Origin of the sequence: Granulicella sp. L56 (genome assembly GCF_009765835.1) — a bacterium.
In the GTDB taxonomy this organism is placed as follows: domain Bacteria; phylum Acidobacteriota; class Terriglobia; order Terriglobales; family Acidobacteriaceae; genus Edaphobacter.
The window spans coordinates 346,029-461,371 of record NZ_LMUS01000006.1; the positions used below are offsets into that span (position 1 = coordinate 346,029).

Consider the following 115,343-nt stretch of genomic DNA (forward strand, 5'->3'; position numbering starts at 1 on the left):
CATCGGTGCCATCTGCACGAATCTCCGCATTGTCCGCGTGGAGCCAGAGCCGATCGGTTGTGTCATTCGACGAGAATGAGCGTGACAGCGCCACGGTGCTTCCGAGATACCCGTCGATACGAAGCTCCGGCTTGCTCGCACCATCCATGCTGAGATCAACGAAGAAGGGAGGATACTTGAGATTTGGAAAAGTGTCTTTGTCAGCTTTTAGCCGCTCGTGCAGTTTGCCATCGACAAAGACTTCCAGGTGATCGCAATTTGAAAAGATCGCGGCGCGCCTTCCCGGACCGGAAGGCGTGTTCGAACCAAAATCCCAATAGAAGCTCGGCTCGATAACGAGCCGGACGGACGGGTTGACCTGGGCCAGATAGAAAGATGCGCCGAGCTTGGGAATCCGGAAGATGTCGGCTATGCCGGGGCATTTCACGCCCGAGTATGCATTCATCAGGCTGGCATAGTCGAAGGCACACCATGCAATCACACCGCTGCAACGTGGGTTGGCGGCCGCCTTGCTGTGCGCCTCGGCATGTAAGAGGGCCTGCTCAGCCTGCTCTATTGGGTTCCCTGCTCTGCGATATCGTCGCATGAAGTTTTTGGCCGTGCCATAGGAATACTGACCAACCGCTTCGGCGATCACGTAGGGCACGCCAGGCAAGGGCTCATCGATGCCTACGCTGCCGTCGGCGGCCGCATGGTAGTCGTCGAATGCAAATACATCCTGGTGCCAGTTTTGACGCCAATCCTTCCTGGATGAGGGAGTCATCGTCCCGGAGGTCGGGCGCGAATCGTCCAGCGATTTCGCTATCTCGCGGGTTCGGCGATAAAGCACAGGGTCATTGGGAGACTCATTAATACGAACTCCCCATATGACGATCGAAGGATGGTTCCGGTCGCGGCGAATCATATCTTCTACATTCTGAAGTGCAACGTCCTGCCAGCTCTTGTCACCAATATATTGCCAACCCGGAATCTCCTCCCAGACGAGCAACCCCAATTCGTCACAAGCGTTGAGGAATGCCTCGGACTGTGGATAGTGAGAGCAGCGAACGATATTGCAGTTCAACTGGCGGCGCAGATATTCGGCGTCATGGCGCTGAGCGCGATCTGGCGCCGCGAAGCCGACGTAGGGGTATAGCTCGTGCCGATTTAACCCAAAAAGTTGAAGCCGCTTGCCGTTGAGAAAAAATCCATCCAATTCGAAACGGGCATCTCTGAATCCGATCCGCACCTTGTAGGCATGGAGCGGCAATTCGCGGACAAAGAGAGTGACGATCAAATCATAGAGGTGAGGCTTTTCTACATCCCACAGCGTCACGTTCTTCAAATCGCCAAGAACCAGACTGACATCCTGACGATTCGGCATAATGTCCACGCTTCGAGAAGTACGGGCGACAATTCGTTCGCCCTTCTGAAGCGTGGCCACCAAGCGAACAGACGTCGACCGGGCAAGTCCCGAATCGATATTGCAACTGATCTCCAATCGGCGGTCGGAGTTCAAAACGTTAACAGGTTTGGCGAACACATCTTTGATAAATATCTGCGGGACTGCTCGCAGCTCCGCGGATCCGCAGATCCCTCCTGGCAACAGGTAATCAATCGATGCAGGGCCTTTGGAAGAGCCAGATGGCGGAACGTTGCTCCAACGAGAATCCACTGTGATGGAGAGCGAGTTAGTCGGTCCAGCGATAAGGCTCGTGATCTCATGCTCAAATGGCAGGAAGCCCCCAAGATGCTGAGGCAAAGGATGGCCATTCACTGTCGGAGTGGCATTTGCCATGATCCTGTCGAAGTGCAGGAAGAGGCGTAGGCTCTGAAACTCCTGAGGCACCTGAAGAGTACGACGATAAAGCCAGAGGTCTTCCCAGGAGGAAGGAACCCATCTCTGCCAGGATAGCGGGCTGACACAATGAGGCAGAGTGACTTGCGAAAGCTGGCCTTCTTCGAGCGATTGCTGTTGAGGCGTAACATTCGATAAACGCTCTACAGTCCACTTATCATCCAGCGAAATTGTATGGCGGGAGGAACCTTCGGCAAACGGTAGAGGAGCTTCCCCCCAAGTCTGCAAGGCTGATGTTGAGGCAAGCGTGCCAAGAGCACTTCCTGTCAGGATAAAATCGCGCCGGTTAAACATATCGAGTCCTTCGTAATGCCCTGTCATCTCTTATGAACGATGCAATCATATCGAACGAATGACGTCGGTAATTAGTCATCGGCATGATTGAATGAACTCTATCAGGAAGGAGGAGATTATTCATTCGGTACCGTGCTGGCAATTTTCAAATTATGCCGGTCCTCGTTCCCAATCCCCTTGGACGTGTTCCCTCGAATCGGAAAGGCTCATGCATCACTAACCTCTAGTGCGGCGGAGTATCTACTATCTCCGCATTAGATGTTACTGAGTTCCCGAATTTGAGATTCGATACTTTGTCAGATCTGGAGATTTAATTTTGTTTTCGCTGTGTGGCGTTCCAACGGGAACCCAGTCCAAAGCTGGGTGAGTTGGACATCCTCGCCTGCACAGCGGCGTGATGCTTTACGCGTGCCACAGCTTATAGATTTTGGTTTGCATTTCTTGGGTGCCACTTGTAAGCAGCAATAGAGTTTTTCCAAAAGAACTTTTGGCACGCCGCGTTACCTTTCTGTAGAACGTAGCCGCGTACGAGTGCAAGTGTATCCGCATAAGTGGCCAGATGATCGCTGTTTGGCCAGTCACTGCCGTAGAGGATGCGATCCTCGCCGAAGAGGTTCCAGATGACATCGAGCCGCTCGCGATAATAGGCAGGGTCTTTGGGGACATCCTGGCCAACTTTAACGGGAATCTCCGAGAGCTTGATAAAGATGTTTGGATTGCCTGCACAGTGGCGGAGATGCGACCAGTATTCGTTACGCGCAGCACCGGGAGGCGGGATAGGAGCTGAGGGTAAGTGATCGATGACGATGCGCAACTCTGGAACCTGGTCCGACACCTCGGCGATCGCACGAATCAGATCGTTGTCTGGGTTAGCACTGTCCAATTCGAGGCCATATCCTGAGAGCAATTTCAGGCCTGAGATAAATTCGGGATTTTTCGAGTCCAATCCCAGGTCCCGCTTCCAGAGATTGCCGTAGCGAATGCCTACTAAGATAGGGTTCGCGTGGAGGCGTTCTAACTCTTTGGCATAATCCGGTGCTCCGGGTATTAGGTCGCCAACCACCCCCACAATTATGGGGTTCTTGGCAGCGACCTGTAGCACCCAGTCGTTATCACTCAGTAGAGGGCTGGCTTCGACAGCAATGGCTCCTACTACTCCAAGCGGCGCCGTAATACTTTCATAATGATCTGGAAGCGCGGGTTTGTAGATGATGGTATCGCTGGGCTCTGGCCACGGAATCCCCCCGGGGCGGCGAGGGTCGAAGAGATGAATGTGAGCATCGATGATAGGAATCGGTGTTGCCGGGACAGCGGCAAAAATCGGATTGGTCGCCCAGGATGCACCTGCGGACGCCGCGAGTTTTAGAAAATTTCTGCGCCGCAAATGTACACTCCAGTGTCGCTAAATGAGAACAAAATTAAATTTTTCGGCCAAGAGGTACGAGCTCTTGCCAATTCACGATAGAGCCATATTGAGCGATCACTTCATGTCTCAATAGCAGTTTAAGTTTTCGAGACAAGAATTACGATCAAAGGCACGTCAAGCGTAATCAGGCATGAATCATGCTGTCAAGGAACCTCTGCTAAACATTTGCGATCAATTTCATCGCTCGTATCTCTTTTCTAGCGACTAAATTGATTGTTTAGAGCTGAAGCCCAACCAACCCCGGGTTCTCCAATTGAGATAGTTGCCCTATTGGTCTTCTGTGTGATATTACGTTGTGGGCTTGTAAAAACGACTGCAAATGGTTTGCCAGTATTCTCTCAAACATCGGAAGAGACTATTTGACTTGGCGGTCGACAACCGGAAGGACTTATCAACGATGATCGGAAGAAAATCTACAGCAATCGCCATTTTCATCGTGCTCTGCCTTCCCGGCGGGAGCTTAGTAAAAGCGCATGGACAGGCGAGCCAGGACCCGCTGTTGCGTGGATTCGAAAATCCACCCAATAGCGCCCGCCCACGGGTATGGTGGCACTGGATGAATGGCAACATCACAAAAGAAGGGATCGATCTCGATCTGCACTGGATGAACAGGGTAGGGATCGCGGGCTTTCAGACCTTCGACGCGGCCTTGGCAACCCCCCAGGTGGTGCCGCACCGGTTGGTGTACATGACGCCAGAGTGGAAAGACGCGTTTAAATACGCGACGACACTTGCAGGACAATTCGGCATGGAGGAGGCGATCGCAGGCTCGCCGGGATGGAGCGAGACCGGAGGGCCATGGGTTCCGGCTTCTGAGGGAATGAAGAAATATGTATGGAGCGAGACCGTTGTCGAGGGCGGTCATCCATTCACTGGTACGTTGGCTCATCCTCCAGTCAATACCGGTGCATTTCAGGATCTCGGGATTCACGATGAATTGGAGGCTCCAGAAGGTTCGAAGCCTATTCCTCAGTTCTATGCTGACTCAGTTGTAATCGCGTACCGCAGACCTGCAGACGAGACTTCGCTTCAATCCATGCATCCAGTAATTACGGCTAGCAGCGGAACCCCGGATTTCTCCATCCTTTCCGATGGAAAGTTGCAGGACGCAACCGACCTCCCCATTCCTAGTGCGGGCGGTGAAGCGTGGATTCAATATGCGTTCTCTGCTCCACAGACGATCCGTGCGCTAACGCTGGCGACGAAAAATATCGGTGGATTGGCGGCGACTCTTTCCGGGATAGGTAATCCCGAGACAACCCTGGAGACGAGTAGCGACGGAAGCACTTTTGAAACGGTTGCACAGATTCCTGACGGGCGTTTGGCGGAATACACGATTTCGTTTCCTGCTGTGACCGCGAAATATTTCCGTATTGTGTTTAAGCGAAAGCTTCCTCCGCCGTTACCAGATTGGGCCAAAAATCTGGATCCCAAGTCGTTAGGTGTGAAGCTTGGGGCGCCTCCAACGGAGTACAAGATATCTGAGTTGCAATTGCACGCAGACGCATGGGTAAATCGCTTCGAGGAAAAGGCGGCGTTTGTTCCCGTACCTGATCTGTACGAGTACGCAACTCCGCCGGCGCCCTCTGCGGATGCGGTTCAAAAGAACGACGTCGTTGATCTGACCAGCAAAGTGCGTCCTGACGGCACCGTGGACTGGACACCTCCGCCCGGGGACTGGGTCGTTCTGCGCTTCGGCTATTCGTTGCTCGGGATCACCAATCATCCTGCGACTGCCGAAGCTACTGGCCTTGAGGTGGATAAGCTCAACCGAGGCTTCGTCAAAAATTACATGAACAACTATCTGGACAGCTATCAGCAGACAGTGGGTGCCGATCAGATGGGCAAGCGTGGCATCACGTATGTGATTACCGATAGCTGGGAGGCGGGAGCGCAAAACTGGACCGACGACATGATTGCGGAGTTCAAGAAACGGCGCGGCTATGATCCGATTCCATGGATGCCGGTGCTGACGGGCCAGGTTGTCGAGAGTGCTGCGGCGAGCGATGCTTTTCTATGGGACTTGCGGAAAACCATCGCAGACTTGACTGCGGATGATCACTATGGCCAAGTCCAGGCATCCTTGAAAGAGCGAGGGATGGGACATTACGGAGAGTCCCACGAGGCAGGCCGCGCATTCATCGCAGATGGTATGGAAGTTAAGAAGCTGGATGACATCCCAATGTCTGCGATGTGGACTCAGACACCCGGAGTAAATAATATCCAGTACGATTTCAACGCCGATGACAGGGAGTCAGCGTCGGTAGCGCACATTTACGGCCAAAATATTGCCGCGGCTGAGTCGATGACCGCAGCTGCCGCTCCCTGGGCGTGGTCGCCTGCTACGCTCAAGCCAACTGCCGATCAGGAACTGCTAAACGGCATCAACCGGATTGTCATTCATGAATCGGCACACCAGCCACTGATAGGCAAAGCGCCGGGGTTGACCCTCGGACCTTTTGGACAATGGTTCAATCGCAACGAGACCTGGGCGGATGAAGCAGGGCCGTGGATCGATTACCTTGCGCGTAGCAGCTACATGCTGCAGCAGGGACGGTTTGACGCTGACCTAGTGTATTTCTACGGGGAGGATTCCAACCTGACGGCAATCTTCAACAAGACGGCGCCGAAGATCCCTGCGGGATATGGCTTCGACTACATCAACGCTGATGGACTGATTCATGCGGTCAGCGTGACAAACGGCCGGATCACAACAAAGAGTGGCATGAGCTATCGCGTCCTCGGACTTGATCCGTACGCGAAACATATGTCGCTTCCAGTGCTCCGCGCTATCGACAAACTGGTGGAAGAGGGCGCGGTCGTCACCGGTCCGAAGCCAGTCGACGATCCCAGTCTCGCCGATGATCAAGCGGAATTTCGACGCTTGAATGATGCTCTCTTTGGAGACGGCACTGGCATTCACCACGTCGGGAAAGGCGAGGTATTTGCCGGGCAGAGTCTTCATGAAGTTTTTGCTGCCTTGAAGTTGTCTCCAGACTTCGATTACACCAAGCCGCAGGACGATTCACAGATTCAATTTGCACATCGCAAATTGAATGACGCTGATATTTACTTCGTGGACAACCGCAGCGACCGAGACGAGTCAGTCGATGCAAGCTTCCGGATTACGGGTAAGCTACCCGAGATCTGGCATGCTGAGACTGGCAAGTCCGAACCAGCCTCCTACACGATTGCAGATGGTCGCACGGCGGTCCCTCTGCACCTGGAACCATGGGGGACAGCATTCGTTGTATTTCGCAGACCGACCAAGGAAGCGTCGCATCAACTCTCTCGTAAGACGGAGACGAACGTTGACACCGTTAGCGGACCATGGGCCGTTGCCTTTCAGCCAAATCGTGGAGCACCGGCTTCCATCAACCTGGAAAAGCTGATCTCCTGGAGCGATAGCGCCAACCTCGAGGTGAAGTATTTCTCCGGCATCGGAACATACACGACCACCCTTCAAGCGCAGCCGGAGTGGTTTCAGAAGAACGCGGACCTTTGGATCGATCTCGGAGACGTAAAAAACATGGCGGATGTAACGGTGAACGGCAAGCACTTGGGCCTCGTGTGGCATGCTCCCTATCGAGTAGACGTGACGGGCGCGCTGAAGCCTGGCGCGAACGAGGTCACAATTAAAGTGACCAACGCCTGGGTGAACCGCCTGATCGGTGACCAGCAACCAGATGCCACGGTGAAATATACCTTTACTGACGTTAAGCCATATCGGCAGGACTCGCCGTTATTGCCTTCGGGTCTGCTGGGTCCGGTTCGGATCTCTTCAGTAGCAACGCAGTAGTAGAGTGCCAGCATCCTTAAGCCCTGCAGACCAGGCGATCGCTCATGCGAAGCGGCGCCTGGTCCCGTTCTTGATACTGATGTACGTTGTATCGTTCCTCGATCGTGCTAACGTCGGATTTGCGAAGCAGGCACTTCAACAGTCTCTTGGCATCTCTGCTGCGGCATACGCTCTGGGCGCAGGCTTGTTTTTTATCACGTATGCACTATTTGAAATTCCCAGTAACCTCATCATGCAAAAGGTAGGTGCTCGCGTCTGGATGTGCCGCATCATAGTGAGTTGGGGCCTGGTATCGATGGCCACAATGTTCGTTACCGGGCCTATCTCTTATTACGTGCTGCGCTTATTGCTTGGAGCTGCCGAGGCCGGTTTTTTTCCGGGTATCCTTCTTTATCTCACCTATTGGTTTCCGAATCGTACTAAAGCTCAGGTTCTCGGCCTCTTTTACTTCGGTGCTCCACTGGCTCTTGTTGTTGGCGGCCCGATATCCGGAGTACTACTCCAAATACCCGCTGCAAGCGGACTGCAAGGCTGGCAATGGATGTTTCTTACAGAAGGTCTGCTGGCTGTAATCGTTGGGATAGGCGCATTTTTCTACTTACCAGATAGGCCTCAAAATGCTGCGTGGCTTGCAGATGTTCAGAAAGCTTCTCTACTCAAAGAACTATCATCTGAGAAGAAGTATAGACATGGATATGCCACCACGGGTCTAACATCTCTGTTGAAAAATCGTTGGGTGCTCGGCTGCGCAATTATTTATCTCCTGATTCAGATGAGTGTGTATGGTGTGGTCTTTTATCTGCCGACGGAGGTTGCGGTTATTCTCGGTCGGTCGGTCGGCCTGGAGGTTGGTCTTGTGTCAGCTATCCCCTGGGTTTGTGCTATCGCTGCGACTTATTGGATTCCACGGACGGCTGACCTGCATAGAAACCATCGACTGCTTGCTGGCCTGACGCTTCTGGCTGCTGGGATAGCAAGCGCGCTGCTCGGATCGGGGAGCCCGCCAGTCGCTATGCTCGCTTTGTGCTTTGCTGCGTCAGGGTTCATAGCTGTCCAACCGCTGTTCTGGACTTTTCCCATGTCCTATCTGGCAGACACAGAAGCTGCGAGTGGACTAGCTTTGATCAATGTGGCAGGCGCCGTTGGAGGATTCCTCGCGCCAAATGCTAAGGTTTGGGCGGATGCTCAGTTTGGTTTCCCCAGGGCTGGACTGTATCTACTCGCAGCCTTTTCTCTCTTAGCGGCAATACTTGTCCTCCGAGTTAGAAAGATCGAACTATCAAGCCTGAGTTATTGATTGCGCAGGTAAGATGCGGTGGAACAGCGCCAGGCAACGGCGAAGTTGCAATGGTACTCGTCTTGGACTGTGTCCGCCGCTCTGAAGGAATCGAAATGCGAACTCCCCGACGTGTGGTCGACCATCCGGAAGTAATCCAGTTTTATCGGTTCACTTCTGGATGGCTCGTCGCTCGGGACCAAACGTGGCAACGACTTGCTTCACCATGGCTTCCACCTGAGCGTCATCCGATATGTCACAGGTGATGGCCAACGTTTTATGACCTTTATTCGCGAGGTCTTTCGCCGCGACCTGCACTTCTTTCTCGTTCCAATCAGCCAATACCACGAAGCTCCCGCTTCGGCGAAAGCTTTTGCGGTTGCGAGACCGAGTCCGGACGCTGCACCTGTCACCAAGGCAACCTTGTTTGCAAATGTGATAGCCATTTTTATCCCTACAGTTGAGTTGAAGCAATAGGTTACGGTTAGCGATCGATTAACTTCTGATGCGTTGCGGGGTAAAGATCGCCTTCGACCTTGATTGTGACGAGGCTTCTTCGAGCGCGCGTACATCTTCTGTGGTTAGCTCGATGGTTGCGCCACCAAGATTTTCTTCGAGTCGCGAGAGTTTGGTTGTGCCTGGGATCGGCACAATCCAGGGCTTCTTTGCGAGCAGCCATGCGAGAGCGATCTGAGCAGGCGTGGCATTTTTTTGCTGTGCAAACTTTGTCAACACGTCGACGAGGCCTTGGTTGGCTTTACGATTTTCTTCGCTGAAGCGCGGGACGATGGCACGGAAGTCGGTGTTATCGAATTTGATGGGTGCGTCGATTTTGCCAGTGAGGAAGCCTTTGCCGAGCGGGCTGAACGGAACGAAGCCGACGCCGAGCTCTTCGAGTGAAGGCATGACGGACTCTTCGGGCTCCCGCAAGAAGAGGGAGTACTCACTTTGCAATACAGTGACGGGCTGCACGGTGTGAGCGCGGCGGATTGTTTTGCGCCTGCTTCGGAAAGACCGAAGTGCTTAACCTTGTGCTTGAACCAGGTCCTTAACCGCCCCGGCGGTCTCTTCGATTGGTGTATTGGGATCGACGCGATGTTGGCAGAGGAGGTCGATGGTGTCGGTTTTGAGACGCTTGAGCGAAGCAGCGACGACTTGCTCGATGTGATCGGGGCGACTGTTGAGAGCTGTCCATTTGCCGCCGTCGTTGGGATTGGCTACAAAGCTGAATTTGGTTGCGATAACGACGCTCTTGCGGAAGGGCGCGAGTGCTTCGCCGACGACTTCTTCGTTCGCGTAAGGGCCGTAGACTTCGGCTGTATCAAAGAAGGTGACACCGCGCTCAACGGCGGCACGGATGAGCTTGACTGCTTCTGATTTTTCCGTGGCGGGATCAAGGCCGAAGCTCAAGCCCATGCAGCCGAGGCCGAGTACTGAAACTTCGAGACCGCTCTTTCCTAATATGCGCTTTTGCATGATTTCTCCTGTACGGATCGTGTCGTACTTCATCTGATGCGCTTCTAGAGCCTGTTATGAACTTCATGCGAGTGTTCTAGCAAGGTTGCGGCGCATAAGTACGGCGAACGCCAGCAGATGCAGGCCTTTCAGAGTAGCGTCGAGCCTTTCGTAACCTCTGACGAGTCTTCTGAAACGGGCAGCCCAGGCGAAGCTGCGCTCGACGACCCAACGCCGTGGCAGTAGCACGAAGCCACGCTTGGCCATCGGATGCTTGACCACCTGCAACCGCAGCCCGTGCTGTTGAGCGGCCTCTGCGGCGTTGGGCCCCGGTGTAGCCTTGGTCGACATAGGCCAATTCCAAGTTGTTGCCTGTCACCTGCTGCACCTCTTCGGCCAGCGCGACGACCTGTTCGCGGTCCCCCTGGTCAGCAGGAGTCACGGTCAACGCCAACAGGTGGGGCTGTTCTAGATAACTACTTGAGATTTGTTTTAGCACATTGAATGAGTTGGGTTTGCTAGTGTTTGGGTTGAGCTGTATTGAAACGCCACTCGCACTCCTTCAAGAAGAGGTGGAAATGGGCAGCCGGGATGCCGTTGAAGCGGCGCATGTGCCGCTTGGCTTGGTTCCAGAAGTTCTCGATACCGTTGATATGGTTTTTCTGATCCGAGAAGAGCTTGGAGTGGTTGATGCGGTAGTGCTTGAAGCTGGATACATCGAGCACGTTGTAGGAGCTGAAGGTGTCGGAGTAGACGATGCTGTCGGGTACGACTTTCGTGTCGATGATGGCCTTCCGCGTCTTGCCCTTGGCGTCCGGGATGACCTTGGCATAGACCTTGCCGCCGCGTTTTAACAGGCCAAACACAGGAACCTTGCCGCCAGCACCACGACCGCGCTTGCCCTTGCGGTGACCTCCGAAATAGCTCTCATCCACTTTGATCTCGCCGAACAGAGGTGTTGTGTCTTCGCTCTCTTGGAGGATGATCTCGCGCAAGCGCTGGAAATAAAACGCCGCCGTACTCTTGTTCACACCGACCAGCGAGGCCGCTGTCCGGGAGGTGGAGCCAGACACGAAATGCTCTATCAAGCGCTTTTGCACCGCCCACTCCAATCGGCTCTTACGCATCCTCAAACCATCCTAGTCCCTACTTCAGTAGAAGTAGTTATCTAGGACAGCCCCTAGACTTTTTCTATCCTCACTGGCTAAGATGGAATTCTCTTTCTAAAGTGACTTACTCTTCACCGCATTCGAAGCCGCCATTTTTCAGTACCCCAAAGACATTAACGGAGAATGACCTTATGAAGTTATGCCGCAGCAGTTGCTCGTGCTGGCACAGACCACTGCGACATAAAGGACATTAGATTGATGCTGCTCCTCGGCGGATGCGAGCAGACTCCGCAAAAGGAATACAGCAGAGTCGCTTATTTTTTAAATTCGGCGTAGACAACTTCCGTAAAGCTAGCGGGCCTTTGCCGGACACTCTGCGGTTGAGCTGGATCACCGACGGCGGCTTTTACTTCATCCAGAGACTTGCCTTGGGCGACCAGCTCCTTAACTTTGGCGTCCGTCGCTTCGGATTCCGAGAGACGCTTCTGGATGTCAGCTCTCGTCTGCAGGGCGCCGTGTCCGGGAATAAACTGGTCGCTATCCAGCATGAGGATGCCTTTTGCCGAAGCAATCCAGCCTTCTGACGTGCCGTGCTTTTCAAGATGCACGATCGGATACAGCCACTGCGTCGCGATAATATCGCCGGTGCAAACCACTTTGTCTTTCAGCACGTAGACGATGAGATCTCCCGTGGTATGTGCCGGTGCCCAATGATAGAGCTCGAGCGTCACGCCCTCAGCCGTAATAGTTTCCTTGTTTTTCTTAATTACCTGTGTCGGCAGCTTGTCTGGAGCCGGAACGCCGCGGCCATTCGTGGCGAGCGCCTCTTGCTGTTCCTTGGCGTCTCCTTCATGAGCAATAATCGTGAGGCCGACCGGGAATGCAGCCAGACCACCGATGTGGTCCGGATCACTGTGCGTAAGAATGACGGTGGTGACGGGCTTCGGCGTGATCTTCGCCATGTCGTCCAGCAGTTCCCTGCCACCCTGCAGAGTCGCTTTCGCGTCGACAACAATGACGCCCTTGTCGCCAAGAATGACCGTACTGTTGCCACCCCCGCCTTCAATCCAGTAAATGTTTGGCTTCATCTGATGCGTGACGAAAGAAACAGTTGCGGGCGCTACGCCCTGAGCCGTCATGAACGACGAGCTCAGGCATGCGCTCACAAGAATAAGGACGGAGCCACGCACTATACGGTCCACACTACTCATTAAAATACTGCGCTAGAAACTCTCTCTCTTCAAAAAACCCCTCGGAAAGATCTTTGCAATCAAATGCACGTTAAAAATGAAAACGCACTGGCGAAGATCGGTACGAATGCCTGAACCTGTAGGAGTTACCGGTCAGCTCGTGCGGCTACCCCCGTCCGAAATCCTGAACGGGGAACAACAATAACGATGAGTCTTAACGGTCATGTATTCCCCTCATACATAACGGACAGACCGCTCCCGTGTCAAACCAAATGAGGAAGTCTGTTGACTTGGTTTGGACCGATACAAAGAATATGCCCATGCTGATTCCGTGCATCTTCTGCGGTTGTCTTCTCTCCATAGAGCCAATGGGAAGCCGATCTTTCTTCTATCGTCACCAGTGAGATAAGCGAGAAGATACCTTCGTCACCCTGCGGCCCCCTTGTTTCGGGCGGCTTTTATATTTTCAATCTTAATTACTTGCCCGTCCTGCTGGAACCCGCGCGTACGATTTTCTCCGCAGCCAGTTAAAGCAGTAGCCAAGGCTGCACGGGGCGCCTCTACAGTCATCTGCACGATGTACTGTTCATGATACGGCGCCGCCCCTGGCTGATGTAGCGTGTGTCCGATATCGCGTCCGTACGGTAATTCCATCTAGTTGTATCGACCGTATCTCCAGTAAAGTCGTCACTGAATTACAGAGCGTAGCCACGCCGGGGCGCTTGTGCGTGTAGAACCCCGGATGCCAGGATGAGTAGAGCAAAAGATAGGAAGAGTTGGATCCGCTTCATGCGCTCCTCATTTCAGTTTGTCGATAGTTTTCTGAAGGTCAACGAACAGCCTCAACGCTATAGGTTTGACCCGCTGTTGGAATGAAGCTGAAGCCATGGCCTTCTGTGCGCGAAGCGATGATCTTGCCAGCGCCATTCTTAACCCGAATAGCTGGCCACGCGGTAGTCCCGGTAAGTCCGTGGACATGAACGGTGATGACTTGATCGCTTTCTGGTAAAGTCAGAATCGCTGAGGTAGTTTGGGCAACTGGATAGACGCAGATGCGTACCTTACTATCTACCTCTTCGAGCGTAATGCCAGAGCCGCCGATGAAAAGGGGCGTCTTGCCAGGCGGCAACCCAAAGTCTTTAAGAGTTTGATTGCCGGAGTAAATCTTCCCAGTATCAAAATCCATCCATCGCCCCGTGGGCAGATAAACATCTCGCGAATTTGCCGTGGCATAATCATCGCCGTAGAGCGGTGTTGCGAGCATGGAGTCACCAATAAGCCACTCATAAGCGCGGGTTGTTGCGTTCTCGCGTCCGTAGGCTTGCGGATCATTGGGATAGGCAATGGGAAGGGGCGTCATCGTCCAGGGATAACCGTCGGCATAGAAGCGTCGCGCATTGCTGAACAGGTACGGCGCGATGCGAGCATGAAACTTTGCTGACTGCAACATCACCTTGGCGACATTGGGTGCAAAGCTCCATGGCGGCTCGCCCATTCCCATCGAGCTATGCATCGCCGCCCACTGTGCATTGCGTATCATATAGGTTTCCAGGCGAGGGGTGCGATTAGTATGGAAGCGACTTTCGCCGAAAGTCCCTCCCACAATGTCCGGGTAGACAAATGGAAAGCCACTGTAAGCAAGGGCAAGCGCGTTAACAGGTCCACGGTCTTGGTTTTGGTTGTAGTTGAAATCATTGATACGGTGCAGGTCGCCATTGGAAGAAAGATATCCGTTACGTTCAATGACTAGTTGGCGCTGTGCCATCAGTCGATCGTTTGTGGGATCGACCTTGTCGTCCCGCAGACTGTAACCTTGGTAGCCGTAGAAGTCTTCCTTCCAGCCGTTAATGCCGAAGGTTTGCCACTTCTTGACAAGGCTCATGTACCAGTCAACCGCGGCGGTGTTTTGCGCATCCAGCAGGTAGTAAGGCTGCTTCGGCCAGCCTCCTTTGAAGACCTGCGCATTGCCATTCTTCATCAGGAAGTAACGGTGTGCAACACCTTCATCGGAGTACGGACCTCCAACAATAAAGGTGATTCGCAACCCAAGCATGACGGCAAGTTTGTCATCTAGAAAATGCTGTACTAGCGCGTGCGGATCTGGATACTTCTCTTTATCCCAAAGGCCAAAACTGGTAGTTTCATGCATCGTGTCTGGCTTGGAGGGCCAGAATCCGGAACCAATGACGACCCAACGTAGCGGATAACCGTCAGCAATGTAGTGATCGACACTATCGCGCACTGTAGTCGTATTCGTGTCCCACCCTAGTGCACCAAACGCCTCCCACCCGACACCGAAGGCCGGGTACTTGGGCATCCAAACCTTGTAACCTGCATCGTTGCGTGCTTTGAGGTAGGCGGCATAAATAGCGTGCGGATCGCCGAAGAAATAGAACAGTCGAACTTTGCTGGATGCCTGCTTTACACCTTGGACGATCTGTTGCGCGGAGGTGTGAACGATCTTGGTCGTGGGATCAATCAGCAGCTCGGCAAACTGCTGCTTGGGATAGATGACAAAATTACTGACCAGGCGGGTGGCTCCCTGACCCGAGAGAAAGTCATTGTCGGCGAAGCCAGTGACATCTGTATTGAACTGTCTGTTTGTGAGAGTAGAAAATTTAGCTTGCTCGACTGCATGATCGGCAAGTCCATAGGCGGGAGCGGCGCCTCCAGTAGCGAAACGAACCTCAGCACCCTGTACCTCAGGCTCTGCAAGCATCTCCGCCTGATGTGCTCCAAGCGTTATTGTGAGGCGAAGGTGTTTGCCTGCGGCGCTGGCCCCTTTGAGAACGCATTTCGTGGCAGAAGCTGCGCCGACGCGCTCAAAAGTAACAGGACTTCCGTCGAGCAGAACGCCGGCAGTGGCATCGGCAGCAACTACGGGATGCTTGCCATAAGAAAAACTGTAACGTCCTCCCTGCGATTCCATACGGAAGGTGATGCCGTCTGCATGGAGCCGAACGTTTTGCTCGGCATTCGCAGCCAACGCAGTAGCCATGAAGAAAATAGATGCAGTCGTTATACAACGCATCTGAAACGAAATTCGGTGCAATTGAAACACAGATGCCCCTCCAGATATAAAGCTAAATCAACGCGCCTGCATCAAGTCTGCTTAATGCAAGCGCGTTTGTTTTAGAAATGCAATTTGGCTGCGAGCTGTATTTGGCGAGCAGGTAAGGAACTCAGTATCACGCCCATGTTGGAGTTGGTATTCAGTCCATCCGACCCTGCGGTGAAACCAGTGCTCGGTTGACCGAGATTGGTTTTGTTGAACGCGTTGAATGCCTCAAGTCGAAGCTCCAGACTGGTTCGCTCGGTAATATGCGTTGTCTTGAAGACCGACATATCGAAATTCAGAACTCCAGGACCGCGCACCTGCGAATAGTATCGTGGCGTATTTCCGAATGTATAAGGGGCAGGATTGATGAAGGCTTGATCGTTGAACCATTTGGCACGTGTAGGATGCGCCACTCGAACGCTCATCCCCGGACGGAAGTTAGGTCGAGTAGCGATACCCGAGTTATTTGCCCCCGAGAATGCAAGCGGTCGTCCAGTCTCCGCTGTGATAACGGTGTTGAACTGGATTCCTCCAACCAAATGATCCAGCCATGCTGATTTATTGAGGAAACGTTGATTCTTACCGAAGGGCAGATCGTACAGCGCCGAGACTACACCCCGATGAGTCACATCAATTGCATCAACGCTGTAGTCTCCGTCGAAATTGTGGATATTTTGGATCGTGCCCCCAGTGCTGGAGATGCCCGTCGTCGTGGAAATATCGGTCGAGATGGGAAGATCCATCACCTTTCCATAGGTGTAGGAGCCCAATACCTGCAACCCACGCTGGGCTCGTCGCTGAACCGAGACGTAAAGGAAGTTGCCATCGAAATGGGCGCTTCGTGGATTACTGAGCACGACTGACTGCATGTATGGATAAGGCTTCAACAGGTTGGCGCGCGTAATAGTAGCGGCTCCCAATGTTCCTGGCACCTTACCGGCATAAGGATTCGGAACGGAGGCATTCAAGTAAGCTGCTCCCTCGCTGAAGTTGCTGGGATCGAGCACATCGATATTCTGATTTCCAAGATTAAAATGCGTGCCGTGATTGCCGAGATACGACACATCCAGCACCATCTGGTACGGCAGTTCCCGTGAAAGAGTGAGCGTGTACTGCTGCGATTGCGGATCTTTCGCGTCCGGCAGAATGTAGTATCCGGCCTGCCCCAGAAATGCATTCTGTCCGCCTGCGGCACCCAACGGCTGTGTCGCGGGAAAGGGCACCCCGTTCGCCAGCTTGAAAGCAGTGCCGTTAGTCGTGGCTGATCCATAGTTTGTGTTGAGAGAACCGAATCCGTTGAAATTTCCTGCAGCCTGGTCATACGAGACCTGCGCGGTAGTCGGATAGTAGATAGCAAATCCACCGCGAGCTACAGTCCTGTTGTCATTGGTAAGCACAAGAGCGAAGCCGACGCGCGGACCCCAGTCGTTCCAGTTCTCCTTAACGAAGTTACCGCCTTCACCATTAAGACCCGCATAGCGTACCGCGCCAAGATATCCATTCAGCGTATTCACGCGTGTAATGTCAAAGTCATCGATGCCATTATGCTTCTCATACGGTTGACGCTGATAGTCGTAGCGGAGGCCGAAATTGAGCGTGAGTCGTTGGTTCGGATGCCAATCATCCTGCACATAGCCGGCATACTGTTGCTGACGAAATGCAATTCCCTGTGCAAGTCCTACCGAGGCGCTTCCCACGGCTCCCGCCAGGAAACTGGCGTACTGACTTCCGGTGCCGGTGACGATCGTGGCGTCCGTACCTTGAGCCGTCTGGTTCGCGCTAAACGAGTATGCGCCCGAAGCATTTCCTGACTGGTTGTTATAGCCCTCAACAAATCGGCCATCGAATCCGACGTGCAGGGTATGGGAACCTATTGTCCGAGTTACATCGTCCACCAGTTCGATTGTTGTCGAAGCCCGGAAACCGATGGTTCCATTCAACGCGGTCAGGCCGTTGTTAAAAATAGGAGCTACGATTGGGCCGACGCCAGGAAGTCCGATCTTGGATGCGTAATTTTGATTCGCCGTTACAGCCTGAAAGGGAAAGTCCGACCGCAGGATCGCGAAACGAAGGTCGTTTATCAGCGACGGAGAAAAGATATGTGTCTCCGAGATCATCGCGTCGTAGTTTTGCAACGTATCGTTGCGATAGTAAAGCGGGCCATATCCCAGGTTTCCATTGTTCGTGAAGTTTTGGTAATAGGCATAGCGAGCCAGCAAGCTGTCCTTCTCTGAGACACGGAAGTCGATGCGGCCGAGGGCAGTCTTCTCTCTCGAAACGAGCTTTGGATCTGCGTAGTAGTTGTTGGAGTGGGTGCAGGAATCTCCTGCTTGATTCGACAGCGGATAAAACAGCGACTGCGCGGCCACAGCTACCGGATCCATATTACTGATCTTGTTTCCAGGATAAGCTGTACGCGGAGTTGTCGAAGAGCCGGTCGTGGGGTCATAGATGATCGTTGGCTGGCATACTTGCGTTCCGCCTGTAGTGACATAGTGGCCAAGATCGCTGAAGTCTCCGTTTCGCTCCTGCGCGGTAGGCACACTAGAGAGGTAAGGAGCTCCATTGACGAAGCGGTACTCTTCATAATTTCCGAAGAAGAACGCACGGTCCCGCTTGATGGGACCTCCGAATGTTCCGCCATAGTTGTTGAAGCGCAGTTCCGGCTTGCCCAGGGCGGGCTTGGGTATTGCGGTAGCCGCATCCAATGCATCGTTGCGAAAAAACTCGTAGAGCGAGCCGTGGAACTGGTTGCCGCCTGAACGCGTGATGACATTAATGACGCCACCCGAGGTATAGCCGAACTGTGCGGGAATAACGCCTGTCATGATGCGGAACTCCTGCACTGAGTCAGCCTTGATATTTATGGCCACCTCGCCGAGGTAGTTCTGTAGATTGCTGACGCCATCGAGCAAGTTATTGTTCCCGCCGGGTACGCCGCCAGAGATGCGGATAGCGGAGGCCTGCGTTCCGCGATTAGTGAAACCCTGGTTGGTGGCGCCTGCCGCAGACTCTACGCCGGGACTGAGAGTTGCGAGTGCGAGTACGCTTCGCCCATTCACCGGCAACTCCTGTACCGCACGTGTATCCACAGTATTGCCGATCTGAGCGTCAACGATGTCGAGTGCTGGAGGCGTGGCCTGAACATCCACACGGGTTGTCACGCTTCCTAATACCAGCTTGACGTTCGAAGTCACGTGCGCCGCGGCATCCACCACAATGTTCCGGACACTTGCAGTGGAGAAACCTTCCAGGGACACGGTAAGGCTGTACCTTCCCGGTGGCAGCGGCTGAGATTGGTAGTAACCGTTGCCGTCGCTGACGAGGTCTCGCGCAATGCCTGTACTGTCGTTTCGGAGGTTAACCTTGGCGCCAGCGACTACATCCCCACTGGCATCCGTGAGCGTTCCGCCCACATAACCAACGTCCTGCTGTGCATGAGCAGGCGTACTGGCAATCCATCCTACCGGGAGAAGAAAGAAGAAGGTCAACAGGTGACGAAGCACCTGCGACGGAAATTTCACCTGCACATGGGTTATATTGGCGTTCATCGATGTAATATCCTCTTACTGTGATGTAAAGCGGTTAACCTTTACTAAATAAGACTCAGAAACGACGGCGTTCTCCAGAACGCAGTAATACTAATGATATGTTGACGGGCTTGTCAATCGCTTAATCTCTAGTGCAAGCTGTTTCTGTAATTCTGGCATTTCGTCCGCATCCCCAATATCCATCACGTATTCCGAGGTATCTATGAAATCTTTTATTTCGATCATTGCCTGCGCTCTGGGCGGGTTCCTGTTATCCCCGCCCTCCTTGGCGCAGGGCCCCCCAACTAATTCTGCGGAAGCAGACTTCGCACAGCTAAGTCACTATCGCGAAGCAAACCTCCAGATGTCACTGTCAGGCACGAAGATCAAGGTAGTGTTCCTGGGAGATTCCGTGACGGAGCGCTGGGGCTCTCTCTCTGGTAAATGGTTTGCCGACCCCGGCTGGGTGAATCGCGGAATTGGTGGACAAACGAGCTCGCAATTATTATTGCGGGAGCGCGACGATGCGCTCAACCTTCATCCGTCCGCAATTGTTCTTGAAGCCGGATCGAACGACATGCGTCTGGGCTTTACGCCAGAGGCGATCCGCGATCATTTCCTGACCATGGGGGAGCTTGCCCAAGCTCACCATATTGCTATCTTTGTGACAACCATGACACCTACGTGCGACTGCTTCCGTCCACTCTCTGGGCTGCGCACGGTAAGTAGAATTCACGATTTGAATCGGCTACTGGCAGCAATGTGCCTGGAGAGGCATTGGACTCTGATCGATATAAACACTCCACTTGCCAACGCCAGCGGATATATGCGAAAGGAACTCACTGTAGAGGGAGTCCATCCCAACGACGCGGGCTACGCCTTGATCGCGCCTCCAATAGAACGGGCATTGCACGCATATCGATTGAAGAAACCTTAAGTGGACGAGTTTATCGCTTAACATATAGACTTCTGCCTGCATCTGATCCCTGAGATTTCAGGGGGACAGTACACTTGCGAACGGGCAACGATGTAAGCATGCATAAGACTTGGGAGCAATGGCAGTGAGAGAGCTAGATCTGCAGCAGATTGTAGGAGACCTGGTTGTCGTGGGCGGAGGTCTGGCCGGCGCATGCTGCGCTATTACGGCAGCACGACAAGGGCTGCATGTAACGCTCGTGCAGGACCGTCCCGTGCTTGGAGGAAACTCCTCGAGTGAAGTGCGGCTCTGGGTGCTTGGAGCTACCTCGCACATGGGCAACAATAACCGCTGGGCTCGCGAAGGCGGCGTGATTAACGAGATCCTCGTTGAGAATATGTGGCGCAATCCCGAAGGAAACCCAGTGATCTTCGACTCGATTGTGCTGGAGATGGTGATCGCAGAGGCAAAGATTACTCTGCTTCTGAACACCGCGGCTCACAGTCTCACCATGTGTGATGCTGACACGATTGCTCAGGTACAAGCGTTCAATAGCCAAAACCAAATCTCCTACGCACTTGAAGCTCCTCTGTTTGTGGACGCTTCCGGCGATGGCATCCTTGGCTTTCTAGCAGGTGCAGAGTTTCGGATGGGTGCGGAGGCAGCTTCGGAGTTTGACGAGCGCATGGCATCATCCGAGCCGGAACATAAGCTGCTTGGCCACTCTCTGTATTTTTACAGCCGCGATACCGGGCAGCCAGTTCGCTACATCCCTCCAGCGTTCGCGTTGAAGGACATCACAAAGATTCCGCGTTATCGAGAGCTGCGAGTCTCCGACTCCGGTTGCCGCCTTTGGTGGCTTGAGTACGGTGGCGACCTGGACACCGTGGGCCAGACCGAAGAGATCAAATGGGAACTTTGGAAGGTTGCCTATGGCGTCTGGGACTACATCAAGAACTCCGGAAACTTTCCCGATGCGGAGTGCCTGACGCTCGAATGGATGGGAATGATACCCGGTAAACGGGAGAGCCGCCGTTTCGTCGGCGATATGATGTTGACTCAAAATCATATTGTCGAGCAGACAATCTTCGAGGATGCCGTCTCGTTTGGCGGATGGGCAATCGATCTGCATCCGTCCGATGGCGTCTTCAGTCCGCAGGCCGGATGCACGCAGTGGCACTCGAAGGGCGTCTATCAAATTCCATACCGCACGCTTTACAGCCAGAGCGTGCGAAATCTGTTTTTATCTGGCCGCCTCATCAGTGCGACACACATAGCTTTCGGTTCCACGCGCGTTATGGGAACGTGCGCACATAATGGCCAGGCAGTGGGCATGGCGGCTGCGTTGTGCACAGCGCGGAGCCTGACGCCTCGTGACCTGTTGGAACCTAGTCGCATGCAATCTCTGCAGCAGATGTTGCTACGCAGCGGGCAGCATATCCCCGGTGTGCGCCTGAAAGATAACGACAATCTTGCACATGAAGCCGCCATCACCGCCTCTAGCACTTTCAAACTTGCGGCGTTTCGCTCCAGCGGAGAACTCGCAACTTCCGAACGATCTCATGCCTTGCTGCTCCCTGTGGCGCAGGGTGTAATGCCAACGGTAACGTTAGAAGCGCGAGTGCGAAAGAAGACAATCGTCCATGCGCAGTTGTGGAGCTCGTCGCGCGCTGGAAATACGACTCCAGATATTCTGCTGGCATCGATCGACGTGCCCGTAGTGCCGGGGGAGTCCGTTCCCATACCTTTGGACTTTCACATCTCCATGCAGGAAACTTCGCATGTGTTTGTGATTGTGCCTCCCTTCAGCGATGGCGCACTATACTTGAGCTGCGCGAATGCGCCAGGTGTCATGACGCTCTCTCAAAAGATGAACGCCGCAGTTGCGAAGAGCCCGGTACAGACTCCACCAGAGGACTCTGGCATCGACACCTTCGCCTTCTGGCTGCCAGAGCGCAGGCCGGCGGCACGAAATCTAGCTGTAAGAATCGAGCCGCCCATCGATCTATTTGGCCCGGAGATGGTAGTAAACGGATTTGCGCGACCGTGGTGTGGAGTGAACGGATGGGCGCCTGATCCAACAGATATGACACCAAAGCTGCAGCTGGCCTGGGATACTCCGCAACGCGTAAACGAGATTGCAATCACCTTTGATACGGACTTTGATCATCCGATGGAGTCTGTGCTCTTGACACATCCCGAGTATGTGATGCCTGGATGTATCACCGCCTTTCGCGTGAGGACCTCCGAAGGACAGACGTTGGCAGAGGTAAATGAGAATCACCAGACACGCTGGCATCTCACCTTGAAGGAACCGCTCCTTACTCGAGGAATCACCATAGATGTGCTGGCATACGGACCTGCTGTGCCTGCGATTTTTGAGGTCTCCTGCCGGTAAGAGGTTCATGTGTCCAAGCCTGTTCGATCGAATCCGTGGATGATAGTGGCACTGCTCTTTGTGGTGGCGCTGCTTAATTATTTTGATCGGCAGAGTCTCTCCGTTGTAGCGCCGCGAATGCAGGCCCAGCTCCATCTCTCCGACACAGGATACGGACACATCGTCAGCCTGTTTCTGCTTGCCTCTGCATTTGCCTACGCTCTTTCAGGATTTGTCAGCGATGCTATAGGCACACGCAAAAGCATGACGTTGTTTGTTGCGTTCTGGTCATTAGCTGAGGCGGCCACAGCATTTGCAAGTTCCATCTTCCTGCTCGGACTTGTGCGCTTCTGCCTGGGGTTGGGGGAGCCAGGATTATGGGTGGCCGCTCCCAAGGCCGTCGGTGAAATGTTCGAGAAGAAGCAGCGCAGTCTCGCCATCGGTATCTACACCATGGGCGCTACCGTGGGAGCCGTTGTCGCCATTCCCACCATCGTCGCAGTCACAGTCCATCTACCATGGAGATCCATCTTCCTGATCGATGGTGCAGTCGGTCTTCTATGGGTCCCTGTGTGGTGGTTCCTCTACCGCGACACAGTACCAGACAGTAAAACTGTAAAGTCTGCGAGAGGCCGCGGGATGGTACGAGAACTCCTTGCGCGTCCCGAGACATGGCAACTACTCATCGCTCGTGGCATGACGGACCCCGTCTGGTACTTTTACCTTTTCTGGTTTCCAAAATATCTATTAAGCGTCCGCCATCTCACGGACTCACAGATGGCAAATTATGGCTGGGTGGTCTATTTAGGAGGAGGCGTAGGCACGCTCGTGGGCGGCCTGCTCTCGGGCACAATGATCCGCCGCGGCATGGAGGCCGGTCTCGCATACCGACGTGCAATGAGCTGTTCAGCCGTACTTGTACTGATAAGTCCATTCGCCTTCTTTGCCCCTAGTCTGTTGACGGCGGTTCTGGTGGCGTCGGTCGTCGCGCTCGCGCACATGGCATGGCTGATCAATTTGACCTCGGTCCTGCTGGAGGTATTTCCCCTCGCACAAGTTGGCAAGGCAGCGGGATTCGTCGCAGCGGGCAGCGCCCTGGGGGGCATGGTATCGAGCGAGATCATCGCCTACTTCGTGACGCACGGGGGCTATCGACCGGTATTCTTCCTGATGGCGATCATGCATCCGCTTGCGCTCGGACTCTTGTGGACTGCCTTCCGTGGCAAACCCCTCGAATCCGAGCTTTCGCCTCTTCAGGAAAATCTCGTCTGAGACTCTACGGCAACTCCGTAGCGAACATCTTTTGCACGGCCTTCCAGCTATCTCTGTGCTCTCTCTCCATGTTTACAACGCCCCACCGGCGTATGCCGTCGGCGGGCGTTCCTTTGATCAGGGAGCGATAGTCGTTCCATGTCCACAGCGAACCGCCGATCATCCATGGCCGGACCTTCATAGCCGTAACAGCATCCTCAATATTGCGGATGCGTTCCGGGTCATGCAGCCCCGGTTCACCCATCCGTCCAAACTCAGTCACAAAGATCGGCTTGTTTGGGTAAAGCTCATGCGCACGATCGAAGCGCTTCGCATATTCTCCGTACACATTAATGGAGACGAAATCGGAGTATTGGCTCGCCTCATCGCTGCCACTCTTTACCGCTGGATCGCTGGTATAGCGCGAAGCAAAGGTAATCAGCCGCGTCGGATCGAGGTTCAACGTGTAGGAACGCATGTCCCGCGTCCACGCGATACCCTCTTTCATATACGACTCGTATTCATTGCCAACGCTCCATGCGATCACAGAAGGATGGTTCCAATCTGCCTCCATCATCTCGCGCATCTGTTGCTTCCACAGGGAACGGATGCCCGGGTCAGCCATCTGCCAGGCACTCATGTTCCAGTTGCCAGCCTCCGGAATCAATAGGATGCCATGCCGATCCGCGAAGTCGAGCAGCGATTGCGCCTGGGGATAGTGGGCAATCCTCATCATGCGCATGTTGTCCGCCAGCATGTCGCTCATGTCGCGTTCTACGATGGCATCAGATTCGCGCAGACCTTCCTTGGCATCTTCGCTGACACGATTAGCTCCAAACAGATGTACAGGACGTCCATTGAGCAGTAGTTCCGTTCCCTGCACGCGAATCTCACGCACTCCAATGTGCGACTTCCATTCATCTCCAGGCAGATGAAGCTCTGCATCGTAGAGGAAGGGATCGCGCACACTCCAAAGGTGCGCATGTGCAAGTTTGCCGCTCCAGGTTACCTCGCCATCGCTGTTAGCGGCGACCCGCACAGATCGAAAAACAACTGCGACTCCGGCCACGTTGCCGCGAATCGTCGCAGGTACTGGCCTGATACCGCCGTTATGAACTGTTGCCCGAACGGTGATCGTTGCATCGCCTGTAGCGAGGTTAGGCTTCGCGTCTACCTTCAGATTCCGAAAGTAGACAGCATCGCTAATAAGCAGACTAACCGGCCGAATGATACCGCCATACGGCATCCAGCCTACGATAGTGGCGCGCCCCGCCCTCAGTTCGGTGGATGGATGTCCAGCGGCAAGCGCAGGAATCGAGGTCAGGGTCGGAGTGTTGTCGACGTCGACGAGCAGATGATTCGTTCCCTCTCGAAGCAAGCCGCTGACGTCAAACTCAAACGGCGTATACCCACCTTCATGCGTGCCAAGATGCTTCCCATTCAGCCAGACCTGTGCCACGTCGTACACAGCGTCGAAATGCAACCGAACTATCTGGCCTTTACGGAGGGCAGGTGCATCGAAGTCACGCTCGTAGATCGCATGACCGATGTACTTCTCATATCCCTTCTCTACCGGCCAACAGTGAGGCACTATTACCGGATGCTCTGTGGCGTCGAGGGTAGTGCGAAAACTCCAGCCGGCTCCATCGAGATCGATGGCCGTAGCTGCGCACAGAAAGGAAGGAAAAGCGTACAGACAGCCACTGAGCACCAGGGCAACAAGAAGACGATTGCGCATCGTAAGAACCTCACTCCAAGTCTCGCGTGAAAGATCAAAGAATCGGTGCAAACGCGATTTAGGTTAATCGATTAATTGATTAGAGCTGCTTCTGTCAATAAAAGACTGCTTGAATCAAGCAGTCTTTCCCCGCATCAGCTCATACGGCAAAAGAATTCGCTGTGGTCGCGTCTCTGGCTTCTCAATCGAATCAATCAGTAGATCGGTGGCGAGTTCGCCCATGCGATACGTTGGGATCGCTAGTGTCGTAGGTATGGGACGAAGGTGATCACCCGAGATCGAATTGCCGCGGCTGAGCACCGCCAGATCCTGCGGCAACGATATTCCCCGCTCTTCCGCGTAGTCATAGAGGTAGACCAGCATCTGATCGTCTGCGGTGAAGATGGCAGTCGGACGGTTACGCTTCACGCGGAACCAGCGGTCCAGGATGGTGAATGCCTGTCCCATATCGTACTGCGTACAACCAATCCGTTCTGCACTCAGCGTAAGTCCGTGGCCGGCCAGTCCATGGCGCAGTCCCTTGACGAGATGGTTATGCGTAGGCAGCGTTGACAATCCACTGAGAAACGCAATGCTGGTGTGACCATGCTCAACCAGGTACTCGGCCGCCGCCGTGCCGATGGCGATGTCGTCCACACCGACATAGTTGATCGAGGCATCGCCATAATAGGAATTGATCATCACGAACTTGATCTGCGCGGTCTGCAACTCCGCGATCGCCTCCTCCGCATCCTTGGTGGTGCAGGAACGGGTGTTAATGAGGATCAGGCCGTCGGTAAAGCGGCTCTCCATAATCTGATCGCGCGTAGCCCGCCCCGGTCTTCCCGAAGGCGAAAATACAAGCAGGTTATAGCCCCGACGCATCAAGGTGCTCTGAATGCCGGACAAGGCCTGGGCTATGAATCGGTTGAAGAAGATCGGATCGCGAAGCGGAACCACCAATCCGAGCAGTCTGGTGCGGCGTTCGGCCAGCGCCTTGGCCAGTTCATTGGGATAATAGCCCATCTCCGCGGCGATGCGAACGATCTTCTTGCGCGTTGCCGCACTCACGCGTGTTGACTCCGACTTATTCAACGCGATCGAGACGGCGGCAGTGGAGACGCCAATCCGTTTCGCAATATCGGACAATCTAGGCACAAACGTGCTCTTCATCGCATCCTTCTCGGTGTGCAAACTCACAGTGGCTGTGCGCTATCCATCCTAATGCACAAAGAGACCGCTCCGCTCACATTTTGCTGGTTTAAGATAGATCAAGCGGCTAACTTCAAAGAAATATTCATTATTTCAGAAATTTGACATAACATGGATCGCGCATACGGATGGTACGAGTCCACGATGCAAACATGCTCGGGAAAGGTACGGAGCCAATCATGTCGATTAATCGCAGAGGATTTATGGGACGCATCGCCTTGGCGGCTGGCGCGTTAGGCCCATGGACGCCCAAGTCTCTCCTGGCGGATGAAACCTCTCATCCCACCCTCGAATCAGCATCCCCCGCAGCAAGGCAGCATCACGAGCACGATCCGGCTTCGAGCAGAAAAAAGGGATATATCCGGCCGAATACGATCCAGATCGTCCAGCAAAGCTATGATCTGATCGTTGTTGGAGGCGGCATCTCCGGCGTATGCGCCGCAATCAGCGCCGCGCGTAACGGGATGCATGTGGCCCTGGTGCATGAGCGATCCATGCTTGGCGGCAACTCCTCCAGCGAGGTCCGGCTGTACCCGGAAGAGACCTGTGGCTTCAGTACATGGGTCAAGGAGGCCGGCATCCTCGAAGAGATGTCCGTCGAAGAACGGGCCCGCAACTGGGAGCCGTCCATCGAAGGGCTCATGAACTCGCAATGGGACCTGGTGCTTTACGAATGGGCGAGGCGCGAAAACAAACTGCACCTCCTTCTAAATACCACCATGCGTGAAGTAGAGATGAAGGATGAGTCACACATTCTCGCCATCCATGCCGCGCAGCTTGGAACCGAGAAGGGTTTCATCCTCGACGCGCCTCTCTTTGTCGACGCGTCCGGCGACGGCGTTCTGGGATACAGGGCTGGCGCCGCATTCCGTTGGGGATGCGAAGCGCGATCAGAGTACGGCGAGCATCTGGCGCCTGCCGAGCACAACGAAAACCTGATGGGAAACACTCTCTTCTTTCGTGCCCGGGATACGGGCAAGCCCATCGAATTCAAACGCCCGGAGTGGGCAGCCACATTCGATACCGAAGCAGACCTCACGCATCGTGGGCATGGCTTCATCGAAGGAGGATACTGGTGGATCGAAGTAGGTCATCCTTTGCATCCCATTCGCGATAACGAAGAGATCCGCGATGAAGCTCTGCGCCAACTACTCGGCGTATGGGATCACATCAAAAACCACTGCACCGAATCGGACATTCGCGAACGAGCGAGAAGTTACGCACTGGAGTTCGTCGGTTTCTGGCCCTATAAACGTGAGTCTCGCAGGGTCATAGGAGATTCCGTCCTGACAGAGAAGGATATTCGTATGCCTTCGGTTCGCCCCGATGACATCGCCTACGGTGCCTGGGGCGTAGATATTCACGTCTCCGGCGGCATTGAGACGAGGCAAACCGAGCCCTACCCCGATCCTCGGAGCGACGCCAACTTCGCCGAGCGCGGAACCATTCCCTACGGCATTCCTCTACGCGCCTGCTACTCAAAAAACATTCACAATCTGCTCACCGCAGGCCGTCCCATCAGCGCAAGCTATGTTGCCTTTGCTTCCTCCCGCGTACTGCCGACCGGCGCAATCGTAGGCCAGGGAGTCGGTGTTGCAGCAGCCCTATGCAAGCAGTATGCGTGCGAACCAAGCGTCATCGCCCGGGACCACGCCTTCGAGCTGCAACAGATCCTGCTACGCCAAGACGCCTCTATCCCTGGGGTAGTCAATGCAGATAAAAATGATCTAGCCAGAAGCGCACAGGCCACCTCCAGCAGCAATGCGCGGCTCTCCTTTCCGGAGTCGGATGCTTTTCATGCTGCGGCGTTACCCCTCGGTCAACTCTTTCCGGTCTCGACTAATCAGCTAGACAGTGTTGAACTCCTGCTTCACTCAAAGGCGCAGACACCCACAACCGTAAAGCTCTCACTATGGAAGGCGCAATCGGTCTGGGATCTTCGACCAACTAAGGTGCTGACGACTTCTTCGGCAACCGTTCAGCCACAGCAGAGAGGATACGTCTCCTTCCCTCTGAATTTTCATGCCGAACCCGGCAGCCTCTACTTCATCCAGATAGGCGCGAATCCAGAGATAGCCTGGTCGCTCTATACCGACAAAATGGGCGTTCCATCCCTTGTTCCCGCAGGCACAACTCCCGCCGATGATCCTGGCGGCTCGATGTGTCGGCCCCTGACCCGGGGCAAGTCGTTTGCGATGCGCGTGACGCCAGAGCAACGCCCCTACACCGCCCAGAATGTAGTTACCGGGACCAACCGTCCGGATAGGTGGACCAATATCTTCAAGTCTGACCCAAAGCAGGCCTTACCTGCTTGGATCGAGCTCAACTGGCAAAAACCTGCTCGCTTTAATCAGATACAGCTCACCTTTGATACGGACCTGAACCGGCGCACGTCTCTGCCAATGTTTCGCAATCCAGACTGCGTGAAAAGCTATACCATTGCGGTTCTTCAGCACGGTGGATGGAAGACAGTGGTGGTGGAAAAAGATAACTACGCTCGCCGTCGCGTCCACACCATCGAACCCACAACCGCAGACAAGATTCGCGTTTCGATCTACGAAACAAACGGTGCCATGCAGGCTCGAATCTATGAAGTTCGCGTCTACAACGAGGAGAGAGCGTAAATCCGCGTCCTCCGAGGGGTGCCCCAAACACTTGGCTTGCCGAAGCCGGACTTCTGCAAGCCAAGTGGAATCAATCGCTCGTGCCAATCCATCTGAATCATAGGGTTGGGTTTCCACGATAGCCGATAATACACTCATTGTTAGGTTGAGATGCTAGTGCCGCAAGGCATAGGGGTTCAAGTCCCTCGTCCTCACCATCCTTTTACATCAATCCGTTACGATCGACCCTCAAAATCAGCCTTCTTGTTTTGGGACTGCAGCGGTCCGTCAGCGATTTTCAGTGTTGACTTCGGCTATGAGTTAGGCAAGGTGGCGGTACGACGGCGTTGGACGCGCCGTGCCCCTGACCATTAGCAAGTGGAATCTTACTAATGGCTGACCTCGATATATCCCCGTCTCAATCTGTGCGCAAGTGCCGTTCGCCGTGCGGCGACAACTTCATACATGGCTTATCAGGTAGTCGGCTACAGTCTGGGGATAGCGGAACATGCGAGCGGCCGGCGAAGCTAGAACGCGGCTTCACGGGAGAGTTCATTAGGAAGGTTCTAACGCCCCTGATAGACGCTCCACATCACAGCAATGCATGGGGTGCGGTAACATGCACGCCCATCAGACGAAAGATCATTGTTGCGACGTAGCCACGGCAGGAAGCCGAGCAGTCTGACAAGGAAGGGTTTGATTACTCATCTCGAAAGTCAGCTCGCTGCGAAGCATCGGTCAGGCAAAAACCGCATGGCTGGCCATTAGCCAAAGATACTTCGATCGCTTCCGCACACTGGATCGGCGGACTGTCAGGAATCACGTTCGTCGATTTAACTAAGCCTGTTGTAATAGACCTCTATCCGCAGACTCAATATGGGATATCAGGTTGGTAAGGAGATCGTGAACACCCGAGGTTGGGCTCTTTAATTGTTGTCATGTTTAGGGACGGCCGATTCCCTGCCCTACGATAGTAGTGCTTCTGCGTAAGCCCTAGCAGCACTTCGCTCACAAATAACTGCGGCACTGCGTTACCCGCATGGCGACTACACGGGCAACATCTTCCGGCTGGACTTTCTTGTCAGAATTGCCACCACTACGTCCAAAATTCGTGTTGACCGATCCGGGGGCGATGACGGAAACACGAATATTGTGCTGCCGCAACTCTTCGGCCACGGAATAGGTTACTCCATTCAAACTCAAACTCCATTTTGAGGCCGAGTAGGCCGCCCCGTTTGCGAGGGAATTATGCCCGGCGAGCCCGGCCTACGGGTGCATCCCGAGGTTCTGGCTGTCATGCCAGAAGGTTGGCATCGATCTGAGCGAAGCGATGCCTCAAAAGCTGACGCAGGAACTGGCCCGGGAAGCGCAGTTGCTCATCACGATGGGCTGCGGAGACAAATGCCCCTATGTTCCAGGGCTAACGCCGGTATGATTGACCTCTACCCGACCCTAAAGGCCGTCCTCTGGATGAAGTGCGTGCCGTACGAGAGGACACCCGTAGTCGGGTCTCAACACTCGTGAATACTGAAGGGTTCACAAAGGATTAGCCATAGATGGAATTAACGATTGGAGATGACTTCCGGATTTGTCGGCAATCCGGTTGTAACCGGCTGACACCATACAGATCACGCAATCACTTTATCTAAGAGCTTTGGCCGTCGCCCACCGCGCCACATCCACAATTCCAACGACTCCTAAGTGGACGGAAGCTGTTATTACTTTGAGGCACTGGGCCGGCCGGATCGCTTAGAGATTGCGCTCTTCGGCAATCGCGGAACAACCTGAACGCCCGCCCAAAGCGTTGCGATCGTTTGCTCGACCACGAGAGTCTGGTCAGTCAAGCCAGGCACAGCCCCTTGGATGACCATGAGTGTGGCGAGGCCAAAGATAGTGAACCACCAGGTGTGGGCTACTACTATGTCACTACTTGGCAATCCTTCATCCCTGGCAACATCGAAAAAGAGCTGCACGAAACGACCGAACAGCGGCGCGCCAATGTCGTTGATGTATTCCCCAGCGCGGACGCCGTTGCGGTTCTCAGGCCCGAAGAAGACGTTACGGAACTGCTGTGGATGGGCAGTGCAGAATTGAATCAAGCCGCGTGAAGTGGCAAAAAGACGCTCTTTCGGTGCAAGATGTTTAGCTGCAATCGCGTCGAAGTTCTGAACCAGCAGCCCGATCGTCTCGCTGCTCAACTCGGCAAGAATGTGCCATTTGTCAGGAAAATGCTGGTAGATCACGGCGTGCGTATAGCCGATCTCTTTAGCGATCGCACGAAGCGTCACGGCTTCGTAGCCGCGATCGGCGAACATTTTGCTAGCGGCCGCAAGGATTTCGCCCCGCAGCCTTTCCTTACGCTCTACCCGACGACTTGGTGATGTGGATGTCACTTCAATAGCTTAGCCCCTTTTGACGATTTTTGCGACCTATTGTTTATTTATAACCATAGGTTATGTTATAACCGATGGAGAACAGGGCGAGCATAGCCGGCAACGCTTTCGGCATAGACGGCAGATGACGCTTCGCCGAGGAACAGTTTTGCGCCCCTACGCTACCGCAGAAATCCCACGGAACCGTCGGACGCTAGCTGCATAAGTTTCATCAAGGAGGACATTATGGAAGAAGTTAACGAACGCATCGCGCAGAACAAATATGCACGAATGGCGGGATTGATGTATCTGCTGGTAATTGCCGTCTTCGTCACAGGACTGTTTCTGAGGTCCAGCGTCGAAAAGAGCGGCAACTTTATAGATTCCTCGCACCGGATCGCCTCTTCCGAGCACGTATATCGGATCGGTGTTTCGGTCCAACTGAGTACGATGCTCCTGGCGCTTTGGCTGGCGATCAGCCTTTACGTAGCTCTTCGCCCCGCAAATCGGAATCTTGCACTGGGCGCGTTTTCATTCCGATTGAGTGAGATTGTTCTTGGCTCTATGTGGATCGTCCTGCAATTTCTCTCATCCTCCGTTCACATTGCTGCAGATCACGCAGGCATGTTCAGCGTGGGGCAGTTGAGTGAGCTTTCAGAGTTGATATCCCAGGCAGCAGCAAATTCCCTAAACGTTAGCGCCATCTTCATGGGGATGGGATCGACCATCTTCTTCTATCTCTTCCTTCGGTCCGGCTACATTCCGAGAGCACTGTCCGGGCTTGGTATCTTCGCTTCTCTGTTGGTGATTGCAGCGTGCTTCGGGAAGCTCGTTTTCCCGGAGTACACGAGCATCTTGGACGTTGCCTTTATCCCGACAGGACTTTCGGAAGTGACAACCGGTTTGTGGCTGATGGTTAAGGGGTTGAACCAGGAGTCCCCAGCACTCAAAGCGTGAAGAGTATCCCTTCAAGAAACGGACAGGAGAGATCCAGGGACGATTTGCGGTGCAAAAGCGCCACCCTGTCATGGCACAGCGGTTGATGCGTTTACGAGCGCGCAAGCGTTAATCAGCTCAAAATATACAACCACTGAATAATTTGCAACCAATGGTTAGTAGAGACCTCTAATCGTCAGGTCGCGCATTTGGATTAGCGGCCATATACGCGACAAAGGGAGGATGCGATGAAAGTTCTAGTGATTGGAGCAGCGGGCAAGAGCGGAGAGGCGCTGGTAAATGAGGCGTTGGCGGCCGGACATATGGTGACGGCTTTCGTGCGCGGTGCCGCGCAGTACAAGAAGGTGAACGTCAGAGTTGTTGCGGGCGACGTGCTGGACGCGGCCGCGGTCGACGTTGCGGTCGCCGGACAGGATGCGGTCATCGACGCGCTGGGCGGCAAGACGCCATGGAAAGTGACGACGATGGAAACGCGCGCGGCACACAATATTGTGGAGGCGATGCGGCGCAGTGGCGTACGGCGGTTGCTGAAGATTTCGGTGGTGGGTGCGGGCGAGAGCGTTAAGAACGCCGGCTTCTTCAACAAGCACCTGCTCATGCGGACGTTTCTGCGGGGTCTGCTGGTAGACAAGGCGGGCATGGAGGCCGAGATCGAAGGCAGCAATCTGGACTGGACGCTCGTGCGACCGCCTATGTTGACTGACGGCGACAAGACCGGCATTGCCAGGGTGCTGAGCACGGAGGGCGGCGAGAAAGCGCACAAGATTACGCGTGCCGATCTTGCGGCCTTCATGGTGAAGGAACTCGAAAGCGGTCGGTATGTGCGTCAGGCCGTGACCGTGACGACCACCTAGCAAGGCTGCCGCGAAGATCAACCACCTCTCTCATCGAGGCGATCCGATCGGCAATGTAGAGGCCTATAGCGATTCATGCGACAGATAGCTGTGGAAGCCCACGGAACTAGCGGAGTGCTAGCTGCGCAACTCACAAGCTCTGGCGTTCGCATCAGAGCATCACCTTCGTTCTAACAAGGAGAAAACGAGCATGTATTTAGTCATGGGCATTACTGGAAATGTTGGGGGCGCCACCGCGCGGTATCTGTTGAAGCAAGGCAAACAGGTGCGAGCACTTGTGCGCAATCGCGAGAAAGCAGCGAAGTGGGCAGACCAAGGCGTGGAGTTGGTCAAGGGAGACTGGAACGATGCGACAGCCATAGCGGCGGCGCTCAAAGGTGTTGAGGGCGTGCTTGTTATGTTGCCGACTGTATGGGCACCCTCGCCTGATTACAGAGAAGCAAAGGGCGTGATTGCTAACTATGTCGAGGCTCTGACCAAGGTAGTGCCCTCGCGGGTGGTGGCACTCTCGTCGATGGGCGCGAATAGAACAAGTGGGATAGGGATGATCACGGCTTTATCACTTTTGGAACAAGGTTTTCGCAGCCTGCCATCTCCGGTCGCATTTGTGCGCGCAGGCGGCTTCTTCGAAAATTTTCTTTTTGGCTTAGAGGCCGCCCAGGGCGGAACACTACCGGTCTTCTACAATCCTACAAACCGGAAATCAACAATGGTCGCGTCAGACGACATCGGCGCAGAGGTGGCGACCCTTCTGACCGGGCCGGCGTGGTCAGGGCATCGCGTCATCGAGCTGGGTTCGATGGTAAGCGCGGATGAAGTCGCCGCACAATTAGGTGAAGTCCTGACACTCGACGTAAAAGCCTTTGCAGTCCCGCGTGCAGGGTGGGCGGAAGCGTTCGAGCAGTTCGGCATCCCGAAGGGCCACACGGGGCCTGCCGAACAAATGTATGAGAGCGTTAACGCCGGATGGATGGACCTCGGAGTCGCGGGGACGGAGCACGTAGCGGGTACGACGTCCGCACGCGATGTGTTTGCGGCTGCACAGAACGCCGTCAAGGCGTAAGTCCGGGCCAAGCTGAATCAGCTCGGTTCTTTGGGAACTGCGGCGCTAACGCCAAGAAAGATCTAGGTCAAACATGAAAGTTCTCGTTTTGTGTGCAACTGGCGGAACCGGACGGCTGATCGTCCGCGACGTCCTGGTCTTCCCATCAGAGCATCATCTTCGTTCGAAGAAAGGATCGTTTTATGTCAAACTTCCCCACGCCGCTTGAAGAAATCCTTCATCACAACGTTATTAAGAACAACAAAACAGGCGGCCCGGCGCTTGATGTCGGGCAAATGAAGTTGCTCTGGAGGGCTTTGGGAGAAAACACGGGCTACACGTTCTCTATCTTCGAGAGCACGTTCGCGCCGGGCATGGGTATTCCACTTCATAAGCACCCATTTGCGGAGTTTTTCTATGTACTGGAAGGCACTCTGGCAATTGGGTATTGGAACAACCAGGGTGTCACTGAGTGGGACTTGTGTGAAGCCGGGGAAAGTCTGCTGGTGCAGCCCAATGCGCCTCATACCTTCTTCAATAAGAGTGAACATCCGTGCCGCGTGCTGAGTGTGTCAACGTATCACCACGAGCGGATGATGAAAGATGCGGTGCATCCGGAGGGCAGGACAGATTTCCTGCCGGCTGAGCTCACTCAGGCCGATCTTCAGAAGTTGACGAAGTCCATGGAAAAGACCCAGACATTCCTTGTCGCAGACCATGCTTAGTATCGGCCATCTCTTGAGTTCACCTTTGAACTCAAGAGATGCACCGCGCGCTGTGAGAGCGACATAAATGGTAACCAAAAGGCAGCTGCGTTGTGAGTTCACCCGTCACCTCGACCAAACCTGGCAGTGCCCTAAGTCTATACGAACGTATGGGTGAGCGGACGACGCAACCCTTCGCCTTGCACGTCCTTGATATGCTGGGCCCGATTAAAGGATCATTCGTAATAGCCGTGGCCGCAGGCACCGGAGGACTGGCAGTCGTCGCCGCCACCGATCGGGATGCACAGGTTCTAGCAACCGATCTCAACCCGGCGATGATCGAGCGTACGCAGGAGCGGTTGCGCCCGTTCAGTCTCTGTCAAGCCGAAATCATGGACTTCCAATCTCTCACTGTCGCTGATGCGACCGCGGATATTGCGATGTCAAGCTTTAGCGTGCTCGCTTATCAACATGCAGCAAGAGGCCGCGAGATTTCTTCACACCGAATTGAAGGATGGGCCAGTTCCGGCGCGTGACCTGCTTTCCAAAGCAAAGAAAGATTTCGGTCTGACGGAGCGAACGTTGCAGCACGCAAAGGAGAAATTGGGCATCCAATCGCACCTGCGGCACTCCAGAGCGGATACTACCGCGAACGAGTACATGCAGGAGCTTCCGGAGAGCGTGCAGCAAAGGTAGGAACGGTCTTCGCGATGCTGACCACTGACGGGTCGCAAATGGTGGATTGAAGATTTGCCACCAAATGCCACCAAACTGCTTTCTTCGATGGCTGTAACTTGTTGATTTTATGGTGGGCACAGCAGGATTCGAACCTACGACTTCCACCGTGTGAAGGTGGCACTCTACCGCTGAGTTATGCGCCCTTTCGCAGTAGAAGCACTCGACGTCCTTCTTGCGAATCTGTTTTTCAAGAATATCATCTGTCACGCCGGTCAGCCAGATGCCTACATAACTCTCCGTTTACCCCTCTGCGGCGGTAGAATAACCAAGCAGAATGCCCGCTACCCCTCCCCACAACGGCCCTTCCGGTTCTCTGGCATCTTCAGCCTCGGGGAAGAGGGACGAGAGTTTGCCGGAATTTGATGGAGACGCGCAACCCGCGGGCAAAGACGGGGTTAAGGATGATATGGCTACGCTGGCAATCAATCCGAGACTTCTTGAAAATCTCCAGGCTGTCGAATCCCATTCGGTAGCAGGCGACTTCGGCCAGATGGATGATGCCGCCATCATGCTGGCACTTCGCGACGGCAACATGGCCGGCTTCGACTTTCTTATCCAGAAGTACCGCAAGCCGATCATTCATTTCATGTACCGTATGGTGCATAACCAGGCCATCGCTGAAGAGCTCGCCCAGGAGGTCTTTCTCCGGGTCTACCGATCGCGCGAGACCTATCGCGCCGAGGCACGGTTCAGCACCTGGCTCTACCGAATCGCTACCAATCTCGGCGTCAACCATGCCCGCGACACACGGCACGAGCGGACGGCCTCGATGGTGTATCTGGATGAGACGGACGGCGAAACCGGTATGACGCCGGATGTAGCCGATGCTACTCCAGGAGCCGAGACGAACCTGCTGCGTCAGGAACGACTCAACGCCATCCGGCAACATGTTCTGGCACTACCGGAACGGCAGCGTATGGCCGTTCTTATGCACAAATACGAAGGCATGGACTACAAGCAAATCGGCGACGTGCTCAAGCTGAGCGAGTCCGCCACAAAATCTCTACTCTTCCGTGCGTACCAAACGTTGCGGGACAAACTGAAGCCGTTTATTTAGCTCATTGAACCGACAGGCGCGCATAGCATCTATTCGACGCGTTCAACAAAAGCAACACCTGGAAAGGGTCACCATGATCTGCCACGATTGCCAATCCGCTCTTCCGGAACTTCTGCTCGATCCGGCTGCCCCCAGCAATGCTGCGGCCCGTGAGCATCTGAAGTCCTGCTCTGCCTGTAACCAGGAGTTTCAATCCCTGGAGGCCACCTTTGCCCTGCTCGATAGCTGGAAAGCACCGGAGCCTTCTCCTTACTTCGACCAGAAGCTCGCCGTTCGCCTGCGCGAAGAGCAGGAGTTGCCCGCTGCCGGATGGTTCGAGCGGATGCGAAGCCAACTTCTCTTCAACACTGGCCGCCAGTTCCGTCCTGCTCTTGCAGGAGCCCTTGCCGTGGCCTTTTTGATCGCTGGCGGAACCTTCGCCGATCTCTCCGGTTTCCCGCATCCGGCCAAGACGCAGGTCTCTGCCACAGTGAATGACCTGCAAATCCTCGACAAGAACGACCAGGCTTTACAGACGATGAATCTGCTGTTGCAAGATGACAACTCCGGTAATGACACCTCCGCGACTCCACCAAGCAGCTTGTAACGATTGGCACTTATTATGAAGGAGATACAGTAGCCGCAAACGTTTCAGACTAAAATATTGCTTCACCAACCCATCAACACGGCAGCCTCAAATTCAATGTTTCTTTCAGCCAAATTCCGGCAGGTGCTCCAGTCAGCACTCGCTGTTCTGGTGCTCGCGACTAGCACTGCGGCCTTCGCGAGGCAGCCCGGTGGTGCGCGCCAGGGATTTGGTGGCGGGCAACGAGAGACGCGTTCCTTCCCCAACGAAGGACGACAGGGGTCGAGAGGGCAGAACCAGGAGCATCTCGAGCAGTGGATGAATCGCCACAGCAACATGCCGCTTGACCAGCAGCAGCGTGCGCTCGATAACGAGCCGGGCTTCCGCCAGCTTCCGCCGCAGACGCAGCAGCATCTGCGTAACCGGCTGACCCAGCTCAACGATATGCCGCCCGAGCAGCGCCGTCGCCTGATCGAGCGCAACGAAGCCATTGAACGTCTCAGCCTTCCGCAACGGCAGCAGGTTCGCGGAGCGATGCAGCAGCTCGGCGCACTTCCCATGGACCGTCGTCGCATGGTCGCCCGCGCCTTCCGCGATCTGCGGGAGATGCCTCCATCGCAGCGTCAGGCCGCGCTTAACTCAGACCGCTTCCGCAGCCAGTTTTCTCCACAAGAGCGGGGCACGCTCGGCCAGTTGCTGGACGTCGAACCTCTGCTGCCACCTCAGCACTAGATTCCCTCACAGAAGAGGGTGGCTGGTTGGACCGGGTCCCCCCTCTGTACTTTTTGCGTAAAGTCTTCCATCGAAAAGACTTAATTTTCAAAGTCTTGATTCCAGACGGCTTATTCGAAAAATGTTGATTGTAGAAGGTTTACAGGCAGTTAAATTCCAAATAAGCAACTACGACTGCAAAGACGAAATACGGGGTCTTCGCTGCGCTCAGAATGACGATCATTTTTGATGGCGCGCTATCGCATCTGCGAGACGGCTATGGCTTTTAGCTATTGCCTACTCTCTTTAATTGTAGTGAATTGAGAAGAACTCATCTGCATTGGCTATTTGGTTTATTTTGTTTGGGTTAGATAGTTTTGGGGCTTGACAGGCGATTTTGCTGGTGTTTTTGAGGGTCGTTCAGAATAAAAATCGGAAGGCGCTCAGGCTCTGAAGAAATTCTGGAGCAGGAAGAGAAGATTGGCGGGGCGTTCGGCCAAGCGGCGCATGAAGTAGGGGTACCACTCGGGGCCGAAGGGGATATAGACGCGGACGCCGAATCCATCTGCCGCCAGTTCGCGTTGCAGGTCGCGGCGTATTCCGTAGAGCATCTGGAACTCGAATGCGTTCTGCGGCACCTTGTTGGTGCGAACGAAAGCCAGCATCTCCTCGATGATGGTCTCGTCGTGAGTTGCGATTCCGCAGAAGACGCCTTTGCCGTTCTGCGAGAAGGTGACCATCCGCTTCATCAGACGAACGTAGTTGGCATCGACCTCGGCCTTGGTGGGAAAGGCGACGGCTGAGTCTTCCTTATACGCTCCCTTGCACAGGCGAATGCGAATTCCCTGCCCCAGCAAGCGTTCGGTGTCTTCGGCCGTGCGATAGAGATAGGCCTGCAACACCGTACCCACGCAGCCGGGATAACGTGCCGCCAGCCGCTCAGTGATGGCGATGGTGGCCTCGGTGTAGGCTGACGATTCCATGTCGATGCGGACAAAGCAGCCCGTAGCAGCGGCATGCTCGACGATCTCGCCGACGACACGCTCGGCCAGCCCGGGATCGAAGTCCATGCCCATCTGCGAGAGCTTGACGCTTACGTTGGCGTTCCATCCGCGCTCGTGAATCGCGTCGAGCAGGTGGTGATAGATGGCAGCGGAGGCGCGGGCTTCGACCTCGGTGGTCACGCTTTCGCCCAGCGAATCGAGGCTGACCGCGATGCCTTCGCTGTTTACATGCTGGCAGGCGGCAAGTGCGTCGTTGACCGCCATGCCGGCGATAAATCTTCCGGAGAGCTTGCGCCCCATTGCGGAACGCTCGGAGAAGGCCCGCAGCCTCTTGTTTTGAGACAGAGCAATCAGCACAGATCGCAGCAAAGGCAGTACCCCCGGGGCAATAAGGGTATTGTCCCATGCCGCTCGCTTTTAGAGAGAAGCCGCCTTAGGGTCGCGTGCCGATGGTCTTGTTTTTGACTGCGAGCTGCAACGGCGTCACCGTGGGCGCAGCCGCGCCGATGTACTCGAAGATGCTGTTGACGAAGTTGTCCGTGGTCCAGACATTGCCGGACGCATCGAGCGCGATGCCCACCTCGGCGGTTGCCGCAGCCGAAATATAGCCTATATTAGGGGGCGAAATACTGGCTCCCGATGCGGACAAGCGGCTGACGGAGCCGTCCGTGTTTGCCGTCCAGATTGTGTTGTCGCCATCAATCGCGACGGCGCTGACCTCAGCCGGAGTCGCATAGCCTGCGCCTGACAGGGCCAGTCCCGCGCTGGTCATTTTACTGACCGATGCCTGATTGAAGTTTGCCACCCATGCATCTCCAGCGTTATCCAACGCAATGCCGACCGGTTGCGATATCCCACCTCCGGTATAGCCATTCCCGCTCATGACGGAACCTGTATTGCTGAATTTCGACAGACTGTTGGTGCCCAGTTCTGAGTTTGCAATCCAAACATTTTGCGAGGCATCGATGGCTACGGCATAAGGAGCATCAAGAGCGCCGTTGGTGAACTGAGCGGCCAGTGCCCCGGCAGGGTTGAGTTTCGTGACCGAATTGTTCTGGGGATTTGCGGTAAAGACATCGCCCGCCGCATCGAGAGCGATTGCAACCGGGTTGCTCAATCCGGTTGCGGTATAGCCCGAAGCGCCAGAAAGCGGTGTCCCTGCGGAGCTATGCTTGCTAACGCTTGCATTCCCCTGGTTTGCCGTCCAGATATCTCCTGTAATATCCACGGCCACGGCTTGGGGATTGCTGAGACCGCCGCCGCTGAAGCCGCTGGCACCGGAGAGCGGTTCGCCTGTCGGGCTGAACTCGCTCAAGGTTCCCGGGTAGCCGGCGTTTGGCACCCAGATATTGCCTGAGCCGTCGACTGCCAGAAGCTGCGGCAGATCGAGGCCGCCGCCACTGTACTCGATGCTGAGCGTCCAGTCGGAGGGCGCGCCTGCGAGTGCAGGCTGAAAGACTTTGGTCGCGGGCTGAAGCGCGGCGAGCTTCGCCACGTTGTTGCCGGGGTTGAGCGCGATGTCGAGCAGCGCTGACAGCGTATCCGTGGGAGCTATGCCGCCTGCTGGAGCGGCCAGCGCAAACAGTTGCGGACAGGCTCCATTGCCCTTGGTCGCGACGCAGGCTGCCATGATGTTGGCCAGAGCGTTGATCGTCGATTGCGGTACGGTGCCGTTTCCGGCGGGCGTCGTTGCGCGGGCCGTACCCGTCGACGGGTCGAGGAGATTGTTCACTGTGGAGAAGGCATTCACCAGTCCGCGAACGTTGGTGCTGCTGGTTCCTACCGCCATGGTTCCCGGCTTCATGAACTGAGACAGCGCATAGACCGAAGCCACCGAGGAGATCTCGCTGACATCGGCAACCGCTCCACTGCCGAGGTTGCTGCAATTGCCCAGCGCCGCCATCAGGACGGAGCTGCTGTTATCGCCCGCGCCTGCATCGCCGCCGCTGGCGACGACATAGACCTGAGCGTTTGCCGACGGGCAGGTATAGCTGCCCGCCATGCTGAATTTTCCATCGCTGTCCGTGGTGACGGAACCGCTAAGAAGAGAGGTTGAGCCAGTACCGTAGCCTGACGTGCCTGCCACGTAGAGGTCAACGGATGCTCCTGAAATGGGCTGCGCCCCGCTGTGCACCAGGCCGGTAAGCGCGATGCTCGAACTGCCGCTGCTCGACCCTGAACCTGTGCCGGACGGGATGCCTGAGCCTGTACCAGAGCTTGTGCCTGTACCGGAACCTGTACCGGAGCTTGTACCAGTGCCTGAACCTGAACCTGTGCCGGAGCTTGTGCCTGAACCTGAACTTGTGCCAGAGGCGGAGCCTGTGCCGGCAGTTGAACCGGCCCCTGTGGCTCCTGGCGGAATTCCACCTGATCCGCAACCTGCCAGAACAAGACTTGCCCCGAGGCCAAATGCAACGGCGATCCCGCGGAGGGAGATCTCAAAACGCATACAGCTCCTTGGTCCATACTGAGGTGTTCAAGGCTCTCAAAGAGCGAAAAAGAGCGAAAAAGAGCGAAACAAGTGGATCAAATACCAAGGTAGCAAGAGCATTCACAGAGGTCTGTCCCACAATCCGGACAATTTGATACAACCTTCGCGTCACCAGAGACAGAAGGGAGCGCATCAAGCACTCCACCAGAGCCAGTATGCCGACTGGGAATTGTGTCGATTATAGCGCGCAGAAATTTGTCAGCGGAGTTCGGCGCTCACCTTGGTCACATGCTCCACTGGGGCGGTGACCATGGTGCTGGTGTCCTTCATCGCGGCGATGGCCTCGTCGTAGCGGCCGGCGAGTGAGTTGCCGCGAATCTTGGCCATGTCTTCCAGCATTTTGAGGCCATCTTTCAGATAGCTCATGCGGCTCCGCTCGTCGTGGCCCCAGGTGACGGGAACCTCGCGCACGACATACTTCAATTTGCGGGCGATGAAGAGAATCTCTGGATCGAAGCCCCAGCGCTCGATGGTCTGCAAGCGGAAGATCGTCTGCGCCGCAGACCGCTTAAAGGCCTTGAAGCCGCACTGCGTGTCCTTGAAGGGCAGGCCCATCACAGCGCGCGTGACCCAGTTGAAACATCGCCCGAAGAACTGGCGATAGAGCGGCTGATGGATCGTCTGCCGGGTCCTGTCCATCCAGCGCGAACCAATGGCGACATCGGCACCGTCGGCCAGAGCAGCGATCAGACGCTCTGCCTCTTCCATGGGAGCGGAGAGGTCGGCATCGGTAAACATTACGACTTCGCCCGCAGCCTGCAAGAGGCCGTTGCGCACGGAGTAGCCCTTGCCCTTGTTGCCGGGATTCTGGATCAGGTGAAGGCGCGGATTCGCTTCCATCCAACGCTGCACAATCGCCGCTGTATTGTCCTTTGAACCGTCGTCCACCACCAGGATTTCGGCGTCCCACCCTCGCGCTGCGATACAGGAAGAAACTCGTTCGAGCGCGGCTTCGATGCGCGCTCCCTCGTTATAGGCCGGAATAACAATACTTAACTGGGGATGCGACATCGGACTACCGAACTTTCGACCAAACCGGGATTAATTGCGCAAGGAACAATGAGAAGCAATCAAAACTACCGTCGTTCATCATACTGCAATATATAGACGCACAAACAACCTTTTAGATGCAGATCATACAAATTCCCTGCGTCGAAGGCAGGCTGTATACGTCACGGGGCGGGTCTTTGCTACACTCCTCACCATGCCGGAAGATTTTGTACCTCAGCCACCGCCTCCTCCTCCTCCTTATGCCGCCGCCCCTGCGCAACCTTATGCCCCGCCGTATCAGGGATACTCTCCCCAATACGCCCCTCCGCGGAGGCGCTCGCCGTGGTTCTACATCGGCATCATTGCAGGCTCGATTGCAGCCGTCGTCCTGCTGTTCACCTTTATGGTCTGGATGACGGTGCGCTCGGCCACGGGGACGGCGGGCCTCGATCTGGGAGGCGGAAGCCGCATCGCCGTCATCGATATTAACGGCGTCATCCTGTCGCCGGACGATATCGACACCCAGCTTCGCAAGTTCGGCGATGACTCTTCAGTCAAAGCCATCATCCTGCATATCAACTCCCCCGGGGGCGGCGCCGCGGCCTCGCAAGAGATCTATCACGAGGTACTGCGCGTCCGGCAGGAAGACCACAAAAAGATCATCGCCTCGGTCGAGTCGGTGGGCGCGTCCGGCGCCTATTACATCGCCAGCGGATGCGACAAGATCTACGCCAATGACGCTTCGGTCGTCGGCTCCATCGGCGTCATCATGGAGTGGACCAACTACGGCGACCTGATGCACTGGGCGAAGCTGAAGAGCGTCGTCATCCACGCCGGAGAACTGAAGGACGCGGGCGATCCCAGCCGCGACGCCACGCCCAAGGAGCAGGCCTACTTCCAGTCGCTGGTCGACAATATGTACGGGCAGTTCATCCACGACGTCGCCACTGGCCGCCACAGCACCGACGACAAGATCAAGCCACTGGCCACCGGGCAGGTCTGGACTGGCGAACAGGCGCTTCCGCTCGGCCTGATCGACAAGGTTGGAGGCTTCCGCACCGCCCTGATCGACACCGCGCGCAGCGTGGGAATCTCCGGCGAACCGAATATCGTGCGCCCGCCCAAGAATAAAGGCGGGTTGCTGGCCCTGCTGAATGGGGATGCCGACGACCTGTTTTCCAACCCCGGGCAGATCCTGAACCACGCTCCCGGCTTTTACTTTATGTGGAAGTAACAGACCGCCCTGCCGCCTTTGCAGAAGATTTTTTGCCGGATTACGGGAAGGGTCCCGAGAAAAATCGGGGCCTTTTTTGGTACCTCGCGTGACCGGTGGGGTGTTTTTTGCATCTCAACCCATTCAGATTGACTCATTATTTTTCGTTGCGATTTAGGGCGCGAATTGCCCCCATCCCGTCTACAATCAACGACAAGTAACTATTTTGCATCATAACTTCAGGCCCTCCCAAGTACGAAAGGAACCCGCTCATGACCAAAGCAGACCTCGTAGACAAAGTGACCGCCCTTGGCGACCTCACCCGCCGCGATGGGGAGGTCATCGTCGACACCCTCTTCGAGGCCGTCATCGGCGCTCTCAAGTCCGGCGACAAGATCGAGATTCGTGGCTTCGGGAGCTTTCGCACCCGTCAGCGCAACGCCCGCACCGGACGCAATCCGAAGACCGGGGAGAAGGTCGATGTCCCGGCCAAGCGCGTTCCCTTCTTCAAGCCGTCGAAAGAGCTGCGCGACTCAGTCAATCCGTCCGGCAACAAAGGACTGAAGGCTGCCCCAGACACCAAGCACATCGATCCTCACCATCCTCCTGCGATGTAAACGGGGAGCATACCTGTTCGCGAATCGAATCGTAACCATTCCGGTGAGAACACAAGGACAGCACTGAAATCGGACTGCCCTTTTGTTCTCGCACCAGTGACGCAGCATGCGCAGCCTCAAGAGCGTACGTCTCCAATCCTTCTCCCATTCGTCGGCTGGTAGCATAACTAATATGCAGCGCCTATCGAGTCTTGGCATTGGTCTTGTTCTATGCGCGGCGGTCGCGCTTCCTCTGGCGGCGCAGACAGGTCCCGGTCCGGTCCCCACTGCTCCGGGCTTCGATGCTCTGGCCAAGCCGACACCCACTATTTCCAGCCCGTTCGTCGAGCCGACACTCTCCCCCGGCGTCCTGCTTCTGCTGGAGCTTGACGGCAAGTTTCAACAGGCAGTCGCGGCAGGTGGTGGCAAGGCGTTCGCCAGCTGGTTCGCCGATGACGCTGTGACCCTCAACAATGGCCGACCTGCGGTGATGGGCCGCGCCGCTATTGCAGCACAGGCGCAATGGGATCCTAAAACTTATCAACTCACCTGGACTCCGCAGGGAGCCCAGATGGGGCCATCGAGCGACATGGGCTTTACCTGGGGGCACTACGAAGGCCATTCCAAGGACAAGAATGGCCAGCCGGTCGTCATCTCCGGACGCTACTTCACGGTGTGGAAAAAAGTGGCCGATGGAAGCTGGAAGGTCGCCATGGATGCGAGTGCCGATGAGCCCGCAGCTGCAGGCGAATGCTGCACTTTACCCAAGCCGTAACTGGCTGCGCTACCCCAAAAGTAGCAGTGTCAGCACTTATGCCATCCCCTACCATCGAGAGGCTAGATGAATGCTCTCCATGTCAAAGACGAAGTCCTGCGAATCGAGGCCCTCAATCAATATGAGGTGCTCAACTCTGCGCCGGATCCGATCCTCGATGACATCACCCGGCTGGCCGCGCAGGTGTGCGAATCGCCCATTGCGGCGGTCTCGCTCATCGCCAACGACCGAATCTGGCTGAAGTCGCGCTTCGGGGCTCATGCACCGGATGTTGCGCTGGGCAGCCTGCCCTGCGAGACGACCATTCTCGGCGACACCCTCTACGAGATTCGTGATGCGCGGGCCGATCCCAACTACACGCCCAACGGCATCCTGCTCGAAGGCCGCCACTATCACTTCTATGCCGGTGTGCCGCTGATCACGCCGGGCGGAATCAATATCGGGGCGTTGTTCGTCCTTGACTTCACCGTTCGTGCACTCACGCCGGAGCAATCGTCGGCGCTGGGTATTCTTGCCCGGCAGGTCATCACACGGCTCGAACTCTGCAGCAGGATTCGCCAGATCGACCGCGCGGCGCGCTATCGGCAACGCGTCGAATCTGCACTGACGGTCGAGCGCAACTTCGTCTCGGCGGTGCTCGATACGGTCGGCGCGCTGGTCGCGGTCTTCGATCCCGCGGGCCGCATCGTCCGCTTCAACCGCGCCTGCGAGACCGCCTCCGGCTATGACTTCACCACGCTGGTCGGTCGCTATCCCTGGGACAAGCTCATTCCCCGTCACGAGATTCCGGAGGCCATTGAGGACTTCGAACGGCTGCGCTCCGGCGACTTCCCTGCCACCTTTGAAAATCAATGGCTGCACCGCGATGGCAGCCTTCGCCGCATTGCGTGGACAGCCACCGCGCTGCGCGATGCACAGGGTCAGATCACCTTCATCATCGCCACGGGCATCGACGTCACCACGCAACGCGCCGCCGAATCTACGTTGCGCGAGAGTGAATCCCGTTATCGCCTGCTCATCGAAGGTTCGCTCGGCATGGTGTGTACGCACGACCTGCGCGGCGTTCTGCTCTCGGTCAATACCCACGGCGCACAGACCATCGGGCGAACGGTAGCCGAGATGGTCGGCCATTCACTTGAAGAGTTCATCGTTCCCGACCGCAAGCCCCTGCTCAAGGAGTATCTCGAACTGATCGCCCAGACTGGCGAGGCGCAGGGGTTCCTTCATCTCGCCCATACCGACGGCGAAACCCGCGTCGTCGCCTATCGCAACAAGCTCATCCTTTCGCCGGGCCGCGCGCCTTACGTGCTCGGCTTTGGCGTGGATATCACCGAGCAGGTCAAAGTCGAAGGCCGCCTTCGTACGCTTACCAATCAATCGGATTCCATTCTCGAGTCGGTGGGCGACGGCATCTATGGGCTCGACCTCGAAGGCCGGGTGACCATCGTCAACCCCGCAGCCGCGCAGATGCTGGGCTACCGGCAGAGCGAGATTCTGGGCCGCAGGATGCACGAGCTGATTCATCACACCCGCGCCGACGGCACACCCTATCCGAGCGAAGAATCGCCCATCCGCAAGAGTCTCTCCCTCTTCGATACAGTGCGCGTCTCCGACGAGATTTTCTGGCGCAAGGACGGCACCAGCTTCCCGGTCGACTATGTCGCCCGTCCTCAGCTCGATTCGCAGATGCTCGACTACGGCAAGGTCAAGGCCATCGGCGTCGTCGTCGCCTTCACCGATACCACGGAGCGCCATGCCCTGAACCGCATGAAGGACGAGTTCATCTCCACCGTCTCCCACGAGCTGCGGACTCCGCTCACCTCTGTTCGCGGAGCGCTGGGACTGCTCCATGGCGAGGTACTGTCCGAGCGTCCCGAGAAAGCACGGCAGATGCTCGAGATCGCCATCAACAACTCCGACCGCCTCATCCGGTTGGTCAACGACATTCTCGATCTCGAGCGCATCGGCAGCGGCAAAGACGAGTTGCAGCGCGTCATGTGCGATATCGAGGAGTTAATGCGGCGTTCTGCCAGCATTCAGCAGGCGGAGATCCCAAAGCCGCAGGTCCACCTTTCGTTCGACGCAAGGGGCGTCGGTGTCTGGGCCGATCCCGACCGCATTCTTCAGACCTTCAACAACCTCATCTCGAATGCCATCAAATTTTCGTATCCCGGTGGCGCGATTCACCTCACCGCGCACAACCTCGACGAGAATGAAGCCATCATTGAAGTCAGCGATCAGGGCCGCGGTGTTCCCGCCGACAAGCTGGAGACCATCTTCGAGCGCTTCCACCAGGTGGACGCATCGGACTCGCGCGCGCTCGGCGGCACCGGGCTGGGGCTGGCTATCTGTCGAAGCATCGTGACCCAGCATGGAGGCCGCATCTGGGCCACCAGCAATCCCGTCAGAGGCACAACCTTCCACTTCACGCTGCCTACACGGCCTGCAAATAATCTTCTCTAATAGTCTTCTTCAAGCAACGAGGAGAGAGAAATCTCTTACTCCTCCCCTTCGCGCAGCTTCGAAATCACAGCAAAGTCTTCGAGCGTCGTTGTGTCGCCCTTCACCTCGCCTGTGGCCGCCAGTTCACGCAGCAGCCGCCGCATAATCTTGCCGCTCCGTGTCTTCGGCAGAGCATCGGTGAACCGCAGGTCGTCGGGTCGCGCCAGCGCGCCAATCTCCTTGGCGACCCATTGCCGCAGCTCCTGCCGCAGTTCTTCGCTGGCTTCGTAGCCGGATTCAAGCGTGACGAACGCGGCAATCGCCTGCCCCTTCATCTCATCGGGACGGCCTACGACGGCGGCCTCAGCGACTTTAGCGTGGGCCACGAGTGCCGACTCGACCTCCATCGTTCCGAGCCTGTGGCCGCTGACGTTGATGACGTCATCGACGCGCCCCATCAGCCAGAAGTAGCCATCGACATCGCGCCGTGCGCCGTCGCCGGTGAAGTAGCTCCCCGGAATCTCGCTCCAGTAGGCCTCTTCGTACCGCTGCGGATCGCCGTAGATCGTTCGAGCCATCGAAGGCCAGGGTTTGCGAATCACCAACAGGCCGCCCTGTCCGTCGGGAACCGGCTCGCCAGATTTTGTAACTACTTCGGGAACAATTCCGAAAAATGGACGCGTCGCCGAACCCGGCTTCGCAGGCACGGCTCCCGGAATCGGTGCGATCATAATCGCGCCTGTCTCCGTCTGCCACCATGTATCCACAATCGGGCAGCGCTCCTTGCCGATCTCGCGGTGATACCACATCCACGACTCGGGATTGATGGGCTCGCCGACCGTTCCGAGCAGTCGCAGCGAATCGAGCGAGTGCTTCTCAACCCACTGATTTCCCCACTTGGTAAATGCGCGAATCGCCGTCGGCGCCGTATAAAAGACGGTCACCTTATGGTCGTCGATGATCTTCCAGAAGCGATCACACTCCGGCCAGTTAGGAGCGCCTTCGTACATCATCACCGTCGCGCCGCACTGCAGCGGGCCATACACCACATAGCTGTGCCCGGTCACCCAACCTATATCCGCCGTGCACCAGTAGACATCTTCCTCGCGCAGATCAAAGACATACTTGCTGGTCAAATACGTCTGCACGGAGTAGCCGCCGGTCGTGTGGACAAGCCCCTTGGGCTTGCCCGTCGTGCCCGACGTGTACAGCAGATACAGCGGGTCTTCCGCGTCCATCCACTCCGGCGCGCACTCTTTCTCTGCCTGCAACATGGCCTCGTCCCACCAGAGGTCGCGGCCTTCCTTCATCTTGATCTCGGAGCCTGAACGCCGATACACCACAACGTTCTTCACCGAAGGACACTTTTCCAATGCCTCATCGACAATCGCCTTCAGCTTCACTTCGCCGCCGCGACGATAGCTCGTATCCTGCGTCAACACGGCGACGCACTGCGAGTCGTTCACGCGGTCCACAATCGCATGAGCGGCAAATCCGCCGAAGATCACCGAATGAATCGCGCCGATGCGCGCGCATCCCAGCAACGCAATCGCAAGCTCGGGACACATGCCCATATAGATGGCAACGCGATCGCCGCGCTTGATGCCGAGCCCCTTCAGCACATTCGCAAACCGCTGCACCTGCTCGTGCAGATCGCCATAGGTCAGCCGACGCACCTCGCCGGGCTCGCCCTCCCATAGCAGCGCAACCTTGTCCTTGCGCGTTCCCAGCGCATGACGATCGACGCAGTTGTGCGACAGGTTCAGCTTGCCGCCGACAAACCACTTCGCATCTTTGCCCTCACCGTCGAGAACCTTGTTCCACGGAGCGAACCACTCCAGCTCCGACGCAGCCTCCGCCCAGAACTCCTCTGGCTGTTCGACGCTGCGGCGATACATCGCCTCATACTGCTCCAGACTCTTTACATGAGCCTTGGCCGCAAACTCCGCTGGCGGCGCAAATACCCGGTTTTCTCTCAAGCTCGAATCCAGATTCGTATGTTCAACAGACGATGCCACGCAAAAACCTCCATATTCCCTATCGAAAAAAGGTATAGCATCCATCGCACCATGAGCAAACCGGTACGCGGTAGACTTCACATCATGCCCTTTTACTGGACAGCCTCAATCGGTTTTTTTCTGGGCTTTGCCTTCGGAGTAGGCTGTGCGCTGGCCGTGATGTACTCCATCTACATGGGCGGTTATCGTGCCGCGCTGCGCGACTCGCAGCTCCCTGCCCCGCCAGAGCGTTACAGCAAAGCCATGGAAAAGCTGTCAGCCCTCCAGAACAAAAAGGGCTGACAGCACTCTTATCTCTCCCGCGTTATTTGCCGGCGGGCTCCAAGCCGCGGTCTTTCAACATCGGCTCGACATTCGGTTGCTTGCCCAGCCAGGTCGCATACATCTTCGCCAGGTCCTCGGTATTGCCCCGCGAAAGAACCATGCGGCGGAAGCGCTCTCCATTGGCACGAGTCAGGCCCCCGTTGTCCTCGAACCATTGGTACGCATCGTCGTCGAGCATCTCGGTCCAAAGATAGGCGTAGTAGCCAGCCGCATAGCCATTGCCCCAGATGTGCATGAAGTAGCTCGAGCGATAACGCGGCGGAACATAGCTGATATCGAGATGCGTCTTCTCCAGAGCCTCTTTTTCAAACGCATCGGGACCCTGCAAAGTTGCAGTGGAAGGCAGCGTGTGCCACTGCATATCAAGCTCTGCCGCGGCCAGCAACTCCGTCAACTCGTATCCCTGATTGAAGGTTGCTGCCTTCTTGATCTTTGCAGCCAGTTCGTCGGGCATCGGCTCGCCAGTCTTGTAGTTCTTCGCGAAGTGTTTGAAGACCGCTGGATAGCTCGCCCAGTGCTCATTGAACTGCGATGGGAACTCCACGAAGTCACGCGCCACCGAAGTTCCAGAAAGGCTCGGATATTCGGTATCGGCAAACATGCCATGCAGCCCATGGCCAAACTCGTGGAACATCGTGGTCACATCAGAAAAACTGATCAGCGCTGGCTCGCCCGCCGCAGGCTTTTGAAAGTTGGCGACGTTATAGACCACAGGCAGCGTGCCCAGCAGCTTGGACTGGCCCATGAAGACATCCATCCACGCGCCGCCGTTCTTGTTGTCGCGCTTGAAGTAGTCGCAGTAAAACAGCGCCAGCGGCTTGCCATTCGCATCGAAGACCTCGAAGACGCGCACGTCTGGGTTGTAGACGGGAATGTCCTTTCGCTCTTTGAACGTCAGACCGTAGAGCTGATTCGCGGCGTAGAACACGCCATTCTGCAGCACGTTGCTCAACTCAAAGTAGGGCTTGACCTGCGACTCATCCAGATCATATTTGGCCTTGCGCACCTGCTCGGAATAAAACTCCCAATCCCACGGCTCGACAGTAAAGCCGCCCTTCTGCGCATCAATCACGGCTTGAATATCCTTGGCCTCAGATGCAGCCTTCGCCGATGCCGCCGGAACCAGCGCATCCATAAACTTCAGCGCTGCCTCGGGTGTCTTCGCCATCTGGTTCTCGAGCGTCCACGCTGCAAAGTTCGGATAGCCGAGCAGCTTCGCCTTCTCGGCACGAACTTGCGCCAGCCGCGCGATGGTGGCGCGCGTATCGTCCGCGTTGCCGCGTTCCGCTCGCGTCCACGAGTCCTCAAATAGCGCCTTGCGTGTCTCGCGATTGCTCAACGAAACGAGGCCCGGCTGCTGTGTCGTGTTCTGCAGCGGAAGCACCCAACCCTGCTTACCGCGCTCCTTGGCCGCCTCGGCCGCTGCGGCGATCTGCGCATCGCTCATTCCTGCTAACGCTGCCTTGTCGGTCGTCACATAAGCCGCATCCTTGGTCGCAGCCAGCAGCTTGGTGATAAAGGCATTCGAGAGCGTCGACTCCTCTTCGTTCAACTTCTTGAGCTTCGCCTTGTCATCATCGGAGAGGTTCGCACCGGAGTGGACAAACTTTTTGTAATAGAAGTCCACAAGCTTTAGTGACTCAGAATCGAGCTTGAGCGATTCGCGCTCCTTGTAAATCGTCTCGACGCGATGAAAGAGCTTCGAGTCCAGATAGATGGCGTCGTCATGCGCGGCCAGCTTCGGCGCTTCGATGTCCTGCACCTTTTGCAGCTCGGGGTCCATGTTCGCGCCGGTAACGCCGTTGAACACCATCATCACGCGGTCGAACAACTGACCCGTCTTCTCCATCGCCACCAGCGTGTTCTCGAAGGTCGGCGGGGCGGGATTATCGGCAAGCGCCTTCATCTCGACGAGCTGTTGCGCCATGCCAGCTTCAATCGCAGGCTGGTAGTCGCTGTCCTTGATCTTGTCGAACGGCGGCGCCTGAAACGGTAGCGTGCTAGCGGCATAAAACGGATTCGACGGTCCAAACTCCGCACCGGCAGCGAATGCAGGAGCGGCACCTAAACTCAAGGCAATAGCGCTAGCAGCGGTCAGAAGACACATCCTCGGCATTAAAAATTTGTTCTTGCGCGGACGAATTGTATTCATAGATGGTCATGTCCCTCACACGCTCGATTGTAGAGGATTGTTACGGTCCCAACACACCGGAGCCGACCTACGCATTCGCCGCAGCAAGCAGAAAAACCAGCGGGGCGTTCCAATTGATCGCGATCTCGTTGAGCGAATAGGCCCGCTGATCGTCAATCCACATACGCATCGGTGGCTGCTTTTTCATTTGGTTCGCCACAGCGTCGCCACCACCGGCATTGGGTCCACCCGAGAGCAAACCCGGCCAGGGAGCAGTAATTCCATCGGCCGCGCTGGGCCGATGATGGGGATGCTCAAACGGACGCACACCCAGCTGCGTCACCCACGACACCCCAAAGCAGTTGCGCCCAACGATATAGTGCAGGTTGTTCAGCGCCGTATCTCGCACCACTTGATCAGCGTGAAGATGATCTGCAATCCACAACAGCAGCGACTGATTGCCAGCCACGGCATTCGATCCCCACACATAATCCTGCAACGCGAGCGTGTTGCCGTAGCCGTTCTTCCGGCTGCGCTCGATCAGCACGCCAGCCGTACGCAGCGTCGCCTCGCGAATGCGTCCTTTCACGCCAGCATCGCCGTGCCGTTCCGCCAGCGCATACGTCCAGTAAGCCATCGAAGCTACGTTGCTCCAATCCGGTTCCGTGATCGTCAGCGTGACGCCATTCGCAGGCATTGCGGAGAGAAAAGCCTTCTCATACTGCGGCTCTCCGGTCGTACGCCACAGCTCCGCCGAAGCCCACAGAATCTCATCGCCACAATGTTCATCTCCATACCCTCCGGTCGAGACCGACGGCGGGTTAGTAAAGGTCACATTGGGATGCGCCACCGCCCACGCCCAGCCCCGACGCGCCGCTGTGAGACACCGTTGCGTAAACGCAGCGTCATAAGGGCCGTAGCAGCGCGCCGCAATCGCCAAGACAGCGGCAAGGTCCGCGGTCGCGCATGTGCTCTTGTACGGTGCCTCTCCCGTGCCGATGACATAGCTGGTCAACGAATCATCCTGCGGCATGATGAAGTCGCAGAAATGTTCGCTCGTCTGCTTATGCCAGACGCCGCCGTCGGCGTCCTGCAAGGAAAGCATCCATTCCAGGTTCCAGCGCACCTCGGCAAGATAGTCCGGCAGTTTGCCGCCGCTCTCAGGGATATCCAACGAGAGACGCCGCAACGCCTGCGGATAAAGCTCCCACGCCCAAAGCAATGTGCCGGTCGAGATTCCTGAGTTCACCACATAGCGGCCATAGTCACCAGCGTCGTGCCATCCGCCATGGTTTGCTATCGAACCACTCTTCCCCGAGGTCGCATGATAAGCTCCCGCAACGTGACATACTGGGTGCTTATAGCCTCCGCCAAGATCGACAGCACAGCCGCAACGTTGTCCGTAGAACCCACGCATGGCCTTCTGTAAAGCTGCAGCATACGGTTGCATTGCAATCGGAAACGGATCGCTGCGGAGATCACCAACCTGAAGCTGATATATGCCTTCCGTCCGTAATGCGGAGAAGTCGGCCACGCTCGCCCGATCACCCGATGCCGCATCGCTGACAGGCTGCCCCAATCGGCCCCTGAAGGCCACGGCATCATGAGCGACAGAGCAAATCTGAAATTCACGCCGGCTCATATCTGACAAGCAGACCGTAGCCTGCTTCGCGCCGGAGGAAGAATAGCCAAGCTGATTCAAAAAAATACCGCCGCTCTTCGCAGCTTCCTCAGAACGACCTCCCAGTTCCGCCAACGCTCGGACTCCGGGATGAAGCACCGTCACACCAGCGCCCAGATATCGCAATGCCTCTCTACGTTTCATCGAGCAATCTTAGCGCAAACTCACTTTACTTTTGACGAGGTTCATTCTGACCTTCGAGGTCATTCTCTGCAGAAGGATTGATTACTCGTCTCACACGTCCCTTCGCCACAACGGCAAGCGACAAGCCTTCTTCGCCTTTGGTCCTTGCGTGTTTGCTGTGGCCGACACGCTGCGAGTGATAGATTCCGGCGTGGCCTGAGAACAGGTAGCTCACCACGCAGGCGATTGCTGCATAGGCCCCGGCCTCGGCGCCAAACAGTTCCACCGCCATCAGCGATGACGCAATCGGGGTATTGGCCGCACCTGCAAAGACCGCGACAAACCCCATGCCAGCCAGCAGCGAGGGCGGCAGCGGCAGCAGCCATGCCAGCGCATTGCCCAGCGTGGCCCCGATGTAGAACAGAGGTGTGACCTCGCCGCCCTTGAATCCAAAGCCTAACGTCACCGCCGTAAACAGAAACTTGGCGGCAAAATCATACGGCGGCAGATGAGTTGCGAACGCCGCGACAATCGTCGGTATCCCGAGGCCGATGTACTTCGTGGTGCCGATGGCGAAGACCGCCACCGCAACGATGACGCCGCCCGTAAATGGCCGCAACGGCGCCCACGCAATGTTCTTCTTGCCCCAGTGCGCGATGGCGTGCGTCGTTTTTGCAAAGGCCATCCCAACCAGGCCAAACGCTGCGCCCGCGACGATGGCGTAAAGAAACCCAGCGAAGGTGAGCTTCGGCACTGAAGTCACGCGATAGATCGTGTGGTGAATGCCCCAGGCACGCGTAATGAAATCGCCAACAAAGGCTCCCACAAAGCACGGAAAGATGCCGTCATAGCCGATACGGCCAATCGCCAGCACCTCCAGCCCAAAGATTGCGCCAGCCAGGGGAGTGCCAAACACCGAGCCGAAGCCGCCGCTGATACCTGCCATCAGCAGAATGCGTCTGTCCCTCGCATTCAGCCCGAGGGGACGCGTCAACTGATCGGCCAGCGAAGCTCCGGTTTGGATCGCGGTTCCCTCACGCCCAGCCGAGCCACCGAAGAGGTGCGTGATTGCAGTCCCCAGCAGGATCAGCGGGGTCATTCGCAGCGGCAACACTGCCTTGGGGTCATGGATCTCGTCGAGGATGAGGTTGTTGCCTGCCTCAACCGAAGTGCCAAGATATTTGTAGAGGCAGCCGACGAACAATCCGGCCAGCGGCAGTAGCGCAATGATCCACTTATGGCTCTCGCGCACCGCTGTCGCCCACTCCAGCGAAGCCAGCAGCAGCGCCGACGCCGATCCAGCCAGAACTCCGGCAACAGAAGCAATCGCCAGCCAGCGCAGCAGATCGACAAGGATGTGCGCCTGCTCGCTTCCAGACCACACTACGTTATTTTTCTGCAAAGGACCTCCTACGATGTCGTAGGAGTCATCAGCTTGCGCAGGCCGCGCAGGCGGTTAGGGCGAACTCCATCACCCATGGTTGTATCCGTAGATTATCAATCGTCCGATGAAGGGTCAATCGGCTTTTCTTATCGGTCGAGGCGAGAAAGCAGGGGGAACGCTCTCTCGATAGAATTTCGCTTGCCTGAGATTTTCCAACTAAGGAGTCGTGCAAGATGTTCGACAGAAACAAGCAACCGCTTCTATGGAATGGCTGGGAGGCCACTACCACATCATGCACTACGAAGGAGACCGTTCGGCTGATGTGAAATAAGTTGACATGCAGCGGCTGCGTCTATCAGCCGGTGTACTCTTCTTCTTGGTTGGCCGCGACGGCAAAGATCGCATTGCCGCGATGCGCGACCATATGACCCAATGCCACTGAACCGAGGCAAAGCAGAACTGACAATACAACGTTCGTCAGGGCACGGCTCCACTCCCCGGTCCTCAGCAGGTCGAAGGTCTCCAGGCTAAAGGAAGAGAAGGTTGTGAAGCCGCCGCACAACCCGACCATTACGAACAAGCGGATGTTCTCAGGAACTTCAAATCGGCTACCGGGAAAGGTAAACGTGCCGAAGAAGCCTATGACGAAGCAGCCGATCACATTGACGAGGACTGTTCCCCACGGAAAACTCGTACTGCTGTCGAGAGTTAGCCGCGTAAGCGCATAGCGCAGCACCCCACCCAGTGCACTGCCTAGTGTTATCCAGAGATAGGTTGACATCCTGCCCTCGTAGTATGCCCGGCTTTCGCAGAGCGTATTGAACTGGCAGGAGTCATCAGCCCTGTCGGGCGGTTTCGGGAGACTCCATTCCCCTCACCAAGATGTTATTCCCGCAAGATGCTCTTTCGCAAACCAATCGCGGAGGCCTACCCTCTGGCCGCCAGCAGCACCTTCAACTCCCGCACCTCCGTCGAGAGCGTTCGCACCAATGCCAGAACCTCCCTCCGCTCGGCATCATCGGAACTCGGGGTCTTCGCCTCCACATAGAACGTGCCGTTTGGCTCCAGCACGCATTTCTCCACCTCCGAGTAATCATTGAGCCCCTGTTTATGGATCACGGACTTCAACTCCAGATCGGTCAGGGCCTCTTTCTTCATTGCCGCCTCATCCACCACGCCATGCCGTATCAGCACGGTCTCAGTGCCCTCGACGACCTTGTCCAGCTTTGGACTCTTGAACAGCACCAGCGTCAGCAACCAGTTAATCGCCAGCAGGGCAAACGCTCCAATAATGCCACCGGTCACCGAATTGTCGTCGCCGATCATCGCGTTCTGTACCGTATTCGACAGACTCAGCAGAACCACCAGGTCGAACGGATTCAACTGCGCAAGCTCCCTCTTCCCGAACAGGCGAAGGAACCCGATCAGGAAGAGGTAGACGATCATGGGCCGCAGCAACTTCTCCAGAATCGGCAGATGGAGGACAAACATACTCTGGATCACAGAAAAACTCCTTTTACGGTTGTTCCGTTACTGCGACTACAAATCAGGCATATCGCTTCTGGTGCCACTCCCACGCGCTGGCAATAATCTTGTCCAGCTCAGCGAACTGCGGCTTCCAACCCAACTCCGCCTTGATCTTCTCGGAACTGGCCACCAGCACCGCCGGATCGCCCGCACGGCGCTCGTGCTCCTCAACCGGAATCGCCTTTCCTGTAACCCGCCGTACCGATTCGATCACCTCCAGCACCGTAAAACCCTGCCCGTTGCCAATGTTGTAGATCAACCGGCTCTTGTGCTTAAGTGCTTCCAGGGCAAGCAGATGCGCCTCAGCCAAGTCCCGGACATGAATATAATCCCGGATGCAGGTGCCATCCTTGGTCGGATAGTCCCGCCCGAAGATTTTGATGTTCTCCCGCCGTCCCAAGGCTACATCCAGAATCAGAGGGATCAGGTGCGACTCCGGCTCATGCGCCTCTCCATAGCCCTCGATTGCTCCTGCAACATTGAAGTAGCGCAGGCTGGCATACCTAAACCCATGGATGAGGTTCATCCATCGAAGCATATGCTCCACAAGGAGTTTACTCTCCCCATATGCGTTGGTTGGCTGTAGCTTGGCGTCTTCGAGAATCGGCGTCGACTCAGGCTCTCCATAGCAGGCGGCCGTGGAGCTGAAGACCAGCTTGTCATGACCGGTTGCCAGCATCGACTCCAGCAGGGTCAATGTCGAGGCGGTATTGTTGCGGAAATAGATCTCCGGCTTCTTCATGCTCTCGCCTGCCTCAATCAAAGCTGCGAAGTGCATGACACCGTCAAAATGGCCGGCGCCCAGCGTTTTTTCCACCAGCGCCCGGTCCGCCAGATCGCCAAGAATAAACTCAGCCCCCTCCGCCACTGCCGATCTCTTGCTGTGGCACAAGTTATCGAAAATGGTCACGGAATGGCCTTTTGCCAGCAACAGCCGTGTTACCGTTCCACCGATATATCCCGCTCCGCCTGTTACCAGAATCTTCATGAAAAATCTCCCATTACCGCCCAATTTGTTCTCTATCTGGATACCACAAAAGTGCCAGTGTCAATCACATAGCGTTCCGGCACTATACTTGCAGTAGGCAACACGCAGAGTGCCGGCACACGAAACTGAAGTTACTCCCCAAAGTACGACACCTGCTACAACCTTTTCTCCTTCTTTTCTCGTCTGTCTACATAAGAAAGTATTACGACTGCAAGGATTTATTTCCGTCTAAGCAAAAGTGTTGTCGAGTAGATCGGCGAAGCCCGATCGCTCGAAGTTTCTCCGCCAGCAATCAACCATGGCGGAGCTTTTTCCTCCCGTTTCCCCCGGTTCTGGTTGTGTCGCCGGGATCGGCCTCATCCTCCGCCTCGGTTATGGGGCCTTTCGAAGGATTTTTATGGTAAAGCCGCTTCGCAGCGACAACCCAGCACCGCAGAATATTCAGTTCAAGCATTTTGGCATTTTGAATGACGGCAGCCAGAGCAGATCCTCGCTCTTCAGCTCCGTCGTGATCAACGTCGTCATTGCGATCGTTATCATTATTATCGGGGCCGCAGTTAAAAACACCATTGCGCCACCCGAGAAACCAGTAATTACGCTGGTCGAGCCGTTGCCGATCAAGCCGCCTCCTCCTCCCCCAGTGATCCACACACCGCCAGTGCCGAAGCAGCCAGTGGTCAAGGTTCAGCCGCCAAAGATCAAGGTGCCCGAGGTCAAGGAGCCTGAACCCAAGATCCCCGTGGTTCGGATGACGCATCCTGCCCCGGTCGTGGTTCCTGCGCCGCCCAAGCGGATTCAGCCGCCACCCGCACCCAAGGTCGTCAATCTGGGACGCGCGCGGCCCGCCGCGGTCATCAACGATTCGCCCCATCCTGCCGCTGTGGCGCTCGGTCGTCCTGACAATCCCATCGCGCCTTCCAACCGGCCTGCCATCAGCGCCATCAATCTCGGACAGAGAGGCATGGCCGGTATGCCTGCCTCCAACTCGGGAGCAGGCCCAGCCGCTAAAGCCGTCACGCTCGGCTCCGGCTCCCCGGGCAGCCAGGACATGAATGGCCGCGACAATGCATCACGCGCCGTTCGCGGCGTCCGGCTGGGAGTCGCCGGAAGCAACGGTCCGATGAACTCGCACAGCCACGAAGCAGGTACCCCGGTCAATCTTGGCCGAGTCGCTCAGCCTCCAGCCGGACCGTCCTCTGCCCCCACCTATGCCCGTTCAGGCTCGGCACCGAAGGTCTTGTACAAACCACGTCCGCAGTACACCGCTGAGGCAATCAAGGAGCACATTGAGGGCACGGTCTCGGTCCGCCTTCGCGTCTCGGCCGCGGGATCTGTTCAGGTACTGGGAGTTACCCGCGACCTCGGGTATGGTCTCGGCGAAGCGGCTGTCCACGCCGTAGAAGGTACCCGCTTTTCTCCAGCTACCGATGCATCCGGCCGACCAGTCGATTGGGAGGGCGTCGTCAACGTTGCCTTCCAGCTTGCCGGATAAACCTATTTGTTTGAGTGTAGTCTGACTAGCTAGCATCATGAAGACCAAATTAAGAAGGCTGACCGCAAGGTCGCCGCAGGAGCCGCAAACAATGATTTACGGGAAACATTCAACCGCCGGTGTGCTGCTGGCATTCTTAGTCGCAATCACCCTGCCTGCCGGTGCAGCAGGCTTCCCGCACCGTGGAAAAAACAAGCAGGACACCAGTGTCGTGTCTTCCCGCAAGCTTACTCAAGCGGAAAATGCGCTGATCGACAAAGCAATCACCCGTGAAAAGGTGGTCGTTGCGACCCTCAAGCAGCGAGCTCCCCTCGTCGAGACCTATCTTCAGAACATGAAGCCGGATCCGGTCGTGGGCCAGGCGCCAGAGTCGGACCAGCATTTTCTGGGTCGCGTCGACTTCAACAATGTCATCGGCGACAACACTTATCAGAACAGGTCCACGTCTAGCGGGCCGCTTGGCTTCTTCAAGCACTCCGGCTCCTACGTCACTGGCCTCGGCAACAGCCTGCACCTGAACTTCAACCAGACTGGTTTTGTTCAGATGCTGCTGATCGACTCGAACAGCTTTGACCGGCAGCACTACGTCTTCGGCTTTGTCCGCAACGAGTTCCTCGGCAACATCCCAACTGCCGTCTTCGACGTCGCCCCGGCACCAGGAACCAAGTCCGTGGGCCGCTTCTTCGGCCGCATCTGGATCGAGACCGGCGGTGGCAACGTCGTGCGATTCAACGGCGACTTCGCCGGCAGCGAGAAGGGCTACCGCGAGTTCTATCACTTCGACAGTTGGCGTACGAACGTACAGCCTGACCTCTGGCTGCCGACCTCCGCCTATGTGGAAGAGAGTGATTCGAACAGCCCCTCGCACACCCTGAAGTTCAAGGCAATCAACCACATCTGGGGCTACTCCCTGAAGGTCCCCACCAACGAGTCTTCGAACACGTCGCTCGATGTCGTCGGCGCAACGGACGTCAGCAACGACGCCCAGGATATAAGCCCGCTGGGCGCTCAGCGCGCATGGGTCCAGCAGGCAGAGGACAACGTCGTCGATCGTCTCTATCAGGCCGGCCTACTCGATGCTCCCAGCGACTTCGACAAGACGCTCGCGGATCTGGCCAACAATATCCTGGCCTATAACAACATCACCTTGTCGCGGCCCATCCGCGTTCGCACCCTGCTCACCCAGCCGCTGGAGTCGTTGTCCATCGGCAACACCATCATTCTCTCCAAGGGCTTGATCGACACCACCGGCATCATCACCCAGGACGGCGCGCAGCAGATGGGCAATCTCAATGCCCTGCTGGCCTTCCAGGTCGCTCATATCATCCTTGGCCACCGCCTCGATACCAAGTACGCCTTCAACGACCAGTTGCTCTTCCCCTCGACCTCGGTGTTCAAGCGCATCCCTATGCACCACACCGATGCCGACAACGAGGCAGCCGCGAAAAAGGCTATCGAACTGTTGAATGCCAAGGAGCTGGTTGACGGCGAACAGTACTTCGGCCTCTACCTCCAGCAGCTTCAGGCACGCATCAAGGCTTTGCAGGGACTCAATCAGCCCCAGATCGGAGATGGCCTGGTCAGAAACGACAAGGACTCTACCTTCTGGATGCAGGCGTTGATGAGCAAGAGTCCCAAACTCAACGTGAACGATCTCAAGCAGCAGGCAGCCATGCCGTTGTCCGCGTTCCTTCGCTTCAATCCCTGGACTGATCAGGTGACGGTGATGCATACCGCCTATGAGCCTCTCCTAAGCCCGGCTGACAAGATGCCCTTCGAGGTCGAGCCGGTCTATCTGAAACTGACTACCTATCAGGAACCGTCCGAGGCAGCCCCGGCAGCAGCAGCACCGGCCGGAGCACCCGCGGCAGCTCCGGCAAACGCAACGCCTCCGGCTGCAGAGCCGCAGGCCACCGTTCCACAGCAGTAATTTATCGAAGAGGGCGTGGGTACAGGGCGTTTTTTGGCTCTCCCACGCCTTCCTGGTTAAGCAACTGATTGGTTCAAATTTTCTTCTGAATTGGCTTTCCCCAACCAATATCCCCTCAGGAGGGTATCTCTTTGAAACTGCACACTCTTATTGGCTGTTTCGCCTGCGTGCTTGGCCTCACGACATGGTCGCACGCACAAGCTTCTCCTACCGCAGCCCGCTCCGGCAGCCTGCAAATCGGCGGCGGCGTAACCTACGCTCGTCCGGACTATGCCCAGAAAGGGATTGGGGGGCTATCGATCTATGGAGACTACGATTTTACCCGCCACCTCGGCGTAGAAGGCGATATGCACTTCGTCAACATCATGACACCGACCGATATCTCTGAGGATACCTACCTCCTCGGCCCACGATACCGCTTTCATTATCATCGCTTTACCCCCTACGCCAAGGCGCTCTTTGGGCTTGGTCGTTTCGGGTTCCAGGCTCCGAATGCATATGCGAGGCCCGCGTCAACCTATACCTATGGAGTTCTATCCTTTGGCGGAGGAGTCGACCTGCGGGCTACAAAGCACCTGAACGTTCGCGCCTTCGATTTCGAGTACCAGGACTGGCCTGGATTTAAAAACAATGGCCTTTCCCCCATCGTCATGACCGCCGGCATCGCGTATTCTTTTCGTTAGACCTCTGTTTATCTGATTGGGGCGCAAGCCGACAGTCTCAGGAGATGTGATTGCTTATCAAACTTCTCGTCTTCATCAGCCTCGCTGGTGCAGCCACCACGGTACTGGCCCAAGCCAGGCCAACCGCTTCCCGTGCTGCCGATCTTCAAATCGGTGGCGGCTTCACCACGGCCAACTCCGATTACCTTCCTAATCGCATCAATGGCGGTGCAGCCTATTTCGATTACGACTTCATCCACCACCTTGGCATTGAAGGCGAGTTCCATTTCGTCAAGGATGGAAACGGTTCGGAAGTCTATGAGAAGACCTATGAGATCGGTGGCCGCTACCACCGCACTTACGGCCGGTTCTCTCCCTATGCCAAGGGCATGTATGGCCGCGGCGTCTTCAACTTCCCGGCGTTTCCTGGCTTTCGACATGCCAATCTGGCCTACAACCTTTTTGCCGTCGGCGGGGGTGTCGATTATCGAGTCTTGAAGCACCTCAATGCGCGAGCCGACTTTGAGTATCAGAGGTGGCTGGGTTTCCCACAAAGCGGCCTGACACCAACGCTGTTTACCTTTGGCGCGGCTTATCACTTCTAATCCGCGTTCTTCAAGCAAAATGCCCCGGCGTAAGCTGGGGCATTTTGTTTGCTTCCGCGCGGAAGATTTCAAGCTCCGGCAGCTCGTTTCATCTGGGCTACAACATCGGCAGGCTTCCACTCATTATTCGGATACCACGCGACAACCTTACCGTCTTTGCCGATGAGAACGGTTGAGAGAGAGTGAGAGAGGGACTTGCCGCTTCCAGTAATACCTACATCGAAATACTGGGTAAGCGCAGGCAGTTCTTTTTCGGTGGGCGCCGCAAAGTCCCAGTGCAGAAATTTCTCCTTGGTATAGAGACCTGTGTAAGCGCCACCATAGCTGCGAAGCACCTTCGGCGTATCGTAGGCAGGATCGAAACTGATGCTGAGCAGATGGGTCTGTTGATACAGAGCCGGATCAGCAGCCAGCGCTCTATCGACTTCGGCAAAGTTGCGGCTCATACGCACGCAGAAATCGGCAAGCGGGCAACGAGTATAGATGAAGGTGAGCAACAGCACCTTGCCCTTGAACTGCGCCAGATGAATCGTCTGGTCGCTCTGGTTGAGCAGCCTGAAGTCGGGTATGACGTCACCAGGCTTGGGAACGTGATACTGAACGGCGGGTTTGTAGTCGGGGCGCGCCTGCGAGATGATGACGACGTTATCCAGACGGACATTGGCGAAGTCGCTGCCATCTTTGTCGGCAAGGATGGTCGCCGTGATGCGGTCGCCGGGGTGAAGCTCCGTGGCGACCATCGGATCTTTGAGCTTATAGGGCATCGTCATCGCGTCCATGAAGCCGGGGACCGCCTCGCCGTCGAGAGTGACGTGCGCCGCATCGGTGCTGACGACCTTGCCTCGTATTTGAAAGGTCGCCTGTGCGGCAGAGGAACTGACGGGGGGAGCGGAGGACTTGTGGCAGCCCGAGAGGAGCGCAACGAAGAGGAGTGCAAATAAGGCTTTTCTGGGCAAGGCAGGAACTCCTTGATTGATGATAATGGAAAGAACTTGGTGGGGGTCGAATGGCTGAACGAATCAAAGTCTCTCCATCCGCCGGATTGATGCACTTTGGATTTGTGCTGACCGGGTTGGGCACTGCCCTGCTTGGGCCGATCCTGCCGTTGCTGACCCGGCAGTGGCACTTGCTGGACGCACAGAGCGGATTGCTGCTGCTGGCGCAGTTCTGCGGCTCGTTTACCGGAGGAGTCAGCGTCTCACGGCATTTGCGGCAAAGCCTGCTGACAGGACTGTCTGCCGCGGCGGTGGGCTTCGGCATATTTGCAGTGGCACCGGGTCTCGCCATGGCATGTGTTGGGCTTTTTCTCGGCGGCTTCGGCTTGGGCCAGATCATCGCCTCTACCAACATTCTTGCCGGGCGCCGCTATACCGAGCATCGAGGATCGGCACTGGCGCTGCTGAACTTCTCGTGGAGCTTCGGCGCGATGCTCTCTCCCCTGCTGGCCGCATGGCTGCTGCCGCGGTTTGCCTTGCGCGGAATGCTGGAGTGTTTCGCCGTGCTGTTTATGGTCGCGGCCCTGGCAATGACAACAGAGATACTGGGCGCGCCGGAAGAGATCGGAGCAGCGGATACTCCCTCGAACAGCAAGGGCCTCGGCTGGGGAGTATTACTCTATTTCGCCGGGCTGCTGTTTCTCTATGGTGGACTGGAGACCTGCCTGAGCGGGTGGCTCACAACGTACGCCTTGCGATATGGCGACAAAACCCTGGCCGTCAGCGAGTACACCACCTTACTGCTCTGGATGGCGCTGACCGCAGGCCGCGCCGGATCTTCGGTTGTCATGTTGAAGATTGGGGAGAAGACGGTGCAACGCTGGGGATTGGTGCTTGCCGTAATCTTTACCGCCGGGCTGGCGACAGCACATTCGGCTATGGGGATTGCGGCGTTTGCGGTGCTGCTGGGCTTCAGCCTGGCTCCCTTCTTTCCGTCCACGTTTGCTCTACTGATGGCCGAAAAACCCGCAGCACGACAGGCAGGCATCGTGCTCGCCGTGTCGGGATTGGGCGCGGCAGGATTGCCCTGGTTGATGGGAGTGGTCTCAACGCGGACAGGGTCGTTACAGGTAGCACTCGCACTGCCACTGGCAGCCGCAATCCTGTTGCTCGCGATGAGTCTGTGGAGAAACTCCAATCAGGCTTTGACAAGCTGATTTCCAACGCCAGCGGGCGTATAACCGAGAGATGGATGGTGAAGATTTGCTGCCAGTAGAAATTGCACAGGCGCTGGAGCGCGGCGCAGCCATCGTGACGGGAAATCAGCGCGCGGCGCGAACGTTGCGGGTTGCCTTTGATCGCCGGCAGCGCTCACTGGGGCGGGATAGCTGGCAGCCTCCTGTGATCATGGCATGGGACGCCTGGACAGCGGACCTCTGGCATGTGCTGCTCATCGGTGGTCACACGTCAAAGCTGCTGCTGAACCGAGCACAGGAACATGCAGTATGGCAAAACATTCTGGAAGCAGATGCAGAGTTGCGCAGCCTCCGGGCCATTGACTCCCTCGCAGACATGGCGGCACAGGCATGGAGTCTGCTGTGCAGCTATAACGGCCACGCACGATTGCGCGGAGCCGCTGTGAGTTCCGATACGCGCGCCTTTCACCGGTGGGCATTGAAGTTCGAGCAGCAATGCAGAGCGGATGGATTACTGGCGCGCGCGCAACTGGAGTCTGCACTGCAAGCCGCAGCCTCTGCTGGCCAACTGGAAGTTAAGACGACATCAGAAATCGTGCTCGTTGGATTTGACTCGATGACTCCGGCCCAATTGAGACTCGCGGATGCATTGCGCGGCGCTGGAGTAAATATTGAAGAGTTGCCAATCACCATCGTGCCAGAACAGCAGTTGATCGTCACGACGGCAGATGAGCGTAAGGAGCTTCGGATTGTGGCTCTCGGAGTGCGAAAGATGCTTGAGCAACATCCGCACTCTCGCGTTGCGGTGATCGTGCCCGATCTGGAAAAACAGCGCGCCGAGATCGATCGAGTCTTCAGAGAGATCCTGGCCCCGGAGCTTGAGGATATTACAGCCAATGCAAATTCAGGCCCCTTCGAGTTCTCCGTTGGCGTAATGCTCGCGGATACTCCGATGGCTGCGACTGCTTTGGATTTGCTGCGATGGTGCACAGGAGCGCTTCCGCTGGAGCGCGTAAGCAGGCTACTGCTCTCCCCTTATCTGGCGGCGATAAAAACAGAGTACGGAGCGCGGGCTGAGTTCGACGCATTCGACCTGCGGCGAGCGAAGCTTCTACGTCCAGAGATTTCGCTGGAATGGTTGATGAGAGCGATGGAAGGCTCCAGGCGCAAATCGAAACTCACTGGCCTGCTAAATAATTTGCGAATGATGCAGATAGTCGTGAACCGTCTGGCGAAGAATGCACAGCGCTCGCATTCGGAATGGGCTGAAGCAATGCGGGAGCTTCTGTCTGCCGTCGCGTGGGGAGCAGGCAAAGGCGAGGACAGTGTTGAGTTTCAAACGCGGCGTAAATGGGAGAGCGCTCTGGATGAACTATCCACGCTCGATTTCGACGGACAGGGCGTTGGGTTCGAGCAGGCTCTGGATGCGCTGGCGAGAATAGCGCAGCAAACGATGTTTGCGCCTGAGTCGCGCGAGGCTCCCGTACAGATCATGGGGCCACTCGAAGCCGCAGGTTCAACATTCGATGTTATCTGGTTCATGCGAAGCGGCGATTTGAGTTGGCCGCTCCCCAGAAGCGCCAACCCATTGCTGCCTTGGCCGCTACAGCGTGATCTTGAGATGCCCGGCACCGATGCGCAACAGGATGCGAATCGCTCACAGCGCATAACGGAGCGAATCGCCGCGAGCGCCTCTACCGTCGTGTTCAGCTATGCTGCCGAATCTCCCGAAGGACGGCAACGCCTGTCCTCCGCAATGAATGGTTTGGCGCTCGATCCAGTGGCGATTGAAGAGATTACAGCAGCCGAAGCAAAGCCAATGTTCGTTGAAACCGAAAAGATCGAAGACCGAACCCGCTTGCAGCCCCTGCCAGATCAGGTGATTCACGGCGGTGCGGAGATCCTGCGACTGCAAGCCGCCTGCGGGTTTCGTGCATTTGCAGAGAGGCGTCTCTGGTCGACAGAGCTGCGCACCACAGAGATGGGTCTGGATGCAGCAGAACGCGGCACCATCGTCCATCTCGTTCTCGAAAAATTCTGGAACGAAGTTAAGACTCAGAGCGCGCTGAAGGCTATGCAACGCTCCGAGCGCGAGGCTTTACTCAATCAGTGCATAGCGACTGCTCTGGAAAAGAGTGAGAAGTTGAGCGAGACTGCGTGGGATGCGGCCTACCTGGACATGCAGCGCGAGCGTCTGCGAAACCTGTTAGGTCCATGGCTGGAGCTTGAATTAACCCGGCCACCATTCACAGTTAAACTCAGTGAGAAGGAATTGAAGGGTGTGCAAATTGGGCCGCTACGCTTGAGCGTGCGCGTGGACCGCGTAGATATTGGCGAGGGCGGCGATATCATCATCGACTACAAGACAGGCGTGGCCAAGCCGAGCGAGTGGCTCACAGACCGGCCCGAAGCACCCCAGTTGCCGCTGTACGCAGTATTGTCCGCGGCCGAGCAACTCGAAGCCGTGGCGTTCGGCCAGGTACGAGCAGGAAAAGATATGGGCCTGCAGGGATTCGCCACCAGCAGCAACGCAGGAATACGAGTACCACGGCAGCATCCCGCAGATCTCGAACAGCAGGTCGAGGAGTGGAGGCAGGTACTGACTTCGCTCGCAGAAGATTTTTATAACGGCGACATCCGTGTAAGACCGAAGAACTTTCCATCCACCTGTACCTATTGCGCACAACGATTGCTGTGCCGCGTTGACCCGGCATCGTTTGAGCAAGACGATGACGAAGAAGCAACGGAGGCAGAGCGTGACTAAGCTATTCGTTGTTGGGTCCGAGCCAGAGACGCAAAGCAACCCTGATGCTGTAAGGCCACCCGATTGGAGCGAACGCGAGAAGGCACTCGATATCAGGCAATCCTGGATCGTAGAGGCTCCAGCAGGCTCGGGCAAGACCGGGCTTCTGATCCAGCGATATCTGAAGCTGCTCGGTGATGAAAGCGTGGAGCAGCCGGAACAGGTGTTGGCAATCACGTTCACAGTTAAGGCGACGGGGGAGATTCGCGAACGCGTTGTAACTCAGTTAGAGAAGGCATCGCGAAACGAGCCGCTGCAACGCGACAGTGAATTCGAACGAGAAACCCGTGCGCTGGCCGAAGCTGTTCTGCGCCGCGACCAAATGCTGGGGTGGGGACTGCTGGAACATCCACGCAGACTAAGAGTGCGCACCATTGACTCTGTCTGTGCCGAAATCGCCGGGTCCTTGCCAGTGCTCTCGGGTGGTGGTGGCGGGCAGTCTCCCGTGCTCGATGCTTCGGAGCTTCATCGCGAGGCTGCACGACGGACATTGATGCAACTCGGCGGACAGAACCATTCCTTGAACGCAGCACTGCGACTAGTCCTGTTGCACCGCGATGGAAATCTCGCCGAGTGCGAACGTCTGCTTGCAGGAATGTTGGCGCTACGAGATCAGTGGGGCGAACTGGTTCCGCTCACCGGGCGCGATCTCGACGACGCCTATTTGGATGAGATCGTACTGCCTCGCTTGGAACGAGCGCTCGATCAAGCGATCTGTGCTGGATTGACGCGGCTTTCGCAAACTCTACCCGCAGACATCCTGCAAGAGCTTTCACACTTTGCCGGAGAGTTGGGACATGCGAGCGGATACAAAGGCTCGGCTTCGCCCATCGCGATCTGCGCCGGATTGCACACGGCACCAGAAGAGTCTGCAGAACACCTCGCGCATTGGCGCGCACTCATTCATCTCTTGACGAGAGGCGATGGGAGCTGGCGCTCCGGCTTCCGCGGCATCTGGCTCAAATTCGAGATCGGCAAAAACGATGCCGCACGGCTGAAAGACCTTGTCGAAGAACTGCGCCATCGCGATGACATCCTGGCAGCAATCCAGGCAGTCAATTATCTGCCTCCAGCGAAATATCCTCAGGAACAATGGGTCGTCGCGAAGGCGCTCTTTCGCGTCCTCAGCCATGCTCTAGCGGAGCTGCAGCTCGTATTTGCCGAGCGCGGAGAATGCGATTTTGCAGAACTCGGATTGCTCGCGAAGACAGCATTGCGCCGCGAGAACGGCGTACACGATCTGGAAGCAGCATTAGGGATGAGACTGCAACATCTGCTGGTCGATGAGATGCAGGATACGTCGACCAGTCAGTACGAGTTGATCCAACTTCTAACCCAAAATTGGGATGGCCACAGCCAGACAGTCTTTCTAGTAGGCGATCCCAAGCAATCGATCTACCTCTTCCGGCAAGCGCGGGTCGAACGTTTTGTGCAAACGATGCAGGCGGAACAGCTAGGCGACTTGCCCGTAGGAAGTTTGCGCTTGACCGCGAACTTCCGCTCGCAACAAGGGCTAGTGAGTGCTTTCAATGATGATTTTTCGCTGATATTTCCCAACGCTGCAACTTCCGGTGAGGTCGAATATGTTTTGGCCGATGCAATACGCGGGAGGTCGTCGAACGGTGCAAGCGACATCGTGTGGCACGCAAATAGATTACCTGACGCCGATACTCCTGCTCACAGGAAGCAGACAAAAGCAGACGCGCAATCAATCCGCGCGATCATCGAGCAATGGCAGGCTCGCCCATTGCCAGAAGAGCGAAGCGAGCCCTGGAAGATTGCAGTGCTAGTGCGCAGCCGAAATCATTTAGCCGACATTGTCGTTACGTTGGAAAAAGATAATGGCGCAGGCCCAATTCCCTATCGTGCCGTCGATATCAAGGCGCTGGGTGAGCAACGCGAAGTACTGGATCTTTTTGCATTGACACGAGCACTGCTGCATCCGGCGGACAGAGTGGCATGGTTCGCGGTACTACATGCTCCCTGGTGTGGGCTTGGGTCATCTGAGTTGCACATACTTGCGGGAGCAGATGAGGGCACCTGGGCAGAGCGCTCCATCGACGATGTTCTCGCCGAACGCGGACATCTACTGAGCGACGAAAGCTGCGAGCGGCTGACGAGGATCTGGCCGGTGCTACAGTCCGCATCGGAGCAACGCGGCCGTCTGACGACAGCGCAATGGGTAGAGCGAACTTGGCGCTCGCTCGGTGGCGACGCCTATTTGACGCCTGAAAAGATGGCGAATGCGCGCCGTTACCTTCAGCTACTGGATGAAATAGAAGAGCACGCAGGCGTAATCGACTTAAGCCTGCTGAAGACGCGGCTTGACAGGCTCTACGCTGAAGCAGCAATCAGCGCAGGCGCGGTAGATCTGATGACGATCCATGGAGCGAAGGGATTGGAATGGGATGTAGTGATCGTGCCAGGACTGGAGAAGAGGGCGCGCGTATCGGGCGGCAGATTGCTGACGTGGAATGAGATCGATTCGGGTGGAGCGGACGCCGCGCATGTAGTTCTTGCTCCGATTGTCGGCAAAGGAGAGGAATCGCGAGAACTGAACGATTGGCTCAACAACATCGAGAAGGCTCGCGATGCGGCAGAGCGAAAGCGATTGTTCTATGTCGCCTGCACGCGAGCGAAGGAAGAGCTGCATCTCTTCGCCGCTCCCGAGGCGAAGTCGGATGGTTCAATCAGTCAAGCATACGGAAGCCTGTTGAGCGCGGCGTGGCCTGCGGCAGAACGGCATTTCATGGCCGAGCATGAAGCTGCGGATAGCGTGCAGACAACGCCTCTTCTGTCGAATCAGGAGTCCTCGCCCACCTCCGATGCGTTCATTGGCAATCTGGCCGCAGCGGCAGTTGAGGAACGGCCCGCAATGTTGGAGCGTCTGCCCCTGGACTTTTTGCCAGCAGCGCGATTTGCCGCCGCGCAAAAACTCTCGTATGGAGATATCGGTATCGAAGCACCATTAGCTCGCTTCGAACGACCGGAAGGCTCATTCGAGGCGCGCGCCTTTGGAAACGTAGTGCATGAATTTTTAGAATTGATAGCGAAGCAACTCGAGCATGAAACTCACCCCAAGGAACTGCTAAACGAAATAGCAACCTGGGAGCCGCGAATCTCAGCGGTTTTACGTGGCGATGGCGTGGCCGCTTCTCGTGCAAAGCAACTAGCATCGCGCGTGCGCACGGCACTCGAAAACACTCTGCGTAATGCTGAAGGACGCTGGATATTGGGAACCCGCAAAGAAGCATTCAGCGAGATTGCGCTCACCTCATGGGCAGAGGCGCGCAGAAGCGTGCGACTGGATCGCATCTTTCGCGCAGGAGCAACACCGCTAGCGGAAGGAGACGACTATCTCTGGATCGTGGACTACAAGACGACCACGCACGGAAGCGAGGGCATCGAAGCGTTTCTCGCAGCCGAGCAAGCAAAATACAGCGCGCAGCTGCAGACCTACGCGCAAACGATCAACAGTGCAGGAAGAAAAATCCGTCTCGCGCTCTACTATCCGCTTCTATCGCAGCTAACCTGGTGGGCCCCCGAGACAGCCTGAACTAATCGGTGCGCGGATTGTGCCGCACATCGAATCCGCGCACCCAGAAGATCACATCCTCCGCGATATTGGTGGCGTGGTCTCCAACCCGCTCAAGGTTGCGCGCAATGATGAGCGCATTGAGCGACTGCGGAGTCAGCTCAGGCTTCTCCTTGATCAACGAGCTGAGCGCATAAAACGCCGCATCGTTCATCTCATCCACCTGATCGTCGAGTAGCAATACCGACTGAGCTAATTCCGCATCAGCCTCAATGAAAGCCTGCAGCGCCTTGCGCACCATCGCAGACGCCAGCGAAGCCAGCTTCGGTATGTCTACAGGGAGATCCGTATTGGCGAAGGCTCCCATCTCGCGGACGCGAATCGCAATATTGACTGCCTGATCGCCTACGCGCTCCAGATCGGCATTGATGCGAATCACCGAGAGGATGAAGCGAAGATCGATCGCCATGGGCTGCTCCATCGCGAGCAGGTCCAGCGCCATCTGGTCAATCTCACGCTCAAGCCGATTGATGGCGGGCTCAGAGCGAAAGACGAGTTCACAGATGCTGAGATCGCGGCTGCTATAAGCCTCAATCGACCGCTGAATGGCCTGCTCCGCCATGCCGGCCATGATGAGCAATCGCTCCTTGAGGTCGTCGAGGTTTTGCTGGAATTTAATCCGGGTCATCCGAACCTCCCGGTGATGTAATCCTCGGTGCGCTTATCACGGGGGTTCGTAAAGATCTTGTGGGTCGAATCGAACTCGACCATCTTGCCATTGAGGAAGAAGCCCGTGTTCTCGGCCACGCGCGCAGCCTGCTGCATGTTATGCGTAACGATAACGATGGTGTACTGGCTCTTAAGCTGAAAGATGAGGTCTTCAATCTTCGAGGTCGAAACAGGATCGAGCGCGGACGCAGGCTCGTCCATCAGCAGCACCTCGGGATCGACCGCAAGAGCACGGGCGATGCACATGCGCTGCTGCTGTCCACCGGAGAGGCTGGCGCCTGATTTTTTCTTGAGGTCGTCTTTGACTTCTTCCCACAGCGCGGCCTGTTTCAGCGACCGCTCCACCGTCTCGTCGAGCACCCGCTTATTGCGAAAGCCATTGAGCTTCAGACCGCTGACCACATTGTCATAGATCGACATGGTTGGAAATGGATTGGGACGCTGAAAGACCATGCCGACGCGGCGGCGAATCTCTACCGGCGATGCATCTTTATAAACATCCAGCTCGCCCATTCTGACGGTACCCGTTGCTCGCGCAATCGGATTGGTCTCATGCATCCGATTGAGGCAGCGCACAAAGGTGGATTTGCCGCAACCGGACGGCCCGATCAGCGCAGTGGCATGGTTCGCGGGGATATGCAGGTTGATGTCCTGCAAGGTGTGGGTGCTGCCATACCACGCGTTTAGGTTCTCGACCTGAATGCCTACTCCCACTAGCTTCCTCCCTTGAGTACGCCGCGGCTGGCATAGATGCGGACGAGCGTGACTGAGACCATAATCATAACGATAAGAACAAGCGAACCGGCCCACGCGAGCCGATGCCACTCATCATACGGGGAGATGGCGTAAACATAGATCTGCAACGGCAGTGCAGCGATTGGCTCATTGAGTTTGAAGCTCCAGAACTGGTTGCCGAATGCTGTAAACAGCAGCGGGGCAGTCTCTCCTGCGACGCGCGCAAAGGCGAGCATACAGCCGGTGATAATTCCCGGTGATGCTGTGCGAAGGCTGACCGAGAGCACGGTTCGCCACTTGGGAACGCCCAACCCCAGCGCCGCTTCTCGAATCGCATGAGGCACAGTAGACAACATCTCTTCTGTAGTGCGCGTCACCGTTGGCACCATCATGATGGCAAGAACGATGCCGCCTGCCAGCGCCGAGAAATGTTTCTGCGGCATCACCACCAGCGAATAGATGGCAATGCCCATCACAATCGAAGGAACTCCATTGAGCACGTCGGCCGTGAAGCGCACAGCATTGGCAAGCATCTTGCCACGGCCAAACTCCGCCAGATAAACTCCGGCTGAAATCCCAACAGGGATTCCCATCAGGCTCGCGAGGAAAAGAATGACTCCCGAGCCCATGATCGAGTTCGCCATGCCGCCGCCAGCCTCGCCGACCGGAGCGGGAATATGGGTAAAGAAGGCCACGTTCAGCGAACTTGCACCCTTGTAGACGAGATAGAAGAGAATCGCGGCAAGCGGGGCAAGGACGATAACAGTAGCAAGCACCGCCAGGCCGCTAACAAAATAATTTGTCGCGGCGCGGCGAGCGGTATTGAAGCGCATCGCCTTCGACTGAAAGTTCATAGGACGAGGTTGCGTGGGCGGAACGACAGGCTGTGTACTCATATCAGGCCGCTCCTACCGGCGCGCCACGCGTGACTGCCCACACCATAAGCCGCGCAATCGCATTGACGACAATCGTGACCAGGAAAAGAGCGAGGCCGATCTCAATCAACGCGCTCAAGTAGAGATTTCCCGTCGCCTCGGTAAACTCTCCTGCGATCACACTGGCCAGCGTGTTGGCAGGCGCGAAGAGCGATTTGCTGATATTGGGGTGGTTGCCGATAACCATGGTGACGGCCATCGTCTCGCCAAGGGCGCGCCCCAGGCCAAGCATAATTGCGCCGACGATGCCGATGCGCGAGTTGCGAAGAACGCCAACGCGAATCATCTCCCACCGAGTCGCACCCAGCGCAAGAACACCTTCACGCTGACTGTTCGGCACCGCCAGCATAATGTCTCGTGTCAGCGAAGAGATGATGGGCAAAATCATGATCGCAAGAATGATGCCCGCCGTCAGCAGACCCACTCCAAAATTTGGGCCTTCAAAGAGCCCCGTCCAGCCAAGCGTTTTAGAAAGGAATGGCCCAACAACATCTCGCATCAGCGGAACGAGAACAAACACTCCCCACAGGCCATACACAACGCTGGGAATCGCGGCCAGCAGCTCCGTAAGAAAGGAGATCGGTGCACGCAGAGGCTTGGGGCAAAGTTCCGTAACAAATACCGCTACGCCAAGTGCAAGCGGAACCGCCATCAACAGGGCGAGAAATGACGTCGCAAGCGTGCCATAGATAAACGGCAGCGCGCCAAAATCGCCGGAGACCGGGTCCCACGCCGAGCGCGAGAAAAACTTCCAGCCGAATTGGATCAGACTGAGATGAGAGCGCGCCGTCAATATCCAGAAGATGAAGGCAACGATGGCGAAGATACTGCATGCGCAAAGCAGCATCAGCGCTGCAAAGCTGCTGTCCGCGAATCGTCCGCTGCCCCGCTTGTTGAGATAGTCGCGTATAGGCGAAGGTGCCGCTCCGCCTGTGGCCGGGTTGGCAGCAGCGAAGACGGCAGGAGTCAATGACGGCTCAGCCGGTAGCGAAGATCCTGATTCTCGTTCGGTAGTCATACGACTAGGAGGCACAATCCTGAATCCTGTGATGTGAGTCTCTGTAATTGATTGTAGCCAAGGAAAGCCAGAGATGCCGCACGGCTTTTGCAGCCGTGCGGCAGATCAGCCTATTTGAGGTTCGCAATGCTCTGCCGGACCATGCTCTGGACCTGTGCGGGAAGCGGAGCATAACCCATGGACGACGCTTCGCTCTCGCCATGATCGAGCATCCACGTCAGGAAATCCTTCAGGGTTGCCGTCTTCGTAGGGTCAGAGGAATGCGTGGGAATCAAGAACCACGTAAAGCTGCTGATGGGGTAAGAGGCATCTCCCGCCGCGTTGGTAATCGAGACCCGGTAATCCGCAGGCATATTCGCAGCCGCTGCTGCTGCAGCCGCGGTCACGCCATCCGTACTTGCAAGAACGAACTTGCCTGAGGCGTTACGAACAGCGCCATAGGTCATCTTGTTTTGCAGCGCGTAGATCAGCTCCACATAGCCAAACGACGAAGGCGACTGGCGCACCATTCCAGCGACACCCTCATTGCCCTTCTGTCCAATGCCTACCGGCCATTTCACCGATGTGCTCTTGCCTACCTTTGTGGACCACTCCGGGCTCACCTTGGAAAGAAAATCCGTGAAGATGTACGTCGTTCCGCTTCCGTCCGAACGATACACCGGAAGAATCGCGGAGCTGGGGAATTTGACGCCGGGGTTGTCCTTCGCCAGCCGTGGGTCATTCCACTTGGTGATCTTTCCCAGGTAAATATCGGCGATCACATCCGGAGCAAAGTTGAGATTTCCTGTAACACCCGGAATGTTATAAACCGGCACCACCGCACCCAGAACCGAAGGAATATGCATCAGAGGAGTCTTCGACGCCGCAAGCTGCTGGTCCGACATCGGCCCGTCGCTCGCTCCAAAGTCAACCGTTTGCTCAGAAACCTGGCGAATGCCTCCACCCGATCCAATGGACTGGTAATTGATGTGGATTCCAGGGTGCGCAGAGGCATACTCGCTGAACCAGCGCGAATAGATGGGATAAGGAAACGTCGCGCCGGCGCCATTCAGATTCTGCGCGCTGCTCTGGCCTTCCGATGTTGCAGACGTGCTGGCAGATTGTTTACAGCCCGTGACACAGAACGCAAGCAACACCGCGGCAGCAATTTTTAAACTCACTCGTTCCACCTGATTACCTCGGAAAATTTGGATTTGTATCTCTTTGAGTGTCGTCCAGCAATGTTAAGCCAAGGTTACAAAGATATGAATGGTGGGGAAAAGCTTATATCCAGAACCTACTGGCGTCCCACCTTCGGCAGCGTAAAGATGAACGTGCTGCCATGATTCAACGAGCTCTCGGCACGGATCGTGCCTCCGTGAACTTGCACAATCCTGTGTGCAATCGCAAGCCCAAGCCCGGTCCCTCCCGACTCCCGCGAGCGTGCCTTGTCCACCCGGTAGAAGCGCTCGAAGATCCGGCCCAGGTGCTCAGAGGCAATTCCCTGCCCAAAGTCACGCACGCGAAACTCCACAGCCTCAACCGGTTCCGCAACCTCACGCGCGCTGACGATGACACGCGAAGCCGCCGCATTGCGCCCCTGTCCATACTTGATCCCGTTCTCGATAAGGTTGCTCAGCACCTGCACCATCGCATCCGTATCGGCGAACACCTCAACGGTAGTCGCCTCACCGATCTCAAGCACCGCCTCCGCATCCTGAACCAGCCCGCTCATCGCCTGCACCGCATCGCGAATCAGGATGTCCGCCCGCACCGGCGCCGGATGAAGCTCCCCCTCCGACGACTCCACCCTCGCCATCACCAGCAGGTCTTCCGTCAGGCGATTCATGCGTGTGGCATTCTTCAAAATCGTCGTGAGAAACTCCCGCGCCTGCACGCTAAGCCCCGCCTCGTGGTCAAGCAGCGTCTCCACATAGCCACTGATCGAGGTAAGCGGCGTCCGTAGCTCGTGCGAAACATTCGCCACGAAGTCACGCTGAATGCGCTCGACCTGTTCAATGCGCGTCATATCGTGCAGAACGGCCACCGCGCCGCCACCCGGCATCGGTGATGCGGCAATCTCGAAGATGCGCCCCGGCATCACCGAGGTCGATCGCCGCTCGCTCACCACGCGATCTTCCAGTGCCGACCGAACACATTGCAGAACATCCGGATCGCGGATCGTCTGCACCAGCGCATGGCCCACGCGAACCGCTCCACCAACGAACGCCCCTGGAATCAGCCTCTGCATGCATTGATTGGTCCACTGGATCCGCCCCGCCTGATCGACGGCGACCACAGCGTCCTGCATGCTGTCGATCATCGCCTCCAGCTTCTGACGACCCTCCGAAGCATCGGCAAGCTGCCGCTGCACCTGCTCCGAGACCTGCGAGATCGCATGCGCAACCTCGTCGAAGTCGGCATACTGGTTGCCAACCGCGCTGACAGGACGCTCTGCAATGGCCGCCGTGGACAGCCGCAGCGCCGAAACATCATGCCCCACCAGCCGCGCTATCAGCAATGAGCTCAATACCGCCCAGCCCAGCAGAAAAATTGCGGCGAGGATCCAGCCACGCGGAGCAAGCCACACGCACAGCGCCACAACGATCGCCAGAGCGATCGTCATGCGAACAAAAATCGAAAGAAAGAGACTACGCCTCACAAATGCACCTGCGCTCAGGACTGCGGAGTCTTGGGAATTTCAAAGCGGTATCCTGCTCCGCGCATCGTCTTCAGATAGCGCGGGCTCTCGGCATCGGCTTCGATCTTTTCACGGATGCGGCGGACATAGACATCGACCGAACGCGGCGTAACGAAACGAGCGTCGCCCCACACCGCGTCCAGTAGATGATCGCGGCTGAACACCCGCCCCGGATGGCGTGCCAAATAGTCCAGCAACCGGAACTCCGTCGCCGTCGTCGTCACCAACTCACCGCTGACGCGTAGTTGCATCGCGCCTGCATCGATCTCGATATTTTCAAACTTCAGGATCGAAGGCGAAGTTGGCCTCTCGAACCGCCGCAGCACGGCCTTCACGCGAGCAATCAACTCCCGCGTAGCGAACGGTTTGGTAATGTAATCATCCGCGCCCATCTCAAGGCCCTGCACGCGATCATTCTCGGCGGCACGCGCCGTCAGAAAAATGATGGGAATCACGCTCAACGTGGGATTCTGGCGAAGCCTGCGGCATAGATCCAGACCGTCTCCGCCCGGCACCATGATGTCCAGCAGAAAAAGTGCTGGCGGCTGCCGGTCGGCATCGGGAACAATCTGGCCAATGGTCGAATAGACGCGGACGGTATAGCCAGCGCTCTCCAGGTGATACTGCACCAGGCGTGAGATATCGGCGTCGTCTTCCAATACAAAGATCGTCTGACTCAATTTGTAACCTCAGTGTTACCGTCAGATTAACCTAATGTGACCCAAAGATTGCTAACGTACGATGAATCCTTAGCGTCAGTCATTAAGGGAATGTTACTTTTATACGCCCAGGCGTTATCCTAAAAGTAGTTTAGAGATTGTCCTGAAAATAGCAGTAGCTTCGAATCGAGTGCTTATGGCGCAAGAATCCCATCTCGTTCTTTGTGTCGATGACGAACTGATCGGCCTGAAGGTTCGCAAGATACTGCTCGAGCGCGCAGGATACCGTGTCCTCACGGCACCCGACGGCTCGGCCGGGCTCGAACTGTTTGCTAGTGAGCCCATCGATTGCGTTGTGCTCGACTACTCCATGCCCGGAATGAATGGCGGCGAGGTTGCCGCGAAGATGCGCCAGGCCAAGCCTCATATCCCTATCCTTCTTCTCTCCGCCTACATCGGCCTGCCTTCGGAGGTGCTCTCCATGGTCGATATGTGCATGACCAAAGGAGAAGGCCCACCCGTTCTTCTGGACAAACTAGGTAGTCTCCTGCAACCCGCGAGTCGAGCTTAAAACGAGAGGGCTGTGAATCTAAATCAATTCAATCGCATCCTGCGGCAGGTTTTTTTATTGCCGGTCATCGCGCTCTTGCTGGCGGCTGTGGCCTTGTACCTGCAAATTCAAGGGGCCAATTCTACCGTCCGCCTGATTCAGCAATCCGACGCCCACATCTCCCAGGTCAGCCGCATCAACACTCTCATCCTTAACGAAGAGTCGGCTCTGCGCGGCTACGAAAACACCTCCGATGCACGTTTTCTCCAGCCTTATCTGGACGCCGCACCACATCTGCAGGCTGAATTCGACAAGATGAAGACGCTTCCCGGCCTCGATGACGTCGAGAAGCAATACATCGGCGACTTGATCGACAAGCAGCAGCTCTGGCTCGATGCCTTCGCCCTGCCCGTCATCGCCACCATCCAGGCTGGCGGGCAGGTTCGCGATGTGGACCTGAACCTGCGCGGAAAGTCGATGATGGACGACATCCGTCAGGACCTCGCCAATACGACCCACAACGCAGAGCAGCGCCGGGCAGTGCGAATCCACCTCTGGCAGAGTCAGGTTCGCCACATGGAGTGGTTGCTGCTGGTGCTCGCCCTCTGCGTCGGCATCTTCATCGGCCTGTTCACGCGCAACCGCATGCACGCCGTATCCGACGCCTATAAAACCTCGCTCGATGTCCTGGGCCGCCGCGCCGAGGAGATCTTTCAGTCCGAGCAGCAACTCCGCACCACCCTGGCCTCCATCGGCGATGGTGTGATCACCTGCGACACCGAAGGCCGGGTCCAGATGATGAACCCCGTGGCCGTGGAGCTCACCGGATGGTCACAGGCCGAAGCCTACGGCAAACCCCTTGAAACCATCTTTCACATCGTCAACGAGACGACTCGTTCTCCTATGGAAAACCCCGTCTCCAAGGTCAAGCGACTGAACCGCATCGTCGGCCTCGGCAGTAATACCATTCTCATCCGCAAAGACAAATCCGAGCTGCATATCGCCGACAGCGGCGCACCCATCCGCGACCGCACGGACGGAATCGCCGGTGTCGTCATGGTCTTCCGCGACATCACCCTCGAACGCAAGACGCAGGACGCTCTTCTGGCAAATGAGAAGCTGGCAGTCGCCGGGCGCCTCGCCGCCACCATCGCGCATGAGATCCACAACCCCCTTGACTCCGTATCGAACCTGCTTTACCTCATGCGCAACGGAGCCACCAAAGAGGAGTCGGTGCAGTTCATGGACATGGCCGAGCAGGAGCTGGCCCGCGTCACCCAGATCAGCCGCGCCATGCTCGGCCTCTATCGCGAGTCCAAGGCCCCCGTCCTGATCGACCTCAAAGACATGCTTCAGGAGATCCTTCTCCTCATGGAGCGCCGGTTCAGCGATGAGCAAGTCATCGTCCACGCCGATCTCCCCTCCGGCATCTCGGTCGACGCCTTCCCTGCCGAGCTGCGGCAGGTCTTCACCAACCTGATCACAAACGCCGCCGAAGCAGCCGGTCCCGGAGGCAAGGTAAGCGTCAGCCTCAGGCCACAGCCGGCGCTTTCCATCGACGGCCACAAGCAGGTGGCCGGAGCCACGGTAACGATTGCCGACAACGGCCTCGGCGTTCCGGCCGAAGTGCAACCGCACCTCTTCCAGCCCTTCTTCACCACCAAGGGCGAGCGCGGCACCGGCCTCGGCCTTTGGGTCAGCCGCGGCATCGTCACCAAACACGGGGGCACCATCGAGCTGGCCAGCGAAACCGGCGAAGCCACTCACGGCACCTCCGTAAGCGTCTTTCTCGCCACCAAGCCCACCATCAACGCAGGCGGCGACTAACACGCGATCTGCATGGGCCATGGTCTTCGTACTCACCTCGCATCCCTGCACGAAGAGCTGTCAAGTCCCCCATCGATCGCACGTTCCACGCAAACATAACAAAATAAATACCTTATACCCATAAAATAAATCCGCAAAAGCTGCAAAACAGTTTATCCCCATTCGTTAAAATGAAATCAGACTTAGAAAGAAGGCAAAAGGCCCAGCCGCAACGCCGGGCCTAACTCATTTAGATCGAATATTTTGCCTCTAAGCCATAAAGAATCAATATTTTGCAAACTTAAATTCACGTAAAATACTGATTCATTGAGAGATAAGGTAAAAGTACCCCCGGGGGGTGGGGGTCCCAAAAAGAGCTTAGAAAGTCTGCAGTGTCTCCGTCACAACGGCAGCCGCTCTCACGCAAGCTTCGTGGTCAACGTCATAGTGCGTCACAAACCGAACAGCATCAGGCCCAATCGCGCTCGCGAGAACGTCCTTCTCTCGCAGTTCCCGGCAGAACGCAGTCGCATCACCATCACGAAGATTGAAGATGACGATATTGGTCTCGACCGCATCCAAGTCGATCTCGGCATTCGGCTCAGCCGCAACCGCTTCTGCCAGCAGACGAGCATTGGCATGGTCGTCAACCAGCCGCGCCGTCATCTCATGCAGAGCGACCAGACCGGCAGCAGCCAGCACGCCGACCTGTCGCATCCCGCCGCCGAGCGCCTTGCGAAAGGCACGAGCACGCTCCATCGCCTCTCTGCTGCCCACCAGCATTGAGCCCGCCGGAGCGCCCAGCCCCTTCGACAGGCAGAACATCACCGTATCGCAGCCCTCGGTAAGCTTCGCTACGCCAACGCCAAGCGCCACCGAAGCATTGAAGATCCGCGCTCCATCAAGATGCACCGGCAGACCAGCCTCATGCGCTCCCTCGCAGATCTCGCGCATCCGAACCAGTGGCGTAACCGTTCCGCCAGCCATGTTGTGCGTGTTCTCAAGGCAGACCAGACCCGTCTGAGCGCGGTAATAGATCTTCGGCCCAATCGCCTGGCTGATCTGTTCCCATGTCAGGACACCGCGTTCCCCGGCAACGGGACGCAGTTGACACCCGGAAAACGCCGCAGCCATGGCCATCTCCCAGTCGAGCACATGCGCCCGCGCCTCGCAGATGACCTCCTGCCCATGCTGCGTATGCAGGCGAATGGCGATCTGGTTCCCCATCGTGCCGGTCGGAACAAAAAGCGCAGTCTCCCTGCCAAACATGGCAGCGGCATCGCTCTCCAGCCGATTGACGGTAGGATCTTCTCCATACACGTCGTCACCGACCTCGGCGGTAAACATAGCCTCGCGCATCGCAGGCGTCGGCCTGGTAACAGTGTCACTCCGCAGATCGATCATAAAACTCCTCTTCTGAACTTATGCGGCGGAGGTAACCAGCAATCGACTGAAGACCTCATTCGAGACCATGCGACCTCGTGCTGTCAGGCGAATGCGATCAGTCTCTAACTCCAGCAAGCCAGCCTCACGAACCTCCAGCAGCGCAGGCATCGCATCCTGAACCATCGCCTCGCCAAACTGTCCGCGCAGCAGACGAAGGCTGACGCCCTCATTGAGCCGCAGCCCAAGAAAAAGCGCCTCTTCAAAAGCCTGCTCAACGCCAATCACATCGAAATCCGGCTCAGCAGCGCTCTTCGAGACCTGACGAAAAGTCGACTCAGGCTTATTCATATAAGCGTCCATCTCGCTCGTATTCGCAAAACGTACTGCGCCGACATCCGTCAGCAGCATGGAGTGCGCATCGAGGCCAAAGCCGATATAAGGCAGACGCTGCCAATACTTGAGGTTGTGACGCGAAGCATGGCCCCGGCGCGCAAAGTTCGAGATCTCATACTGCTCCAGACCGGCAATCTCGAACTGCTCGCAAGCCATCTGGTACCAATCGGCGCTCTCATCCTCGGAAGGAACAGCCGACGCATGGTAACGCGTCCCTTTGGCGAGAACCTCTTCACCCAGGCGCGACTCTTCATCGACCTCCAGCATGTAAACGCTGACGTGCTGGACTTTACTGGCAATAGCCTGCTCCAGCGAATACTGCCAGCTCTCCCGCGTCTGGTAGGGAAGCCCTGCGATCAGATCGATGCTGATGTCCCCAACCCCAGCGTTGCGAACCCGCGCAATCTCCGCCTCGCACTCCAGCCGCGTGTGCAATCGGCCAACCGCTGCCGTCTCGCGATCCACAAAGGATTGCACCCCAAAGCTGACGCGGTTCATGCCCAGCCGCAGCAGTTCGTCCAGCGTCTCGTCTGCAAGTTGTCCCGGAGCGCACTCGAGCGTTATCTCAGCGTCCCGCGCCAACTCAAACTCGTCGCGCAGACGTTGAAACATCTGGCGAAACTGCGCCGCGCTCAGCAAACTCGGCGTTCCGCCGCCAAAGTAGATCGAATCCACCAGCTCTGGCAATCGCGCCCCGGACTTCATTGCCGCATCCCGCGCCGCGTCAATCTCATCACACACACGGTCAACATAGTGCTGCATCCGGTCAGCGGCGAACACTCCCGAGGCAAAGTTGCAGAAGGTACACTTCGCCTTGCAGAAAGGGACCGAGATGTAGACTCCAGCCGTTGTAACCATTTTGCCGAAAACGCCTCAAACAATTGTTTCACGAAGGCTGCTTCAGACGGCAGTAAGCCTTCTATGCTGCAAGAGGTGACTAAGAGGTAAGACTATGCTGCGATTTCGCCCACTCGCTACTGTCGATGTTCTTCTATTCATGCTTGTCCTGATCTCCGGACAAGCCACCGCTCAAACCGCGCCGCAGCGCTCTCCTGTTCTGGTGGAGCTGTTTACCTCGGAAGGCTGTTCAAGCTGCCCGCCTGCCGATGCCCTGCTTGCAAAGCTTGAGCAGGTCCAGCCAATCGCCGGTACAGAGATCATCGCGCTTGGCGAGCACGTCGACTATTGGGATCAGCTTGGCTGGCACGACCGCTTTTCTTCGCATCAATATACAGAGCGGCAAAATCAGTACCGCTTCCGCTTCCATCTGGACGATGTCTACACGCCGCAGATGGTCATCGACGGCACCGAGCCGTTTGTCGGCAACGACGCGCCCCATATCGTTCGCGCCATCAGCAGTGCAGGCAATACAGCCAAGATCAACCTCGCGCTCTCAAAGGCAGCCGTGGAGGGAAGCCGCGTCTCGTTTACGGTCTCCAGTTCAACCCCACCGAATTTGCTCTCCAACGCAGACCTTTATGCCGCGCTCGTCGATCCTACCGACACGACAAATGTCCAACGCGGCGAAAACAAGGGGCAGGTTCTCCATCATGCTGCTGTGGTTCGATCGCTGCAAAAGATCGGCAAGCTGAACGACCTAGCATCGGGCCCGTTGCACGCACAGCTCGTTGCTCCAGCAAATTCGGAGCCTGCAACCATGCGGATTGTTGTATTTGCACAACGTCCGGACGAGGGCGCTGTCGTGGGCGCAGTTTCCATGCCTGCGCGTCAATAACTAGAGAATCCTGCTCTCGCCCCAAGCATCTAGAATAGAGATACTTAGATGGCTGACGAACAGAACTCAAAAAAAGCGAAAAAAGAAGCCGCGAAGAAGGCATTGCACGACGACGACATCGTAGGTAAAGCCTATGACGGTCGTCTTATGCGCCGTCTTCTGACCTATTTGCGCCCCTACAAGCTGCAGGTTGCGTTCTCCGCCATCGCCATCATCTTCAAAGCCGCAACCGATGTTGTTGGCCCGTATCTGGTCAAAGTTGCGGTCGATACTTACATGACGAAGACGCCGCCGGAAAAACTCTCCTGGCTGGCCCACCACCTCAGTCCAAAACCGATGGCAGGCATCACCCAGCTCGGCCTGCTCTACCTCAGCGCGCTGCTGATTACCTACGTTCTCGAATTCGTTCAGACCTACCTGATGCAGTGGACCGGTCAGAAGATCATGTTCGATCTGCGGAGCCAGATCTTCCGCCATCTTCAGCGCATGCATCCCGGCTTCTTCGACCATAATCCCGTCGGCAAGCTCGTCACCCGCGTCACCTCCGACGTGGACGCGCTGAACGAGATGTTCACCTCGGGCGTCCTCGCCATCTTCGAAGACATCTTCGTCCTGGCCTTCATCGTCATCATCATGCTGCGCATGAGCTGGCCGCTCGCTCTGCTGACGCTGGCCGTTATCCCTGCGATTCTCTACATCACCGGCATCTTCCGCAAGCATGTGCGCGAGAGCTACCGCCGCATCCGTTCGGCCATCGCCAAGATCAACAGCTACATGCAGGAACATGTCAGCGGCATGTCTATCGTGCAGCTCTTCAACCGCGAGCAGCATGCCTTCGACGAGTTTGCCTCGGTCAATCGCCTACACATGAACGCCTTCAAAGACGCCATCTTCGCCTACGCCCTCTACTATCCAGCAGTCGAGCTGCTCAGCTCCGTCGCCATCGCTCTGGTCGTGTGGCGCGGCGGCATGGGTGCCCTCTTCACCGGCGCTCCTCTCGCCGCAGGACTGCCGTTCTACGAGTACCTCCTGCATCCAATGCGCGCACCGGGCGCGACGATCACGCTCGGCGTTCTCATCGCATTCATCCAGTACGCGCAGCGCTTCTTCCGCCCCATTCAGGACCTCAGCGAGAAGTACAACATCCTGCAAGCGGCCATGGCCGCCAGCGAACGCGTCTTCAAGCTGCTGGACTCTGAACCCGAGATCCTCTCGCCCCCGAAACCCATCGAAGGCGACCGCTCTGGACGCGTAGAGTTCCGCAACGTCTGGTTTACCTATCAGACCCTCGATGAGGCCCAGCGCCTTCGCGTGGCATCGGCAACCGAAGACGAGTTGCGCGGCTATGCCGACATCGAGTGGATCCTCTGCGGCGTCAGCTTCGTCGTCGAGCCGAACGAGACCGCCGCTATCGTCGGCCACACCGGCGCGGGCAAGACGACCATCATCAGCCTGATGATGCGCTTCTACGATATTCAACGCGGTAGCATTCTTGTAGACGGCATCGACGTACGCCAGCAGGATATGCACGCCCTCCGTCGCCGCTTCGCCGTCGTGCTGCAAGACCCCTTCCTCTTCACCGGCACCATCGCAGACAATATTCGCCTCGGCTCCAAGTGGGTCACGGACGAGCGACTGCAGCGCGCCGCCGACGAGGTCAATGTGGGCGACTTCATCCGCTCTCTCCCTCTGCAATTCGCCGAACCTGTTCAGGAGCGCGGAGCCACTCTTTCCACCGGCCAGAAGCAGCTCATCAGCTTTGCCCGTGCGCTGGCCCACGATCCCGGAATCCTCATTCTGGACGAGGCCACCTCTTCGGTCGACACCGACACAGAACTCCGCGTGCGCGGCGCACTCTCACGCATGGTCACAGGGCGAACCTCCATCCTCATCGCCCATCGGCTGTCCACGATTCAGCGGGCTGATACTATCCTGGTCATGCACAAGGGACAGTTGCGCGAGCGCGGCACCCATCAGGAGCTGCTCACACATCGCGGCCTCTATTGGAAGCTCTACCAGTTGCAATACAAAGACCAGGAGATGCCGGCAGATGCCGCGCTGCCCTCCCAGCTTTCTGACGCAGTTCTCCCCTGATAGAGTAGTCAAGCGAACAAGAGACGAACGTGGCAGAAAGCAATCCATCTCCGCGCATCTTTCTCTCCGCCGGTGAAGCCAGCGGGGACTACTACGGCGCTCAAATCATCGACGAGCTGCGCACCCGTCTGCCCCAGCTCACCTGTTTCGGCCTCGGTGGCACCGAGATGGCAGTCGCCGGACTCGACCGCATCGTCCGCGCCGAGGATGTGGCGCACATGGGCATCACCGAAGTCATCCGCCATATGCCGCGTATCTATGGCGAGTACCGGCGCCTGGTCGCATCCATCAAAAAACGACGTCCCGACGTTGCCATTCTCATCGACTTCCCAGACGTCAACTTCCGGCTCGCCCGCACACTTCGCAAGCTGAACATCCCGGTTGTGTATTTCGTAAGCCCTCAGCTTTGGGCGTGGAAGCGGAAGCGTCTGCGCTGGGTACAGCAGCGCGTCAGCCGCATGATGGTCATCTTCCCCTTTGAGGAGAGCTTCTATCGTGCGCGCAACGTCGATGCCACCTTCGTCGGTCACCCGCTGGCACAACTGCCGCTGCCCGACATCACCCGAGCGGAGTACGCCACAAAATATGCGCTCGACCCTGCGAAAAACTGGATTGCCCTGCTTCCCGGCAGCCGACGCAAAGAGGTGCAGCTCAACCTGCCCGAGATGCTGCACGCAGCCGCTATCCTGAACGCTCAGGGCAAATATGAGTTCGTCATCCCGGTGGCCTCAACGGTAAACAACTCGTACCTTCTCAACTTTCTGCAAGACCCCATCTACTACAGCGCAACCAAGCCGAGAGTTACCCTGGTCGACGACGCGCGCGAGGCGCTTCACCATGCCCGCGCCAGTATCGTCGCCAGCGGCACAGCTACCGTACAGGCGACCGTCATCGGAAACCCCTTCATCGTGGTCTATCGGGTCTCTCCGTTTACCTTTGGTCTCGCCCGCCGCCTTATCCGCTATCCGCTTGAGATCCCGACTGAAAAGGACAAGGACGGCAATCTCCCCATCGCCATGGTCAATCTCGTGGCGGGCAAGCGCATCGTGCCCGAACTGCTGCAGACCCGCTTTACCGCAGAAAACGTTGCGGCAACCCTCGCCCCTCTCCTGGCCGACAGCCCTCAGCGCGAGCAGATGCTTATAGACCTCGCCGAGGCACACTTCAAGCTGCTTCCAGCCTCAGGATCAGGCTCTATCTTTCAGGTTTGCGACGCCGTGGAAGCCCTGTTGGGACAGACCCCAGCCGCAAGTGGCCGAATTTCAGCGACAAGCGTCTAACATCACGAAGGCTGTACCATTATTTTTTGAGGATCTTCGCCCGACATGCACCTACCCTCCCGGTATCTTCGAGTTCTGGCCACGGCCGTGTTTCCCGCGTGCATTCTCGCGGCTCCCCTATGGGCAGCGCCCGCCAGACCTCAAATGCACGTCACCGGCTACGTCATCACGGCCGACCTCGATCCTGCGGTGCATCACCTCACGGCGACGGCCGCCGTAACCTTTACGGCGCTTGAAGATCTCACCTCGCCCATCTTCGAGCTGAACAACGGGCTGCAGATCACCAAGGTCACAGACGCAAGTGGCAAGCCGCTCGAATCGGAGCGCCTCACCGGCAACAGCACCGTGCGCTTTACCCTGGCCACGCCGATTCCCAAGGGAACCAGCACCACCTATAACTTTGAATACTCCGGCACGCTGACCGGCTCCGATACCAGCCCGGTCAGCGGAATCAAGCTGGCCTCGATCGACGATCCCATCAGCATTCTGCTGTATCCCGGCGCATGGTTCCCCATGACCGGCCTGTACACCGACCGCTTCACCGCCGAAATGCACATCCGCGTGCCTTCCGACGAACGGGTAGTCGGCAGCGGAGTCGCTGGGCAGAAAAACCTCCCCGGCAATCGCACCGAATACGATTTCAATTGGACCAAGCCCGGCTTTCCCGGAACCATCATCGCCGGTAAATTTCTGGATCCTGCCGGCATATCGGGCGTCAACAACATCCACGTCTACGTCACCGACAAGCGCAAGCCCTTCGCCCTCGACTTCGCTCACACAGCCGACAGGGAGTTTGAGTTTATGACCAGCAAGTTCGGTCAGCCAGAGTCCCCCATCCTGAACCTCGTGGAGCTGCCGGACGATGCTGTCTCAGCTGCCTGGGCACCGGAGGTTGTGGCAATCGGAGGCGGTCGCATCGCTGCACGCAATGCCCAACGGCTCATCTCCAACACCATCGCACATCAATGGTGGGGCAGCGAGGTCTCTCCCGCGACCATGAACGACGCCTGGATCACCAATGGCATGTCGCGCTATGCCGAGCTGATGTATCTCGAAGATTCAGCCGGGAAGACCGCATTTCAGTCCGCTATCACTGATGTCTCGGCAGGCGCTCTGGCCTACGATACGGTTCCGCTGACCACTCTCGGACGCCTCGATCCGTTCTCGCCACAGTTCCAGTCCATGACCCTCGAAAAAGGTGCGATGGTCTTCCATATGCTCCGCTGGGAGATGGGCGACGACACCTTTACCCAGTTCCTCCGCGGCCTGCTCTCGCAGTACACCGACAAATCGATACGCAGCTCCGATGTGCAAACCGTCGCCGAAGCCCAGTCGCATCTGCAACTGACTCCCTTCTTCTCGCAGTGGATCGATGGCACGGGAGCACCGGCCTTTGGAGACAAGTACACCGTCTTTCGTCTGGGCGACAATAAGGGCTTTCGTACCGTCGGCGCCATCACTCAGGACCTCGACCTCTTTAGTATGCCGGTGGAGCTGCGCATCGAAACTGACGGAAAGACCGAGATCAAGCGCATCGTCGTAAGCGGCAACGAGTCCCAATATTCCATCGAAACCTTTGGCCGTCCTCGCCATATCGGTATCGATCCAGACAACTGGTTGCTGAAGAGCACACCCGATCTTGCTGTGCGCGTGGCCGTCTTACGCGGGCAGGAGCAGGTCGCGCAGGGCGATCTCACCGCCGCTCTGGTTGAGTACCAGAAGGCCCTCGACGCCAATAAGAACAGTTCGCTCGCCGCCTACCGTATCGGCGAAGTCTTCTTCATGCAGCGCAACTATCAGTCCGCGGCAAACTCCTTCCGCGATGCTCTGCGCGGAGACGGCGACCCCAGATGGGTCGAAGTCTGGAGCCACATCGAACTGGGTCGCATCTTCGACCTGACGGGCCAGCGCGATCGAGCCGTCAACGAATATCGCCTCGCTGTACAGACCAATGACAACACCCAGGGTGCGATCAACGAGGCACGCGCGCTGATGCAGAAACCGTACAAGCGCCCGGCCGAGCAAGATTAATCAGACGAAGGTTTGACGCGTTACGTTATTCATACCTGAGCGCCTCAATGGGATCGAGATTGGCCGCCTGTATCGCCGGAATCATTCCGCTCACGGTCCCTACGATGACGAGAACGACGGTCGCCAGGATCACAATATGCGGCGAGATCAGCAGATAGATATCCGCCGCACTCGCATTGGCCGCAATCGCACTATAGAACGTGATGCCTCCCACGACTTTACTGACTCCATAGGCCAGGGCAATGCCCGCTACTCCACCAACTCCGGTAATCACCAGGGCTTCGGCAAGAAATTGCAGCAGGATATGGCGCTTCCGTGCCCCCAGTGCCTTCTCCACGCCAATCTCTCTCGTCCGCTGTTGCACGCTGACCAGCATAATGTTCATCAGCCCAATACCGGCGATGCCCAGCGTCAGCGTTCCGATAAAGAGCAGCAGCACCTGCAATCCCAGCGATATGATGCGGAACTGCGCGAGCTGCTCCATGATGTTGGCCACCCAGATCGCGTTGTGGTCTGTTGGCCGAAAGGCGTGCGATGCTGCGAGCGTATTTCGCAAGGCGTGCTCCACGGCCTTCGGGTCGCCACGATAGTTGAACCAGATGCCGTCGAGATATTTGGCATCTTTGATATCGCCCATGGTTGAAAACGGGATGTAAGTAAGGCGATTGATGTTGTCATCGCCCTCCTGCATCTTGGGTTTCAGAACACCGATCACTTCAAAGCTGATACCGTTCAACCGGATTGTCTGGCCCAAAGCGAAGATGCCGGAGTAGAGCTTCGACTTTGCCTGCGACCCAATGACCGCAACATGGTTTCGCTGTTGCAGATCGGCTTCTGTCAGAAACCGTCCCTCGGCCAGATCCATCTTCTGAATGTCCTGAATCTCGGGGGAGACGCCATCCACCTCCCACGTATAGGTGTGCAGATCGTTCTGCACCGGAACTGACTTCCAGAGCATGGGCGACGTATGCAGAACGCCGGGAACTGTCTCCCGGATGCGCTCCACATCTTCCATCTTGAGGCGAACCGGTACACCAGCCTTGGTGCCGCCCGCCTGCTCGCTGGTGGTGCCGGGAAAGACGCCGATCATGTTGGTGCCGAACTGAGCGAAGATCGTCTCGAAGGCGCGCCCGAAGCCTGCGCCGTAGGCCAACAGAAGAACCACCGTGGCAATGCCCCACGCCATGCCGACGATGGTGATGGCGGTCCGCCGTCCGTTGTACTGCATCGCTTCCATCGCTTGTCCAAAGATATCTCGCAGCATCGCCTTACTCCTTGCGCAGCGCCTCAACCGGCTGCATCCTCGCTGCTCGGCTCGCCGGATAGATGCCAGCGATTACGCCGCAAAGCACAAGTGTGCCCATCGCCATCGCCGCCGACCATGGCACCAGCCGCGGTGGATCGAATCCCATTTGGTTGTCTCCCATCGCATGTCCCAGCACCAGCATCAGCGTGGCCGCGCCCGCGATTCCGATCAGACCGCTGATTCCGGTCAACATGATGCCTTCTAGAAAAAACTGTATCAAGATACTGCGATTAGTCGCTCCCAGCGCCTTGCGCAAGCCAATCTCCTTGGTACGTTCCGTCACCGTAACCAGCATGATGTTGATAATGCCAACCGCGCCCAGCGCGAGGGTAACGATCCCCACCCCCCCGAGAAAGACATCCATTGCCGTGAAGATCAGGCCGACGGTCTTATTTGCCTTGATAGTGTCCCACTCTTCGAATGCATCCGTCAGGCTTGGATCAAAATCATGCCGCTTCGCAATAATGCGATGCACGTCCATCTTCGCAGCCTCATTCATGTCCTCGGCCGTGGGCTGATATTGGATGGAGGTAATAGCATCGGCGGGAATATTTTCGCCGAGAATCGGAAAGAGCTCGAGCATCGTCGACAGCGGAATATAGACCCTCTGGTTGTCGCTATCGTTATTGCCTCGCCCGATCTTGGGTGCGACGCCAATTACCTGAAAACGATATCCATTCAGCGTGATGAAAGACCCGACCGAAGGCCGTCCCGGAAACAGCAGCTTATTATTTTTTTGCCCCAGAAATACGACCTGCCGATGTTGCGCCTCGTCGCCGGCGTCGATCCAGCGGCCTTCGGCGACGGGAAGCTTGCGAATCTGAGGGTAGTTCGGCTCTGCACCCAGAACTGAGCCGCCCGCGCTTGAAAACTCGCTGACCTCCTTCAGATCGCCGCGATCGATGAACGCCGTCGCATTGCGAACATGGGACGCCTCTGCACGAATCGCCTCGGCATCGCTCAACGTCAGCTTGTAGGGCCGCATGCCCGTATGCTGGTTCGGCAGCGCGGGCACAGTCCCGCTGAAGAGCATGATGACGTCCGATCCCAGCTCAGACAGTCCTCGGCGCTGCCCCGAGCGGAATCCCTCCCCCAACCCGATCAGCAGCAGCAAGGAAGCCACACCCCATGCGATGCCGAACATCGTGAGGAACGATCGCAGCTTGTTAGCTCCGATCGATTGGAATACCTGGGCAAAGATGTCGAGAAGGGCGCGCATGACGATGGTTGGACTTCATTCTCCACCTTACGTTACGCAAATCCCAATCAAACAGTTCCGAATTCTGATTTATTTACTGATTTCTACGAGGCAGCTTGCGTCTGGTTTTTCATCAGCACGGGAACGTCAGGATCTGGCTCATTCTGCACATTCATGCGCAGCGAACGCAAAAAGTCACCTGTCGCCGCCAGTGTGGCTGCATCGGCAGATGCCGGGTACAGCAGACGCACCGCTGACCCCAAGCCTGCGACACCCGTGAAACCTCCACGCACGGCAAAACACCGCTCAGGACGATACACGCACGACGCCAGGTCCGTAATGCTCAAGGCGTCACTAGGCGTACACAGAATCGTCTTTGGCGGAGCCATCCGGTCGACCATGCTGAAGATCTCCAGCTTCGATTCCAACTCATCTGGAACAAAATCGACGGCAATATCCGCCACGCGGACGGCGTCTTCGACAGTCAAAGCGAGGTCGAGGCTGCCCGGAGAATCGCGCAGGTCCATCTCGGCAAAATCCGCCTCAGCCCGGCGAAGATTTGCCGGCATCACATCTTCGAGCACCACATGAAATCCAGCGGCAACACAAGCCAGCGCAAAGCTACGGCCAGCCGTCCCAGCCCCTATCACCGCCACCGTCCGTATCTCGAACGGTGACGGGGAAATTGCTGGCTGCATTATTTTTTGCTCGCGACTGCGTTGATAACCGACTCGTAGCTCGGTTCAGACTGCTTGATGTGCTCGGAAACTCGTTGACGCTCATCCTCGGTCAGCGACGGCAGCACCGCAAGAATGCGGCGCAGCGTAACCGAAATATCGTCAACATAGTTCATCGTGCGGATGGCTTCGCCAGAAAGAGGCATGTACGCTCCTGAAAAGTTTAATGTGCTCTTCTTCAGTCTAAACGCTGGAGCCCGGCTCTGCCCGTTTATGGGCCTCGTCCTGCGGCTCACCTGCCGCAGGACCCTCTTTCGGCGCTTCATAGCCATCGCGGTCCGTCATCTCCATCAGCGCCGCCAGCTTGACAGCAAAATCCGGATGCAGCGCATTCAACCCATAGCGCCACGTCCAGTTCCCCGCCCCGGCTGCGGGGGTATTCATCCGGCCCTCGCTGCCGAGGTGCAACACATCCTGCATCGGGAAGATGCAGAGATTCGCCACCGATCTCGCCGCCGCACGCATCATAGCCCATACGATATCGCCCTCGTGTTCAATTGTTTGCAGATAAGTCTGCGCGTGGGTCTTTTCCATCTCACTGGCATCGTCGCGCCACCAGCCCAGCGTGGTGTTATTGTCGTGCGTTCCTGTATAAACCACTGTGTTCTGAATAAAACGATGCGGAAGGTAGAGATGGCTACCCCGATCCGAAAAGCCAAACTGAAGAATTCGCATTCCCGGCATACCAAAGTGCTCACGAAGCTCATCTACCTCCGGGGTAATCAAGCCAAGGTCTTCTGCGACAAACGGCAGATCGCCGAATACCTCTCTCAGCCGATTGAATAGTTCATGTCCGGGTGCCTTCACCCACAGGCCGCTGATCGCCGTCGGTTCATCGGCCGGAATCGACCAATATGCCTCGAAGCCACGAAAGTGGTCCAGCCTAATTGAGTCATAGAGCGTCAATGCACGTCGAATCCGTGCCACCCACCAGTCAAATCCCCGCTCCTTCATCAGGTCCCACTTGTACAGCGGATTCCCCCAGCGCTGGCCCGTGACCGAAAAATAATCCGGCGGCACACCCGACACCCGCGTCGGCTTCAGATCATCGTCCAGCTCAAATATCTCAGGATGCGTCCACACATCGGCACTGTCGTAATTCACAAAGATAGCGACATCGCCCAGAATGCGAACCTTCCGCTCTGCGCAGTACGACCGCAGCGCACACCACTGTTCGTTGAAAAAGAACTGAATGGCCTGCTCGATAGCCAGCTCTCGCCCATGCGAGTTCAGTACCGCCGTCAACGCATCGCTCTTCCTTCGAGCATACTCGGACGGCCAGTCAATCCAGCTCACATAGCCGTGCATTCTCCGCAACACATTGAACAGCGCATAGTCAGAAAGCCACGAAATATTGTCTTTGCAGAATTTTTGAAATCGCGCTCGCACATCATCCGGCGCTCGATCAAGAAAATTTGCAGCCCCTTCTTCAATCAGCGGAAGCTTAACCCGCATGGCTTCCACGAAATCCGCTGGCCCATCATGTCCCGTCAATCCCTCGATTCGCTCCGCGCAAATCCAGCCTTCCTGCACCAGCCGTTCCAGACTGATGAACAGGGGATTCCCCGCGAATGCCGACAGCGCCGAATAAGGTGACCCACCATAACCCGTCGGACTTAGAGGCAACACCTGCCACAGTTGCTGCTTCGCCGCTGCAAGAAAGTCAACAAAGGCATACGCCGCCGGGCCAAAATCTCCCACGCCCCCATACGACGGCAACGACGTCACATGCAGCAGAACTCCCGATAACCGATTAACATTCATCGCTTCCCCACTCATCTCTCCCCCTGTGTCTCTTAACGTTTGATGCCGATTTGTCCTCGGTCGAAAACAACGAAAGGCCTGTCCCTCTACCGTCAATAGTAGTGGAACAAACCTTTCGAAACAGTTAAGAGAGCTTCTACTGACTACCGCTACTTAGGGCCCCAGATACGGAAGTTGCCACTGGAATGAAGCAGACTCATCATATAAAGCATGCCGTCGTAATAGCGCTGCTCGCCAGACGGAATGGGCGAATTCCAAAACGCATCGACAAAGGCTTTAGAAGTCGGGCCTTTCGTCGCGGCAAGACCGGCGGTCGCTGTTGTAGCAACCATTCCCGTAGAGTGACGTTGCGAAAGCGGCTTACCGTCCAGCGTGTACTGGTCGCTAAACGTGCTAACGCCCTGACTGAAAAGAAACTTCTGAATGCGATCACTCAAAACATTCTCTTCCGCGTCCTTATGCCACCACGAATAATCCACCGACCAGTTGCTGGCCGTCCTCCACGAGTCATAGGAGAAGTTAGCCGACATTGGGTTAAAACCTGTGCCATGCGGCTTACCGTCGAAGTCAGCATAGTCGGGCGCAAGCCCCGTATTAGGGTTAGTGGCCTTCTGAAAGAAGCTCCGACTGGCCGTTGCGGCTTCAGCCCAAAAAGCGCGATCTTCGATCGGTCCCCAGCGCGACCACAGCTCGTAAAACGCAGGCAGGTGGTACGAGGGATCGGTAAAGCTTCCGCGCCCCATGCCAGGCACGAAAAGTATCATCCTGTTCGGCTCGTTGACCATCGGGCCAACTGTCTGCGGCTGGTTGCGCGGAGGAAAGCCAGGACGCGTGGGAGGAGTGTACGGGGACTCGTTGGGCTTCAAGCGAAAGGGCGGCGTTCCGATCTGAATCGGATGATGGCGCATGAGACTCAGAATGCGATCAGCCTGCGCCTTGTAGTTATAGATGCCGGTACCGCTTCCCCAGCGGTTCGCCGCAAAGTAAAGGCTCATGACGAAGTACTCTTCACCATCAGGAGCAGGAGAATCGGAACGCGGCGTCCCATCCGTATGCATCGACCACGAAAAGTAACCGACCGAAGGATTAGCCGGATCCGTGATCAGCATATAAGTATTCGCCCAATTCCAGATGGCATCAAACTCATGCTTCTTGTTCATCTGAACGGCAATCATCATGCCATACGACATGCCCTCGGTACGTGCGTCGCGGTTGGCGACGTCCGTAATATAAGCCAGCGGCCCATTCGCATTGCTGCCCACCTCGTAGTACACAGCTTGCGTATTCTTGTCGCCATGAAAGAGCTGCTCGAAGGCAGCATCGATCTTGGCATGACTCTGCTTCGCGCTATGCCCCTGTTCGGCGAAGAGATCTCGATAGTGGCCTGTACGATAAGCACCCGAGCCATCACTGTCAGCGCCATGTTTCACAGTTTGTCCTGACGCATGACGAGCACCCACCGAAATGAAAACAAGAGCCGCGGCAAAAAGCACCGAATGCATACGGATGGTTCGTGTCATTAATTTCCCCTTGCAGAACAGACGCGTCTTCCACTTTCAAACTGAGCAGTACGTTTGTGAACTACCAATCCGTAAGCGTGCCATCGAGCTTACGAGCAATCGGAAGATACGCTCGCTGGTACGGATACTTCGCCGCAAGGCCTTCATCAATATCGACTCCCAGCCCCGGCGCATCTCCCGGATACATATAGCCAGCATCGAACGTATATTGATGCGGAAACACTTCATCGGTAAGCGCACTGTGATGCATGTGCTCCTGAATCCCGAAGTTATGGATGGCAAGCCCAAGATGCAGGGCAGCCGCCATCGTGACCGGAGAAAGATCGGTCGCTCCATGGCAGCCGGTTCGCACTTGATAGAGCGCTGCAAAATCCGCCGTCTTTTTCACGTGAGTGATTCCGCCACCATGCACAATGGCCATGCGGATGTAATCGATCCACTGTCTGCGGATAAGATCATGCGCATCCCATACTGAGTTGAAGACCTCGCCCGTAGCAATCGGCGTGGTGGTATGCCTGCGAATCAATTCAAACCCTTCCTGCAACTCAGCAGGACATGGATCTTCCATCCAGAAGAGGTGATACGGCTCCAGCGCCTTCCCCAGACGCGCCGCCTCAATGGGAGTAAGCCGATGATGCACGTCATGAAGCAGATGCACATCCGCACCAAGCTCGACGCGAAGCTTTTCAAAGAGCGATGGCACAAAGTTCAAATACTTTTCGGTGGACCAAAGACTCTCTGAAGGCAACCCACGTTCTGCAGGCTCATACGACTTGCCACCCTTAGGCACGCCATAGCTGCCTGCAACTCCCGGCACGCCGGACTGCGCCCGCACCGCAAGATAGCCCTCATCCATATGCTTGCGAACAGAATCAAGTGTCTCCGCAATATCGCCACCGTTGGCGTGAGTGTAGACCAGCACGCCGTTGCGGCTCTTCCCGCCAAGCAGGTTATAGACAGGGGTGTTGAGTGCCTTGCCTTTGATGTCCCACAGGGCAACGTCAACCGCAGCGATCGAAGCCATGGTGACAGGACCGCGACGCCAGTACGCTCCGCGATAGAGATACTGCCAGATGTCTTCAATCTGAAATGGATCGCGGCCAATCAAGCATGGAAGAACGTGCTCGGAGAGATAGCTCGCAACAGCCAGTTCACGGCCATTCAGCGTAGCATCGCCGAGTCCATAAATCCCCTCGTCGGTTTCAATCTTGAGGGTGACAAAGTTGCGGTCAGGAGAGCAGACAATCAGACGGGCGGCGATAATTTTCATTGTTTTGTGATCTCGATGTAGTCAACAGGTGCGGGTTCGGTGCCGTCAGGAACGCCGCGCAACATCAGTGTATCTCCGGGGGTAAGGCTAACATCCGGTATCGTGAAGCGCGTACTCGTGTGGCCGTCGAGCTTCTTATCCACAACAGCCGGTGGCAGTGTATTGTCCGCGGTCCAATGAGCGAGACTTCTGCCATTCAGCAGAACTTCATACTGCGCAGACCCCGGATGGATATCAAAATACTGGACAGCAATATCGTAAATACCCGCAGGCTTATCAAGCTTTGCCATAAGCGTGCAGGCAGCGGTGCGATCACATACCATGGCCTTTCCGCCAGAAGCCGTCTCCCACGGCGTAACCTCGACCGTCGTGTACCCGTCACTCTGCATTGCTTCAGCTTCAATCCGATTGGGATAATGTCCCACACGCCCCTTCGCATCTGGAATACCCGACATATGTAGAAACCACTCGCTCACAGCATCGCGCCAGACAACAGCGTGTCCTGCCTGATACTCAAATAGAGCCAGCGTTCGCCGATAACGATCTTCATCGATAAGCCCATGCAGCGTCTGCCAGCGTGAAGCATACGTTGCCGCAGTAGCCGCGCCATCGTAGTGCGAGTCATAGACGTGCTGAATCGCGGTCTTTCCGCTATGCAAAACATGGTCATATGAAACATGGTGCATGAAGAGCAGAAGCTCATCCGGGCACGTAGCCAGCGACTCATAGACCTTCGCAAGCTCCGGCGGATACTGCCCGATATATCCCGTCCCCGTAGCAACCGTGCGGTCCATGCCGATGCCCTTATGATCCGCGCGAATCCACTGCCCCCATCCATTCCGCTCCGCGGATTCAATACCCGGCCCATAGTGAACACCGATAATATCCGTCAGCGTGCCGAGTCCAAGCGGGCCAGTGTACTCCTCATAAACATGCCACGAATTTCGTTGAAGATCATCGATCGTTGAGACCACCTTCGGATTATTTCCAAACGTAAGCCGCGTCCAGCTATCGATGATCTGGTCGGTCGTGAGGTCAGGATTCCACGCAAGCCTGCCATAGCCATAGAGATTGGCCATGGCCATCGGATGATGCAGCCAGTTATCGTCCAACCCAACATTGACGACAGCGACAAAGCCGCCCAGTGGCTGATGAAAGCTCTTCCCCTCGACGATCTCTTTGACCAGAGTGCTTCGATTCTGCGCCCGCATATCCGTATCGAGCGCCATCTTCCACATCGGCACCAGAAAGACCATGTGCCGTTGCTGACCGGTATACTCCTGCGTGACCTGTAACTCGATCGCCTGATTCGTATGTTGCAGCGCGGCGAAGAGCGGAGAGACCGGCTCCCGCACCTGAAAATCAATCGGACCATTTTTAATCTGGATCACGACATTCGGCTCAAACTTTCCATCGAGTGCGCGAAAGTTGTCATAACCCGCGCGTGCCCGGTCTGCCTTCATGTCATGCCAGTCCAGATGTTGGTTGTAGACAAATCCACGGTAAAGAACGACACCATGATGCGGCCGCAACGCGCGCGCCAGAACATTGGCAGCCTGTGCAGGATTGCGTCCATAGTGCGAAGGACCAAGCCGTCCCTCAGAGTCTGCCTTCACAACAAATCCACTGAAGTCCGGAATCAGCTTGTAAATCTCAACCGTCTTCTGCTGCCACCACGCGATGACCTGTGGATCGAGTGGATCGAACGTCGAAAGATGGCCGACCGTCTCAGGACTGGAAAGATCTACCGAGAGCGACATGCGAACGCCCCACGGACGCAGCGCGTCGGCGATCCGAGCTAACTCGCGCAGCATCTCCGGCTGCAAGGTACGCAGGTCAGAGTTCACATTGTTGACGGTACATCCATTCAAGCCAACCGAAGCCAGCAGCCGTCCATACTCCGACACGCGTGTCAGATCTCCCCGCACATGGCCGCCATCGAAGAAGATGCTTCGCCCCGCATAGCCGCGCTCAATTGAGCCATCGAAATTGTCCCACTGGTTCACCCACCGAATGGGCGCGGACGGGGATTCGGCGTCCGGCACAATCTCATGCAGCTCGCCAACCTGCTCCAGCAGATGAAAGACCCCATAGAGCTCACCGACCGGACTGCCGCCAGCCACGATCCACAGATGATACCCATGCTCATCGAGCTTTGAAATCGCAAAACCTTCCGCGGTAAGCGTTGCAGACTCGCTCCATTGCGGCAGCAGTTGATGCAACTCCCTCGACGTGCCCAGCACAAAAGCATCTCCATCGGGCAGAGTCGAACCCACGCGAAGGTCCCCGCCAAGCATGCTGCGCAACCCACTAGCCAGTTCACCGGATGCGCTTCTCCCCACAGAAGACGTATCCACCTGCACGATCTGGTGTGGAAGCGACCGGTCACGTCGAAGCACGGAGGCTTCTGTAATGCGGCCATACCGAAGCCAGCCCGCAGCCCCAGTCTCCGCCTGCGCCAGCCCCGCACTCAAACAGAGGAAAACAACGAGAGTCACACGGCGTCGCAACCGGCATAGCCTTAGCACAGATGAAATCCTTGAATGAAGCAGTACATAAAGAAGAGCTCTCAACTACACGACATGCCAATTTATTACGTGACACAAACTTTATCGAGATAAAAATATCGCTGTCAAGCTAGGACACAAATTCTTCCCGATCCATAGAGAACTAAACATTAGATCAAATCAAAGTCAATTTATTGTTGTCGCAAATAAATTAAAAAACATCCATGGGAAAAGACATAAGACATCAATGCGTCGAACGGTGATAACCCGAGTGGCGTTGCAGCACGACCGCTGCTCCACCGCGCAGACGAGACAGTTCCCCGTCATTGGTCACCATAAGCCGCGGCGCCGTGCCTGCGAGCATGGTGCTATCTAATCCGGCCTGCACAATCGGACCAAAGCGAGGCCACGATGTCGTCAGATCGCCGGTGATCAAAATCAGATCGGGGGAAAGTCCAGCGGTGATTAAACGAAGTCCGCGGCCAAGATGCTTCGCCTGACGCGAGACCGCTTCAATGGCAGTCGCATCGCCCTCTTCCGCAAGTTGCAGCAACTCCTGAATCACCAGAGAACGGCTCTTAGGCGAGAGTTCCTTATAGTAGCGAAGCGCCGCCGACGAAGATGCGAATACCTCCCAGCATCCTCGCTGCCCACAACCGCAGGCAGGCCCCGCCGGATCAATCGGAATGTGTCCAAACTCCCCAGCCAATCCATTGCGGCCCACAACGATCTGCCCATTCGCCAGGATCGCCGTGCCCAGTCCCTCCGAGACAGTAATCAGCACGGCATTGCGCACCCCATCCATCCTGCCAAACCACAGCTCCGATAGAAGGCAGGCGTTCGCGGCATTGTCCAACTCCACCTGCAACTTCATCCCTTTTTCGATCGCGCCCTTCACGTCGTAGTCAGACCATTTCAAATTCGGCGCAAGGATCAGCCGCTGCGTCTCTGGATGAATACGCCCCGGCAGGCTGATGCCGATACCCTCGAACGTCTTGTTCGCATGACGGTCGCGCATCCCCCGCATCGATTCAATGATCTTGCCCACAGAGCGCTCCGGATCGGAGACCAGAGGCACGACTTCCCGCGCAAGAAAGCGCCCATTCAGATCGACTACCGCAACGATAGCCTGCTGCGGGCGCAGGTCGGCAACAAGAATGACCAGCTCATCGTTCAACGAAAGCAGCGTCGGTCGCCGCCCCCGCGGACGCCGCACCACGGCGCCTTCCGTGATCCACCGTTCGCTGAGCAACTGCTCCACAATCGCCGAGACAGTACTCGGCTGCAGACCAGAGAGCCGCGACAGATCGGCGCGAGCAACTGGCTGTCGAGCGCGAATCAGCTCAAGGACAATGTCGCGATTGATATCGCGCGCACTCTCGCTCGAAGCGAGCTCAACATAGGCCAGATCGACATGTCTTCCACGCACAGCGGCCTTTAGAACCTGTGTCGCAGTTTTTTGAACCGTAGATTTAGCCATAGAATCTATTGATTCACTCCACTGGCAAGATAACCACCATCGACTGCAAGAATCTGCCCCGTCGTATAAACAGCCTCATCCGATGCAAGAAACACTGCGGCTCCCGCAACCTCTTCAACACAGCCAAAGCGCCTCATCGGCGTTCGCAGCAGAAGCTCGTGGCCACGCGGTGAATCGAGCAGCGCGCGGTTTAGCTCGGTGGGGAAGATACCTGGTGCAATTGCATTCACACATACGCCCTGCTCGGCCCACTCAATCGCAAGCGAGCGAGTCAGCGCGCCAACCGCCGCTTTGCTGGCCCCATAAGCAGCTACGTCGCGAAAGGCGACGAACGTCGAGAGCGAAGCAATATTAATAATGCGGCCATATCCCTGCTCCAGCATCAATGCTCCAAAGATCTGACAGGCCCGCAGCGTACCGTTCAGGTTGACGTTCATGATGCTCTGCCACAACGTCTCGGGGCAATCGAGAGTTGGCACCCGTTTAGTGATACCCGCCGAATTCACCAGGATATCGATGCGCCCAAAATGCGACTTCACGGCATCATGCAATTCCTGCAAAGATCGACGGTCCGTAACATCGGACAAAACCCGCAACGTCTTGCGTCCCGATGCCTTTAATATCTCCGCCACAGAATCCACCGACTCCGCTGACCGGGAAGATGCAACCACATCGGCGCCTGCGGAGGCCAAACCCAGGGCAATGGCCTTTCCAATCCCCGAAGTTCCCCCAACAACCACCGCGCATTTTCCTGCGAGATTAAACATTGTCCAGCACTTCTCCTTGGAACATCAGCCAAGCAATCAGAATAAATTCTTGTGTTTATAAAATATCAGTAAAGCGGTATTGCATTTGAAACTCTCACACACACAGACATATTCATAAAGCACTTATTTTCAGAAGAATATAGCAACTTTGCGACAGAAGAAACATCATCCCTGACATCAATCCAAAATTAATTCACCCCCGAATAGGTGAATTAATTCAAGTACGAAAATAATGAACAATAGTTCAAATTTATTTTGAAGGATGAATCCACTACACGGAAAGCCGATCACACCATCAGTTACAGGCTAATGCCATCCACACAGCCCCTGCCGTTCCATTCGCACCGCTTACTTCAAAGTCCACAAAGTCTCCCGCCGCCACCGCCACGCTCCCTGTCACGGAACAAGAGCCACCCGAAACCGCCTTGCAACTCAACGAGGTGTCCGCCATGTTCCCCGGAGTTCCCTGCCGAACCATCACAGTGATTGCGTTCAACTGCTGCGAATAAACGCTCAGCGTGGTCGCCGTACATCCCGCCGGAACCCACGTCAGCGTCGAAGCATCTTCACTCCCACCCGCATTCGTGTTGCTCACCGAATAGTAGATATTGTTGAACGAGACCGAGTGATACATCGAACCCGACAACGCCCCGGAGGCGCCACCCGTTCCTCCGCCCGTCCCATTCGCTCCAGCCGCGCCCTGTGGAATGGTAAAGTTCAACACTGCCGCCGCTGCTGTCCCACTATTCGACACAGTCGCCATCGAGCCTGCCGCGCCGGTCGTCACCGTCCCCACACTCACCGTCGCAGCGGCACCCGCCGGCCCACTCGGCCCTGCATCTCCCTTCTGCGCCAGCACCGCCCACACCGCAGGATACTGATCCGGCTCCATCCCGGCGTTGCTCGCCTGCGCCAGATACGTGCTCCCTCCAAAAAATGCCGCATCATTGGCCTGATAGCTCACACCCAAACCCCAAGCCCCGCGATATTTCATCCCAACCGTTCCGGCAGCGCCCGCAGCACCCGGCAGCCCCTGCGGCCCGGCAGCACCTTGCGGTCCAGTGGCTCCGGTGGCTCCGTCAGGCCCCTGCGCACCTGCCGCACCCTGCGCCGCCAGCACACTCCAGTAAGCCGGATTCGTCCCCGGAGTATTTCCATGATTGGCCGCGGCTGCCGATATATAACTCGACCCCTGATAGCTCACAGCATCATTCACCGCGTAGTTCACACTCGACGAATAGCTCTCGCGAAACAACATTCCTGCCGGTCCTGCTGGCCCAGTCGATCCGGTCGTACCAGCAGGTCCAGTGGCTCCTGCTGATCCTGTGGCGCCCACGGAACCCGCAGCACCCGTAGGTCCGGCAATACCTTGCAGCCCCTGAAGCCCTTGCGGCCCAACTGGCCCTGCAGTTCCCGTCGAACCAACTGGCCCCGTCGCGCCCGTATCTCCCTTAACTCCAGTAGGCCCGCCCACTCCTTGCAAGCCAGTAGCGCCCGCAGCCCCGGTCGGTCCAGCAGGCCCTGTCAGCCCAATAGGCCCGACTGGCCCCACAGCTCCGGCGGGTCCAGCCGTAGCCAAAGTCACATCCAACACCGCCGCATGGCCAGTCAGATCATTTTCCTTGCTATCGAACTGCACTCCCGCAGCATCCGCCGTCAATGCCAGGCCATTGTTTGTCGCCGGGGCGGTAATCCATCCCTGCACCAGAGACGTCACGTCCACAGTGACATAAACACCCGCCGCATCCACCGGAACGACCTGCGCTGCGCTCCCCAGCGAAGGCACGGTCGCATACGTCACGCTGTACTCGCCCCACGCTCCGTTCACCAAACGCACGCTCACCTGCCCCGCCGCGTCCACTCGATTGCAATACAGGCGAAGTACCGCTCGCGACACCTGCCCGGCCGTCGTACCCGCAGGAAGCATACCCAGGTCAAACTGCAACAGGGAGGTATACCCGGCGCCCACATTCAAATTTGAGATTGCCCCGCTATTGACTCCGGGCAGTGCGCTGTTCACATGCGCATCTGCCACCAAGGTCGCCTCTACCGCCCACGCTGGTCCCGCAGCGAAGAGCCAAACTGCCAACCCCACCCATAAGAAAACTGTCCTTACTAAACCCATCAAAACCCTCAGCAGGAAACGGCCCTTCGCCGTGCAAACAAAGGGCCGGCCTGCCAACTTACAACGTTCGGGGCTCAGCGATGCACGTTGCGCCGGGCATGGACTGCCCATGCAATAGTTGTATTTATTTTTGCAACCAGGGAGCATCACCGTTTTAGGTCAACCCCAGCCGAAACACAAGCATCCTCGTATACCACTTCCGTGTCATTGTCCCTCGGCGCGCAATTTCCCTCCTTATCCCGCATCTCATATAGTGCAATTGTCGGCACCATTTTCCGCGAGGACACCAAAAGCATGAACACAGCCCCAGCCAATCAGCCCGGTCAGCTCCCCCTCCCTGCAACGCTGGTCAATATTCCCCACCTCATCACCGCCTATTACTCCCTCCATCCCGACCCCGCCGTTTCGACGCAGCGTGTGGCTTTTGGAACATCGGGGCATCGCGGCAGCTCCTTCAGTGCCTCCTTCAACGACGATCACATCGCCGCCATCACCCAGGCTATCGTCGAGTACCGCGCCTCCCAGCACACCCTCGGCCCGCTCTTCCTCGCCAAAGACACCCACGCTCTCTCCGAGCCTGCCTTCGCCACCGCGCTCGAAGTCCTCGCCGCCAACGGCATCGAGGTCATGATCGACGAGCACCTCGACTACACGCCCACCCCCGTCCTCTCGCACGCCATCCTCACTTATAACCAGAACCCCAAGCTCCACCGCGCCGACGGCATCGTCATCACTCCCTCGCACAATCCTCCCGAGGATGGTGGCTTCAAGTACAACCCACCCTCCGGCGGTCCCGCCGACACCACTGCCACCAAGTGGATCGAGAACCGCGCCAATGAACTCATCGCCAACGGCCTCAAAGGCGTAAAGCGCATCTCCTACTTCCGCGCTTTATCCGCAGACAAGACCTACCGCCACGACTACATCACCGCCTACGTCAACGACCTCGGCAGCGTCATCGACTTCGAAGTCCTCCGCGGCACCACCCTCAAGCTCGCCGTCGACCCGCTCGGTGGAGCCGGAGTCCACTACTGGCCGCGCATCGCCGAGCAGTACAAGCTCCCCCTCGAAATCCTCAATCCCAACGTCGATCCCACCTTCCGCTTCATGACCTGCGATTGGGACGGCCGTATCCGCATGGACTGCTCCAGCCCCTTCGCCATGGCCAGCATGATCGCCAACAGATCGAAGTACGACGTAGCCTTCGCCGCCGACACCGACCACGACCGCCACGGCATCGTCACCCGCACTACTGGCCTGCTCAATCCCAACCACTACCTCGCCGTCTCGATCCAGTACCTCTTCACCCACCGGCCCGATTGGTCGGAGAAAGTCGGCATCGGCAAAACCCTGGTCTCGTCCAGCATCATCGACCGCGTAGCCAAGGGCCTCAACCGCCCCATGCTCGAAGTCCCCGTAGGCTTCAAGTGGTTCGTAGACGGCCTCATCGACGGGTCGCTCGGCTTTGTAGGAGAAGAGTCCGCCGGAGCCACTTTCCTCCGTCGCAACGCCAAAGTCTGGACCACCGACAAAGACGGCCTCATTCCCGGCCTGCTTAGTGCAGAGATGACCGCCGTCACCGGCAAAGATCCCGGCGAACTCTATCGCGAACTCACGCAGAAATACGGCGACCCCATCTACCAGCGCATCGACGCCGCCGCAACCAAAGAGCAGAAGGCCAAGCTAGGAAAACTCTCCCCCTCGCAGGTCACTGCCAAAGAGCTAGCCGGAGAGCCCATCACCGCCATCCTCACCGAAGCTCCCGGCAACCACGCACCCATTGGTGGCCTCAAGGTCACAACCGAGAACGGCTGGTTCGCCGCCCGCCCCTCCGGCACCGAAGACGTCTACAAGATCTACGCCGAATCCTTCAAAGGCGAAGCCCACCTAAAACAAATCCAAACCGAAGCCCAACACCTCGTCAACACAGCCATCGCCTGAACGAATCTATATATAGAAACTTTCGACAAAGTCGCGTCATCTCGGTTTGATTACAGATCGATTTGGCTACCTCGCAGTTTTGCTTAAGGGCACGGCTTCAGCCGTGCCATAACTGCGGGATATAAATCGGGGCTTTAGCCCCTGAGGTACGTTTTGTCTCCAGCCCACGTCGCCATCTGGATCATCTCCGCCATCAGCATCGCGCTGATGTTGCTCCACCCGCGCGATCTCCCCGAAGCCTGGTGGATCGGCACCGGCGCAGCGGCTCTCGTAATCTTCCGCCTGATCCCCCTGCACCTCGCCGTCCACGCCATCGCCGAAGGCAGCGACGTCTATCTCTTCCTCGCTGGCATGATGTTGCTGGCCCAACTCGCCCACATGCACGGTGTCTTCAACTGGCTTGCGACCATCGCCATCCAGCACGCCCGAGGTTCACGCACCCGCCTCTTCACTCTCATCTATATCGTTGGCACCTTCGTCACCATCTTTCTCTCCAACGACGCCACCGCCGTCGTCCTCACTCCAGCCGTCCTCGCCGCCACCAGAAAATCAAAGGTCGAGCCGCTTCCCTACCTCTTCATCTGCGCCTTCATCGCCAACGCCGCCAGCTTCGTCCTCCCCATCTCGAACCCAGCCAACCTCGTCGTCTTCCACACCGGAATGCCACCGCTGGCCCAATGGCTGCGCATCTTCCTCCTCGCCTCCATCTTTTCCATCGTGGCCACCTACCTCACACTCCGCTGGTATTGCCGTAAAGACCTCAACGGCATCATCGAAAGTACCGACGAAGCACCACACCTCACCGAAGCCGGAAGACTAACCCTCATCGGCATAGCCATTGTCGCCGCCGTTCTCCTCACAGTCTCTGCAATGGGCAAAGACCTCGGCCTCCCCACCTGCATTTCGGCAATCCTCATCGCCACAGTCATCTCCATCCGCGAACGAACCCAGCCATCAGCGATCCTCTCCGAGATCTCCTGGAGCGTTCTCCCCTTAGTCGCTGGCCTCTTCATCATGGTCGAAGCCATCAACACCGCCGGAGCGCTTCACCTCTCGCAGACAGCCCTCGAAACCCTGCAACACGTGCCTCCCATCGCGGCATCCATGGCAGCAGCCTTCGGCACCGGCATCGGCACCAACCTCATCAACAATCTGCCACTCGGCCTCATCGCCGCAGCCAGCATTCACGCCGCACACGTCACCGGAGCTCTCCGAAGCGTCATTCTCGTAGCCATCGACCTCGGACCCAACCTCTCCGTCACCGGTTCCCTCGCAACAATTCTCTGGCTCATCGCCATTCGCAAAGAAGGCCTGAACGTAAGCGCATGGAAGTTTCTCAAGGCGGGCTGCATCATCATGCCTCCGGCACTGGCACTCGCCACGATAGCCGTCGCCCTCTTCACCCGCTGAATCCCTGATAATAGAAATCATGCTAGAACCCGAGATCACAGCCGAAGACTTCATCCAGCAACGCCAGCAACCCAACCCACCCATTCTGCTCGATGTCCGCGAGCCGTGGGAGTTCCAGACCGCAAGCCTGCCCGACAGCCTTCTGATGCCCATGGGCGAAGTCACCTCTCGCGCCCATCAGGAGCTCGACCCCGACGCCCACATCGTCGTGCTCTGCCATCATGGAGCGCGTTCGCTCTCTGTCACCATGTGGCTGCGCAACCAGGGCTTCGATAACGCACAATCTCTCGCCGGCGGCATCGACCACTGGTCCCGCACCATCGACCCGACCGTCCCTCTCTACTAACGCTGCACGTAACGCTAAAGAGATCTTCCATGCCGACTCGTACCGGAACCTGCCGCCAAATTCTTGCGTCCGCAATCCTCTTCACCTTCTTTTGCGCTCTCGCCGCGCACGCGCAATCACCGCAAGGAAACATTGCCCCCAAGCCTCTCTTCCGCGACCCCGTCCACGACGGCGCAGCCGACCCAACCGTCATCTGGAACCAGTCCAAAAAACAATGGTGGATGTTCTACACCAACCGCCGCGCCGACCAGACTCCTTCCGATCCCAAAGACGTAGCATGGCTGCATCAGACCCGCATCGGCATAGCCACTTCAAGCGACCATGGCGCCACATGGAAGTATCACGGCATCGCCAACATCCCCTACGGCAAGCCCGACTACACTCAATGGGCACCCGCAATCATTAACGTCGATGGAACTTACCACATGTTCCTCACCATCGTGCCCGGCACCTTCCACACCTGGGACGCGCCGCGTTCCATCATCCATCTCACCAGCCGCGATCTCGAACACTGGAAGTTCCTCTCCCAACTCGATCTTGCCTCTGACCGCGTCATCGATCCCTGCGTCTTCCATCTCCCCAACGGCGCATGGCGGATCTGGTACAAAGACGAGCGCGACCATAGCCACATCCACTTCACCGACAGCCCTGACCTCAACACATGGACTCCCCGCGGTGCCGCCATCACCGACCGCTCCAGCGAAGGCCCCATCGTCTTTCGCTGGCACGACGAATACTGGATGATCGTCGATGCCTGGCACGGCCTCGGCGTCTATCACTCCGCCGACGCAACCAACTGGCAGCGACAACCCGACAACCTGCTCGGCATACCGGGAACCGTCCCCACCGACCGCACCCTTGGCCACCACGCCGACATCATCCTCAGCGGCCAGCGCGCCTATATCTTCTACTTCACCCATCAGGGAGGCCCAGACAACGATCCATCCCTGCCGCACTCCGGCTCACGCACCGTCATCCAGGTAGGCGAACTCCACTGGAAAGACGGCACCCTCACCGTAGATCGAGATCAACCCACCCACATCTGGCTTGAACCCGGCGAACCCAACCGTTAGTTTTTACTTCGCTCGGGGATGCGTCTCGTCATACACCCGTTGCACCTGCCCCACGGTCAACTGCGTGTATCGCTGCGTCGTCGACAGCCGCTCGTGCCCCAGCATCTCCTGAATCGCTCGCAGGTCCGCACCCTCTTCCAGCATGTGCGTCCCAAAAGCATGGCGCAGCGTATGCGGATGCACATCCGCCGCCAGCCCTCGGCTCAGGGCAATCGCCTTCACGATCCGGCCCACACTCCGCGTCGTCAAACGGCAATCCCCACGCATCCGCAGGTTCGTTAGGAGAGGTCCATCATGAACCAGCCCACCCTTGCCCGCCGCCGTCAGCTTCGCCTCGCGCAGTGGTAGATAAATCCGCAGCGCCGCCGCAGCCTCATCTCCCAGCGGAACCAGACGCTCTTTTTTCCCTTTGCCACGAACCAGAACAGCATCGTCGCGCCACTTGACGCTGCCCATATTCAAACCCACCAACTCCGAGTTACGAATTCCACAGCCATACAGCAGCTCGAAGATCACACGATCCCGCTCCGGCCATGCCGCCGCCTCAGTTGCCTCCTGCTTGTTCGGCTTCTCCAGCGAATCCAGCACGCGGTTTACCTCTTCCATGCTCGGCACGCGAGGCAGGTGCAGCGGCCGCTTGGGCGTACTCACCAGCAACGCTGGATTCTGCGCCACCTTTCCTTCCTTCGCCAGCCATTTGAACCAGCTCCGAATCGCCGCCAGCGCGCGCGCCGCACTCGCCTTCGTCAACCCACGCTCATACAGCACGCCAAGATAAGCCCGAATATGCAGGTGCTCCACCACCACAATGCGCGCATCCTTCCCCAACGTCTCGGTGAGATAAGCGGCAAACCCACGCACCTCCCGCGCATAAGCCCGCACCGTATGCTCCGATGCACCGCGCTCATTCGCGAGCATCGCCAGAAAACCCTCCGCCAGATCATTGATATTAGTTCCCACGAAAAATCCTTATCACTTTCCGCAGAGCTATAAAAATAAAGGCATAAATGATCCAGTTAAACAGCACCACCAACCATCGATTAAAAGCATGGACATTACCGGACACCGCCATGCTCAACAGCATTCCCGGAAAAGCTAATACCACAAAAATACTTCCAATATCTACGTCGAAGACTGGCAACGCAGAGATAATTGCGATCACTCCACTTATGCCTCCGATCAATACTCCCGATTGTTGTTTTGAGGTCACAGCGTGGCCTCACGCCGCTTCCCACGCGGATGATGCGCCCGATGCACCGCCTTCAAATGTCCCAGCGCCACATGCGTATAAACCTGGGTGGTCGCAATATCCGCATGACCCAGCAGCGTCTGCACGCTCCTCAAGTCCGCACCATGCTCCACCATATGCGTCGCGCAGCTATGCCGCAGCATATGCGGACTCGCCTTCGTTCCCGTCCCCGAAGCACTCCGCACCATCTCCCAAACCCACTGCCGCGTCAGCGGCTTCCCGCGCACACTCAAAAACAGCGCGCGCTGCATCCCGCCACGCACCAACCCCGGCCTTCCCAGCGACAGATACCGCTCCAGCGCCTCCACCGCACTCCGTCCCAGCGGAACAATCCTCTCCTTGTCGCCCTTCCCTCTCACCTGCGCTCGCGCCTGATCGAGATGCAGATCCTCCACCCCCAGCGAGCAAATCTCTCCCACTCTCAACCCACCCGCATAAAGCAGCTCCAGAATCGCGTGGTCGCGCAGCGCCAGCCCATCCGCATCCGCCGCACGCGCAGCCACGCCCGTGCGCTCCAGCATCTCGCCCACCTCGCCCTCGGCAAGCGACTTCGGCAGCACCTTCCAACTCGAAGGAGTCTCAATATTCACCGTGGGGTCATGGTCAATCCGCTTATCCATCAACAGCCAGCGATAGAACCCTCGCAGCGCGCTCAACTTCCGCGCAATCGACCGCGACTCCACCCCATGCCCGCGCAGCCCTTCCATAAATCCGCTCACATCGGCCTGCACCGCCGACACCAGCACCCCGTTCCGCCCCTCAACATGCTCGGCAAACTGCTCCAGATCGACCTGATAAGCCTCACAACTAGCCGGTCGCAGCCCTTTCTCCACGCGCAGATACGCAACAAACTCCCGCACCGTCTGCGCGTTACCCCGAACCTGAACCTCTGCTGGCATAGCCCCATTATCCCCCTGAAACCCTCCCCCAAAATCCCCGGAACCCACCTAGCCATCACCACGCTAGCCACTCCCCAAAAGAGAAAGAATCCGGGCACGGATGCGGATGCCCCACATCTCGATTTTGAGATATGGGCATCATGCTCCCCACTGATAAACTCAAGCCAGTCATGTTTGAAAACCTAAGCGACAAACTCCAGCGATCCTTTAAGACTCTCCGCGGCCAGGGCACCATCACCGAAGAGAACATCTCCGACGCTCTGCGCGAGATTCGCCTCGCCCTGCTCGAGTCCGACGTCAACCTCAACGTCGTCACCGAACTCATCGAGCACATCCGCACCCGCGCCCTCGGCGAGCAAGTCGCCACCGCGCTCTCGCCCTCCGAGCAGATCGTCAAGATCGTCCACGACGAGCTGGTCAACGTCCTCGGCAAGGACACCGCCCGCTTCCAGAAGTCCTCGCAGCCCCCCTCGGTCATCCTCATGGCCGGGCTGCAAGGCTCCGGCAAAACGACAACCTCCGGCAAGCTCGCCCAGTGGCTCAAAAAAGCCGGTCACCGGCCCATGCTCGTCTCGGTGGACGTCTACCGCCCCGCCGCCCGCGAGCAGCTCGCCATCGTCGCCCGCTCCATCAACGCGCAGCTCTACGAAGGCGACATTAAAGGAGAGGCCGCAGACTCCAAGCTAGTAGAACGCCTCGCCAAAGAGGCCAAGCGCGAAGCCGCCAACTACGGCTGCGACATCCTCATCGTCGACACCGCTGGCCGCAACCACATCGACGACGCCCTCATGGCCGAGATGGCCGCGCTCAAAAAGCTCCTCAACCCCAGCGAGATCCTCTTCGTCGCCGACGCCATGACCGGACAGGACGCCGTCAACTCCGCCAAGGCCTTCAACGACCACCTCACCATCACCGGAGCCATCCTCACCAAGATGGACGGAGACGCCCGCGGCGGCGCTGCCCTCTCCATCCGCCACGTCACCGGAGCGCCCATCAAGTTCCTCGGCACCGGCGAAAAGCCCGACGCCTTCGAGCCCTTCCACCCCGACCGCATCGTCGGCCGCATCATGGGCCACGGCGACATCGCCACCCTGCTCGAACGCGCCGAATCCACCCTCGACAAGGGCAAAGCCGAGCAGTTCGCCAAAAAGGCCCTCTCCGGCGACGGCTTCTCGCTCGACGACTTCCGCGAGCAGCTCCGTCAGATTAAAAAGATGGGCAGCATGAAGTCCATCCTCAAGATGCTCCCCTCGGTCGGCCCCTTCGCGGGCATGCAGCAGGCCGTCGAAAACGTGGACGAAGGCCAGTTCAACCGCGTCGAATCCATCATCAACTCGATGACCAACAAAGAGCGCCAGAACCACGAGATCATCAACGGCAACCGCCGCAAGCGCATCGCCGCAGGCTCCGGCACCACCGTGCAGGACGTCAACAACCTCCTCCGCCAATACGGCCAGATGCGAAAGATGTTCAAAACCATGGGCTCAGGAGGCGGCATCAAAGCCCAGCAACGCATGATGAGCCAAATGCAAGGAAGACAAAAATTCGGTAGGTAGATTATCGTACCTGTTTGGAGGCCTACTAGTGGCGAGACGCAGGAATGATGGAAGTGTTCTAACTGGACTCTCAATTGTCGCAAATGGCACCTTTGCGCTCACCAAGATGATCTTCAATAAAATTGACCTTTTTGGCACTAAGAAAAAACAGAAAGACATTCGCCTTGCTTACCTAAATGAAAAATATTGCGACGAGACTTTACAAAGAGTTCTACAGGGGCAATTGTGGCAGGGTCAGACGGCTGTGCAAGTAATAGATTCACTTGGAGAGCCTGTTGCCATCGACAGAAATCTACTCAAAACCAGAAAAAAAGAAATCTGGAAATATAGCCCATCCGGAGTGAATCGTTATCGCCTACGAGTCACCCTTGAGGAAGATAGAGTAGTGGGCTGGGATCAGAAAGAGTAATCGTACAATCTGAGTGAGGTTAGTCTAGTGATGCAAAAAGGCTACATTTGTGACCGTAAACAGGACGAACCTCCGAACGATAACCGAAATATCTACTCCTTCTGTCAGTTGGCGAAGGATGCAGCGTATTGGCCATCGCGTTATCTTGCCGAAGCAGAATGTATGGACCTCAATCGCGGCGTTAGGATTCCGCCGGGAGGGGCATACGTCGCCAACAATTTCCACGTTGAGGAAGCTGAGCCGGACCGCTTCCTAATCTTCTGTGAGGCTCCGTTCGAAGAACTGAAGTATTCACCCTTCTACCGCCCTTAACATTCCTACAATTGGGACCGGTGGGCGGGTGGCCCACATCTGACTCAACCCGAAAAACGTGGGTGCCCCATATCTCGATTCTGAGATGTGGGCATTCGCGCCACGCGCGAACCCGATACCCTAAAATCACCTCATGCCGCTCGGCCTAAAGCGATACCAACAAGAAGGCGACGACCACTTCATCACCTTCAGTTGCCACCACCGCAAACCCTACCTCAACACCCCAACCGCAAGAGACATCTTCCTCGACTCTCTAGAACGCACCCGCAGCCACTACCAATTCGAAATCCTCGGCTACGTGGTCATGCCGGAGCACGTTCACCTGCTCGTCAGCGAACCTCCCGACGATCTATTGTCGAAGGCCCTTCAAGCCATGAAGATCTCCGTCTCCAGACGCCTCACGGAACGCCCTTTCTGGCAGGCCCGCTACTACGACTTCAACGTCTTCACTCATGATAAGCGGGTCGAGAAGCTGAAGTACATGCACCGCAACCCGGTCAAACGCGACCTCGTGATGCATCCCGAAGACTGGCACTGGTCATCCTATCGCCACTATCTTCTGGAAGAACCATCTCCGGTCTTAATCACCCAGGCTTAGAGATCGTTCCGCAAAGGCCCACATCTCAGAGTCGAGATGTGGGGCACCCATACCCAAAGAGAATCATCCGTTGACCCCACCCCCAACATCCCCCATAGTGGAGCATGGCCAAACGGTACATCCTAGCCGCCGCCCGCCTCTTCTTCGGCCTCCTCACCCTGGCCGCGATCATCACATCCTTCATCGACTCCGTCATCCAGAGCAGCAATAGCGCAACCAACTTCTTCAGCTTTTTCACCATCCTCACCAATCTCTTCGTCGCCATCGTCCTCATCGTCAGCGCAGCCAATCTCATCCGCCACCGCGACCCCACCGAAGCCGACGACATCCTTCGCGGCAGCGCAACCGTCTCCATCGCCATCGTCGGGCTCGTCTTCGGCCTTCTCCTCAGCCACCTCGACAGCGGACTGATCCCCTGGACCAACTTCGTCCTCCACTCCCTCATGCCCGTCGTCATGGTGCTCGACTGGCTCATCCAGCCGCCAAAAGCGAAGCTCGTCCCCAGACACATCTGGTTCTGGGTCGTCTACCCCATCGCCTATCTTGCCTACTCGCTCATCCGCGGAGCCTTCACAAACTGGTATCCCTACTGGTTCATCGACCCCAACAAATCCCCCGGCGGCTGGACCGGCGTCGCCGTCCACAGCGCCGCCATCACCATCGGCTTCCTCGCCGTCAGCTTCCTACTGCTCTGGCTCGGCAACAAGTTCAAGCGCAACGTCATCTAAAGCCACCGGCCTTAAAAACAAAACGCCCACCTCATCGCTGAGGTGGGCCTTTTGCCCTACCGTAAATCAATCGGCAGAATTACCGGTGTCCGCCGCCACCATGACCGCCACCGCCACCGTGACCGCCGCCACCGTGGAAGCCTCCGCCTCCGCCACCGTGGAAACCACCACCGCCGTACCCGCCTCGTCCACCACCAGCGTAGCCGCCGCGATATCCTCCGCCGTAGCCGCCGCGTCCATAGCCTCCACGGCCATAGGCATATCCACGACCGTAGCCATAGCCGCGTCCATATCCATAACCACGGCCATAAACGCCGCGGTAGCCATAACCGTAGCCACGGCCATAGTAGCCGCGATACCAGGGGCCGGCACCGATAAAGATTCCACCGTTAAACCACGCCGGGCCATAGTATCCGTAAGGAGCACACGCATACGGAGCATAGTTGTAATACCCGTAAGAACACGATGGAGGACCGTAGCCGTAACCGTCCCCATAGGGAGCTACGCCGATACCAGCCGAGACCTGGGCGTGCGAGTACGCTACCGGGATAAAGAAGATCGAAAGCAAAGCAACATATCTTAGAAATTTCACAACTGCCTCCTGTCCAGAATCCGAACTTCGTCGGTCTTCATGGCGACCCATGCACTTTGCTTGGGGCTATCAGGTAAAACCCAAATCGACCCCAAAGTTGCGGCACCCTCGGATTCAACTCATCCCCATTCAGCCAGAAAAGCTTGACACCGCTGATAAACTGGAGACAGAAAACAAGCTCAAAAAGCCCGGCAAGCAGCCGGGCTTTTATCGTCTGAAGTCATACCGAAGTCCAGACTTAAAGTCTCTACTTCGAAGACTTTAGTGCTTAAGTACAGGGGGGAGGGGGTACCTCCTGCCAGCAAGCAAAAGGAACGATCAGTCGGTATAGCAAAGAGAAAGAGGCGACCAAAATGGCGGACGAAAAAATCACAGAAGACGAAATCTCAAACCTGGTAGACCGCTTCTACGCCAAGGTTCAACTCGACCCCGAGATCGGCCCTATCTTCAATGAGAAGGTCGAGGACTGGCCCACACACCTCGCCCTGCTCAAAAACTTCTGGTCCACCGTCATGCTCACCACCGGTCGCTACAAAGGCGACCCCATGATGACCCACCTCCAGCTTCCGCTCGAGCCCAGCCACTTCAACCGTTGGCTCGAACTCTTCGCCGAAACCGCGAAAGAGGTCA

The 115,343-nt window shown here is 56.9% G+C and carries 86 protein-coding genes, 1 tRNA gene, 3 pseudogenes and 2 riboswitches (2 of these 92 cut by a window edge); of the genes and pseudogenes, 41 read left to right on the forward strand and 49 right to left on the reverse strand.

Annotated features, from left to right (window positions below; all coding sequences use genetic code 11):
• Both GSQ81_RS09290 and GSQ81_RS09295 read right to left on the reverse strand, forming a co-directional pair.
• On the reverse strand, nucleotides 1–2,158 hold the 5' portion of the coding sequence (locus GSQ81_RS09290) for a glycoside hydrolase family 2 TIM barrel-domain containing protein (RefSeq protein ID WP_371715236.1). 245 nt of this gene lie to the left of the window's left edge; the window shows 2,158 of its 2,403 coding nt (coding positions 1–2,158); its start codon is at nucleotides 2,156–2,158; the stop codon falls past the left edge of the window.
• 391 nt (nucleotides 2,159–2,549) lie between these two features.
• A complete protein-coding gene (locus GSQ81_RS09295) occupies nucleotides 2,550–3,515 on the reverse strand; it encodes an amidohydrolase (RefSeq protein ID WP_158910500.1) in 966 nt (321 codons plus the stop codon).
• Nucleotides 3,516–3,954: 439 nt separating this feature from the next.
• Here GSQ81_RS09295 and GSQ81_RS09300 point away from each other — a divergent pair, with 439 nt between their 5' ends.
• Together GSQ81_RS09300 and GSQ81_RS09305 are read left to right on the forward strand one after the other, a co-directional pair.
• Nucleotides 3,955–7,356, forward strand: a complete 3,402-nt coding sequence (locus GSQ81_RS09300; RefSeq protein WP_158910501.1) for a glycosyl hydrolase — start codon at nucleotides 3,955–3,957, stop codon at nucleotides 7,354–7,356.
• A gap of 79 nt (nucleotides 7,357–7,435) precedes the next feature.
• On the forward strand, nucleotides 7,436–8,653 hold the full coding sequence (locus tag GSQ81_RS09305) for an MFS transporter (protein ID WP_158910502.1): 1,218 nt from the start codon (nucleotides 7,436–7,438) through the stop codon (nucleotides 8,651–8,653).
• Between the two features lie 150 nt (nucleotides 8,654–8,803).
• Here the strand turns inward: GSQ81_RS09305 and GSQ81_RS20350 are convergent.
• The 7 genes and pseudogenes from GSQ81_RS20350 to GSQ81_RS09340 form a co-directional block, all read right to left on the reverse strand.
• A pseudogene (locus GSQ81_RS20350) lies at nucleotides 8,804–9,204 on the reverse strand (SDR family NAD(P)-dependent oxidoreductase).
• Nucleotides 9,128–10,141: pseudogene (locus GSQ81_RS09315) on the reverse strand (aldo/keto reductase). Before GSQ81_RS09315 ends, GSQ81_RS20350 begins: the two co-directional pseudogenes overlap by 77 nt.
• A 30-nt stretch (nucleotides 10,142–10,171) precedes the next feature.
• Nucleotides 10,172–10,547, reverse strand: a pseudogene (locus tag GSQ81_RS09320) (transposase); the annotation flags it as partial.
• Nucleotides 10,548–10,605: 58 nt separating this feature from the next.
• Nucleotides 10,606–11,214: an IS1595 family transposase gene (locus GSQ81_RS09325; RefSeq protein ID WP_158910504.1), complete on the reverse strand. Its 609-nt coding sequence runs from the start codon at nucleotides 11,212–11,214 to the stop codon at nucleotides 10,606–10,608.
• 296 nt (nucleotides 11,215–11,510) lie between these two features.
• A complete protein-coding gene (locus tag GSQ81_RS09330) occupies nucleotides 11,511–12,335 on the reverse strand; it encodes an MBL fold metallo-hydrolase (RefSeq protein ID WP_158910505.1) in 825 nt (274 codons plus the stop codon).
• Between the two features lie 880 nt (nucleotides 12,336–13,215).
• Entirely contained in the window at nucleotides 13,216–15,384 is a 2,169-nt protein-coding gene (locus GSQ81_RS09335) for a TIM-barrel domain-containing protein (RefSeq protein WP_158910506.1), read from the reverse strand.
• A 134-nt stretch (nucleotides 15,385–15,518) separates the two neighbouring features.
• Nucleotides 15,519–18,995 (reverse strand): TonB-dependent receptor, encoded by a 3,477-nt coding sequence (locus GSQ81_RS09340; protein WP_158910507.1) that lies wholly within the window; start codon nucleotides 18,993–18,995, stop codon nucleotides 15,519–15,521.
• Between the two features lie 202 nt (nucleotides 18,996–19,197).
• Between GSQ81_RS09340 and GSQ81_RS09345 the strand changes: the two genes are divergently transcribed.
• From GSQ81_RS09345 to GSQ81_RS09355, 3 genes are all read left to right on the forward strand, one after another.
• Entirely contained in the window at nucleotides 19,198–19,911 is a 714-nt protein-coding gene (locus GSQ81_RS09345; RefSeq protein WP_158910508.1) for a GDSL-type esterase/lipase family protein, read from the forward strand.
• A 124-nt stretch (nucleotides 19,912–20,035) separates the two neighbouring features.
• Nucleotides 20,036–22,288: an FAD-dependent oxidoreductase gene (locus tag GSQ81_RS09350; RefSeq protein ID WP_216846410.1), complete on the forward strand. Its 2,253-nt coding sequence runs from the start codon at nucleotides 20,036–20,038 to the stop codon at nucleotides 22,286–22,288.
• A 9-nt stretch (nucleotides 22,289–22,297) separates the two neighbouring features.
• Nucleotides 22,298–23,539, forward strand: coding sequence for an MFS transporter (locus GSQ81_RS09355; protein WP_158910510.1), 1,242 nt, complete (start codon nucleotides 22,298–22,300; stop codon nucleotides 23,537–23,539).
• 4 nt (nucleotides 23,540–23,543) lie between these two features.
• On the opposite strand, the gene GSQ81_RS09360 is transcribed toward GSQ81_RS09355, so the two are convergent.
• Together GSQ81_RS09360 and GSQ81_RS09365 are read right to left on the reverse strand one after the other, a co-directional pair.
• Nucleotides 23,544–25,256, reverse strand: a complete 1,713-nt coding sequence (locus GSQ81_RS09360; protein WP_158910511.1) for a glycoside hydrolase family 2 protein — start codon at nucleotides 25,254–25,256, stop codon at nucleotides 23,544–23,546.
• A 114-nt stretch (nucleotides 25,257–25,370) separates the two neighbouring features.
• Complete coding sequence (locus GSQ81_RS09365) at nucleotides 25,371–26,408, reverse strand: LacI family DNA-binding transcriptional regulator (protein ID WP_158910512.1); 1,038 nt, start codon at nucleotides 26,406–26,408, stop codon at nucleotides 25,371–25,373.
• 218 nt (nucleotides 26,409–26,626) lie between these two features.
• Here GSQ81_RS09365 and GSQ81_RS09370 point away from each other — a divergent pair, with 218 nt between their 5' ends.
• Nucleotides 26,627–29,071, forward strand: a complete 2,445-nt coding sequence (locus GSQ81_RS09370; RefSeq protein WP_158910513.1) for an FAD-dependent oxidoreductase — start codon at nucleotides 26,627–26,629, stop codon at nucleotides 29,069–29,071.
• A 987-nt stretch (nucleotides 29,072–30,058) separates the two neighbouring features.
• Here GSQ81_RS09370 and GSQ81_RS20040 read toward each other — a convergent pair.
• Both GSQ81_RS20040 and GSQ81_RS09380 read right to left on the reverse strand, forming a co-directional pair.
• Entirely contained in the window at nucleotides 30,059–30,253 is a 195-nt protein-coding gene (locus GSQ81_RS20040) for a hypothetical protein (protein ID WP_305794249.1), read from the reverse strand.
• 515 nt (nucleotides 30,254–30,768) lie between these two features.
• Nucleotides 30,769–31,443 carry a TetR/AcrR family transcriptional regulator gene (locus tag GSQ81_RS09380; RefSeq protein WP_256369661.1) on the reverse strand — a complete coding sequence of 225 codons (675 nt, stop codon included), beginning with the start codon at nucleotides 31,441–31,443 and terminating at the stop codon, nucleotides 30,769–30,771.
• A 225-nt stretch (nucleotides 31,444–31,668) separates the two neighbouring features.
• Between GSQ81_RS09380 and GSQ81_RS09385 the strand changes: the two genes are divergently transcribed.
• The 5 genes from GSQ81_RS09385 (at nucleotide 31,669) to GSQ81_RS09405 (ending at nucleotide 35,515) form a co-directional block, all read left to right on the forward strand.
• Entirely contained in the window at nucleotides 31,669–32,379 is a 711-nt protein-coding gene (locus tag GSQ81_RS09385) for a DUF4386 domain-containing protein (protein WP_158910514.1), read from the forward strand.
• A 227-nt stretch (nucleotides 32,380–32,606) separates the two neighbouring features.
• Nucleotides 32,607–33,233, forward strand: coding sequence for an NAD(P)-dependent oxidoreductase (locus GSQ81_RS09390; RefSeq protein WP_158910515.1), 627 nt, complete (start codon nucleotides 32,607–32,609; stop codon nucleotides 33,231–33,233).
• Nucleotides 33,234–33,423: 190 nt separating this feature from the next.
• On the forward strand, nucleotides 33,424–34,296 hold the full coding sequence (locus tag GSQ81_RS09395; protein WP_158910516.1) for an NmrA family NAD(P)-binding protein: 873 nt from the start codon (nucleotides 33,424–33,426) through the stop codon (nucleotides 34,294–34,296).
• Between the two features lie 182 nt (nucleotides 34,297–34,478).
• The gene (locus tag GSQ81_RS09400) at nucleotides 34,479–35,000 is read left to right on the forward strand and encodes a cupin domain-containing protein (protein ID WP_158910517.1); all 522 of its coding nucleotides are present in this window, start codon (nucleotides 34,479–34,481) and stop codon (nucleotides 34,998–35,000) included.
• A 92-nt stretch (nucleotides 35,001–35,092) separates the two neighbouring features.
• On the forward strand, nucleotides 35,093–35,515 hold the full coding sequence (locus GSQ81_RS09405; protein WP_158910518.1) for a class I SAM-dependent methyltransferase: 423 nt from the start codon (nucleotides 35,093–35,095) through the stop codon (nucleotides 35,513–35,515).
• Between the two features lie 270 nt (nucleotides 35,516–35,785).
• On the opposite strand, the gene GSQ81_RS09410 is transcribed toward GSQ81_RS09405, so the two are convergent.
• Nucleotides 35,786–35,860: transfer RNA gene (locus GSQ81_RS09410), tRNA-Val, on the reverse strand.
• 206 nt (nucleotides 35,861–36,066) lie between these two features.
• Here GSQ81_RS09410 and GSQ81_RS09415 point away from each other — a divergent pair.
• The 3 genes from GSQ81_RS09415 to GSQ81_RS09425 all read left to right on the forward strand — a co-directional run bounded on the left by GSQ81_RS09415 (nucleotide 36,067) and on the right by GSQ81_RS09425 (nucleotide 38,071).
• The gene (locus GSQ81_RS09415; protein WP_254060099.1) at nucleotides 36,067–36,774 is read left to right on the forward strand and encodes an RNA polymerase sigma factor; all 708 of its coding nucleotides are present in this window, start codon (nucleotides 36,067–36,069) and stop codon (nucleotides 36,772–36,774) included.
• A gap of 73 nt (nucleotides 36,775–36,847) precedes the next feature.
• On the forward strand, nucleotides 36,848–37,360 hold the full coding sequence (locus GSQ81_RS09420) for a zf-HC2 domain-containing protein (protein WP_158910520.1): 513 nt from the start codon (nucleotides 36,848–36,850) through the stop codon (nucleotides 37,358–37,360).
• Nucleotides 37,361–37,456: 96 nt separating this feature from the next.
• Complete coding sequence (locus GSQ81_RS09425) at nucleotides 37,457–38,071, forward strand: DUF3106 domain-containing protein (RefSeq protein WP_158910521.1); 615 nt, start codon at nucleotides 37,457–37,459, stop codon at nucleotides 38,069–38,071.
• A 422-nt stretch (nucleotides 38,072–38,493) separates the two neighbouring features.
• Here GSQ81_RS09425 and GSQ81_RS09430 read toward each other — a convergent pair whose 3' ends face one another.
• The 3 genes from GSQ81_RS09430 to GSQ81_RS09440 form a co-directional block, all read right to left on the reverse strand.
• On the reverse strand, nucleotides 38,494–39,411 hold the full coding sequence (locus GSQ81_RS09430; RefSeq protein WP_371715239.1) for a proline dehydrogenase family protein: 918 nt from the start codon (nucleotides 39,409–39,411) through the stop codon (nucleotides 38,494–38,496).
• Between the two features lie 76 nt (nucleotides 39,412–39,487).
• The gene (locus GSQ81_RS09435) at nucleotides 39,488–41,503 is read right to left on the reverse strand and encodes an NHL repeat-containing protein (RefSeq protein WP_158910522.1); all 2,016 of its coding nucleotides are present in this window, start codon (nucleotides 41,501–41,503) and stop codon (nucleotides 39,488–39,490) included.
• A gap of 240 nt (nucleotides 41,504–41,743) precedes the next feature.
• Nucleotides 41,744–42,556 carry a dolichyl-phosphate beta-glucosyltransferase gene (locus GSQ81_RS09440; protein WP_158910523.1) on the reverse strand — a complete coding sequence of 271 codons (813 nt, stop codon included), beginning with the start codon at nucleotides 42,554–42,556 and terminating at the stop codon, nucleotides 41,744–41,746.
• A gap of 193 nt (nucleotides 42,557–42,749) precedes the next feature.
• Here GSQ81_RS09440 and sppA point away from each other — a divergent pair, with 193 nt between their 5' ends.
• The 4 genes from sppA (at nucleotide 42,750) to GSQ81_RS09460 (ending at nucleotide 47,582) form a co-directional block, all read left to right on the forward strand.
• Nucleotides 42,750–43,769, forward strand: coding sequence for a signal peptide peptidase SppA (gene sppA / locus GSQ81_RS09445; protein ID WP_158910524.1), 1,020 nt, complete (start codon nucleotides 42,750–42,752; stop codon nucleotides 43,767–43,769).
• Nucleotides 43,770–44,020: 251 nt separating this feature from the next.
• Nucleotides 44,021–44,365: an HU family DNA-binding protein gene (locus GSQ81_RS09450; RefSeq protein ID WP_158910525.1), complete on the forward strand. Its 345-nt coding sequence runs from the start codon at nucleotides 44,021–44,023 to the stop codon at nucleotides 44,363–44,365.
• 172 nt (nucleotides 44,366–44,537) lie between these two features.
• Nucleotides 44,538–45,119 (forward strand): DUF4440 domain-containing protein, encoded by a 582-nt coding sequence (locus GSQ81_RS09455; protein WP_158910526.1) that lies wholly within the window; start codon nucleotides 44,538–44,540, stop codon nucleotides 45,117–45,119.
• A 66-nt stretch (nucleotides 45,120–45,185) separates the two neighbouring features.
• Nucleotides 45,186–47,582, forward strand: a complete 2,397-nt coding sequence (locus GSQ81_RS09460; RefSeq protein ID WP_158910527.1) for a PAS domain S-box protein — start codon at nucleotides 45,186–45,188, stop codon at nucleotides 47,580–47,582.
• Nucleotides 47,583–47,617: 35 nt separating this feature from the next.
• Here the strand turns inward: GSQ81_RS09460 and acs are convergent, their stop codons facing one another.
• Complete coding sequence (gene acs / locus GSQ81_RS09465; protein ID WP_158912144.1) at nucleotides 47,618–49,624, reverse strand: acetate--CoA ligase; 2,007 nt, start codon at nucleotides 49,622–49,624, stop codon at nucleotides 47,618–47,620.
• Nucleotides 49,625–49,663: 39 nt separating this feature from the next.
• On the opposite strand from acs, the gene GSQ81_RS09470 reads away from it, so the two are divergent.
• Nucleotides 49,664–49,861 carry a hypothetical protein gene (locus tag GSQ81_RS09470; protein ID WP_158910528.1) on the forward strand — a complete coding sequence of 66 codons (198 nt, stop codon included), beginning with the start codon at nucleotides 49,664–49,666 and terminating at the stop codon, nucleotides 49,859–49,861.
• 22 nt (nucleotides 49,862–49,883) lie between these two features.
• On the opposite strand, the gene dcp is transcribed toward GSQ81_RS09470, so the two are convergent.
• The 6 genes from dcp to galE form a co-directional block, all read right to left on the reverse strand.
• Entirely contained in the window at nucleotides 49,884–52,055 is a 2,172-nt protein-coding gene (dcp, locus tag GSQ81_RS09475; protein WP_254060102.1) for a peptidyl-dipeptidase Dcp, read from the reverse strand.
• A gap of 67 nt (nucleotides 52,056–52,122) precedes the next feature.
• Nucleotides 52,123–53,859, reverse strand: coding sequence for a glycoside hydrolase family 9 protein (locus tag GSQ81_RS09480; RefSeq protein WP_158910529.1), 1,737 nt, complete (start codon nucleotides 53,857–53,859; stop codon nucleotides 52,123–52,125).
• Nucleotides 53,860–53,884: 25 nt separating this feature from the next.
• The gene (locus GSQ81_RS09485; RefSeq protein WP_216846411.1) at nucleotides 53,885–55,240 is read right to left on the reverse strand and encodes a chloride channel protein; all 1,356 of its coding nucleotides are present in this window, start codon (nucleotides 55,238–55,240) and stop codon (nucleotides 53,885–53,887) included.
• A 12-nt stretch (nucleotides 55,241–55,252) separates the two neighbouring features.
• Nucleotides 55,253–55,323, reverse strand: a riboswitch (Fluoride riboswitch).
• Between the two features lie 254 nt (nucleotides 55,324–55,577).
• The gene (gene crcB, locus GSQ81_RS09490) at nucleotides 55,578–56,003 is read right to left on the reverse strand and encodes a fluoride efflux transporter CrcB (protein WP_158910530.1); all 426 of its coding nucleotides are present in this window, start codon (nucleotides 56,001–56,003) and stop codon (nucleotides 55,578–55,580) included.
• A gap of 39 nt (nucleotides 56,004–56,042) precedes the next feature.
• Nucleotides 56,043–56,104, reverse strand: a riboswitch (Fluoride riboswitch).
• Nucleotides 56,105–56,149: 45 nt separating this feature from the next.
• The gene (locus GSQ81_RS09495; RefSeq protein ID WP_158910531.1) at nucleotides 56,150–56,725 is read right to left on the reverse strand and encodes a DUF421 domain-containing protein; all 576 of its coding nucleotides are present in this window, start codon (nucleotides 56,723–56,725) and stop codon (nucleotides 56,150–56,152) included.
• 43 nt (nucleotides 56,726–56,768) lie between these two features.
• Nucleotides 56,769–57,737: a UDP-glucose 4-epimerase GalE gene (galE, locus tag GSQ81_RS09500; RefSeq protein WP_158910532.1), complete on the reverse strand. Its 969-nt coding sequence runs from the start codon at nucleotides 57,735–57,737 to the stop codon at nucleotides 56,769–56,771.
• A gap of 241 nt (nucleotides 57,738–57,978) precedes the next feature.
• Here galE and GSQ81_RS09505 point away from each other — a divergent pair, with 241 nt between their 5' ends.
• From GSQ81_RS09505 to GSQ81_RS09520, 4 genes are all read left to right on the forward strand, one after another.
• Entirely contained in the window at nucleotides 57,979–59,229 is a 1,251-nt protein-coding gene (locus GSQ81_RS09505; protein ID WP_158910533.1) for an energy transducer TonB, read from the forward strand.
• Between the two features lie 91 nt (nucleotides 59,230–59,320).
• On the forward strand, nucleotides 59,321–61,159 hold the full coding sequence (locus tag GSQ81_RS19810; protein WP_158910534.1) for a hypothetical protein: 1,839 nt from the start codon (nucleotides 59,321–59,323) through the stop codon (nucleotides 61,157–61,159).
• 131 nt (nucleotides 61,160–61,290) lie between these two features.
• On the forward strand, nucleotides 61,291–61,842 hold the full coding sequence (locus GSQ81_RS09515; RefSeq protein ID WP_158910535.1) for an outer membrane beta-barrel protein: 552 nt from the start codon (nucleotides 61,291–61,293) through the stop codon (nucleotides 61,840–61,842).
• A 50-nt stretch (nucleotides 61,843–61,892) separates the two neighbouring features.
• Nucleotides 61,893–62,426: an outer membrane beta-barrel protein gene (locus GSQ81_RS09520; protein WP_158910536.1), complete on the forward strand. Its 534-nt coding sequence runs from the start codon at nucleotides 61,893–61,895 to the stop codon at nucleotides 62,424–62,426.
• A gap of 68 nt (nucleotides 62,427–62,494) precedes the next feature.
• On the opposite strand, the gene GSQ81_RS09525 is transcribed toward GSQ81_RS09520, so the two are convergent.
• Nucleotides 62,495–63,382 (reverse strand): SCO family protein, encoded by an 888-nt coding sequence (locus GSQ81_RS09525; protein ID WP_158910537.1) that lies wholly within the window; start codon nucleotides 63,380–63,382, stop codon nucleotides 62,495–62,497.
• Nucleotides 63,383–63,432: 50 nt separating this feature from the next.
• Here GSQ81_RS09525 and GSQ81_RS09530 point away from each other — a divergent pair, with 50 nt between their 5' ends.
• The 3 genes from GSQ81_RS09530 to GSQ81_RS09540 are packed head-to-tail and all read left to right on the forward strand — an operon-like array spanning nucleotide 63,433 to nucleotide 70,916.
• Nucleotides 63,433–64,578: a sugar MFS transporter gene (locus GSQ81_RS09530; RefSeq protein WP_254060103.1), complete on the forward strand. Its 1,146-nt coding sequence runs from the start codon at nucleotides 63,433–63,435 to the stop codon at nucleotides 64,576–64,578.
• A 46-nt stretch (nucleotides 64,579–64,624) separates the two neighbouring features.
• Nucleotides 64,625–67,321, forward strand: a complete 2,697-nt coding sequence (locus tag GSQ81_RS09535) for a PD-(D/E)XK nuclease family protein (protein ID WP_158910538.1) — start codon at nucleotides 64,625–64,627, stop codon at nucleotides 67,319–67,321.
• A complete protein-coding gene (locus GSQ81_RS09540) occupies nucleotides 67,314–70,916 on the forward strand; it encodes an exodeoxyribonuclease V subunit beta (protein ID WP_158910539.1) in 3,603 nt (1,200 codons plus the stop codon). Before GSQ81_RS09535 ends, GSQ81_RS09540 begins: the two co-directional genes overlap by 8 nt.
• 1 nt (nucleotide 70,917) lies before the next feature.
• Here GSQ81_RS09540 and phoU read toward each other — a convergent pair whose 3' ends face one another.
• The 7 genes from phoU to GSQ81_RS09575 form a co-directional block, all read right to left on the reverse strand.
• A complete protein-coding gene (gene phoU, locus GSQ81_RS09545) occupies nucleotides 70,918–71,583 on the reverse strand; it encodes a phosphate signaling complex protein PhoU (protein WP_158910540.1) in 666 nt (221 codons plus the stop codon).
• Nucleotides 71,580–72,338 (reverse strand): phosphate ABC transporter ATP-binding protein PstB, encoded by a 759-nt coding sequence (gene pstB / locus GSQ81_RS09550; protein WP_158910541.1) that lies wholly within the window; start codon nucleotides 72,336–72,338, stop codon nucleotides 71,580–71,582. The genes phoU and pstB overlap by 4 nt, the downstream gene beginning before the upstream one ends.
• The gene (gene pstA / locus GSQ81_RS09555) at nucleotides 72,338–73,213 is read right to left on the reverse strand and encodes a phosphate ABC transporter permease PstA (protein WP_158912148.1); all 876 of its coding nucleotides are present in this window, start codon (nucleotides 73,211–73,213) and stop codon (nucleotides 72,338–72,340) included. Before pstA ends, pstB begins: the two co-directional genes overlap by 1 nt.
• 43 nt (nucleotides 73,214–73,256) lie before the next feature.
• Nucleotides 73,257–74,327 (reverse strand): phosphate ABC transporter permease subunit PstC, encoded by a 1,071-nt coding sequence (pstC, locus tag GSQ81_RS09560; protein WP_371715243.1) that lies wholly within the window; start codon nucleotides 74,325–74,327, stop codon nucleotides 73,257–73,259.
• 95 nt (nucleotides 74,328–74,422) lie between these two features.
• Nucleotides 74,423–75,472 (reverse strand): phosphate ABC transporter substrate-binding protein PstS, encoded by a 1,050-nt coding sequence (gene pstS / locus GSQ81_RS09565; RefSeq protein WP_256369662.1) that lies wholly within the window; start codon nucleotides 75,470–75,472, stop codon nucleotides 74,423–74,425.
• Between the two features lie 116 nt (nucleotides 75,473–75,588).
• On the reverse strand, nucleotides 75,589–76,917 hold the full coding sequence (locus tag GSQ81_RS20265; RefSeq protein ID WP_305794250.1) for an ATP-binding protein: 1,329 nt from the start codon (nucleotides 76,915–76,917) through the stop codon (nucleotides 75,589–75,591).
• A gap of 50 nt (nucleotides 76,918–76,967) precedes the next feature.
• Nucleotides 76,968–77,672 (reverse strand): winged helix-turn-helix domain-containing protein, encoded by a 705-nt coding sequence (locus tag GSQ81_RS09575; protein WP_158910543.1) that lies wholly within the window; start codon nucleotides 77,670–77,672, stop codon nucleotides 76,968–76,970.
• Nucleotides 77,673–77,847: 175 nt separating this feature from the next.
• Between GSQ81_RS09575 and GSQ81_RS09580 the strand changes: the two genes are divergently transcribed.
• Nucleotides 77,848–78,222, forward strand: a complete 375-nt coding sequence (locus tag GSQ81_RS09580; protein WP_158910544.1) for a response regulator — start codon at nucleotides 77,848–77,850, stop codon at nucleotides 78,220–78,222.
• A gap of 12 nt (nucleotides 78,223–78,234) precedes the next feature.
• The gene (locus tag GSQ81_RS09585; protein ID WP_158910545.1) at nucleotides 78,235–80,028 is read left to right on the forward strand and encodes an ATP-binding protein; all 1,794 of its coding nucleotides are present in this window, start codon (nucleotides 78,235–78,237) and stop codon (nucleotides 80,026–80,028) included.
• Between the two features lie 357 nt (nucleotides 80,029–80,385).
• On the opposite strand, the gene GSQ81_RS09590 is transcribed toward GSQ81_RS09585, so the two are convergent.
• Complete coding sequence (locus GSQ81_RS09590) at nucleotides 80,386–81,411, reverse strand: low specificity L-threonine aldolase (RefSeq protein WP_158910546.1); 1,026 nt, start codon at nucleotides 81,409–81,411, stop codon at nucleotides 80,386–80,388.
• Nucleotides 81,412–81,429: 18 nt separating this feature from the next.
• Complete coding sequence (gene hemW, locus GSQ81_RS09595; protein ID WP_158910547.1) at nucleotides 81,430–82,644, reverse strand: radical SAM family heme chaperone HemW; 1,215 nt, start codon at nucleotides 82,642–82,644, stop codon at nucleotides 81,430–81,432.
• 94 nt (nucleotides 82,645–82,738) lie between these two features.
• Between hemW and GSQ81_RS09600 the strand changes: the two genes are divergently transcribed.
• From GSQ81_RS09600 to GSQ81_RS09615, 4 genes are read left to right on the forward strand one after another with little or no spacing between them, the layout of a single operon-like run.
• The gene (locus GSQ81_RS09600; RefSeq protein WP_158910548.1) at nucleotides 82,739–83,521 is read left to right on the forward strand and encodes a thioredoxin family protein; all 783 of its coding nucleotides are present in this window, start codon (nucleotides 82,739–82,741) and stop codon (nucleotides 83,519–83,521) included.
• Nucleotides 83,522–83,569: 48 nt separating this feature from the next.
• A complete protein-coding gene (locus GSQ81_RS09605; protein ID WP_158910549.1) occupies nucleotides 83,570–85,615 on the forward strand; it encodes an ABC transporter ATP-binding protein in 2,046 nt (681 codons plus the stop codon).
• A 29-nt stretch (nucleotides 85,616–85,644) separates the two neighbouring features.
• A complete protein-coding gene (gene lpxB / locus GSQ81_RS09610; RefSeq protein WP_158910550.1) occupies nucleotides 85,645–86,895 on the forward strand; it encodes a lipid-A-disaccharide synthase in 1,251 nt (416 codons plus the stop codon).
• Nucleotides 86,896–86,940: 45 nt separating this feature from the next.
• A complete protein-coding gene (locus GSQ81_RS09615; RefSeq protein WP_158910551.1) occupies nucleotides 86,941–88,926 on the forward strand; it encodes a M1 family aminopeptidase in 1,986 nt (661 codons plus the stop codon).
• A gap of 25 nt (nucleotides 88,927–88,951) precedes the next feature.
• Here GSQ81_RS09615 and GSQ81_RS09620 read toward each other — a convergent pair whose 3' ends face one another.
• The 11 genes from GSQ81_RS09620 to GSQ81_RS20270 all read right to left on the reverse strand — a co-directional run bounded on the left by GSQ81_RS09620 (nucleotide 88,952) and on the right by GSQ81_RS20270 (nucleotide 103,570).
• Nucleotides 88,952–90,190 (reverse strand): ABC transporter permease, encoded by a 1,239-nt coding sequence (locus GSQ81_RS09620; protein WP_158910552.1) that lies wholly within the window; start codon nucleotides 90,188–90,190, stop codon nucleotides 88,952–88,954.
• 4 nt (nucleotides 90,191–90,194) lie between these two features.
• The gene (locus tag GSQ81_RS09625) at nucleotides 90,195–91,451 is read right to left on the reverse strand and encodes an ABC transporter permease (protein ID WP_158910553.1); all 1,257 of its coding nucleotides are present in this window, start codon (nucleotides 91,449–91,451) and stop codon (nucleotides 90,195–90,197) included.
• An 83-nt stretch (nucleotides 91,452–91,534) separates the two neighbouring features.
• Complete coding sequence (locus tag GSQ81_RS09630; RefSeq protein ID WP_158910554.1) at nucleotides 91,535–92,128, reverse strand: 3-hydroxyacyl-CoA dehydrogenase NAD-binding domain-containing protein; 594 nt, start codon at nucleotides 92,126–92,128, stop codon at nucleotides 91,535–91,537.
• A complete protein-coding gene (locus tag GSQ81_RS09635; RefSeq protein WP_158910555.1) occupies nucleotides 92,128–92,313 on the reverse strand; it encodes a hypothetical protein in 186 nt (61 codons plus the stop codon). The genes GSQ81_RS09630 and GSQ81_RS09635 overlap by 1 nt, the downstream gene beginning before the upstream one ends.
• 37 nt (nucleotides 92,314–92,350) lie before the next feature.
• Entirely contained in the window at nucleotides 92,351–93,931 is a 1,581-nt protein-coding gene (gene malQ / locus GSQ81_RS09640) for a 4-alpha-glucanotransferase (RefSeq protein ID WP_158910556.1), read from the reverse strand.
• A 149-nt stretch (nucleotides 93,932–94,080) separates the two neighbouring features.
• Entirely contained in the window at nucleotides 94,081–95,361 is a 1,281-nt protein-coding gene (locus tag GSQ81_RS09645; RefSeq protein WP_216846412.1) for a glycosyl hydrolase family 8, read from the reverse strand.
• A gap of 151 nt (nucleotides 95,362–95,512) precedes the next feature.
• A complete protein-coding gene (gene manD / locus GSQ81_RS09650; RefSeq protein ID WP_158910557.1) occupies nucleotides 95,513–96,721 on the reverse strand; it encodes a D-mannonate dehydratase ManD in 1,209 nt (402 codons plus the stop codon).
• Entirely contained in the window at nucleotides 96,718–99,219 is a 2,502-nt protein-coding gene (locus GSQ81_RS09655) for an alpha-glucuronidase family glycosyl hydrolase (protein WP_174237960.1), read from the reverse strand. The genes manD and GSQ81_RS09655 overlap by 4 nt, the downstream gene beginning before the upstream one ends.
• Nucleotides 99,220–99,472: 253 nt before the next feature.
• The gene (locus GSQ81_RS09660) at nucleotides 99,473–100,708 is read right to left on the reverse strand and encodes an ROK family protein (protein WP_158910559.1); all 1,236 of its coding nucleotides are present in this window, start codon (nucleotides 100,706–100,708) and stop codon (nucleotides 99,473–99,475) included.
• A 5-nt stretch (nucleotides 100,709–100,713) separates the two neighbouring features.
• On the reverse strand, nucleotides 100,714–101,475 hold the full coding sequence (locus GSQ81_RS09665; protein ID WP_158910560.1) for an SDR family NAD(P)-dependent oxidoreductase: 762 nt from the start codon (nucleotides 101,473–101,475) through the stop codon (nucleotides 100,714–100,716).
• Between the two features lie 295 nt (nucleotides 101,476–101,770).
• Nucleotides 101,771–103,570 carry a DNRLRE domain-containing protein gene (locus GSQ81_RS20270; protein ID WP_158910561.1) on the reverse strand — a complete coding sequence of 600 codons (1,800 nt, stop codon included), beginning with the start codon at nucleotides 103,568–103,570 and terminating at the stop codon, nucleotides 101,771–101,773.
• A gap of 324 nt (nucleotides 103,571–103,894) precedes the next feature.
• On the opposite strand from GSQ81_RS20270, the gene pgm reads away from it, so the two are divergent.
• The 4 genes from pgm (at nucleotide 103,895) to GSQ81_RS09690 (ending at nucleotide 108,370) form a co-directional block, all read left to right on the forward strand.
• Nucleotides 103,895–105,541: a phosphoglucomutase (alpha-D-glucose-1,6-bisphosphate-dependent) gene (gene pgm / locus GSQ81_RS09675; RefSeq protein ID WP_158910562.1), complete on the forward strand. Its 1,647-nt coding sequence runs from the start codon at nucleotides 103,895–103,897 to the stop codon at nucleotides 105,539–105,541.
• 153 nt (nucleotides 105,542–105,694) lie between these two features.
• Nucleotides 105,695–106,951, forward strand: a complete 1,257-nt coding sequence (locus GSQ81_RS09680) for an SLC13 family permease (protein ID WP_254060105.1) — start codon at nucleotides 105,695–105,697, stop codon at nucleotides 106,949–106,951.
• Nucleotides 106,952–106,970: 19 nt separating this feature from the next.
• Entirely contained in the window at nucleotides 106,971–107,297 is a 327-nt protein-coding gene (locus GSQ81_RS09685) for a rhodanese-like domain-containing protein (protein WP_158910563.1), read from the forward strand.
• A gap of 29 nt (nucleotides 107,298–107,326) precedes the next feature.
• Complete coding sequence (locus tag GSQ81_RS09690; protein WP_158910564.1) at nucleotides 107,327–108,370, forward strand: family 43 glycosylhydrolase; 1,044 nt, start codon at nucleotides 107,327–107,329, stop codon at nucleotides 108,368–108,370.
• A 3-nt stretch (nucleotides 108,371–108,373) separates the two neighbouring features.
• Here the strand turns inward: GSQ81_RS09690 and GSQ81_RS09695 are convergent, their stop codons facing one another.
• The 3 genes from GSQ81_RS09695 to GSQ81_RS09705 are packed head-to-tail and all read right to left on the reverse strand — an operon-like array spanning nucleotide 108,374 to nucleotide 110,518.
• Nucleotides 108,374–109,330 (reverse strand): tyrosine-type recombinase/integrase, encoded by a 957-nt coding sequence (locus GSQ81_RS09695; protein WP_256369663.1) that lies wholly within the window; start codon nucleotides 109,328–109,330, stop codon nucleotides 108,374–108,376.
• Nucleotides 109,320–109,580, reverse strand: coding sequence for a hypothetical protein (locus GSQ81_RS09700; RefSeq protein ID WP_158910565.1), 261 nt, complete (start codon nucleotides 109,578–109,580; stop codon nucleotides 109,320–109,322). Before GSQ81_RS09700 ends, GSQ81_RS09695 begins: the two co-directional genes overlap by 11 nt.
• Nucleotides 109,577–110,518: a site-specific tyrosine recombinase gene (locus tag GSQ81_RS09705; RefSeq protein WP_158910566.1), complete on the reverse strand. Its 942-nt coding sequence runs from the start codon at nucleotides 110,516–110,518 to the stop codon at nucleotides 109,577–109,579. Before GSQ81_RS09705 ends, GSQ81_RS09700 begins: the two co-directional genes overlap by 4 nt.
• A gap of 170 nt (nucleotides 110,519–110,688) precedes the next feature.
• Between GSQ81_RS09705 and ffh the strand changes: the two genes are divergently transcribed.
• The 4 genes from ffh to GSQ81_RS09725 all read left to right on the forward strand — a co-directional run bounded on the left by ffh (nucleotide 110,689) and on the right by GSQ81_RS09725 (nucleotide 114,121).
• The gene (gene ffh, locus GSQ81_RS09710; protein WP_158912154.1) at nucleotides 110,689–112,074 is read left to right on the forward strand and encodes a signal recognition particle protein; all 1,386 of its coding nucleotides are present in this window, start codon (nucleotides 110,689–110,691) and stop codon (nucleotides 112,072–112,074) included.
• Between the two features lie 28 nt (nucleotides 112,075–112,102).
• A complete protein-coding gene (locus tag GSQ81_RS09715; RefSeq protein WP_216846413.1) occupies nucleotides 112,103–112,483 on the forward strand; it encodes a hypothetical protein in 381 nt (126 codons plus the stop codon).
• A gap of 445 nt (nucleotides 112,484–112,928) precedes the next feature.
• Nucleotides 112,929–113,393: a transposase gene (locus GSQ81_RS09720; protein WP_158910567.1), complete on the forward strand. Its 465-nt coding sequence runs from the start codon at nucleotides 112,929–112,931 to the stop codon at nucleotides 113,391–113,393.
• 104 nt (nucleotides 113,394–113,497) lie between these two features.
• Nucleotides 113,498–114,121 (forward strand): Pr6Pr family membrane protein, encoded by a 624-nt coding sequence (locus tag GSQ81_RS09725; RefSeq protein ID WP_158910568.1) that lies wholly within the window; start codon nucleotides 113,498–113,500, stop codon nucleotides 114,119–114,121.
• 79 nt (nucleotides 114,122–114,200) lie between these two features.
• Here the strand turns inward: GSQ81_RS09725 and GSQ81_RS19725 are convergent, their stop codons facing one another.
• Nucleotides 114,201–114,713: a hypothetical protein gene (locus GSQ81_RS19725; RefSeq protein ID WP_174237957.1), complete on the reverse strand. Its 513-nt coding sequence runs from the start codon at nucleotides 114,711–114,713 to the stop codon at nucleotides 114,201–114,203.
• 353 nt (nucleotides 114,714–115,066) lie between these two features.
• Between GSQ81_RS19725 and GSQ81_RS09730 the strand changes: the two genes are divergently transcribed.
• On the forward strand, nucleotides 115,067–115,343 hold the 5' portion of the coding sequence (locus GSQ81_RS09730; protein ID WP_158910569.1) for a group III truncated hemoglobin. Its footprint extends 110 nt past the window's final position; only the first 277 of its 387 coding nucleotides appear in the window; its start codon is at nucleotides 115,067–115,069; its stop codon lies off the right edge, out of view.

What these genes read in the sequence shown, in the direction of transcription:
- dcp (WP_254060102.1), bottom strand. Translation starts at nt 52,055, where the DNA reads ATGAATACAATTCGTCCGCGCAAGAACAAATTTTTAATGCCGAGGATG.
- GSQ81_RS09630 (WP_158910554.1), bottom strand. Translation starts at nt 92,128, where the DNA reads ATGCAGCCAGCAATTTCCCCGTCACCGTTCGAGATACGGACGGTGGCG.
- acs (WP_158912144.1), bottom strand. Translation starts at nt 49,624, where the DNA reads ATGGATGCTATACCTTTTTTCGATAGGGAATATGGAGGTTTTTGCGTG.
- ffh (WP_158912154.1), top strand. Translation starts at nt 110,689, where the DNA reads ATGTTTGAAAACCTAAGCGACAAACTCCAGCGATCCTTTAAGACTCTC.
- hemW (WP_158910547.1), bottom strand. Translation starts at nt 82,644, where the DNA reads ATGGTTACAACGGCTGGAGTCTACATCTCGGTCCCTTTCTGCAAGGCG.
- GSQ81_RS09725 (WP_158910568.1), top strand. Translation starts at nt 113,498, where the DNA reads ATGGCCAAACGGTACATCCTAGCCGCCGCCCGCCTCTTCTTCGGCCTC.
- GSQ81_RS09625 (WP_158910553.1), bottom strand. Translation starts at nt 91,451, where the DNA reads ATGCGCGCCCTTCTCGACATCTTTGCCCAGGTATTCCAATCGATCGGA.
- GSQ81_RS09360 (WP_158910511.1), bottom strand. Translation starts at nt 25,256, where the DNA reads ATGCGCAATCGTCTTCTTGTTGCCCTGGTGCTCAGTGGCTGTCTGTAC.
- sppA (WP_158910524.1), top strand. Translation starts at nt 42,750, where the DNA reads ATGCCGGAAGATTTTGTACCTCAGCCACCGCCTCCTCCTCCTCCTTAT.
- GSQ81_RS09620 (WP_158910552.1), bottom strand. Translation starts at nt 90,190, where the DNA reads ATGCTGCGAGATATCTTTGGACAAGCGATGGAAGCGATGCAGTACAAC.
- GSQ81_RS09720 (WP_158910567.1), top strand. Translation starts at nt 112,929, where the DNA reads ATGCCGCTCGGCCTAAAGCGATACCAACAAGAAGGCGACGACCACTTC.
- GSQ81_RS09400 (WP_158910517.1), top strand. Translation starts at nt 34,479, where the DNA reads ATGTCAAACTTCCCCACGCCGCTTGAAGAAATCCTTCATCACAACGTT.
- GSQ81_RS09615 (WP_158910551.1), top strand. Translation starts at nt 86,941, where the DNA reads ATGCACCTACCCTCCCGGTATCTTCGAGTTCTGGCCACGGCCGTGTTT.
- GSQ81_RS09365 (WP_158910512.1), bottom strand. Translation starts at nt 26,408, where the DNA reads ATGAAGAGCACGTTTGTGCCTAGATTGTCCGATATTGCGAAACGGATT.
- GSQ81_RS09590 (WP_158910546.1), bottom strand. Translation starts at nt 81,411, where the DNA reads ATGATCGATCTGCGGAGTGACACTGTTACCAGGCCGACGCCTGCGATG.
- GSQ81_RS09470 (WP_158910528.1), top strand. Translation starts at nt 49,664, where the DNA reads ATGCCCTTTTACTGGACAGCCTCAATCGGTTTTTTTCTGGGCTTTGCC.
- GSQ81_RS09435 (WP_158910522.1), bottom strand. Translation starts at nt 41,503, where the DNA reads ATGCGTTTTGAGATCTCCCTCCGCGGGATCGCCGTTGCATTTGGCCTC.
- GSQ81_RS09385 (WP_158910514.1), top strand. Translation starts at nt 31,669, where the DNA reads ATGGAAGAAGTTAACGAACGCATCGCGCAGAACAAATATGCACGAATG.
- manD (WP_158910557.1), bottom strand. Translation starts at nt 96,721, where the DNA reads ATGAAAATTATCGCCGCCCGTCTGATTGTCTGCTCTCCTGACCGCAAC.
- pstA (WP_158912148.1), bottom strand. Translation starts at nt 73,213, where the DNA reads ATGAACTTTCAGTCGAAGGCGATGCGCTTCAATACCGCTCGCCGCGCC.
- GSQ81_RS09605 (WP_158910549.1), top strand. Translation starts at nt 83,570, where the DNA reads ATGGCTGACGAACAGAACTCAAAAAAAGCGAAAAAAGAAGCCGCGAAG.
- GSQ81_RS09345 (WP_158910508.1), top strand. Translation starts at nt 19,198, where the DNA reads ATGAAATCTTTTATTTCGATCATTGCCTGCGCTCTGGGCGGGTTCCTG.
- GSQ81_RS09420 (WP_158910520.1), top strand. Translation starts at nt 36,848, where the DNA reads ATGATCTGCCACGATTGCCAATCCGCTCTTCCGGAACTTCTGCTCGAT.
- GSQ81_RS09460 (WP_158910527.1), top strand. Translation starts at nt 45,186, where the DNA reads ATGAATGCTCTCCATGTCAAAGACGAAGTCCTGCGAATCGAGGCCCTC.
- galE (WP_158910532.1), bottom strand. Translation starts at nt 57,737, where the DNA reads ATGAAGATTCTGGTAACAGGCGGAGCGGGATATATCGGTGGAACGGTA.
- GSQ81_RS09530 (WP_254060103.1), top strand. Translation starts at nt 63,433, where the DNA reads ATGGCTGAACGAATCAAAGTCTCTCCATCCGCCGGATTGATGCACTTT.
- GSQ81_RS09480 (WP_158910529.1), bottom strand. Translation starts at nt 53,859, where the DNA reads ATGAAACGTAGAGAGGCATTGCGATATCTGGGCGCTGGTGTGACGGTG.
- GSQ81_RS09580 (WP_158910544.1), top strand. Translation starts at nt 77,848, where the DNA reads ATGGCGCAAGAATCCCATCTCGTTCTTTGTGTCGATGACGAACTGATC.
- GSQ81_RS09335 (WP_158910506.1), bottom strand. Translation starts at nt 15,384, where the DNA reads ATGGCTACTGCGTTGGCTGCGAATGCCGAGCAAAACGTTCGGCTCCAT.
- GSQ81_RS09455 (WP_158910526.1), top strand. Translation starts at nt 44,538, where the DNA reads ATGCAGCGCCTATCGAGTCTTGGCATTGGTCTTGTTCTATGCGCGGCG.
- GSQ81_RS09450 (WP_158910525.1), top strand. Translation starts at nt 44,021, where the DNA reads ATGACCAAAGCAGACCTCGTAGACAAAGTGACCGCCCTTGGCGACCTC.
- GSQ81_RS09690 (WP_158910564.1), top strand. Translation starts at nt 107,327, where the DNA reads ATGCCGACTCGTACCGGAACCTGCCGCCAAATTCTTGCGTCCGCAATC.
- GSQ81_RS09340 (WP_158910507.1), bottom strand. Translation starts at nt 18,995, where the DNA reads ATGAACGCCAATATAACCCATGTGCAGGTGAAATTTCCGTCGCAGGTG.
- GSQ81_RS09685 (WP_158910563.1), top strand. Translation starts at nt 106,971, where the DNA reads ATGCTAGAACCCGAGATCACAGCCGAAGACTTCATCCAGCAACGCCAG.
- crcB (WP_158910530.1), bottom strand. Translation starts at nt 56,003, where the DNA reads ATGTCAACCTATCTCTGGATAACACTAGGCAGTGCACTGGGTGGGGTG.
- malQ (WP_158910556.1), bottom strand. Translation starts at nt 93,931, where the DNA reads ATGAATGTTAATCGGTTATCGGGAGTTCTGCTGCATGTGACGTCGTTG.
- GSQ81_RS09330 (WP_158910505.1), bottom strand. Translation starts at nt 12,335, where the DNA reads ATGACGGCTCAGGGCGTAGCGCCCGCAACTGTTTCTTTCGTCACGCAT.
- GSQ81_RS09305 (WP_158910502.1), top strand. Translation starts at nt 7,436, where the DNA reads ATGTACGTTGTATCGTTCCTCGATCGTGCTAACGTCGGATTTGCGAAG.
- GSQ81_RS09425 (WP_158910521.1), top strand. Translation starts at nt 37,457, where the DNA reads ATGTTTCTTTCAGCCAAATTCCGGCAGGTGCTCCAGTCAGCACTCGCT.
- GSQ81_RS20265 (WP_305794250.1), bottom strand. Translation starts at nt 76,917, where the DNA reads ATGACGATCGCTCTGGCGATCGTTGTGGCGCTGTGCGTGTGGCTTGCT.
- GSQ81_RS09440 (WP_158910523.1), bottom strand. Translation starts at nt 42,556, where the DNA reads ATGTCGCATCCCCAGTTAAGTATTGTTATTCCGGCCTATAACGAGGGA.
- GSQ81_RS09325 (WP_158910504.1), bottom strand. Translation starts at nt 11,214, where the DNA reads ATGCGTAAGAGCCGATTGGAGTGGGCGGTGCAAAAGCGCTTGATAGAG.
- phoU (WP_158910540.1), bottom strand. Translation starts at nt 71,583, where the DNA reads ATGACCCGGATTAAATTCCAGCAAAACCTCGACGACCTCAAGGAGCGA.
- GSQ81_RS09660 (WP_158910559.1), bottom strand. Translation starts at nt 100,708, where the DNA reads ATGGCTAAATCTACGGTTCAAAAAACTGCGACACAGGTTCTAAAGGCC.
- GSQ81_RS09635 (WP_158910555.1), bottom strand. Translation starts at nt 92,313, where the DNA reads ATGCCTCTTTCTGGCGAAGCCATCCGCACGATGAACTATGTTGACGAT.
- GSQ81_RS09390 (WP_158910515.1), top strand. Translation starts at nt 32,607, where the DNA reads ATGAAAGTTCTAGTGATTGGAGCAGCGGGCAAGAGCGGAGAGGCGCTG.
- pgm (WP_158910562.1), top strand. Translation starts at nt 103,895, where the DNA reads ATGAACACAGCCCCAGCCAATCAGCCCGGTCAGCTCCCCCTCCCTGCA.
- GSQ81_RS09300 (WP_158910501.1), top strand. Translation starts at nt 3,955, where the DNA reads ATGATCGGAAGAAAATCTACAGCAATCGCCATTTTCATCGTGCTCTGC.
- GSQ81_RS19810 (WP_158910534.1), top strand. Translation starts at nt 59,321, where the DNA reads ATGATTTACGGGAAACATTCAACCGCCGGTGTGCTGCTGGCATTCTTA.
- GSQ81_RS09600 (WP_158910548.1), top strand. Translation starts at nt 82,739, where the DNA reads ATGCTGCGATTTCGCCCACTCGCTACTGTCGATGTTCTTCTATTCATG.
- GSQ81_RS09705 (WP_158910566.1), bottom strand. Translation starts at nt 110,518, where the DNA reads ATGCCAGCAGAGGTTCAGGTTCGGGGTAACGCGCAGACGGTGCGGGAG.
- GSQ81_RS09395 (WP_158910516.1), top strand. Translation starts at nt 33,424, where the DNA reads ATGTATTTAGTCATGGGCATTACTGGAAATGTTGGGGGCGCCACCGCG.
- GSQ81_RS09370 (WP_158910513.1), top strand. Translation starts at nt 26,627, where the DNA reads ATGTCGATTAATCGCAGAGGATTTATGGGACGCATCGCCTTGGCGGCT.
- GSQ81_RS09665 (WP_158910560.1), bottom strand. Translation starts at nt 101,475, where the DNA reads ATGTTTAATCTCGCAGGAAAATGCGCGGTGGTTGTTGGGGGAACTTCG.